Origin of the sequence: Hymenobacter endophyticus, assembly GCF_032464715.1 — a bacterium.
GTDB lineage: Bacteria > Bacteroidota > Bacteroidia > Cytophagales > Hymenobacteraceae > Hymenobacter > Hymenobacter endophyticus.
This window is the reverse complement of the sequence record NZ_JAWDJT010000002.1, coordinates 1-115343: the sequence shown is the minus strand read 5'-3', so window position 1 is coordinate 115343 and position 115343 is coordinate 1. Positions and strand designations below refer to the sequence as shown.

102 protein-coding genes, 1 pseudogene and 1 riboswitch (1 of these 104 running past the window's edge) are annotated in these 115343 nt (G+C 58.7%); of the genes and pseudogenes, 45 read left to right on the top strand and 58 right to left on the bottom strand.

Going from position 1 to position 115343, the window contains the following annotated elements; translation table 11 throughout:
* From ROI90_RS02790 to ROI90_RS02770, 5 genes are all read left to right on the top strand, one after another.
* Positions 1-1081: the 3' portion of a hypothetical protein gene (locus ROI90_RS02790; protein ID WP_315996826.1), read on the top strand. The gene continues 23 nt to the left of window position 1, outside the view; 1081 of the gene's 1104 nt are visible here — the last part of the coding sequence; the start codon falls outside the window, past its left edge; its stop codon occupies positions 1079-1081.
* Between the two features lie 115 nt (positions 1082-1196).
* Positions 1197-2246: a hypothetical protein gene (locus ROI90_RS02785; protein ID WP_315996825.1), complete on the top strand. Its 1050-nt coding sequence runs from the start codon at positions 1197-1199 to the stop codon at positions 2244-2246.
* Positions 2247-2327: 81 nt separating this feature from the next.
* The gene (locus ROI90_RS02780) at positions 2328-4208 is read left to right on the top strand and encodes a MutS-related protein (RefSeq protein WP_315996824.1); all 1881 of its coding nucleotides are present in this window, start codon (positions 2328-2330) and stop codon (positions 4206-4208) included.
* Between the two features lie 142 nt (positions 4209-4350).
* A complete protein-coding gene (locus ROI90_RS02775) occupies positions 4351-5319 on the top strand; it encodes a bestrophin family protein (RefSeq protein WP_315996823.1) in 969 nt (322 codons plus the stop codon).
* Between the two features lie 175 nt (positions 5320-5494).
* Positions 5495-7618, top strand: a complete 2124-nt coding sequence (locus ROI90_RS02770) for an FUSC family membrane protein (RefSeq protein WP_315996822.1) — start codon at positions 5495-5497, stop codon at positions 7616-7618.
* Between the two features lie 321 nt (positions 7619-7939).
* Here ROI90_RS02770 and ROI90_RS02765 read toward each other — a convergent pair whose 3' ends face one another.
* Positions 7940-8773, bottom strand: coding sequence for a hypothetical protein (locus ROI90_RS02765; RefSeq protein ID WP_315996821.1), 834 nt, complete (start codon positions 8771-8773; stop codon positions 7940-7942).
* A 122-nt stretch (positions 8774-8895) separates the two neighbouring features.
* Entirely contained in the window at positions 8896-10374 is a 1479-nt protein-coding gene (locus tag ROI90_RS02760; RefSeq protein WP_380229067.1) for a M28 family metallopeptidase, read from the bottom strand.
* A gap of 239 nt (positions 10375-10613) precedes the next feature.
* Here ROI90_RS02760 and ROI90_RS02755 point away from each other — a divergent pair, with 239 nt between their 5' ends.
* On the top strand, positions 10614-11882 hold the full coding sequence (locus ROI90_RS02755; RefSeq protein WP_315996819.1) for an MFS transporter: 1269 nt from the start codon (positions 10614-10616) through the stop codon (positions 11880-11882).
* Positions 11883-12056: 174 nt separating this feature from the next.
* Here ROI90_RS02755 and ROI90_RS02750 read toward each other — a convergent pair whose 3' ends face one another.
* The gene (locus tag ROI90_RS02750) at positions 12057-14117 is read right to left on the bottom strand and encodes a S9 family peptidase (RefSeq protein WP_315996818.1); all 2061 of its coding nucleotides are present in this window, start codon (positions 14115-14117) and stop codon (positions 12057-12059) included.
* 73 nt (positions 14118-14190) lie between these two features.
* Between ROI90_RS02750 and ROI90_RS02745 the strand changes: the two genes are divergently transcribed.
* Both ROI90_RS02745 and ROI90_RS02740 read left to right on the top strand, forming a co-directional pair.
* Complete coding sequence (locus tag ROI90_RS02745; protein ID WP_315996817.1) at positions 14191-15102, top strand: LysR substrate-binding domain-containing protein; 912 nt, start codon at positions 14191-14193, stop codon at positions 15100-15102.
* Positions 15103-15174: 72 nt separating this feature from the next.
* Positions 15175-16173 carry a YeiH family protein gene (locus ROI90_RS02740; RefSeq protein ID WP_315996816.1) on the top strand — a complete coding sequence of 333 codons (999 nt, stop codon included), beginning with the start codon at positions 15175-15177 and terminating at the stop codon, positions 16171-16173.
* 73 nt (positions 16174-16246) lie between these two features.
* On the opposite strand, the gene ROI90_RS02735 is transcribed toward ROI90_RS02740, so the two are convergent.
* On the bottom strand, positions 16247-16423 hold the full coding sequence (locus ROI90_RS02735; RefSeq protein WP_045688286.1) for a hypothetical protein: 177 nt from the start codon (positions 16421-16423) through the stop codon (positions 16247-16249).
* A 138-nt stretch (positions 16424-16561) separates the two neighbouring features.
* On the opposite strand from ROI90_RS02735, the gene ROI90_RS02730 reads away from it, so the two are divergent.
* From ROI90_RS02730 to ROI90_RS02710, 5 genes are all read left to right on the top strand, one after another.
* A complete protein-coding gene (locus ROI90_RS02730) occupies positions 16562-16807 on the top strand; it encodes a hypothetical protein (RefSeq protein ID WP_315996815.1) in 246 nt (81 codons plus the stop codon).
* 41 nt (positions 16808-16848) lie between these two features.
* Positions 16849-17574: a glutathione S-transferase family protein gene (locus ROI90_RS02725; RefSeq protein ID WP_315996814.1), complete on the top strand. Its 726-nt coding sequence runs from the start codon at positions 16849-16851 to the stop codon at positions 17572-17574.
* 23 nt (positions 17575-17597) lie between these two features.
* Entirely contained in the window at positions 17598-18764 is a 1167-nt protein-coding gene (locus ROI90_RS02720; protein ID WP_315996813.1) for an SHOCT domain-containing protein, read from the top strand.
* A gap of 95 nt (positions 18765-18859) precedes the next feature.
* Complete coding sequence (locus ROI90_RS02715) at positions 18860-19906, top strand: DUF3089 domain-containing protein (protein WP_315996812.1); 1047 nt, start codon at positions 18860-18862, stop codon at positions 19904-19906.
* Positions 19907-19965: 59 nt separating this feature from the next.
* Positions 19966-20604 (top strand): DUF6624 domain-containing protein, encoded by a 639-nt coding sequence (locus ROI90_RS02710; protein ID WP_315996811.1) that lies wholly within the window; start codon positions 19966-19968, stop codon positions 20602-20604.
* A 54-nt stretch (positions 20605-20658) separates the two neighbouring features.
* Here ROI90_RS02710 and ROI90_RS02705 read toward each other — a convergent pair whose 3' ends face one another.
* The 7 genes from ROI90_RS02705 to rplM form a co-directional block, all read right to left on the bottom strand.
* Entirely contained in the window at positions 20659-21027 is a 369-nt protein-coding gene (locus ROI90_RS02705) for a hypothetical protein (protein ID WP_315996810.1), read from the bottom strand.
* A 37-nt stretch (positions 21028-21064) separates the two neighbouring features.
* Positions 21065-21487, bottom strand: a complete 423-nt coding sequence (locus ROI90_RS02700) for a hypothetical protein (RefSeq protein WP_315996809.1) — start codon at positions 21485-21487, stop codon at positions 21065-21067.
* Positions 21488-21633: 146 nt separating this feature from the next.
* On the bottom strand, positions 21634-22323 hold the full coding sequence (locus tag ROI90_RS02695) for a carboxypeptidase-like regulatory domain-containing protein (RefSeq protein ID WP_315996808.1): 690 nt from the start codon (positions 22321-22323) through the stop codon (positions 21634-21636).
* 440 nt (positions 22324-22763) lie between these two features.
* Complete coding sequence (gene tsf / locus ROI90_RS02690; protein WP_315996807.1) at positions 22764-23603, bottom strand: translation elongation factor Ts; 840 nt, start codon at positions 23601-23603, stop codon at positions 22764-22766.
* A gap of 143 nt (positions 23604-23746) precedes the next feature.
* Entirely contained in the window at positions 23747-24514 is a 768-nt protein-coding gene (gene rpsB / locus ROI90_RS02685; protein ID WP_315996806.1) for a 30S ribosomal protein S2, read from the bottom strand.
* 21 nt (positions 24515-24535) lie between these two features.
* Positions 24536-24922 (bottom strand): 30S ribosomal protein S9, encoded by a 387-nt coding sequence (gene rpsI / locus ROI90_RS02680; protein ID WP_125417763.1) that lies wholly within the window; start codon positions 24920-24922, stop codon positions 24536-24538.
* Between the two features lie 34 nt (positions 24923-24956).
* Positions 24957-25409 (bottom strand): 50S ribosomal protein L13, encoded by a 453-nt coding sequence (rplM, locus tag ROI90_RS02675; RefSeq protein WP_125417766.1) that lies wholly within the window; start codon positions 25407-25409, stop codon positions 24957-24959.
* Between the two features lie 176 nt (positions 25410-25585).
* Here rplM and ROI90_RS02670 point away from each other — a divergent pair, with 176 nt between their 5' ends.
* A complete protein-coding gene (locus ROI90_RS02670) occupies positions 25586-27046 on the top strand; it encodes a hypothetical protein (RefSeq protein ID WP_315996805.1) in 1461 nt (486 codons plus the stop codon).
* Between the two features lie 71 nt (positions 27047-27117).
* Here the strand turns inward: ROI90_RS02670 and ROI90_RS02665 are convergent, their stop codons facing one another.
* The 5 genes from ROI90_RS02665 to recA form a co-directional block, all read right to left on the bottom strand.
* Positions 27118-27831: an RluA family pseudouridine synthase gene (locus ROI90_RS02665; RefSeq protein ID WP_315996804.1), complete on the bottom strand. Its 714-nt coding sequence runs from the start codon at positions 27829-27831 to the stop codon at positions 27118-27120.
* 145 nt (positions 27832-27976) lie between these two features.
* Positions 27977-29065: a sensor histidine kinase gene (locus ROI90_RS02660; protein WP_315996803.1), complete on the bottom strand. Its 1089-nt coding sequence runs from the start codon at positions 29063-29065 to the stop codon at positions 27977-27979.
* 109 nt (positions 29066-29174) lie between these two features.
* The gene (locus ROI90_RS02655; protein ID WP_315997496.1) at positions 29175-29876 is read right to left on the bottom strand and encodes a response regulator transcription factor; all 702 of its coding nucleotides are present in this window, start codon (positions 29874-29876) and stop codon (positions 29175-29177) included.
* A gap of 318 nt (positions 29877-30194) precedes the next feature.
* Positions 30195-31025, bottom strand: coding sequence for a DUF3108 domain-containing protein (locus tag ROI90_RS02650; RefSeq protein ID WP_315996802.1), 831 nt, complete (start codon positions 31023-31025; stop codon positions 30195-30197).
* Positions 31026-31313: 288 nt separating this feature from the next.
* On the bottom strand, positions 31314-32414 hold the full coding sequence (recA, locus tag ROI90_RS02645; protein ID WP_315996801.1) for a recombinase RecA: 1101 nt from the start codon (positions 32412-32414) through the stop codon (positions 31314-31316).
* Between the two features lie 171 nt (positions 32415-32585).
* Between recA and ROI90_RS02640 the strand changes: the two genes are divergently transcribed.
* Positions 32586-33749: a hypothetical protein gene (locus ROI90_RS02640; protein WP_315996800.1), complete on the top strand. Its 1164-nt coding sequence runs from the start codon at positions 32586-32588 to the stop codon at positions 33747-33749.
* Between the two features lie 6 nt (positions 33750-33755).
* Here ROI90_RS02640 and ROI90_RS02635 read toward each other — a convergent pair whose 3' ends face one another.
* Positions 33756-34331 carry a GNAT family N-acetyltransferase gene (locus tag ROI90_RS02635; protein WP_315996799.1) on the bottom strand — a complete coding sequence of 192 codons (576 nt, stop codon included), beginning with the start codon at positions 34329-34331 and terminating at the stop codon, positions 33756-33758.
* Positions 34332-34518: 187 nt separating this feature from the next.
* Here ROI90_RS02635 and ROI90_RS02630 point away from each other — a divergent pair, with 187 nt between their 5' ends.
* Positions 34519-35403 (top strand): SDR family NAD(P)-dependent oxidoreductase, encoded by an 885-nt coding sequence (locus tag ROI90_RS02630; RefSeq protein WP_315996798.1) that lies wholly within the window; start codon positions 34519-34521, stop codon positions 35401-35403.
* A gap of 132 nt (positions 35404-35535) precedes the next feature.
* Here ROI90_RS02630 and ROI90_RS02625 read toward each other — a convergent pair whose 3' ends face one another.
* From ROI90_RS02625 to guaB, 8 genes are all read right to left on the bottom strand, one after another.
* Positions 35536-35979 (bottom strand): hypothetical protein, encoded by a 444-nt coding sequence (locus ROI90_RS02625; RefSeq protein ID WP_315996797.1) that lies wholly within the window; start codon positions 35977-35979, stop codon positions 35536-35538.
* A gap of 115 nt (positions 35980-36094) precedes the next feature.
* Positions 36095-37057, bottom strand: coding sequence for an AAA family ATPase (locus ROI90_RS02620; RefSeq protein ID WP_315996796.1), 963 nt, complete (start codon positions 37055-37057; stop codon positions 36095-36097).
* 91 nt (positions 37058-37148) lie between these two features.
* Positions 37149-38531, bottom strand: a complete 1383-nt coding sequence (locus tag ROI90_RS02615; RefSeq protein ID WP_315996795.1) for a peptidylprolyl isomerase — start codon at positions 38529-38531, stop codon at positions 37149-37151.
* Between the two features lie 283 nt (positions 38532-38814).
* Positions 38815-41103: a peptidylprolyl isomerase gene (locus tag ROI90_RS02610; protein ID WP_315996794.1), complete on the bottom strand. Its 2289-nt coding sequence runs from the start codon at positions 41101-41103 to the stop codon at positions 38815-38817.
* Between the two features lie 173 nt (positions 41104-41276).
* On the bottom strand, positions 41277-41690 hold the full coding sequence (locus ROI90_RS02605) for an ATP-binding protein (RefSeq protein WP_315996793.1): 414 nt from the start codon (positions 41688-41690) through the stop codon (positions 41277-41279).
* A gap of 25 nt (positions 41691-41715) precedes the next feature.
* Entirely contained in the window at positions 41716-42045 is a 330-nt protein-coding gene (locus tag ROI90_RS02600; RefSeq protein ID WP_315996792.1) for an STAS domain-containing protein, read from the bottom strand.
* Between the two features lie 14 nt (positions 42046-42059).
* Positions 42060-44156, bottom strand: a complete 2097-nt coding sequence (locus ROI90_RS02595; protein ID WP_315996791.1) for a GAF domain-containing SpoIIE family protein phosphatase — start codon at positions 44154-44156, stop codon at positions 42060-42062.
* Positions 44157-44363: 207 nt separating this feature from the next.
* The gene (guaB, locus tag ROI90_RS02590; protein ID WP_315996790.1) at positions 44364-45836 is read right to left on the bottom strand and encodes an IMP dehydrogenase; all 1473 of its coding nucleotides are present in this window, start codon (positions 45834-45836) and stop codon (positions 44364-44366) included.
* Between the two features lie 323 nt (positions 45837-46159).
* On the opposite strand from guaB, the gene ROI90_RS02585 reads away from it, so the two are divergent.
* The 4 genes from ROI90_RS02585 to ROI90_RS02570 all read left to right on the top strand — a co-directional run bounded on the left by ROI90_RS02585 (position 46160) and on the right by ROI90_RS02570 (position 50546).
* Positions 46160-48649: a PAS domain-containing protein gene (locus tag ROI90_RS02585; RefSeq protein ID WP_315996789.1), complete on the top strand. Its 2490-nt coding sequence runs from the start codon at positions 46160-46162 to the stop codon at positions 48647-48649.
* A gap of 1 nt (position 48650) precedes the next feature.
* Positions 48651-49085, top strand: a complete 435-nt coding sequence (locus ROI90_RS02580; RefSeq protein ID WP_315996788.1) for a response regulator — start codon at positions 48651-48653, stop codon at positions 49083-49085.
* A 66-nt stretch (positions 49086-49151) separates the two neighbouring features.
* The gene (locus ROI90_RS02575) at positions 49152-49568 is read left to right on the top strand and encodes a response regulator (protein ID WP_315996787.1); all 417 of its coding nucleotides are present in this window, start codon (positions 49152-49154) and stop codon (positions 49566-49568) included.
* 135 nt (positions 49569-49703) lie between these two features.
* Positions 49704-50546 (top strand): oxidoreductase, encoded by an 843-nt coding sequence (locus ROI90_RS02570; protein WP_315996786.1) that lies wholly within the window; start codon positions 49704-49706, stop codon positions 50544-50546.
* A gap of 71 nt (positions 50547-50617) precedes the next feature.
* Here the strand turns inward: ROI90_RS02570 and ROI90_RS02565 are convergent, their stop codons facing one another.
* The 5 genes from ROI90_RS02565 to ROI90_RS02545 form a co-directional block, all read right to left on the bottom strand.
* On the bottom strand, positions 50618-51313 hold the full coding sequence (locus tag ROI90_RS02565; protein WP_315996785.1) for a hypothetical protein: 696 nt from the start codon (positions 51311-51313) through the stop codon (positions 50618-50620).
* A gap of 125 nt (positions 51314-51438) precedes the next feature.
* On the bottom strand, positions 51439-52218 hold the full coding sequence (locus ROI90_RS02560) for a DUF2490 domain-containing protein (RefSeq protein WP_315996784.1): 780 nt from the start codon (positions 52216-52218) through the stop codon (positions 51439-51441).
* Between the two features lie 147 nt (positions 52219-52365).
* Positions 52366-54894, bottom strand: a complete 2529-nt coding sequence (hrpB, locus tag ROI90_RS02555; protein ID WP_315996783.1) for an ATP-dependent helicase HrpB — start codon at positions 54892-54894, stop codon at positions 52366-52368.
* A 97-nt stretch (positions 54895-54991) separates the two neighbouring features.
* A complete protein-coding gene (locus tag ROI90_RS02550) occupies positions 54992-56713 on the bottom strand; it encodes an SBBP repeat-containing protein (protein ID WP_315996782.1) in 1722 nt (573 codons plus the stop codon).
* Between the two features lie 56 nt (positions 56714-56769).
* The gene (locus tag ROI90_RS02545) at positions 56770-57093 is read right to left on the bottom strand and encodes a rhodanese-like domain-containing protein (protein WP_315996781.1); all 324 of its coding nucleotides are present in this window, start codon (positions 57091-57093) and stop codon (positions 56770-56772) included.
* Between the two features lie 128 nt (positions 57094-57221).
* Between ROI90_RS02545 and pnuC the strand changes: the two genes are divergently transcribed.
* From pnuC to ROI90_RS02525, 4 genes are all read left to right on the top strand, one after another.
* The gene (gene pnuC, locus ROI90_RS02540; RefSeq protein ID WP_315996780.1) at positions 57222-57848 is read left to right on the top strand and encodes a nicotinamide riboside transporter PnuC; all 627 of its coding nucleotides are present in this window, start codon (positions 57222-57224) and stop codon (positions 57846-57848) included.
* 73 nt (positions 57849-57921) lie between these two features.
* Entirely contained in the window at positions 57922-58500 is a 579-nt protein-coding gene (locus tag ROI90_RS02535) for an ATP-binding protein (RefSeq protein WP_315996779.1), read from the top strand.
* A gap of 51 nt (positions 58501-58551) precedes the next feature.
* Entirely contained in the window at positions 58552-59427 is an 876-nt protein-coding gene (locus tag ROI90_RS02530; protein ID WP_315996778.1) for an aldose 1-epimerase family protein, read from the top strand.
* Positions 59428-59434: 7 nt separating this feature from the next.
* The gene (locus tag ROI90_RS02525; protein ID WP_315996777.1) at positions 59435-59851 is read left to right on the top strand and encodes a GNAT family N-acetyltransferase; all 417 of its coding nucleotides are present in this window, start codon (positions 59435-59437) and stop codon (positions 59849-59851) included.
* Positions 59852-59964: 113 nt separating this feature from the next.
* On the opposite strand, the gene ROI90_RS02520 is transcribed toward ROI90_RS02525, so the two are convergent.
* A complete protein-coding gene (locus tag ROI90_RS02520) occupies positions 59965-60189 on the bottom strand; it encodes a hypothetical protein (protein ID WP_315996776.1) in 225 nt (74 codons plus the stop codon).
* Positions 60190-60495: 306 nt separating this feature from the next.
* A riboswitch (TPP riboswitch) is annotated at positions 60496-60592 on the top strand.
* A gap of 62 nt (positions 60593-60654) precedes the next feature.
* Here ROI90_RS02520 and ROI90_RS02515 point away from each other — a divergent pair.
* The 3 genes from ROI90_RS02515 (at position 60655) to ROI90_RS02505 (ending at position 66206) form a co-directional block, all read left to right on the top strand.
* On the top strand, positions 60655-63147 hold the full coding sequence (locus tag ROI90_RS02515) for a TonB-dependent receptor (protein ID WP_315996775.1): 2493 nt from the start codon (positions 60655-60657) through the stop codon (positions 63145-63147).
* A 606-nt stretch (positions 63148-63753) separates the two neighbouring features.
* Complete coding sequence (locus ROI90_RS02510; RefSeq protein WP_315996774.1) at positions 63754-64986, top strand: acyl-CoA dehydrogenase family protein; 1233 nt, start codon at positions 63754-63756, stop codon at positions 64984-64986.
* Positions 64987-65606: 620 nt separating this feature from the next.
* Complete coding sequence (locus ROI90_RS02505) at positions 65607-66206, top strand: acyl carrier protein (RefSeq protein ID WP_315996773.1); 600 nt, start codon at positions 65607-65609, stop codon at positions 66204-66206.
* Between the two features lie 69 nt (positions 66207-66275).
* Here the strand turns inward: ROI90_RS02505 and ROI90_RS02500 are convergent, their stop codons facing one another.
* Both ROI90_RS02500 and ROI90_RS02495 read right to left on the bottom strand, forming a co-directional pair.
* On the bottom strand, positions 66276-66671 hold the full coding sequence (locus tag ROI90_RS02500) for a hypothetical protein (protein ID WP_315996772.1): 396 nt from the start codon (positions 66669-66671) through the stop codon (positions 66276-66278).
* Between the two features lie 104 nt (positions 66672-66775).
* The gene (locus ROI90_RS02495) at positions 66776-67237 is read right to left on the bottom strand and encodes a DUF4268 domain-containing protein (protein ID WP_315996771.1); all 462 of its coding nucleotides are present in this window, start codon (positions 67235-67237) and stop codon (positions 66776-66778) included.
* Between the two features lie 120 nt (positions 67238-67357).
* On the opposite strand from ROI90_RS02495, the gene ROI90_RS02490 reads away from it, so the two are divergent.
* Positions 67358-67690 carry an HIRAN domain-containing protein gene (locus tag ROI90_RS02490; RefSeq protein ID WP_315996770.1) on the top strand — a complete coding sequence of 111 codons (333 nt, stop codon included), beginning with the start codon at positions 67358-67360 and terminating at the stop codon, positions 67688-67690.
* A 79-nt stretch (positions 67691-67769) separates the two neighbouring features.
* On the opposite strand, the gene ROI90_RS02485 is transcribed toward ROI90_RS02490, so the two are convergent.
* Complete coding sequence (locus tag ROI90_RS02485; protein WP_315996769.1) at positions 67770-68735, bottom strand: hypothetical protein; 966 nt, start codon at positions 68733-68735, stop codon at positions 67770-67772.
* A gap of 180 nt (positions 68736-68915) precedes the next feature.
* Between ROI90_RS02485 and ruvB the strand changes: the two genes are divergently transcribed.
* The gene (gene ruvB, locus ROI90_RS02480; RefSeq protein WP_315996768.1) at positions 68916-69962 is read left to right on the top strand and encodes a Holliday junction branch migration DNA helicase RuvB; all 1047 of its coding nucleotides are present in this window, start codon (positions 68916-68918) and stop codon (positions 69960-69962) included.
* 126 nt (positions 69963-70088) lie between these two features.
* A complete protein-coding gene (gene queG, locus ROI90_RS02475; protein ID WP_315996767.1) occupies positions 70089-71075 on the top strand; it encodes a tRNA epoxyqueuosine(34) reductase QueG in 987 nt (328 codons plus the stop codon).
* An 84-nt stretch (positions 71076-71159) separates the two neighbouring features.
* Here queG and ROI90_RS02470 read toward each other — a convergent pair whose 3' ends face one another.
* From ROI90_RS02470 to ROI90_RS02450, 5 genes are all read right to left on the bottom strand, one after another.
* Positions 71160-71354, bottom strand: coding sequence for a hypothetical protein (locus tag ROI90_RS02470; protein WP_315996766.1), 195 nt, complete (start codon positions 71352-71354; stop codon positions 71160-71162).
* A gap of 273 nt (positions 71355-71627) precedes the next feature.
* Positions 71628-72545 carry a ferritin-like domain-containing protein gene (locus ROI90_RS02465; RefSeq protein WP_315996765.1) on the bottom strand — a complete coding sequence of 306 codons (918 nt, stop codon included), beginning with the start codon at positions 72543-72545 and terminating at the stop codon, positions 71628-71630.
* 21 nt (positions 72546-72566) lie between these two features.
* On the bottom strand, positions 72567-73268 hold the full coding sequence (locus ROI90_RS02460) for a ferritin-like domain-containing protein (protein WP_315996764.1): 702 nt from the start codon (positions 73266-73268) through the stop codon (positions 72567-72569).
* 189 nt (positions 73269-73457) lie between these two features.
* A complete protein-coding gene (locus tag ROI90_RS02455; RefSeq protein WP_315996763.1) occupies positions 73458-74474 on the bottom strand; it encodes a ferritin-like domain-containing protein in 1017 nt (338 codons plus the stop codon).
* 43 nt (positions 74475-74517) lie between these two features.
* The gene (locus ROI90_RS02450; protein ID WP_315996762.1) at positions 74518-75270 is read right to left on the bottom strand and encodes a ferritin-like domain-containing protein; all 753 of its coding nucleotides are present in this window, start codon (positions 75268-75270) and stop codon (positions 74518-74520) included.
* A gap of 282 nt (positions 75271-75552) precedes the next feature.
* On the opposite strand from ROI90_RS02450, the gene ROI90_RS02445 reads away from it, so the two are divergent.
* Together ROI90_RS02445 and aroC are read left to right on the top strand one after the other, a co-directional pair.
* Positions 75553-77022, top strand: a complete 1470-nt coding sequence (locus ROI90_RS02445; RefSeq protein ID WP_315996761.1) for a BatD family protein — start codon at positions 75553-75555, stop codon at positions 77020-77022.
* Positions 77023-77166: 144 nt separating this feature from the next.
* On the top strand, positions 77167-78243 hold the full coding sequence (gene aroC / locus ROI90_RS02440; RefSeq protein ID WP_315996760.1) for a chorismate synthase: 1077 nt from the start codon (positions 77167-77169) through the stop codon (positions 78241-78243).
* Positions 78244-78470: 227 nt separating this feature from the next.
* Here the strand turns inward: aroC and ROI90_RS02435 are convergent, their stop codons facing one another.
* Positions 78471-79835, bottom strand: a complete 1365-nt coding sequence (locus ROI90_RS02435) for a sodium:proton antiporter (protein WP_315996759.1) — start codon at positions 79833-79835, stop codon at positions 78471-78473.
* Between the two features lie 172 nt (positions 79836-80007).
* Here ROI90_RS02435 and ROI90_RS02430 point away from each other — a divergent pair, with 172 nt between their 5' ends.
* The gene (locus ROI90_RS02430) at positions 80008-80640 is read left to right on the top strand and encodes a NifU family protein (RefSeq protein ID WP_315996758.1); all 633 of its coding nucleotides are present in this window, start codon (positions 80008-80010) and stop codon (positions 80638-80640) included.
* Between the two features lie 322 nt (positions 80641-80962).
* Here the strand turns inward: ROI90_RS02430 and secDF are convergent, their stop codons facing one another.
* The 5 genes from secDF to ROI90_RS02405 all read right to left on the bottom strand — a co-directional run bounded on the left by secDF (position 80963) and on the right by ROI90_RS02405 (position 86520).
* Positions 80963-83938, bottom strand: coding sequence for a protein translocase subunit SecDF (gene secDF / locus ROI90_RS02425; protein WP_315996757.1), 2976 nt, complete (start codon positions 83936-83938; stop codon positions 80963-80965).
* A 145-nt stretch (positions 83939-84083) separates the two neighbouring features.
* Positions 84084-84452, bottom strand: coding sequence for a hypothetical protein (locus ROI90_RS02420; protein WP_315996756.1), 369 nt, complete (start codon positions 84450-84452; stop codon positions 84084-84086).
* A gap of 137 nt (positions 84453-84589) precedes the next feature.
* Positions 84590-85225, bottom strand: coding sequence for a uridine kinase family protein (locus ROI90_RS02415; protein WP_315996755.1), 636 nt, complete (start codon positions 85223-85225; stop codon positions 84590-84592).
* Positions 85226-85394: 169 nt separating this feature from the next.
* The gene (gene rdgB / locus ROI90_RS02410; RefSeq protein ID WP_315996754.1) at positions 85395-85976 is read right to left on the bottom strand and encodes an RdgB/HAM1 family non-canonical purine NTP pyrophosphatase; all 582 of its coding nucleotides are present in this window, start codon (positions 85974-85976) and stop codon (positions 85395-85397) included.
* Positions 85977-86121: 145 nt separating this feature from the next.
* The gene (locus tag ROI90_RS02405) at positions 86122-86520 is read right to left on the bottom strand and encodes a hypothetical protein (RefSeq protein ID WP_315996753.1); all 399 of its coding nucleotides are present in this window, start codon (positions 86518-86520) and stop codon (positions 86122-86124) included.
* A gap of 196 nt (positions 86521-86716) precedes the next feature.
* Between ROI90_RS02405 and ROI90_RS02400 the strand changes: the two genes are divergently transcribed.
* From ROI90_RS02400 to ROI90_RS02380, 5 genes are all read left to right on the top strand, one after another.
* Positions 86717-86962, top strand: a complete 246-nt coding sequence (locus ROI90_RS02400) for a type B 50S ribosomal protein L31 (protein ID WP_315996752.1) — start codon at positions 86717-86719, stop codon at positions 86960-86962.
* 152 nt (positions 86963-87114) lie between these two features.
* Positions 87115-88353: a GlmU family protein gene (locus tag ROI90_RS02395; protein WP_315996751.1), complete on the top strand. Its 1239-nt coding sequence runs from the start codon at positions 87115-87117 to the stop codon at positions 88351-88353.
* Positions 88354-88380: 27 nt separating this feature from the next.
* Complete coding sequence (locus tag ROI90_RS02390; protein WP_315996750.1) at positions 88381-89514, top strand: DNA polymerase III subunit; 1134 nt, start codon at positions 88381-88383, stop codon at positions 89512-89514.
* A 195-nt stretch (positions 89515-89709) separates the two neighbouring features.
* Positions 89710-90645 carry a hydroxymethylbilane synthase gene (gene hemC / locus ROI90_RS02385; protein WP_315996749.1) on the top strand — a complete coding sequence of 312 codons (936 nt, stop codon included), beginning with the start codon at positions 89710-89712 and terminating at the stop codon, positions 90643-90645.
* A gap of 144 nt (positions 90646-90789) precedes the next feature.
* Positions 90790-91275: a tetratricopeptide repeat protein gene (locus tag ROI90_RS02380; protein ID WP_315996748.1), complete on the top strand. Its 486-nt coding sequence runs from the start codon at positions 90790-90792 to the stop codon at positions 91273-91275.
* On the opposite strand, the gene ROI90_RS02375 is transcribed toward ROI90_RS02380, so the two are convergent.
* Positions 91272-91895, bottom strand: a complete 624-nt coding sequence (locus ROI90_RS02375) for a DUF2238 domain-containing protein (RefSeq protein ID WP_315996747.1) — start codon at positions 91893-91895, stop codon at positions 91272-91274. The two genes, ROI90_RS02380 and ROI90_RS02375, sit on opposite strands and share 4 nt — an antisense overlap.
* A 216-nt stretch (positions 91896-92111) precedes the next feature.
* On the opposite strand from ROI90_RS02375, the gene ROI90_RS02370 reads away from it, so the two are divergent.
* Together ROI90_RS02370 and ROI90_RS02365 are read left to right on the top strand one after the other, a co-directional pair.
* Complete coding sequence (locus ROI90_RS02370) at positions 92112-92753, top strand: peptidylprolyl isomerase (RefSeq protein WP_315996746.1); 642 nt, start codon at positions 92112-92114, stop codon at positions 92751-92753.
* Positions 92754-92778: 25 nt separating this feature from the next.
* A complete protein-coding gene (locus ROI90_RS02365; RefSeq protein WP_315996745.1) occupies positions 92779-93684 on the top strand; it encodes an SDR family oxidoreductase in 906 nt (301 codons plus the stop codon).
* Between the two features lie 440 nt (positions 93685-94124).
* Here the strand turns inward: ROI90_RS02365 and ROI90_RS02360 are convergent, their stop codons facing one another.
* The 4 genes from ROI90_RS02360 to ROI90_RS02345 form a co-directional block, all read right to left on the bottom strand.
* Positions 94125-95093 (bottom strand): ABC transporter permease, encoded by a 969-nt coding sequence (locus ROI90_RS02360; protein ID WP_315996744.1) that lies wholly within the window; start codon positions 95091-95093, stop codon positions 94125-94127.
* The gene (locus tag ROI90_RS02355; RefSeq protein ID WP_315996743.1) at positions 95090-96130 is read right to left on the bottom strand and encodes an ABC transporter permease; all 1041 of its coding nucleotides are present in this window, start codon (positions 96128-96130) and stop codon (positions 95090-95092) included. The genes ROI90_RS02360 and ROI90_RS02355 overlap by 4 nt, the downstream gene beginning before the upstream one ends.
* Before the next feature lie 7 nt (positions 96131-96137).
* On the bottom strand, positions 96138-97874 hold the full coding sequence (locus tag ROI90_RS02350; RefSeq protein WP_315996742.1) for an ABC transporter substrate-binding protein: 1737 nt from the start codon (positions 97872-97874) through the stop codon (positions 96138-96140).
* 71 nt (positions 97875-97945) lie between these two features.
* Positions 97946-98137 (bottom strand): hypothetical protein, encoded by a 192-nt coding sequence (locus tag ROI90_RS02345; protein ID WP_315996741.1) that lies wholly within the window; start codon positions 98135-98137, stop codon positions 97946-97948.
* 807 nt (positions 98138-98944) lie between these two features.
* On the opposite strand from ROI90_RS02345, the gene ROI90_RS02340 reads away from it, so the two are divergent.
* Positions 98945-100033, top strand: coding sequence for a phospholipase D-like domain-containing protein (locus ROI90_RS02340; RefSeq protein ID WP_315996740.1), 1089 nt, complete (start codon positions 98945-98947; stop codon positions 100031-100033).
* 80 nt (positions 100034-100113) lie between these two features.
* Here ROI90_RS02340 and ROI90_RS02335 read toward each other — a convergent pair whose 3' ends face one another.
* From ROI90_RS02335 to ROI90_RS02310, 6 genes are all read right to left on the bottom strand, one after another.
* Positions 100114-100734 (bottom strand): PKD domain-containing protein, encoded by a 621-nt coding sequence (locus ROI90_RS02335; protein ID WP_315996739.1) that lies wholly within the window; start codon positions 100732-100734, stop codon positions 100114-100116.
* Positions 100735-100754: 20 nt separating this feature from the next.
* The gene (locus ROI90_RS02330; protein WP_315996738.1) at positions 100755-101480 is read right to left on the bottom strand and encodes a LytR/AlgR family response regulator transcription factor; all 726 of its coding nucleotides are present in this window, start codon (positions 101478-101480) and stop codon (positions 100755-100757) included.
* A 33-nt stretch (positions 101481-101513) separates the two neighbouring features.
* Positions 101514-105074 carry a hybrid sensor histidine kinase/response regulator gene (locus ROI90_RS02325; RefSeq protein WP_315996737.1) on the bottom strand — a complete coding sequence of 1187 codons (3561 nt, stop codon included), beginning with the start codon at positions 105072-105074 and terminating at the stop codon, positions 101514-101516.
* A 188-nt stretch (positions 105075-105262) separates the two neighbouring features.
* Positions 105263-107308, bottom strand: coding sequence for an OmpA family protein (locus ROI90_RS02320; protein ID WP_315996736.1), 2046 nt, complete (start codon positions 107306-107308; stop codon positions 105263-105265).
* A 151-nt stretch (positions 107309-107459) separates the two neighbouring features.
* Entirely contained in the window at positions 107460-108527 is a 1068-nt protein-coding gene (locus ROI90_RS02315) for a tetratricopeptide repeat protein (protein ID WP_315996735.1), read from the bottom strand.
* Positions 108528-108661: 134 nt separating this feature from the next.
* A complete protein-coding gene (locus ROI90_RS02310) occupies positions 108662-108955 on the bottom strand; it encodes a hypothetical protein (RefSeq protein ID WP_315996734.1) in 294 nt (97 codons plus the stop codon).
* 169 nt (positions 108956-109124) lie between these two features.
* Here ROI90_RS02310 and ROI90_RS02305 point away from each other — a divergent pair, with 169 nt between their 5' ends.
* Positions 109125-109547 (top strand): BrxA/BrxB family bacilliredoxin, encoded by a 423-nt coding sequence (locus ROI90_RS02305; protein ID WP_315996733.1) that lies wholly within the window; start codon positions 109125-109127, stop codon positions 109545-109547.
* A 94-nt stretch (positions 109548-109641) separates the two neighbouring features.
* Positions 109642-110370: a GNAT family N-acetyltransferase gene (locus ROI90_RS02300; protein WP_315996732.1), complete on the top strand. Its 729-nt coding sequence runs from the start codon at positions 109642-109644 to the stop codon at positions 110368-110370.
* Positions 110371-110444: 74 nt separating this feature from the next.
* Here the strand turns inward: ROI90_RS02300 and recQ are convergent, their stop codons facing one another.
* Positions 110445-112643 (bottom strand): DNA helicase RecQ, encoded by a 2199-nt coding sequence (gene recQ, locus ROI90_RS02295; RefSeq protein WP_380229379.1) that lies wholly within the window; start codon positions 112641-112643, stop codon positions 110445-110447.
* Positions 112644-112817: 174 nt separating this feature from the next.
* Here recQ and ROI90_RS02290 point away from each other — a divergent pair, with 174 nt between their 5' ends.
* Both ROI90_RS02290 and ROI90_RS02285 read left to right on the top strand, forming a co-directional pair.
* Positions 112818-113795: a KpsF/GutQ family sugar-phosphate isomerase gene (locus ROI90_RS02290; protein ID WP_380229027.1), complete on the top strand. Its 978-nt coding sequence runs from the start codon at positions 112818-112820 to the stop codon at positions 113793-113795.
* A 193-nt stretch (positions 113796-113988) separates the two neighbouring features.
* A complete protein-coding gene (locus tag ROI90_RS02285) occupies positions 113989-115116 on the top strand; it encodes a mannose-1-phosphate guanylyltransferase (protein ID WP_315996729.1) in 1128 nt (375 codons plus the stop codon).
* Positions 115117-115231: 115 nt separating this feature from the next.
* Here ROI90_RS02285 and ROI90_RS02280 read toward each other — a convergent pair.
* Positions 115232-115343 (bottom strand): annotated as a pseudogene (locus tag ROI90_RS02280) (IS5/IS1182 family transposase); the annotation flags it as partial.

The following is a 115343-nucleotide window of genomic DNA, read 5'->3' as shown; positions in this document are numbered from 1 at the left end:
GGTGCTGGCAACGCTGAGCCGCTGCCCAACCGCTCAGGCGCAGGATGCAAACCAAACTACCTGGGCCAGCCTGCGGGCTGAACAAGTAGCTAAGCTACAGGCCCTGACCGGCACATACGAAGGCCAGATTGGAGGCAAATACGCCGTTCGGCTGCAGCTGAGCCCGGGTGAGGCTGATACGCTGCTGACGGGCATGTACTACTATCTTTCCAAGGGGCAGCCGCTGGCTTTAAAGGGGTTTACCAAACCTAGTGTTCCGACGCAGGCCCTGGAGCTGCGCGAGAATACGCCGACAGATGCGGCGGCTACCGGCTGGTTCACCATCGGCCTGGGCAATGCCAGTGAGCCGCAGGTGCTGGGCCAGTGGTTCAATGCCTCCGGTACCACGCTGCTGCCCGTGAAGCTCTGGCGCGTTGGTGGGGCCACCCGCCCATCGGGGCTGGTGGCGCACATTACCCCAAAAACCCACCTGCAAGCGTTCCGAGTACCGGTAGTAACGGTGCCCGACGCGGGCGTAACCCGGCTGCTGGCGCAGTGGTTTTCTTTGCAGAACCTGACGGGAGACAATATAGCCGGCCTTCGGGAGCAGGTGGAAGAACACAGTGGCACGCAAAGCGCCGATTATACGGTTAACTACAACGCCCGGGGCCTGCTGAGCCTTACCACCCAGACCGAAGGCCAGGGAGCCAGCGTGTGGTACGATAGTAAAACCTATAATCTGGACCTGGTAACAGGCTTCCCTATTCAGCTAACCGACGAGTTGAAGCCGGAATTGCTGCCCCAGTTTCTGGCACTGGGTCAACGGAAACTTGCGGTAAGGTCCAAGGAATGCGTGGCCGAGCAGGATGATTTTCTGTCGGCCGAAGACCAGGCTGGGGTGCTGAGCCAGGAGTTTTTCCCAGGCAGCACGGATGAGTACACCATTGGTACGAATGGCCTCGTATTCGACCACCCGGTTTCGTATGCTGGCCTGTCCAATTTTGTCTGGAAAACCCTGCGGGGCAGCTTCCAAGTAACGTTTACCTATGCGGAGCTCAAGCCCTTTCTGAAGCCCAACAGTTCCTTGCGCCGCCTACTTTAATCCTCCATTTCTTGTGCAAGTATTCCTGCGTATCGTGTTCGGGCTGGCCTTGCTGGGAAGCTGTGAACCGAAGAACGCCTCCCAAAAGGCTACCCCTCCAGCAACTCCGGCGACTGTGGCTAATAAGCAACTGCCCACCTCAACTCTGGGCGACTACGAAGGCTCTTTGGGCGGCAAATACCCGTTCCGGTTGGCCATCAACTTCCAAAACGATAAAGCTGAGCTAACCGGCATTTACTATTACCTCAGTCAGCAGAAACCCATTAGGCTGTGGGGCTTCCGGGCCCAGGATGGGGAAATATGGCTGCGGGAAATGAACCCAGAGCGCCCCGATACAGTGGCTGCCGGTTGGGGGCAAGGCGGAAAACCCATTCAATCCTTTGCCTATTTTCGGCTGCGCCCCACGCCGCAGGGCGGCTTGGCTGGTAGCTGGCAGGCGGCCAAAGCGAATCGGCGGTTATCAGCCCAACTTCTGCCTTACCAACTCAAACAACCAGTACAGAAGGCGCACGTAAGCGAGCAAACGTACTTTGGTGAGTTCACTGCCCCACAATTTACGGTGGCCGATATGAAAGTGACGCAGGATTTGTACTGGCTGTTCGACATCGAAACCTTGTCGGAACAGGGCTTGGAGTTATTGGAGGAGGAACACCGGAACCATGCCGGCGGCAGCTACCAGGGCTACGGCGGCATCGACTCCCGGGTGACCCACAACAATCAGGGCCTGCTGAGCGTGGCCCTGCGCGACGAGTATACGGCCGCCAACGTGAACAGCCGTTTCTGGTCAGTGGTGGTAGACCTACGTACCGGCGAAACGCTGGGGCCAGATGAAATTGATCCTGCCCACAAAGTTGCCTTCTTGGCCGCCTGTAACGCGAAGCTGCAGCAGCAGATTGCCGCTTACCTCGCCCCCACAGCCCCAGACAGCGAAGAGCAAGACTCAGTAGATGTAGCCGGGCTGCAAGCGCAGCACATCGGCCCCGATAATCCGCCGGATGACATGCTGATTGAGGATGGTCAAATCACCTTCAACCACTTCGTGCAATATGATGACATGTCGAATTTCATGCGCAAAATTTACGACCAGCAGTTTCGGATATCTTTCACCTACGCCGAAATGACTCGTTTTCTGAAGCCCACAAGCCCCTTGCGCCGCCTGTTGTAACCGAAGTTCGGGCGTGTCCTGGTCTTCGGGAGGAAAGCACCGCATAGCCCTACCTTTGCAGCTTCACCCGTTTCTGCTGCCGTGCCCGTTTCCGCTGATTTCCGCAAGCTTACCGTTGCTCCCGCCGAGCTATTCCAGGAAAATCTGGCTCATCATACTGAGCGGGAAAATTACTTTGCCGGCCGCCACCGCTTGGTGGCCCTGGTGCGGCTGCTGGTGTTTGGTGGGGCCGCGGTAGGGGCGTGGGTACTGTTCAGTGCTGATGCAATTCTGGCAGGTTTTGGGGCGATACTGGCCGCGTACCTGGTGTTCCTGGGACTGGTGCAATGGCATAGCAAGGTGGGCTACCAGCGCGAGCATCACCGCCTGCTGGCCCAACTGAACCGCGACGAGCTGGCCCGGCTGGAAGGCAAGCTCAGTGGCTTCGACCCGGGTTTACGCTACCTGGATGCTCAGCACCCCTACGCCGCCGACCTCGACGTATTCGGGCCGCACTCTGTATTTCAATTACTGAACCGCAGCACCTCCCGCCTGGGCCAAGATTGGCTGGCTGGCTGGCTGCTGGCCCCAGCCGCCCCGGCGGCCGTGCGGGAGCGGCAGCAGGCCGCCGCCGAGCTGGCCCCTGATGTAGCGTGGCAGCAGGAGTGGCAGGCCCGGGCCCGCCACTATCCCCGCCAGGAACAGGACCCCCGCGAATTCTCCGGCTGGCTGCGTACGCCCGATTTTTTTGCCGGTCGGGCCTGGCTATTGCCGTTGCTGGTTGTGCTGCCGCTGCTAGCCGTGGGGGCGGTACTGGCGGCACTCAACGGCTATGGCAACCTGTGGCTGCTACTGCTGCTGCCAGCGGTGCTGCTCAACAACCGGTTTGCCGCCGTGCGGGCCGAGTATTACCAGCAAACTACTACCATCCGGGACGCGCTGCGGGCGGCCCACGACCAACTGGCCCTGTTTGAAGCGGGCCAGTGGCAGAGCCCCCCTCTGCGCCGCCTGCACCAGGTATTGCACGATACGGGTGGCACGGCGGCCGCGCAGCTGCTAAGTCGGTTGTCGGGAGTGGCCGGGTGGTTTTCGGCCCGCCAGAACCCCGCCGTAGCGGGTGGGCTGAATACGCTGCTGCTGTGGGATTTGTGGGGTATGTGGCAGCTGGAGCGCTGGAAGCGCCGGTTGCAGGGTGGCCTGGAGCCGCTGCTGGAAGCTGCCGCCGAGCTGGACGCCCTGGTGAGCCTGGCCGCATTCCGGGCGGCAAACCCCACCTTTGCCGAGCCCGACGTGACGGCCCCGGCCCTCACGGTGGAGGCCAGCCAGCTTGGGCACCCGTTGTTGTTTAAGGGCGAGGGAGTGCGCAATGATTTCCGGACGAGCGGAGCCGGGCAAACGGTGGTGGTAACGGGCTCCAACATGGCGGGCAAAAGCACTTTCCTGCGCACGGTGGGCTTGAATTTGGTGCTGGCGCAGGCCGGGGCAGTGGTGCCGGCTCAGGCCATGCGCTGTGGACCGGCCCAGGTGTTTACCGCCATGCGCTCCAACGATAATCTGGCCGAAAGCACCTCCTCCTTCTACGCTGAGCTGAAGCGCCTGCGCCTGCTGCTGGACTTGACTGCTGACTCCAACCAGCCAACCACCAACAACCAGCCACCGGCTACCAGCCAGCTGCCGGTTCTCTATCTGCTCGATGAGATTCTGAAAGGTACCAACTCCGAGGACCGCCACCGGGGAGCCCGGGCCCTGGTGTACCAGCTGCGCCACCGCGCCGTCAGTGGCCTCATCAGCACCCACGACCTGGAGCTGGCCGCGCTGGAAACCGATTTGCCCGCCAACGTGCGCAACGTCAGCTTCAACAGCTTTCTGAACCCCGATGGGACGCTGCGCTTCGATTATCGCCTCACCCCTGGCATGTGCCGCTCTTTCAACGCCAGCCAGCTCATGCGCCTGATGGGCATTGTGGTGGACGAGCCCGCCTGAGCCCGCGCACCTACGGTTGAGCAACTTACGGAGGGGGATATTGCGTAAGGGTGTATAGAATTGCCGGGTTTAATAGGAGGTTAATGTTGGCCCTCTACCTTGCCGGCCGATCCTGCTTCCCTCACGCTTACCCCCTCGCTCTGTGTACATTCGCGAAAATCTCCGCTGGCATATCATCTGGAAACTAGGCTGGAAATCGGTGGCCGTCTTCACGGTGTACAGTGCCCTGGTCTGTCTCGTGTACGGTCCTCTGAACTTTCACTCGGTGGCTATTCCGTGGCAGCCGGTGGCCACGCTGGGTACGGCCGTAGCATTTTATATCGGCTTTAAAAACAATGGCTCCTACGACCGTTTCTGGGAAGGCCGGCAGCTGTGGGGCGGTGTCGTGAACAGCAGCCGCACCAGCGCCGTGCAGATTCTGGAATTCGTTACCTCGGTGGTGGATGCCCCCGGTGTGGATGCGCCCCCCGCCTCGGCTGAGGAGCTTACCCAACGCCACCGCCGCATGGTATACCGGCAAATTGCCTGGTGCAATGCCCTGCGGATTCACCTGCGCCGCCAGCCGGAGCAGTGGGATGCGGCCGTGGCTCCCTTTCTGGAAGAAGAGGAATCGGAAAAACTGCGCCAACTGGCCAACCCCCCAGCCCAGATTGTGCGGCAGCAGGCCGCCGAGCTGCGTAGGCTGCGCGAAGAGCGGGGCCTGCTCAACGATTTCCAGCACGTGACCATGATGAACACCCTGGAAGTACTCTATAACCTGCAGGGTGGCTGCGAAAGAATCAAGAACACGCCGTTTCCGCGCCAGTACGCCTTTTTTAGCATGGTGTTCGTGTACCTGTTTACGGCCCTGATGCCCCTGGGCCTGGTTACCGAATTTGCCAAGATGGGGCCCAATCATATCTGGCTCACGGTGCCATTTTCGGTGCTGGTATCCTGGGTGTTTTCTACCATTGAAACCGTGGGCCACAGCAGCGAGAATCCGTTTGAAAACAACATGAACGACGTATCAATGACGGCCATCTGCCGCTCCATTGAAATTGATCTGCGCCAGATGCTGGGCGAAACCGAAGTGCCGCCCAAGCTGGAGCCGGTAGAGGATATCCTGTACTAGTCTTTTCTCGTTCGGCTGCCTCTCACGGCAGACAGCGGCCCGCGCACTGGCCGTTGTCTGCCGTTTGCGTGCCATGCAGGGCGCTGGCGTGCATACTTTCGGGGCGAGGCTGCGTAAGGCTTACCTCAATCGGCCCGCGGCGGTAGCCTGCGCCGCCCCGCTTCCGTTGCTCCCCATGACCGATTCCGTTCGTAAGCTTCGCTACTTCTTTTCCAGCCAGGAATTTTCGGATGGCATTCGCACTACCCTGTCCATTCTGCTGCCGGGGCTGCTGCTGGGCTGGCACGGCGACCTGGAAGTGGGCCTGGCCGTGTCGTTGGGGGCCGTGTGCGTGAGTCTGGCCGATATGCCCGGCCCAGCCCACCACAAGCGCAACGGTATGCTGGCCGCCACGGCACTGGTGGGCCTGATGGCTTTGGTGACGGGATTTATTCAGCCTTACCCCGTGCTGCTCGGGGTGGTGCTGGTGGGGGCGAGCTTCGTGTTTACCCTGCTGCTGGCTTATGGCAACCGGGCTGGCACGGTGGGCACGGCGGGTTTGCTCATTATGATTCTGATGCTGGACAAGCCCGTGGCGCCGGGGCAGGTACTGCCCCACGCCGGCCTGATTGTGCTGGGCGGGCTGTGGTACGCCAGCCTGGCGGGCCTGCTCAACCAGCTGCGCCCGCACCGGGTGGCCCAGCAGGCCCTCGGCGACTGTATCCGGGCCATTGCTGATTTTCTGCGCCTTAAAGCGGAGTTTTACCGCACCGGCACCAACCTGGAGGCCGACTACCGCCGCCTGGTGCAACAGCAGGTAACCGTGAGCGAGAAGCAGGATGCCGTCCGCGAAATCCTATTCAAAACCCGCCAACTGGTGAAAGACTCCACCGGCACGGGCCGCCGGCTGGTGCTCACTTTCGTGGATCTGGTGGACCTCTATGAGCAAATTACTCTTACTTACTACGACTACGCCGACCTGCACCGCCGCTTTGAGGCCAGTGGGGTGCTGGATGCCATTGCCGGTGAAATAGAGGAAGTAGCGGCCGAACTGGAAAGCATCGGCTTTGCCATTCAGGCTAACCACGGCCACACCGCCCGCCGCGACCTGCCGACGGGCCTGGAGCGGGTAAAAAACCGCATTGATGCGCTGGAAGACCCCGCCCGCCCCGGCCATACCCGCATGCTCAAGAAGATACTGGTGAACCTGCGCAACTTAGTGGGTCGCCTGCAGGATATTCTGGCCTACTTCGATGCCAACTCGCCGGTGCCGGCCGGGCGGGAGTTGGAATTTGGCCGCTTTGTAACGCACCAGAGTTTTGATCTGAAGGTATTGCGCGACCACCTGACCATGCGCTCGGGCATTTTTCGCCACTCGGTGCGCATGCTTATTGCCTGTTCTATCGGGTTTGTCGGTACCAAATTGTTGCCGGGCCATCACAGCTACTGGGTGCTCATGACGATTACCTACATGCTCAAGCCCGCCTTCAGCCTCACCAAGCAGCGCAACGTGCAGCGCGTGCTGGGCACGCTGGCGGGTGGCGTGCTGGGGTCCGCTATCCTGTGGCTGATTCCCGACCGGATAGCTCTGCTGAGTGTAATGGTGGTGTTCATGGTGGTATCCTACAGCTTCGTGCGCATCAATTACTTGGTTACCGTTACGTTCATGACGCCGTTCATTCTGATCCTGTTCAGCTTTCTGGGGCTGGGCTACGTGCAGGTAGTGGAGGAGCGGGTGTTCGATACGGTGCTGGGCTGCCTCGTGGCCTTTTCGGTGGGTTACTTGCTGTTTCCGCGCTGGGAATCCGACCAGCTGCAGGACTACCTGAAGGCCGTGCTGCGGGCCAATCTGAAGTACCTGCGCACCTTACAGGAGGCTCTTGTCGGCTCCCCGGTGGCCCTGGTTGACTACAAGCTGGCCCGTAAGGAGGTGTACGTGTCGTCGGCCAACCTGGGGGCGGCTTTTCAGCGCATGATGTCGGAGCCTCGGGCCAAGCAGCACCGCCCTACGGAGGTACACGAGTTTGTAGTTCTCAACCACATTCTCTCCTCCAACGTGGCCTCCATCACCACCTCCCTGCTCAACGGCGAAACCCGACCCAATTTGCCGGCCAGCGGACTCAAAAGCCTGCGCCAGGCCCAGCAAACCCTGCACCGCAGCCTCCGCCGCCTTGATACTCAGGAACCCGAAAACCTGCCTGCCGACCTACCCACGCCCGCCCCCGCTCACCAACCCGATGCCCACCTGGGCGAACAGCTGGAGTTCATTCAGAAAGTGAGCAGCGACATTGGGAAGGTAACGGAAGCCGTACTGAAATAGGAAGACTCTCAGAAAGAAAAGAATACTGCGCACCAAAGTGAGTACGGCTAATCATCTGGCTTGTGCCTTAATCTACTGTATTATTTGGCCTCCCATCTGGTGCGTGTGAATGACAGCAACTCGGATTGTAGGTTCTACTGAGCATTACGCTTGAAATACCTAAACACCGGACAATTGCAGTGATGCCTAATTGCCACTTCTGGAACGTTGGTTGCTGAAAAAATTCTACAGGTAGATTTCACTGGATTTGACCTGGGTTTCTATCATCTTGATTTATCGCCTGACTTGTGTAACGGGAAAAGGGAGTATGACTCCTTAACACTACCGATAGGCAATGGAGTCTGCTAAGGCTGGCACTGCGCTAAAATACAGCCGCTGGATTGCTCCATGATTTTCTTGCAATGACTGGCGTTCTTGCGAGGTTACGAGGAACTGCCGTTCGTCAATTTGGCCTTTATATGGGGCTGAAACGTAGCGGCTTTCTCCGTTCTGCAGCCGCACCCGCAAAAGCGTTTTGTATTCGCCACTGTACTTATCCATCAGAAACACGCCCATCTGGCCGGGACGCAGCTTCAGAATCCACTCCCCACTGTCGCAGAAGTCTGCTCCTTTACTCTCAATGGGCCGCCATTGTCCGTCACGGTCTTTGGCCTCTTGGATAGCGAAAACATGGCCGTCTTTGCCGTACAACAGTTTACGGCGAGGCGACGTGTTGGCCACGTAGACTGGGAAAGTACGCTGAGACGGAAAAACCCGGGCATACGGTCCCGAACCGCCGGGCTCTTGGTAGACCACGGACTGGTTATAATCGGCCGCAATTTCCAAGCCATCAGTGCCCAAGTTGCTGCTGTCTTCCAACGCGCGGAACTGCGCGAAATCCGTAAGGCGCTCGTCTGGGCTCACACTGTCAGGTTCCTCCAAAGCAATATGGGAAGCAAAACTAAAGCGGCCCATAAAAGGAGGGTAAACCCCACGAATGCATTCTGCAGTGGTAGAGTCAGGTATGGGCAATTGGTGTTTTGGCGGAGCAATGGCTGGGAGTATAAACGGAGCCAAAGGACTGGAAGCGGCCGAGCGGTCTTGCTGGCACCCCATGACCATCAATGTCCCCATGCCGAAAAAAAGATGGCACATAGGGATTTGGCTAAGCAGCATGAGAAGGAAGATTTGGGAGAGGAAGGTAAACCACTACGACGGCGCAGCAACACGGCCATGCGGAAGGTTATCGGGACAGTCTATTTTCTTAACGCACCCTATATAGTTGTACAGCGTGCTGGTTACCGCTCCAGCTTGAAGCCCGGCTCCCGGGCGGGTGGGGCGGGGCGGTTGGCTACGGCCCAGCCGGTGAGGTACATCCACTGGGTCATGCGCGTGAGCTTGGGGTAGTTGATGCGGGCGGCTTCGTCCTTGGGCGTGTGGTAGTCGGGGTGGAGCCAGGAGGTGTACATGACGGCCGGGATGCCCAGGCGGGCGTAGGGCAGGTGGTCGGAGCGGAAGTACCAGCCCTCGGGGTGGGTGGCCTGGTCCCATTTGGTGTCCAGTTTGAACCTGGGGCCCTGCTGGTTGGCTTCCAGAGCCAAGTTCACAAGGTCGGAGGAGTTGCGGTGGGGCGGAATGGAGCCTAGCAAAGCGGCCGAGTCGGGGGCGTTGCGGCCCATCATTTCGGCGTTCAGCACGGCTACAATGCGCTGCTGGGGTACGGTGGGTTTGGCCGAATAGTAGCGCGAACCTAACAGCCCCCGTTCCTCGGCCCCGTGAAACACAAATAAGGCTGAGCGGCGGGCGGGCTGCTGCTTATAGGCTCGCATAATGGCCAGCAAGGCCGCGCAGCCGGTGGCGTTGTCGTCGGCCCCGTTCCAGATGGAGTCGCCCTGCACGGCCTCCCGCACCCCGTCGTGGTCCTGGTGGGTGCTGAAGAGCACGTACTCGTTTTTCAGCTGGGCATCGGTGCCGGGTACAGTGGCTACGATGTTTACGGAAGGATACTGGAACGACTCGGTGCGCAAATCGGCCGTGAACTGCTGGCCGGCCTGCTGCACCCAGCTCAGGGCGCTACTGGGGAGCAGCAGGGTAGGGGCGGTAGTGACGGCGGCCACGTTGGCGTCGCCTGGCAGGCCGTAGCGCCCCCGCTCGTAGGTATGGCCCCAGTGCTCGTAAATGTTCTGGGCCCGCTCATCAGCCACAAACACCACGGCCACCGCCCCGGCCTTCAGCAGCTCCGCCGACTTATCGCGCAGCACTTGGCTGAGGTAGCGCCGGAAGCTCATGTCGGCCGCGGGCTGGCCCGAGAACAGCAGGGCCACGGCCTTGCCCTTGATGTCGGTTTTGGCCAGCTCGGCGGCGGTGCCGGTGCCCACGTACACCAGCGGGGCCTGCACGGCGTAGGTGGTGGGGGCAAACACCAGAGCATCGTGGTTGGGCCGTAGCTGATGGCTGCCGATGCTCAGGCGGCTGCTTTTGGTGAGGCGGGTGCGCTGCAGGTTAAAGAACTGGAAGAATGTGCCGTCGTCGCCGGCGGGCTGCAGGCCCAGGGCACGCATCTTCTCAGCCAGCCACATACTGGCCCGCAGCTCATCCAGGGTGCCGCCCTCCCGGCCCCGGTACTTGTCATCGGCCAGCGCAAACAGGTCGGCTTTGATATCGGCTTCCTTGATAGCGCCGAGGGCGTTGGCGGGCTTTTTTTGGGCTGGGGCCAGCAGCGGAGCCGCCGTCAGCAACCCAGCCAGCAGCAGCCGGCGAATGGACATGTTGATCATATAGTTGGTTTCTCGCAGGGTTTCGCAGTGGGATACGCAGTGGTTCGGGGTGGTCGTTCACTGCGAACCACTGCGCCAGCCACCGCGCGCCACTGCGTGAAAAGGAAAGCTACACGAAAAAGGCCCACTCAGCAACGGCCGGCCGGGCCTTGCTGATAATGAGCTGATTATTTAGCCGGAGCGCAAAAGCGCAGTGCTATATTCCGCTCTGTTTTACTTTCTCTTTACCTCCTATTGTTGTGGCTGCCCTGGTTCTGCGCGAAAGTACCCGCCTGCGGTATTTTACCTTTTTCTACCTGTATATCATGCAGGGCATTCCGGCTGGCTTTGGGCTGACGGCCGTGGTGAATTACCTGATTGGGCAGGGGCTGAATGCTCCCGTAGTAGCCTCTTTTTCGGCGGCCGTGGGTTTGCCCTGGACGCTGCAGTTTGTATGGGGGCCGCTCATCGACAAATACCAGGAGTCGGTGCTGGGGCAGCGCAAGCAATGGGTGGTACTCACGCAGCTGGTGGCAGTGCTGGCCTCCTTGCTGCTGCTGCTCGTGCACGACCCCGCCGCCCAACTCCGGCTCATGCTGCTGGCTTTCGTGGTACACAGCGTGTTTGCCTCCATTCAGGATGCCAGTGTGGATGCCATTGCCATTGCCGTGGTGCCCGAGGCCGAGCGGGGCCGGGTAAACGCCTTTATGCGGGGTGGCTTTCTGCTGGGCTCCTCCCTCGGGGCGGCCGGCCTGTCGTGGATGCTGCACCGCTACGGCTTTTTTCAGGCGGCGCTGGCGCAGTCGGGGGCCCTGCTGGTTTTTACGGTGCTTACTTTTTTTATCCGGCTGGAGCGCACCGACCGGCTGCTGCCCCGCTTTGGCGCGGTACCCGCCCCAGCCCGCCGCAACGCCGATAATCCGCCCGTAAGCTGGCTATTTCGGGAGCTGCTGCGCGCCATGCTGGAACCTCGGACCCTGCTGCTGTTCGGCATCATTGCCCTTACCTACCTCTGCTTTGGTGCCTTCGGTTGGGCGTATTCCTTCCACCTGATTCAGCAACTACACTGGGCCGATTCAGAAGTGTCAATTCTGCAGGGCAGCTGGGGTAGCGCGGCCACACTAAGCTTGATTGTGGCCGGGGGCGTGCTGGCCGACCGCCTGGGTGCGGCCCGGCTGCAACGCTGGGTGATGCTGGTGTTGGGTAGTTTTCTGCTGGTATTCTGCGCCCTGAGCTTTACCTGGCACTCCAAGCCCGTAGCTACCCTGGGTTTGCTCATCTGGAACATGGCCGACCCCAGCCTGAGCGTGGCCGCGCTGCCCCTACTCATGGGCCTGTGCCGCCCCCGCATCGAAGGCTCCCAGTTTACCACCTACATGGCCCTGGTGAATCTGTGCGGCGTGGCCGGCTCCTACGTTACGGGCTGGGCCCTGAATGTAATGTCGGCCCCAGTGCTGGGCTTCGGGTGCGGCGTGGTGGTGCTGGCGCTGCTGTTCTGGCTGCGTCGGCTGCCCCAGCCGGTTGCCTAGGGGCTTTACCGCCGTGGCAATTTTACGGATAGCGTGCCGGTCCGGCGGGCGGAGCCCGTCGGGCCGGTTGCCGCGTGCTGAGGTGGTGGCGTGTCGTTCAGGTGTCAGTTGGCAGAAAAGCAAAAACGCAAGCCCCGTTGCCAGAGCTTGCGTTTTGGGAGGTGAATCAAGCTTCTACTTCGTAGCGGAAGCTTCCGGCTTGAGCGTGCGGCCCAGCCAGTCGAAGAACACCCGGTTCCAGAGCACCGAGTTCTGGGGTTTGCCAATCCAGTGGCCCTCGTTGGGGAAGTAGAGGAAGCGGCTGGGAATACCGCGCAGCTGGGCCGTACCAAACGCCTCCATGCCCTGGCCCTCGGGCACCCGGAAATCCTTGCCGCCGTGAATCACCAGCAGGGGCGTATCCCAGTTTTTGGCGAACAGCTGGGGGTTGAAGTCGGTGTAGCTCTTATGCTGCGGCGTTTCCCAGGGCGCGGCCCCAATATCCTGCTTGGCGAAGAACATTTCCTCGGTGCTGGGGTACCAGCTGGTGAGGTTGTAGAGGCCACAGTGGGCAATAAACGTCTTGAAGCGGCCTTCGTGCTTGCCGGCCAGCAAATACACCGAGTAGCCGCCGTAAGAAGCCCCCACGCAGCCCAAACGGGCCCTGTCCACGTAGGGCTCGGCACTCACGTTATCGATGGCCGAGAGGTAGTCGCGGATGGGTTGCCCGCCCCAGTCGCCGGAGATGCTGTTGTTCCACTCGGTACCGAAGCCGGGCAGGCCGCGGCGGTTGGGCGCTACCACAATGTAGCCGTTGGCGGCCAGCAGTTGGAAGTTCCAGCGGTACGAAAAGCTCTGCGTAATCGGACTCTGGGGGCCGCCCTGGCAATACAGCAGGGCCGGATACTTCTTGCTGGGGTCGAAATCGGGCGGATAGATGACGTATACCTGCATCTGCTTGCCATCCGTGGTGCGGACCATGCGGGCCTCGGTTTTGCCGGTTTTCACGCCGGCCAGCTCCTGCTCGTTGATATTCGTCAGGGCAGTTTCGCGGCCGGTTTTCAGGTCTACGCGCACTAGGTCGGCGGGCGTGGCCTGGGTGGTTTTGCTGGCAATGGCCACGCCAGGGCCGGCCAGCTCGAAGCTGTTGTAGTTGAAAGCGCCCTTGCTGAGCTGCTGCACCTTGCCGCCCTTGGCGGGCACCGCAAACAGCTGCTCGGTACCTTCCAGCGGGCTCACGAAATAGAGCGTCTTACCATCCAGGCTCCAGCGCACGTTGGCGGCGCTCTGCTCCGAGCCCTTCGTTACGTCCTCGCGCTTTTTGGTCTTGAAATCATATACCACCACCCCGTTGCGGTCCGACTCGAAGCCCGGCGTGGCCATGCTCAGCCAAGCCACCTTGGTGCCGTCGGGCGAGAAAACCGGCTCCGTATCGTAGCCACCCAGGCCTTCGCTCAGGTTCTGGGTCTGGCCGGTGCGCACATCGTAGAGGTAGATGTCGGAGTTGGTGCTTTCGGCCTCGGCCTTGCCCGTGAGCTTGCGCGAGGTGTAGGCCAGCCGGTACCCGTCGGGCGCAAAGTTCAGCTGCTCCGAGCCGCCCAGGGGCTGCAACGGCGAGTCGAACTTCTCCCCGACCATTACGTCCTTGCCGTAGCCGGTGGGCTTGCCATCAGCCCCTAGGGGCTGAAAGAACACGTGCGAGGCTTTGTAGTCGTCCCACACATTCCAGTGGCGGTAGTTCAGGTCATCGATGATTTTGGCGTCGGCCTTGGGCAGGTCGGGGTACCAGTCCTGCACCGATTTGCCGGTTTTTACATCCTGGGTGTACAGTACGAAATTAGCTTTGGGAGCCAGTTTCAGGTTGCTCAACCCCTCCTCGGGGAACTGGCTCAGCAGCTGCTTGTCCGAGCCATCGGCGCTTATCACGTAGAGCTGATCAGTGCCACTTTCTCCGCTCAGGAAGGTCAGCTTGCCATCGGGCCGCCAGTTCAGGGTATTCTCCGAGACGGTAGGCGTGCTGGTCAGCTGACGAGGCGCGCCGCCCGCCACCGGCACCGTCCAGATATCGGACTGCCCTTTGTTGTCGGCCAGGTTGTAGCGCGTAACGGTGTAGGCCACGGTTTTGCGGTCCGGCGACACCTGCATTTCGCCCAGGCGGCCCAGTTTCCAGAGCAGCTCGGGGGTATATACGCTGCCGGTTTGGGCAGCGGCGGCCAGCGGCAGCAGCGCCAGCGCGGTGAGAAGGTTACGTTTCATAGGCTAAATTTAGGCGGTGTTGCAGAAAGCGCGGCACTATTCTTCTGGCTTCTCCTTTCCCGCCGGCCTGCTTATGCCCGATTTTCGTTTGCGCGTGTTCCAGTCGGTGGCCCGGCACCTGAGCTTTACCAAGGCGGCCCAAGAGCTGTTTATCACCCAGCCGGCCATTACCAAGCACATCCGGGAGCTGGAGCGCACCTACGGGCAGCGGCTGTTCGAGCGCCGCGGCAACCGGGTGAGCCTCACCGAGGCCGGGGCCCTGCTGCTCACCCACGCCGATGAGGTGGAGCAGTTGCACCAACACCTGACCGAGCAATTGCACAACCTGCACGGCGAAGCGGCTGGCCGCCTGCGTCTGGGGGCCAGCACCACGCTCAGCCAGTACGTGCTGCCGGCCCTGCTGCCCGGGTTTCAGCACCGCTACCCTCAGGTGCAGCTGACCCTGCTCAACGGCAACTCCGAGCAGATTGCCGAAGCCATTTTGGCCGGGCAGCTCGACCTGGGCTTTGTGGAAGGCCGCTCCAAGAGCCGGGATTTGCACTATGAGCCTCTGCTGGATGATGAGCTGGTAGCCGTGCGCCGCGCCACCGTCGCCGGGCCGCCCGCCCAGCCGCTGGTATTGGCCGAAGCCCTGGCCCACCCGCTGGTGCTGCGGGAGAGGGGCTCAGGTACGCTGGAAGTGCTGGAGTTTGCCCTGCGGGAGCGGGGCATCAAGCCGGCCAGCTTGCAGGTCGTGTTCTACTTTGATAATACCGAGGCCATCAAAACCTACCTGGAGGCCGCGCCCGAAGCTCTGGGGTTTGTGTCGAGGCGGGCCCTGACGCGGGAGCTGGCGGCGGGCCTGCTGGAGGAAGTGCCCATTGCCGGCCTGCAGCTGCGGCGGCAGTTCGAAATACTCTGGCTGCAGGGCCAACCCCTGACCCGGCCCGCCGAGCGGTTTTTGCGGTACGTGCAAGGTGTTATAACTTCAGGTAATAACGCATAACTATTCGGGATTATCGGTAGGGCAGGAGAGGCCGTACTTTTGAGCTGAAGCACCCACTCCAGTTTCCCCTCCGTGAAAGCCACCTTAGCAGCTCCCACCCGCGTTTCAGTCGCGCCCACTCTCCCGCCCGACGATCTTCACCGCAACCACCGGCAACAGCTGGCCCGCATCGGCTTCGGGCTGGTGCTGGTGTTTTGCCTGACGCCCTGGGCTTCGCCGCCGCTGGCCCTGGCCCTGGGGCTGGTGCTGGCCCAAACCCTCGGCAACCCGTTTCCCACGTTCACCAAGCAGTACACGGCCAAACTGCTGCAGTACTCGGTTATCGGGCTGGGCTTTGGCATGAATGCGCACTCGGCGGTGCAGGCCGGGCGGCAGGGCATTCTGTTCACCATCTGCTCCATTGCCGGCACGCTGCTGCTGGGCTACGCGGCGGGGCGCTGGCTGAAGCTGGGCCGCCACGTTACCCATCTTATTTCCTGCGGCACTGCCATTTGCGGAGGCTCGGCCATTGCAGCCGTGGGCCCGGTTTTGCGCGCCAAGGATGAGGAAATGTCGGTGGCGCTGGCCACGGTGTTTGTACTCAATGCCCTTGCGCTGTTCGCTTTTCCGGCCATCGGGCACTCGTTCAGCCTCACCCAGCAGCAGTTCGGCCTGTGGTGCGCCATTGCCATTCACGATACGTCCTCGGTGGTAGGAGCCGCAACGGCCTACGGTAAAGAGGCCCTGGAAGTCGCAACCACCGTAAAGCTGGCCCGCGCCCTCTGGATTATTCCCGTAGCGCTGGGCACGGCCATGCTCTTCAAGCAAAAGGATGTAAAAGTGAAGATTCCTTACTTCATCCTGGGCTTTATCGGGGCCATGCTGCTGAACACGTACGTGCCCGCCACGCACGTAGTAGGCCCCTGGCTGGTGCAGGCGGCCCGGATGGGCCTCACGGTTACCCTGTTCTTTATTGGGGCCGGCTTGTCTATGAAGGCTATCCGCTCAGTGGGGCCGAAACCGTTTGCCTTGGGCGTGCTGCTCTGGTTGGTCATTTCCTCGGCCTCTCTGTACGTGATTCTGCACGCCTGAACCAAGTAGTGTAAGAGAGCAGAAAGCCCCGCCGAAAACTTCGGCGGGGCTTTCTGCTCTATCGAACATCAGGCTAATTCTTGCGGCCCGAGCCGCTCTTCTTGCCGCCCCCGTCTTGTTTATTAACGGTGGCCCAAGCGCGTTTTTCGGCTTCTTCCTCCGAAAGGCCGCGCTTCTCGTAGCTTTCTTCAATGTGTTCAGCCTGCCGCTTCTGCTTGTCGGTGTAGGCCGATTTATCTCCCTGGGGCATGATGCAAATGGGTTAGAAGTGAAACAACCACGTACTACCAGGCAGTACGCGCCCGGGGTGGCCGTGTTATGTTGAGCTCCAGAACCGGGTTGCGGGCCGGTGCGTATCTTCGCCCCACTTAACTGCCCTGCTACTCCTATGCGTCAGCTCGCCATTATTCCGCACTCCGAGGCCAAAATCACCCTGTTCAACTGGAACGGCAAGTACCTCATCAAGCTGGAAAAAGGCTCCTTCGAGCAAACCTATAAGGTAAGCGAGCTGGACCTAACCAGTGAGGATGATATTCACCAATTGCTGGACGAGGAGTTTGTGCAGGCGGCAGTGCAGCGCTTCAAAGGCATGCAGCAGGATTTGCAGGCCGCCTTCGACCGGCACGGTATTTAATGCGGAGTTATACTCAGCTTCCCTCCCTAACTCGCCTACCTATGAAACGGCTCCTTCACTATCTTCTGCTCCTGCCCGTTCTGTTAGGCCCTGTGGCCGTGCGCGCCCAGCTCTACGAAGTGCGCACCAGCAGCGTAAACGTGGAAAAGCGGGAGCGGGAAGCCCTGAAAGTACAGATTGACGGCACTGCCCAATGGACGCGCGACTTCTGGCAGCGCTGGCTCAAGGACACGTACAACATCAAGCTGAAAGGCGACGGGGTGTTTGGCGTGGGCAAAAAGGACGTGCTGGCTGCCAAGCAGGTGCCCATGTCCAGCGTTACGGGCAAGCTGCTGGATCTGTACTCCACCGTTACGGCCCCCGCCGACACGGTAGCCGAGCTGTCGGTGTGGGCTGCTATGGGCCCCGATTCCTTCTTGTCCTCGTCTGGTACGCCCTCCGAGTTTAGCTCCCTGCGCAGCATGGTGCAGAGCTTTGCCGCCGCTGCCCGTCTGCAAGCCTACCGGGAGCAGATTTCGGAAGCCGAAAAGCAGCTGACCGCCGCCGAGAAAGACAAGGACAAGCTGGAAAAGGAACGGGTTAGCCTGGCCGGCAACACCAAAGCCAACCTGGAGAAAATCGAGCAGCTGAAAAAGCAGAACATTGATAATAAGCTCAAATTGGCCGAAGACTCCGTAAAGCTGCTCGATAACGCCCGCCTCATGGAACTGCGTAAACAGCAGTTGGAGCGCCGCCGCGCCCGCCTCACCAACCTCGACCGGAAATAACCCTGCCGCCGCTTCCCCCTCTCATGGACAAAGATTCTGCCCTCGACACCCTGCGCCAGCTCAAGGAGTGGCTGGATGCCGGCACCATTACGCAACAGGAGTTTGACGCCCTGAAGCAGAAGCTGGTGTTCAACCAAACGCCCGCCCCTGCGGCTACTCCGCCTGCGACCTATGTTCCGCCAGGTTCTCCCACGCCGCCCAGCGCCCCGCCCGTACCGTCTACCCCTGCCGCGCACGAGCCGACCACCATGGCCGCGCCCGTTTCGGAGCCCCTGCTGCCGCCCGTTACCACTGAGCCTGTTCCCGCCTATACCCAGCCGCTGCCACCCACGCCACCCGTTACTACACCGGGCTTTTCGCACCCCCTGGAAGCGGGTCGGCCCGTGGCCTCACCCAGCCAGGATGATGCTTTCGTAACTTCCACCGCCCCGGCTGCGGAGGAAGAATACGTAGAGGACACCGCGTACACGGCCCCGGCCAAGAGTCCGCTGGGTACCATTCTGGTGGTAGGTGGTATTGTGCTGCTGCTGGCGCTGGTGGCGTATCTGATGCTGGGCAACCGGGAATCGGAGCGCCTGACCAGCACCACCCGCACTGCCGCCGACTCCCTAGCTACCAACCCCGAAGTCGGCCCCCAGACCGAGCAGATTGAGCTGCCCCCGGCAGCCGCGCCCGAAACCATCCGCGTAGCCCCGGCCGTGCCCGTTGCCCCCGTCGATTCAGTTGCTACTGCTGCTCCCGCCCCCGCTCCTGCGGAAACAGCTCCGGTGGCCCCATCTGCCACCGATGAGGGTGCCGCCCAAAACCGGATAGAAAGCACGCTGCAGAACTATTACTCCGATTTGCAGGCGGCTCCTTTCTCCGCCACGGCCTATTTCGCCCCCAAGGTGGAGCGGTTTTATCTGCAGCAGAACACCACCCCGGCGGCCATCAACGCCGAGTTGGAGAAAACCCATTTTCCCGAATTCCTGGAAGGCCAGACCACTATTGAGCCGGGCACGCTCAAGGTGAGCCCGCCGGTGGCCGATGGTTCCCGCGTTGTCACCTTTGTGGAGCGCAGCACAGCCCTGCGCCAGTCGTTGCAGAAGCGCCAGCAAACGGCGGCGCAGGTACGGGTGCGCTTTGATAAGAACTTCAAAATTGTGTACCTGCGCCAGGAAAAACTGCTCGAAAATAACTTTATCGACTAGCTGCGCGGCTTTGCTGCCTCGCCTGTACGCCCGCCGCCTGCAACCGGCGGCGGGCGTTAGTGTTGTTAGCTTCCGCCGATTTGCTATTCCGTTGTATGCGCTTTTACGTTTTCTGCTTACTTATTTCCGGTGCTGTCCTGCTGAGTTCCTGCCTGAGTGTGCTGAAGCCTGCTAAGGACTTTGCCCGGGCCCCCACGCCGGAAGCTCCCGATTACCGCATGGAAGGCAATTGGGCCGCCCTGCCCGACCGGCGCGACTCGGCCGACGTGGTGCCGCGCGGCACCCTGCTCCGGGACCGGCAGCGCGACGCCCCCGCCGATGTGTTTTTCATTCACCCCACTACCTACTACTGGCGCAAGCAGTGGAACGCCAGCCTCACCGATGAGCGCCTGAACCGCTTCACCGATGAGTCGGTGATTCGGGGGCAGGCCACGGCTTTCAACGGTACGGCCCGCGTGTATGCGCCCCGCTACCGCCAGGCCACGCTATTTTCCTTTTTCGATACCAAGGACGAGAGCGGGCAGGAGGCCATCGACCTGGCTTACTCCGACGTGAAAACGGCCTTCCAGTTCTACCTCGATAATTACAACAGTGGCCGCCCCATCATCATTGCCGGCCACAGCCAGGGCACGGTGCACGCCACCCGCCTCCTGCACGATTTCTTTGACGAGAACCCCAGGCTGCGCCGCCAGCTGGTGGCGGCCTACCTCATTGGCTTCAAGGTAAAACCCGACGAGTACCAGGTATTGCGCCCTTGCGAAGACTCCACCCAAACCGGCTGCTTTGTGGCCTGGAATACGGTGGCCTGGGGCAATACGTATGCGCCCTTCGCCAACGGGGTGGCCGTAAACCCGCTTACTTGGTCGCGGGATACGGCTACGGCCCCGGCCCGCCTCAACCTCGGCGGCGTCCCCCACAGCTTTGACCAGCAGAACAAGCGTGTAGTGGATGCCAAGGTACAGGATGGACTAATATGGGTGCATCCGCCCGTGGCTAAAGGCTACCCCCGGTTCCTGCTGCCCGGCCACCCTGAGCTGCGCCACTCCTTTCACATTGCCGATTATGGCCTGTTCTATACCAACATCCGCCAGAACGCCGGGGCCCGCGTGCGCGCCTACCGTATGCTTCTGAATGGGCAGTAAGCAATGGCAGGAACTGTTCGGCTATTCTCTATTACCTATCGTCACCATCTAGTGCTGCTATGAAACAGCTGCTCACCTTACTGGTCTTGCTGAGGATAAGTAGCGGAGTTTCCGCGCAAACTGCCAGCCCCCGTTACCCCGCCCTTAGCCGCACCCTCGATAGTCTGGCATTCGTTGACCAGTGGCCCATGCAGCGCATGTTTCAGCAGCTGCCCGATAGTGCCGGGCGCAATTTAGAAGACGTGGAAAAGGCCAATTATGCCCGCCACCAGCCCGTGCTGGAGGCTATCATCCGGCGTTTCGGCTACCCTGGTTTCAAGGAAGTAGGTGAGAAAAGCGCCAACAACTTCTGGCTCTTGGTGCAGCACGCTGATGCCCACCCGGACTTCCAGCGGCGCATCCTCAAGCTGATGCTGGCCGAAGTACAGCGCAAAAATGCCAGTGCTGTCAACTATGCCTATCTCACTGACCGCGTAGCCGTCAACGCCGGTAACCCTGAGGAATACGGTACGCAGGTGGTGTATGAGGGCGTAGGCACGCCAACTGCCAAAGCGGTGCCCAAGTCATTGCGCGACCCTGCCCGCGTCAACCAGCGCCGCGCCGCCATTGGGATGGAGCCGCTGGAAAACTACTTGAACATGATGACGCAGATGCACCGCGAGATGAACAAGCCAAAGCCGGCAGGGCCACAGCTGTAACGCAAAAAGCCCTGCTGGTAGCTACCAGCAGGGCTTTTTTTGTTTAGTCCAAGCTTAGTTCAGAACCGCCGTCTGGCTTTTCAGAATCTGACGAGCCATGGCCAGGTTTGTATCCCGGGAGTTAACAGCCAGATAAATGAATTTGCCGCCGTCAGCCGACAGCTTCAACAGGTGCAACTGGTCCGTCAGCGTCAGCAGAATGTCCTGAATCGTCTGGTCCAGCTTCAGGGCCTGAATTGCTTTCAGCTTCTGCTTTACTACTTCCGTGTTGTAAGCAGCAGCAGTTTCTGCGTCAAACGAAGCCAGATTAGAGTGGTGGGCCAGGGGCATACCAGTTTCGGTTTCTACCACAGCTACTGCCACCAGTGAAGGCAGTTCTTTCAGGATGTTCTGGATAGCTTGGTTGGGGGTAATGGTTGACATGGTCAAAAGAAAAAATGTTGAGAAAATTCAGTAGTAATCAGGCAGTGCAACGTCGCATCACCTCCCGCACTAAAGCTAGGTTGGCATCAGCAATCCGCACTACCACGTAGCACAGCCATCGGCCATCAGAGGCAAGGCGCAGGCAATGCTGCTGGTCTTCCAGCAAAAGCACAAAGTCCGTCAGGTTCTGGTCGGAAAGCCAAGGTTGCGTCAGAAATTGCCGGGTTTGCCGAATGTTGGCGGCATAGCGGCTATTGAGCTTGTAGGGGTCGAGGAGGGCAGTAGCCGTGTAGGCTGCCATCGTTTTACCCGACTGGACTTCTACCACCGCCATGGCCAGCAGTTCCGGTAGCTCCCGCAAAATAGCTGTCAGAAGTACTTCTGCCTTCTGGCGCTCTATCCCTGAGGCATCTCCCGTAATTTTCTTCACAGTGAACTTGTGCAGAAAAGGAAGTCTCATGTAACTGATTCTGGGCGTAAAAAAGGAGGCAGCCTCGAAGCAAATTCCTCCTGAAATGACTGTAGCACTGTAAAATGCTGCATATCACATCAACCTACCGCAGAGAAGAGTGCGCTGAAGTCCAGCACCCTCTTCTCTACGGTAAGTTAAAAGAACAACCAGCGCTTCCTGGCTACGGCTTTGCCCGCCTTTGGCAGCAAAGTCACGTTAGCAGTAGCACCGCTGCGCACCAGCATTTCCTCCTCCAAGTAGCCGGCGTAACCGTACTGCAATGTGGATTTCTGGTTGGCGGGGAGCCGGAGGGTATACTTGCCCTCTGCGTCAGTGCTTACACCGCGGTGGGTGCCCTTCTGCAGTACCGTTGCCCCAATCAGCGGATGGCCATTCTCATCCAGAATACGGCCCTGCACGGCTACCATGCGCACCGCATTGGCAGTTCCGGCTTCAACTGGCATTTCGATGGCATCAGTCACTACCGGCGTGTTTTCAGTGGGCGTATTTACGGTAGCTGGCAGATTGTTGCTGGCGAATACAGCGCCGCTGACAACTACTCCGCCAATTAGCAAGGAGGCAGCCCGCCGCCGAAACCGCTCGGGCTCCGTGCGGATCAGGTCAAATTGGCGCTGCACCCAGCCCACAGGCTGTACAGTGTGGCCTTTCTGGCTCATCTCATAGAAACGGCGGAGTACCTCGTCACCTTTCTCCTTGTGTTCTTTTAAAAATCCATCTACCAACGCAGTATTTTCACTGCTCAAGTCGCCCCGCAAATAGGCGTCTCGGTAGGCGGGCAACAACTCACCCGTGGCCGAGTGAAAAGGGTAAGCACTTAGTTTCATAATGGGAAAAATTAGGTGTGGTATGTCGGCTCAGGTTATAACAAGAATGAACGCAAAATTGTGTTATAAACTTGATTTATAGCCTCTAGAAAAGCACAACACGCTTTTATATTCGTCGAGTACGGTATCTGGCAGGCTTAAGTTCTATTTATTGCGGACAAAAAGCGTTGTTTCATAATGGGAATTAAACATTGGAAATTGCATATATTGCCGGGGATTATACAATAAATTATATTCAATGATTTTAAGATTATAAATATGCACTTACACAGTTCGGCTTACCATGCGGATGCCAGTAAGTAAATTTATTTTCTACAGTCGAGCTTGGAATAATACTACTGATGAGCTTTCTGAAGTGTGGCTTTCACCGCCGTAGCCAAAAAACAGAAAGCCCGCCGGTCATATGACCGGCGGGCTTTCTGTTTTCCTGAAAACAGGTGCTAACCTACAATGGCTACACGCTTGAAGTCAGAGATGGTTAAGCCTTTCTGCGTCTTATCGAGCAGCTGGCTGATGGTAACCGAGTTGTCCTTCACGAACTCCTGATTGAGCAGGGTGTTCTCTTTGTAGAACTTGTTGAGCTTACCCTGGGCAATTTTCTCCAGCATCGCCTCGGGCTTGCCTTCAGCGCGGGCCTGCTCTTTACCAATTTCGATTTCGCGCTCGATAGTAGCAGCATCAACGCCGTCTTTGTCGAGGGCTACGGGCTTCATAGCCACAATCTGCATGGCTACGTCGCGGCCTACGGTGGCTACGTCGGCACCACCTACGTTCTTCATGGCCACCAGAACGCCCTTCTTGTTGTCGGAGTGGATGTAAGAAGCAACTTTCTCGGCAGTTACGTTTTCGTAGGCAACTACGTCCAGCTTCTCACCAATTTTGCCCATCAGGTCGGTGATGTGCTCCTGCAGCGAGCGGCCGTCCTCCTGGGAAGCAGCCAGCAGCTCTTCCTTAGTAGCAGCGTTGGTTTTCACGGCCGTAGCCAGAATCTGCTGCGCCAGGTTTTTGAAGTCGTCTACTTTCGCAACGGGCTCAGTTTCGCAAGCCAAGGCTACCAGTTTGCCATTGGTGCCGTCTTCGCTTACAGCCGCCAGCACGAGGCCTTCGGCAGTAGCGTTTTCAGCACGCTTGTCGGCAATTTTCTGACCTTGCTTACGCAGAATGTCGCGGGCGGCTTCGAAGTCACCATCGGCTTCGGTCAGGGCTTTTTTGCAATCCATCATGCCGGCACCAGTCATGGTGCGCAGCTTGTTCACGTCTGCGGCGGTAATAGCGGCCATTGTTGTGAGGTATATGTGGTTTGAGAGGGTGTTGATCAGGTATAGCCGGCACATGCGCAAAAGGCGGCACCTGTAGCTAAAGAAAAAGGGAACACCGGAGCCGAGTGCTTCGCATGTTCCCTTTTCCGTGGAGGGCAGCTAGCCTATTCGTCGGCTGCTTGCTTCTCCTGGATGCCTTCGTCTTCGGCTTGCTTCTTGTCGGCGTCTTCCTTGTCGACTTTCCGCTCCGACAGACCATCTTCGATAGCCTTGCCAATCAGGCTCACGATGAGCTGAATGGATTTGGAGGCATCGTCGTTGGCGGGAATAGCGAACTGTACCGACTCGGGGTTGGAGTTCGTGTCGCAGATAGCAAATACCGGAATACCCAGTTTCTGAGCTTCTTTCACGGCAATGTGCTCACGCTTCACGTCCACCACGAACAGGGCAGCGGGCAGGCGGCTCAGGTCGGCAATGCCGCCCAGTACGCGCTCCAGCTTCTCCCGCTCGCGCGACATCATCAGCTTCTCGCGCTTGGCAAGGGCCGCGTAGGCCGTGTTTTCCTTCACCATCTTGTCAATGGTGCTCATTTTCTTCAGCGACTTGCGTACGGTGGTGAAGTTGGTGAGCATGCCACCCAACCAACGGTCCGTAACGAAAGGCATTTTCAGGCGCTTGGCTTCTTCGGTAACAATCTCCTGCGCCTGCTTTTTGGTGGCCACGAACAGCACCTTGCGGCCGCTTTTGGCGATGTTGCGGATAGCCGCAGCAGCGTGGTCCAGCGAAGCCAGGGTTTTGTTCAGGTCAATGATATGGATGCCGTTCTTCTCCATGAAGATATACGGCGCCATTTTCGGGTCCCACTTGCGCGTAAGGTGACCAAAGTGGGCACCGGCATCAAGCAGTTCTTTATACGTGGTGGTCTGAGCCATGATAGGGTTCCTCTGGAAGTATTAGCGTTTCGAGAACTGGAACGAACGACGAGCTTTACGCTTACCGAATTTCTTACGTTCCACCATGCGCGGGTCACGGGTCAGGAAGCCTTCTTTCTTCAGGGCGGGACGAACTTCGTCGTTGTCGCCTACGAGGGCTTTCGAGATGGCCAGACGGATGGCTTCAGCCTGAGCCGAGATGCCACCACCGCGTACGTTCACCTTAATGTCGTACTGGCCGACTTGCTCGACCGTCGCCAAAGGCTGGTTCACGATGTTTTCCAGGAGCTCATTGCTGAAGTAAGCCTTGATGTCCCGGCCGTTGATAGTGATATTCCCTTGCCCGGCCTGCATGTAAATGCGGGCCACCGAGGTTTTTCTTCTACCAGAGGTATTGGAGATTTCCATTAAGTGAAGAGTTAAAAGGGGGCCGACTAACGGCTTAGAGATTCGTGAAAGAAACAGCTTTGGGCTGTTGCGCTTCGTGGGGGTGAGCGGTACCGGCGTACACGTACAGGTTGCGGAACTGCTCGGCACCCAGTTTGTTGCCTTGCAGCATGCCCCGTACGGCGTGCTCAATCACGCGGGTCGAGTCCTTGGCTTTCTTGTCGCGCAGGTTGATGCGCTTCTGTCCGCCGGGGTAGCCCGAGTGGGTGATGTAGATTTTGTCGGTCAGCTTTTTGCCGGTTACGCGCAGGTTATCAGCATTGATAACGATGACGTTGTCGCCACAATCAGAATTGGGCGTAAAGGAGGGCTTGTGCTTGCCACGCAGCATGTTGGCAATTTGGCTGGCCAGACGACCCAGGGTAGCGTCGGCAGCATCAACCACAACCCAGCCCTTGTTGGCGTTGGCTTTGTTGACGGATACCGTCTTGAAGCTCAAATGATCCATTGGGGAGGAGGATAAGCGTTTGAAAATGAAGAAGAAGCCGAACACAGTTCGGGGAAAACGGACACAAAGTTACCGGCTTTCTGCCAATATGCAAGCTAACAGGTAATTATTGCGCCTGAAGGGGTTGAGTAGTGTAGTTTGGGCTCTATGGGGAGGGTCTGTACTTTTACCACATTATGTCGTTATTCTCTTCTCGCCCACAGATACCCGAACCAGTTGGTGCCAACAGATGGGCGTATTATTTGCTGGCACTGCTACTGATTGTTTCAGCGAGTCTGGTGTTCATCACGCAGAACACTTACGACTCCAGCGACAGTATTATGCACTACCTCTTTGCCCGGTACGCTTTTCAGCATCCGGTCAACTTTCTGGAGTCGTGGTCGAAACCGTTGGTGGTGCAGTTGATGGCACTACCGGCGCAGTTGGGTCTGCGGAGCGTAATGGTGCTACAGTGTGTACTGACGGCTGCGGCGGCCGCGGCGGCGTACGACGCGGCCTGTAGGCTGCGGCTACCGTGGCCCTGGCTGGCTATTGTGTGTTGCTACGCCTCTCCCGATTACTTTCGCATCCAGTTCTCGGGCCTGACTGAACCTACTTTCAGCGTAGTATTGATGGCCGCCGTGGCGCTGGCGCTACGGGGCCGGGTAGCGTGGGGCGCGGCTATTATTTCCTTTCTGCCTTTTGCCCGCTCCGAAGGCTTTTTGTTGCTGGCGGTGTACGGCTTTTACCTGCTAGTGAGCCGCAACTGGCGGGCGTTGCCGTGGCTGGGGCTGGGTTTCGTGGTGTATGGGGTGGCCGGGCTGTTTGTGTACCAGGATTTCTTGTGGGTGTTTACGCGCAACGCCTATCCGGTCCGTAACGAGTTGTACGGCAGCGGCGGGTGGCTGCACTTCATCCGGAGCCTGCCCGGAACAATTGGCTGGGTGCAGTATGGCTTATTTTGGCTGGGTGGCGGACGCATGCTGTGGGAGTGGCTAAGGCCCACCGCCCGGCTGCGTCCGGAGCTGTTCACTGCCGACTTATTACTGGTGTACGGCTGCGTGATGGTATTCATTGGAGCCCATACTGTGTTTTGGGTGTTCGGTATTTTTGGTTCGTTTGGGCTTACTCGAGTGCTGTGCAGTGTGGTGCCGCTACTGAGCCTGATTGTCTTACGTGGAGCATGGGTACTGGCAGGGCTAGGAGGTACATCACTCAGGCGACAACAGATACTGGCAGTCCTCGCACTTGGAGTTGTCGTATTTGTCTTCTCCGGAGCCCGTGCCGGCCTACGCTGGCAGCGGGACTTCGGCAGGCCTTCAGACCAACTTCTGGCTGAAGCCGCCGCCCAGTGGAGTCACGCCAAACACCCTCCACATGTAGTCTACTCGCATCCCTACTTCTCCCTCGCGCTGGGTACAGATCCGTTTGGGAGTTACACAAGTAAAATAGAGGATCTTCGCGACCCTAATCAGGCAATACCAGTCGGCTCGCTTATTTTCTGGGATGAATGGTATGGGGGTATGGAAGGACAGACCTCTCTGGAGTCGTTGCTGACCAACCCCAACTACCAAGTTCGCTGGCAGAACGCTATGCCGCGCAATCGGCAGAAGCCTACCGCCGATTCTGTGCGGATGGTCATATTCGAAAAAATATAGCTTACCGGTAAATACAGCAAAAGCGGCCGTTTACGGCCGCTTTTGCTGTATTTACCGGTAATTTTCAAGCCTTACGAGTACTGCTGGAGCGTTTCCACCAGCACCCGGAAATCTTTGGGGTAGGGAGCTTCAATGGTTACCTGCTCTCCATCCATTTTGGCAAACGTGAGCTGGCGGGCGTGCAGGGCAAACCGCTTGATGAAGGGCTGCTCTTCCTCGCCCTGCTTGAGGTTGAATTTCTTCTTCAGCGAAGAGAGGTAAAAATCGTCGCCGCCGTACATGCCGTCGCCCACAATGGGGGCTTGCAGGTAGGAGAGATGCAGGCGAATCTGGTGCATGCGGCCGGTAATGGGCTGGCACTCCAGCAGCGTGTGGCGGGCGTAGGCTTTCAGGGTGCGCACCAATGTTACGGCTGGTTTGCCCTTGTAGGCCAGGCGGGCTTTGCCTTTGGTAGTGGTTTCAATGCTCCGGTCTACGCGCAGGCCGTCGTACTGGTGTACGCCCCAGGCCACGGCGTGGTACACCTTTTTCACCTGCCGGTCCTCGAACTGCATGGCCAAATGGCGGTAAGCCGCCGGGTTTTTGGCCAGGGCTAAGGCGCCGCTGGTTTCCTTGTCGAGGCGGTGGCAGGCCTGCACATCCTCGTACTTCTCGCGGGCCAGGCGCAGAATGTTGGGCGCCCCACCAAACCGCTCGTCGAGCGTGGCTAGAAACGGGGGCTTATTGATGATGACGAAGTCTTCGTCCTCAAACAGAATCAGGTCGTCGAAATTGGGCAGCTTCATAGAGAGCTGCAAAGGTACACGCTAATTCAGGGATGCAGAAGCCGCCCGCCGTGAATCCCGCCAGCGCCTAGTGACCAACTCAATTAGCAGTTTGCCAGCAAGGCGCTGCTACGCGTTCAAAAGCGTACCCTTGCCCCGGGAATGTTTACGCCTGTGCGTCGGCTATTTTATCGGCTACCCGCTTTTTGGGCTTTGGCAGCTTGAACTCCAGCGTGGTACCCTGCCCCAACTCGCTGTGCACCCGAATAGTGGACTTGTGCGCTTCTACGATATGCTTGCTAATAGCCAGCCCCAACCCCGAGCCGCCCGCCTGCCGCGACTCGCGGGTGCGGCTTTTATCAATACGGTAAAAACGCTCAAAAATGCGGTTTTGAAACTGCTTGGGGATTCCTTCCCCATCATCCTGTACCTGCACCCGCAGGCTTTTACCATTGGGCAGCAAGGAAACCGTGACGTGCCCGTTCTCGCGGCCGTACTTGATGGCGTTGTCGATAAGGTTGATAAGCACTTGCCGGATGCGGTTCCGGTCGGCTACCACCAAGGCTGCATCCGGCTCAGGGGGGGGCTGCAGCTCCAGCGTAACGTGGCGCTGAGCGGCTTTCAGCTCCAACTGCTCGAAGATGTCCTGGACCAGCTCGATCAGGTTGAACCGCTGCCGGCGCATGCGTACCACGCCTTTTTCCAGCTGGGAAATTGTCACCAGATCCTGCACCAGAGCATCCAGGGCGTCGAGGCTGGTGGCGGCTTTCTGCAGGAATTTCTTGCGGGTGAACTCGTCCACGTCGTCGTCGTCGAGGATGGTGTGGACGAAGCCCTGGGCGGCGAAAATGGGCGTTTTGAGCTCGTGCGACACATCGGCCAGAAACTCGCGGCGCAGCACCTGCAGGCGCTGCAGCTCCTCAATTTCCTGCTGCCGGCGCTGGGCCATATCCAGGATTTCGTCGCGCATGCGCTTGAGCGGCTCCGGGCGGAACAGGAACTTGTTGGACATGCGCCGGAACTCCTTGCGCTTGATGTTCTCCAGGCTCTCGTAAATGTTGTTGATTTCCCGGAAGATGAGGGCCTCAAACATCAGATACAGCAGCAGGAAGCACGCCGCCACCGACACGCCCGCCGCCAGCACGCCCTGCCGGAAAGGCATGGTGGGCGCCAGCCAGGCCAGCGTCGTCAGCACGGCCGCCACCAACAGTGAGAGGATGATGGCAATGGTGCGGGAAGGAACGTTGAAACGCATAGGAAAATGGTGAAATAGTGAGATGGTGAAATGGTGAGTTGCTGTTCTACCGCCACCACTGTGCGCCGATAGAACAGCAACTCACCATTTCACCATCTCACTATTTCACTTAGTTATCAGTATTGAACTTGTAGCCGACGCCTTTGATGGTCTGGATGTGGTGGTCGCCTACTTTCTCGCGCACTTTGCGCACGTGCACGTCCACGGTGCGGGCCAGCACAAACACGTCGTTGCCCCAGATATTCTGCAGCAGCTCGTCGCGGCCAAATACCTTGTGGGGTGAGGCGGCCAGGAAAGCCAGCAGCTCAAACTCCTTTTTGGGCAGCGTGATTTTGCGGCCTTCCTGGTACACGGCAAAGCCCGTGCGGTCAATCTTGAGGCCGTTGATTTCGATGGTATCCGAGGTTTGCTGGGGGTCTTTGTCGCGGCGCACGAAGGCGGCCAGGCGGCTGAGCAGGGCCCGGGGCTTGATGGGCTTAGCAATAAAGTCGTCGGCGCCGGCATCAAAGGCGGCTACTTCCGAGAATTCCTCGGCCCGGGCCGTCAGGAAAATGATGTACGTGTCCTTGAATTTGGGCTGCTCCCGAAGCTGGCGGCAGGCGGCAATGCCATCCAGGTGGGGCATCATCACGTCCAGCAGAATAATATCAGGCGCGAATTGGGGGGCTACCTCCAAGGCTTTGCGGCCATCAGGGGCGCTGGCCACCTCGTAGCCTTCCTTGCGCAGGTTGTACTCCAGCAGCTCCACGATATCGGGGTCGTCGTCCACTACCAGAATTTTGTAGGCGTTGGGGTTGGCGGTTGGTTGCACGGAGCGGGAAGGTTTAGGGTAAAACAGAATGCGCGAAGACAAAAGTACCGCCGGGCGGCGCGCACGGCGTGTTATGGTTTCGTTACCTGCAGGCCGGAGCCCAACAGTTTCCTTGCGCGGAACCGGGTTCGGGATGGGCCACACGAAATCGGCAAGGGGCGGCGGACCAGGTGCCAACACCGGAGCCAGGGCGCGGGGAGGCGGCATAACCAAGCGGCGGCGCGAAACTAGGGTTGTCTGCATCAGGTAGGTAAGCGAGGGAAAGAACGGGATATAAAAAAGAAAAGCGGCCCCCAACGGGAGCCGCTTCACAACGCGTCATTTTTGCGCCACTACATTTAGCCGGTTTCGGAGGCCTTTGTACTTGAACATGTCCACCTTCACAGCGCCCACGAACATTTCCGCCTGAATCAGCACCGGAACCTTGTTCCGGTCGTCGGAGAGGTACACCGAAATGGCGTTTTCTCCTTTAAACAACTTATTGCTGGGCATTTTAGGCACCAGCCGAATGGTGCGAATGGTGCCGGCCTTGGTTTCTACTACTTCGCGGCCCTTATAGATGACGTCCATGTTGAACACGTCCTCGTCGAAAAAGCCCTGCACCTTGATAACCTCCCCCACCTTGCGCTGGTCGTAATTGAGGGTGCGCAGGTAGTAAAAGCCGCTAACCAAATCCTGCACGTTGTTGGGCACCTTGAACGAGCCCTTCTTCACCTGGTCCTTATTCTTCTTGTGGCTTTCCACGTCGGCCACGTCCCGCAGGTGGTCGAAGTCCACCGTTTCCCGCTTGCGGTAGTTGTTCTCCTCAATGTTGCGGAAAAAGCGCTGAGGCAGAATACTAGTCGTATCGATGTAGGAGCGCCAGGTGTCCCGGATGCGCAGGAAAAAATCGAAGGAGCCCAGGGTGCGGCCCGTAACGGTGGCTTTGTAGCAGGGGCGCTCATTGATGCGGTGCACTTCGTTATCCACTTCAATAGTGGCCTCGGCCGCATTAATCAGGCCATAATGCACTTTGTATTGCAGCACTTCCCCGCGCTCAAAGCTGGTATTGGCAACGGTGCGCGTTGCTTCGGAGGCAGGCACAAACGCAGGTAAAGTGGCTGTCAGCAGCAGCGAGAGGACGGTAAACAGAAGCCAGCGGCGGTTCATGGATAAGCGGCAGATTGGGGTATAGCCGGTTCCTACTCAAATGCGGTGCCAGCAAAGATACTCGGATTCCGCAGGGCAAAAAATACCTTCTTACAGAGCAGCTGCACCCGCCAAGGTTTGTTTGCCAACTGCCTTATACCAACTATCCACCCTTTCAGTACGGCCCAGAAGAACAGGCGGTTTTGCCCAGCCATATTCTTGTATGGTAAAATTCTGCTGGCTGCTGCTGACAATAAAAAAAGCCCGCCGAGATGAACAGCGGGCTTTTTCTGTGTGCAAGCGGAAGGCTTACAGCTCTTCAGTTTCTTCATCCTCCATGGAGCGGTCCTCGGGAATGGCGGCCAGCGCTTCTTCCGGGGTACCTTTCACTTTGGCCCGGATCTGAGCTTCGATTTTATCAGCCAGCTCGGGGTTATCCTGCAGCACGGTTTTTACGCCCTCACGACCCTGGCCCAGGCGGTTGCCTTCGTAAGAGAACCAGGAGCCCGATTTGGCAATGATGCCCATATCAACGCCCAGGTCCAGAATCTCGCCTACTTTGGAAATGCCTTCGTTGTAGATGATATCAAACTCGATAACCTTGAAGGGCGGGGCTACTTTGTTTTTCACCACCTTCACCTTGGTACGGTTACCGGTCACGTTATCCTTGTCTTCCTTGATCTGGCCGATACGACGGATATCCAGGCGCACGGAAGCGTAGAACTTGAGGGCGTTACCACCGGTGGTGGTTTCGGGCGAGCCGAACATCACACCGATTTTTTCGCGCAGCTGGTTGATGAAGATGCAGCAGCAGCCGGTTTTGTTGATGGTACCCGTGAGCTTCCGCAGGGCCTGCGACATCAGGCGAGCATGCAGACCCACTTTGGAGTCGCCCATGTCGCCTTCCAGTTCGCCTTTAGGCACCAGCGCGGCTACGGAGTCAATTACGATGATGTCAATAGCACCGGAGGAAATCAGCTGGTCGGCAATTTCCAGGGCTTGCTCCCCGTTGTCGGGCTGGGCAATCAGCAGGTTCTCGGTGTCGATGCCCAGCTTTTTGGCGTACAGCGGATCAAACGCGTGCTCGGCGTCGATGAAGGCGGCAATGCCCCCCTTTTTCTGAGCTTCGGCAATGGCGTGCATGGTCAGCGTGGTCTTACCCGACGATTCCGGGCCGTAGATTTCAATAACGCGACCCTTGGGCAAACCGCCTACGCCGAGTGCAATATCCAGGCCCAGCGAACCGGTGCTGATGACTTCGACGTCCATCACCTTGTTGTCGCTGAGCTTCATTACGGTGCCTTTGCCGTAGCTTTTGTCCAGCTTATCCAGGGTGAGCTGGAGGGCTTTCAGTTTTTCAGCTTGCGGGTTTGCGGCAGTTTTTTCGGCCTTTTCAGTGGTGGCAGCCATTATAGAGAGGGGTTGGATTGGAAATGCGTAGGTTTGGTGAATGTAGGCCTTTTGCGGGCCCCGCGCAACCCACTTGGTAAGCCAGAGTGGGGCGGCTCATGGTAACGCCGCCGGACTATATTTTGTGCCCGCAATGCTAAAAAAATTCGTCGGATTTAGCAGATTCTTTCCGTGCTAAAATTTTTAGAAAATTGCCGGGCCGCTACCGTCCTGATACTGACGGTGGTAGCGTGGCTGGGTAGCACACAGGCTGGTTGGGCCCAGCTGGATAACCGGGCTTTTTATCATCGGCTGCCCCTGGGGCCCGGTTATGAGCGGCAAATTCGGCTGGATGTACAGGGCTTGCTGTTCAACAAAGACAATGAGTACTTCAATAAGATTGACCCCGGCCTCACGTATTTTGGAGCGCAGCTGGCTCCGCGGCTAGTGTACTTCCCGGCCAGTAATCTACGGCTGGAAGCAGGCGTATTTCTGCAGCGCGACTACGGCACGCGCGGCTTCCGGCAGGTGCGGCCCCTGTTCACGCTCAAGTACGCGCAAGGGGCGCACCGGCTGCTGTTCGGCAACATTGAGGGCAGCCTGCAGCACGGCTACATTGAGCCGATGTATGATTTTGAGCGGGTAATGACCGACCGGCTTGAAGAGGGCCTGCAGTATCAATACCTCACGGATGCTACCTTTCTGGATGCCTGGGTGAACTGGCGGCGGCAGCAATACCGCTTCAGCAACTATCAGGAGGAAGTGGCGGGCGGCCTGAGCCTGGAGCGACGCTTGGCCGGCGACTCGGTGGGGTGGCTGTTGAAGTTGCCGTTCCAGTTTACGGCCACGCACCGCGGCGGGCAGCTGGATACTGTTGACCGGCCCCTGCAAACCCTTTTCAATGTGGCTACCGGCCTGCGGGTGCGCAAGGCGCTGGCCTCGCGCTTCGTGCAGGCTGCCCACTTTGATGGCTACGTTACCTATTTCCACGACTACTCCTTCACCTACCAACTGCCCTATAAGCGCGGCACTGGTCTTTATTTGAATGCCGGCCTTGATACGCACCTGACCAATCTGCAGGTGGCTTACTGGCAGGGCAACGGCTATATCTCGCCCATTGGCGGGCGACTGTACCAGTCGGTTTCCGTATCGGTAGCTGACCCCGGCTACACGGATAAGAACCGCCAACTGCTGATTCTGCGGGCTATTAAGGATTACAAGCTACCCGGCAACGTGATTCTGACTACTCGCTTTGAGCCGCTCTACGACCTCAACAACGGCCTATTCGACTTCTCCTTCGCGCTGTACCTGAATTTCAACCAGAGTTTCCTGCTGGGCACGGTCAAAAACCAGTAGCCGCTTTCAGGCCGGCCGCCGCAGAGAATAGTACAGAATGCCGGAGGTGCCAAAGGCCCGTAGCGGCCAGGGACGCGGTTTGGCGGGCAAAGGCTGAAAGCCGGCGGCCTCCGCTACGGCGCAGCTGCGCGGGTTGGTGGCCTGGCACCGGATAAGCAGGCGGGCCGCGTGCAGCGTATCAAAGCCGAACGCAACGGCCGCCGCCAGGGCCTCACGCGCATAGCCGTACCCTTCCGCCTCGGCCGCCAGGTAGTACCCAATTTCAGCCGTGACAGGAGAAGTCCAGTTGGGCTTCAGGCTGATGTCGCCGAGGTACTGCCGCGTTTCCTGGTGCCAGATGCCGAGTACGTAGAGCCGACCGGCTGCCCAGTCGTGCCGGAATTGGGTGAGCACCTGCGTAGCGGCAGTTACTGTGGGCGTAGCGGCTTCGCGGGCCGGAAAGGAAGGGCGCAGCCGGGCACGGTCAGCATCAATGAGCTGGAAGAAGGAGTCTGTGTCGGAGGGTTGGTAGGGGCGGAGCAAGAGCCGGGCCGTGTGCAGAGGAGTGCCAGCAGGAGCCGGCAGGGGCGGAGCTGCGTACATTATTTCGGGGGCATAGACGGTGAATAGTACGCAGAACGGCCCAAAAGCGCCCGTTTCAGCCAGCTGTCAAACTGCCCTGTGGTAACTCCAGCACTCCCAAACCGTTCAGAATATAGTGGCTGGTTGTTAGGGTAAAGCAATTTTTCCCACCTGTTCAGCCGTATTCTTTCATAGTAACACTCATATTATGTCCACAAGACTCGCAAATAAAGTCGCCATTGTAACTGGTGGGGGCTCCGGAATAGGAGAAGCCATCAGCAAGAAATTCGCCCGCGAAGGGGCCGCCGTGGTAGTAGTCGGCCTCGACTCCGACCCCGTGCGGGAGGTGGTAGATGAAATCCTGGCTCAAGGAGGCCGGGCCATTGGCTACCTCGGCGACATTTCTCAGCAGCCAGTGGCCGAGGCCTGCGTGAAAGCCGCCGTGCAGGAATTCGGCAAGCTGGATATTCTTGTCAATAATGCCGGGGTGTTTCCGGCTACCGCCGAGCTGGATTCATATCCGGTGGAGGCCTTCGAGTACATGATCAAAAACAACATTTACTCGGTATTTATGATGAGCCGGGCGGCCTTGCCGGAACTCCAGAAAAGTAAGGGCAACATTGTATCGGCGGGCTCAGAAGCTGGGCAGATGGGCTCCCCCATGATTACGCCCTACGGCGGCACCAAAGCTTGGGTAATGACGTTCAGCAAGGGCCTGGCCGTGGAGCAGGCCAAGCATGGCGTGCGGGTAAACTGCGTGGGCCCAGGCCCCATTGATACGGCCTGGACGCACAAGGAAACCGGTCCCATGAACCAGAAAATGGAGAAAAACACGGTGGCCGGGGTGCCACTGGGCCGGCGGGGTACGCCCGAGGAAGTGGCTAATGTGTACCTGTTTCTGGCCTCCGATGAAGCCAGCTATGTAACCGGAGCTACGTATTTTGTGGATGGAGGCGTAACAATTTCCAAGAGTGCGGCCGGCGACGAAGTGCCCAGCCACCTTAAGCAGGAACCCACCGGCGACCTGCAGCTCAACCATTCCAAGGACGGAAACACCAAGGTGCGCAAAGAGGCAGCAGCTTCTATGAGCTAACAGCAAATTACGGCGTGTACTAAGCAGTACGCAGCTGCTTTCAGCCAGCGTAATGGCTGCAACTAGCCGCATCAAAAAAGGCCTTCCATGTGGAAGGCCTTTTTTGATGCGGCTAACAGAACGAATCCGTAATTAACCTTTCTGCAGCTCGGCCCCAATGCCGGAGCGGCTTTGGGGCGGGCTGCCCAGTGCTTGCTGGTTGCGCATAACGTTTACCTGCCGGGCAGCTTCATTGAAGTATTCCAGGCGGCGGATCAGCATTTCTTTCGTCAGTACACGGCCTTCGGGAGTACGCATCATGGCTTTCTTGTCATCCAGAATGCGCTGCAACAGAGACTCCGTACCAACTTGGTTCTGCCGGAACTGGCCATAGAACTCGCGCAGGCGCTCCAACGGCGCATCGGTGGTGAGGCGGAACTGGCCGCCGCCCTGGTTCAGCACTTCACTAAGCACGTACACTTCCAGCGGCAACGAGGTGTTGAGGGCCGTGGTGCGCACATCCAGGCCTGCTTCCAGGCCGCTCAGGATAATTTCCAGGTTGCGCTCAAACTGCTGGTAGTAACCGGCTGCTTCCATATTTTTTTAAGGAATTATGAGGTATGAATTTCAAATAATGAGCTGCAACAGGAAGCAGTTAAGAAAACAGATTCATTAACTACCTGTCAGTTCATCATTCAACACTCATAACTAATCAAAGGAGTTCTTTTACAATCTGATCTACCGTAATGCCTTCAGCCTCGGCCTTGAAATTGCGCACTAAGCGGTGCCGCAGGATGGGGAGGGCTACCGCTTTTACGTCTTCAATATCGGGGGAGTATTTGCCGTGCAGCAAGGCGTGGCATTTGGCCCCCACAATCAGGTGCTGAGAGGCTCGGGGGCCGGCACCCCACTCCAGCAGCTGCGTGGCGCGGGCTGCAGCCCGGCCGGTGCTAGGGCGAGTTTTGTGTACCAAGCCTACGGCGTACTCCACCACGTTATCGGCCACCGGCACCCGGCGTACCAACTGCTGAAACGCCTGAATTTCGGCGGCCGTCAGCACCTTGCTTACGCTGGGTTTGCGGTCAGAGGTAGTGTTTTTGACAATCTGCAGCTCGGCCTCATAGCTGGGGTAGCCCAACTCAATGTTGAACATAAAGCGGTCCAGTTGGGCTTCGGGCAGGGGGTAGGTGCCTTCCTGCTCAATCGGGTTCTGGGTAGCCAGCACGAAAAATGGGCGCTCCAAGGGGTACCGCTTGCCGGCCACGGTCACGGCGTACTCCTGCATGCTTTCCAACAGAGCGGCCTGGGTTTTGGGCGGCGTCCGGTTGATTTCGTCGGCCAGCACAATATTGGCGAAAATGGGGCCCGGCACGAAATGAAAGTCCCGCTGCTGGTTCATTGTTTCCGAGCCCACGATGTCGGAAGGCATCAGGTCGGGCGTGAACTGCACCCGGTTGAAGGACAAATCCAGCGAATCGGCAATGGTTTGGATAAGCAGGGTTTTGGCCAGGCCAGGCACGCCCACCAGCAGGCAGTGGCCCTGTGAAAACACGGCCGTCAGCACCAGCTGCACCACCTCATCCTGCCCGATAATCACCTTGCCGATTTCCTGGAGGAGTTTCTGGTAGGAAAGGGCTAACGCGTCGGCGGCTTCTTTATCGGAGGAGAAAGGCATTCAGGAGTTGTTAGTTATTGGTTGTTCGTTGTCAGTTGCTCGTTAGTAGTCGGCAGAGAATTACTGACAACTATCAACCACCAACTGCCAACTAATTAACGGAATTCAGCAGCTGGCAGCCGGAATATTCGGGGTCAACTTCGAGGTACACAGTGCCGCGGTTCTGGGCAAACCAGGCGTCCAGGGCTTTGTTTTTCTTCTCGTTGAGAGCTGCCGCCGCAATTTTCTGGTAGTCGTCCTGGATGTTGGCCTGGTGGGGCGGGTGGTTCGACTTCAGGTATAGAATCCGTACGGCATCCTTCCCGTCGTCGGTGCGGTAGGGCATGGGCGGCGTGATGCTGCCCACCTTCATGGTATCAATGGTGAAGAAGATGGCCGGGTCGAGCTGGTCGAGGGGCAGGTAAGTGCTTTCGTCGCGGCGGTTGGTGAGCATGCCGCCATTACCACCCGAAATTTTATCGTCGGAATTATCCTTGGCCGCTTTGGCAAAGGAGAGGCTGTCGGCCATGATACGGCGGCGGATTTTGGCCAGATCCTGAGCCGCTTCATTGGTATCGGCTGACCCGGTTTCTGGCTTGAGCAGGATGTGGCGGGTGCTGTAAGAGTCGCCCTTACGCTCAATCAGCTGAATCAGGTGAAACCCGAACTGCGACTCTACGATGGGCGACAATCCGCCGGGCTCCAGGCGCAAGGCAGCGGCTTCGTACTCGGGCACCAGCTCCCGGCGCTTAAAGAAGCCCAGGTAGCCGCCTTCCACGGCCGAGCCGGGGTCCTGGGAAAACTGTTTGGCCAGCGTCGCAAAGTCCTCACCAGCCACGATGCGCGCCCGGATGTCGTTGAGCTTGGTTTGGGCCGCCTGTTTGGACTTTGAGTTGGTTTTGGCCAGCTTCACAATCTGGCCCACTTCCACCTCTGTGGAGTAGTAAGGCAGACTGTCTTTGGGCATTTTGTTGAAGAACTGCCGCACCTCCCGGGGCGTTACCGACACCTTGCCGGCAATCTGGTCCTGCATTTTCTGCTGCACCAACTGCTCTTTCACCTGCACCCGCAACTCTTCCTTGAGCTGCTTGAGGGGCTTGTTGTAGTATTCTTCCAGCTTCTTTTCGGAGCCAATCTGCTGCACGAAATAAGCCATGCGGCGGTCCAGTTCGCTTTTCACCTGGTTGTCTTCCACCACCACGGAGTCAGTTTCGGCTTTAGCCAGCAGCAGCTTGTTCAATGCCAGGCTTTGCAGAATGCGGCATTTAGTATCGGGGGCCAACGGTTTGCCTTCAGCCCGAGCCGTTTCCTGGGCGAAGATGGTTTCCAGGTCGGAGCGCAGCACAATCTGGTTGTCCACCTTGGCAATGATACCATCCACTACTTTCTGGCCTACCGGACGGCCTACCCCCAACTGGGCGAAGCTGGCTGTGGCCGATACGGCTACTAAAACTGCACTCAACAGCGCCTTGCGGGCCCCTACTATTTGAATCATGGAGTATTTCCGTAATGCTGCCGGCAACTCAGTGCTGCCAGAGCCAGACGACAGGCAAAACGCCACAAGCCGCCCGTAAATTTCATCATAAATCCTTTCTCTGGCAAAAACACCGGGAAGCACCCAGTTAGTGCCCCTATGCGGCAAAGAGAGGCCAGCCAGCCAGCGGAGGTTGCAACAGAGGCGGGATGGTGGCCAGAAAAAAGGAGAAAGCCAAAACCAGCGTGGCCCTACACGGCTCGAACTGGGTTTGGCTTTCTGCCTTTTTCTCTACTAGCTTACCTTACTTCGTCACCAGCTTATCTACCTCGGGCTGGTTGATTTTCACCGGATATTTCTCCCGCAGCTGACCAATCCACTGCTTTTCCAGGTAGTTCTGGTAGTCGGAGGTAGCCTGACCGCGGGCTTCGGCCAAGGTTTTAGGGCCGGCCGGCAGTTGCTTGTCAACGATGATGGCGTAGTAGCGGCCGTCCTGCTGGGTGGTGTAGGTCCCGGGGGCGCTGTTCAGGAACTGGTCTACTGCTTTACTGTCGCCTTTCTGGAAGCTGCGCTGCTGTACTTGCACCGCCAATGGGTTCTGGGTGTTCATCATACCTTCCAGAGCGGCTGGGTTGGTGGTCATCAGCTCAAAAGTGGCTTGAGCGGCTGAGGGTTTGGTATTGGCACCGCTGCTGAGGCGGCTGGCTGGTACGCCCTCCGCCCGTAGCGCTGCCACTACGGCCTCGGCCCGCCGCCGGGCCAGGGCGGGCGTTTCGCCTTTTTTAATATGGCCTACGGCACGCAGACTTAGGCTTGCATCGGCCAGCAGCTGCTCAGCCAGCGCCGTCAGGGCGTTGCCCGGTGCTTCGGCTGAACCGGTACGGAAGGCTACCGGCGCGGGCAGGCCGGTAGTAAGCTGGTAGCGGCCCGCTTTCTGAAGCTGTTGGGCTTTGGCCAATAGCTCGGGTGAGGCGGCACTGATAACGGTGGCCTGCACCCGGGGCTCCCAGCGGTAGTTGGCCTGGTTGTCGGCGAAGAACTTCTGCAGACCTACGGTGTCCTCAATAGCCTTGCTCCACACCTTCTCATCCATGAGCTGGAACAGCAGAATTCCGTCGCGGTACTCCTTCACCAGCATGCGGTAGTCTTCGTACTTGTTTTCCAGGTTGGCTTTTTCAAACTCCACCAAGCTCTGCTCCACGTACTGGTCATAAAGCTGCTGGGCCACGAAGCGGGGCTCGGCGCCGGGGCGGGGCCGCTGATTTTGCTGGGCGTAGGTCAGGAAATCCTTCACCAGATAGGGCTTGCCGCCGATGGTGAACAGCGTGGAGTTGTCCGTGGTAGTTTTGGCTGCCTTGGCGGGAGCGGGCGGGGCCGTGTACTGGAAACGGCCACCTACCAGCGCCGTGTCGGTTTTAGCAAAGGCGTAGTCCTTGGCCGCCGCTGTTTCGGTGAACTGGTTTTCGGTGCGCACCCGCTTCAGGAAAGCCGCTTTGTTGAGTTCCGAGCGGGAATCCTTGGCTACTTTGCTTTTCAGCGTGGGCTCCATGGCCTCAAACGAAGGCACCGGCTGCTTTTCAATCAGCTTGATGATGTGCCAGCCGTAGGGCGTCTGTACGGGCCGGGAAATATCACCGGGCTTCTGCAGCTTGAAAGCAGCCTCCTCGAAGCTCGGAATCATGCGGCCGGTGCCGAAGGGCGGCAATTCCCCGCCGTTGGCCGCCGAGCCGGCATCTTCCGAGAATTGCGAGACCAGCTTGTCCCAAGCCGCACCCTGGCGGGTAAGGCGGCTGTACAGCTCGTCCACCTTCTTCTTGGTCGTAACGGAATCAGCCGCGGGCATGCCGGGCGTGGTGCGCACCATTATGTGGGCTACTTTGATTTCGCCCTGGGCCGAGCGTACATCATTTACTTTAATGATGTGGTAGCCAAAGCGCGTGCGTACCGGCTGCGACACCTGCCCCGCCGGCGTGCTGTACGCCACCGACTCAAAAGGGTACACCATCTGCATGGCTGTGAAGTAGCCCAGCTTGCCGCCGTTTTCAGCGGCCGAAGGGTCTTCGGAGGTTTCGCGGGCCACTTTGGCGAAGTCCTCGCCACCGGTCACACGCTGGCGCAGGGCTGTAATCTTCTGGTAAGCCGCCAGCGTGTCCTTGGGGCTGGCATCGGGCGTGATACGTACCAGAATGTGGGAGGCATTCACCTCTTTGCTCATCCGGTCGTAGGCTTCGCGCACCAGCTTGTCGGTTACGCTTTTCTCGGTGAGGTAGGGCTGGGCCAGTTGCTGGCGGTAGCCCTCCAACTCCCGCTTAAAGGCTTGGGTAGTATCGAGGCCGCGCTGCTCGGCTTCCAGCACCTTCAGCTTGAAGTTGGTGTAGAGGTCGAGGTACTCCTGCACGCTGGCTTTGGTACCAAACTCGGGGGCTGAGCTGTTATTCTTGCGGTATACGTAGGCAAATTCAGAGGCAGGAACTTCCGTGGTACCCAGGGTTTCAACCGAGGGCGCGGCGGCCTTCGTGGTAGGCTTGGTAGCCTGGCACCCGGCCAGCAGGGCAGCCGCGGCGGTGCCGGCAAACAAAATGCGTTTGTGCATACAGTAAGTAATCAGAAGAAGCCAGAAAATCGGCCGGAAAACGCTCCGGATACGGATGGCTGCTAGTCGCAATTTTACGGATTTTTTCCGGGTACGGGACGCCGGCTGACGGTCAACAAAAAAGCACTCTGCCAGCAGAGTGCTTTTTTGTTGACCAACCGTATAACGGTACTCTAGCCCAGTTTCTTACACAGGCGGCACAAGTTATGGGCATCCTGCGTGGTGAACTCCACCCGATCCATGATGCGGTTGACCAGCATCATACCCACGCCACCTTTCTTGCCGATGCGTACATACTCCTGCAGATCAGGCTCTTGGTAGCTGGAGGGGGAGTAGGAGGTCAGGTTTTGGTCTTCTATCTCGATGCAGAATTCCTGCTCCAGTATGGATACCCGAACGTCCAGAAACTGCGACTCGTCTTCCCCGTTACCGTGAATAATTAAGTTGGCCACCACCTCATCCACAGCCAGCACAATCTGGTTGATAATCAGGTCGGACAAGTGGTAAGCCGCCAGAAAGTCGCTCACGAAGTCGCGCACCACCTTCAGGTTGCGGCGTGTGCAGCTAATTCGGATTGCGTGTTTCATTCCCTGCGTGTTCTGTGCAACGCGACTAAATGGCTACTGCTTCCGCTTCCGAGGGTACAATCGTCATCAACGAGTCCAGGCCCAGAATTTCGAATACGTTGTGCACTTTCTCCTGCATGTTGAAGAACACCAGCTTCACGCCCGCGTCCTGAAACGTTTGCAAATGGGAAATGAACACCCCCAGACCCGCCGAGGAAATGTAGTTCAACTGGCGGCAGTCAATCAGTACTTTCTGGAAACCCAGGATTTCCGGTTTGCTTAGCTCGGTATCCAGGAGCACAGAGGAACTGGCGTCCAGTTCACCGTCGAGGCTGAGCGTAAGCGTATGTTCGGTAACGTGTTGATTTATTTTCATAGCTCGGTGCTACGTTAGAGAGTAGCTTCGGGTTGAGCAGCTTTAAATTTAATGACCAGCAGCGTCTGATCGTCGTGCATGGGCTGGCCCAGGCTGAACTCGGTCAGGTCAGCCAGAATACGTTCTTTAATTTGGTCGGCGTCAAGGTAATAGGTGCTTTCCAGCATTTGTTGCAGGCGCTCCTCGCCGTACTCTTCCTGGGCCCCGTTTCGAGCCTCCACAATGCCGTCGGTGTAAATCACCATCACGTCACTGGGGTTGTAGTCGTAAAACTGGTTTTTGATGTGTTTCTCGTAGGTGTCATTCCGGATGATACCCAGGCCCAGCCCCGTCGTGCGGAAGTAGGAAACTTCCTCCTTGATGGAGTGATAGTAGAGCGTATGGCAATGGCCGGCGCGGGCAAATACAAAGCCACCATGCTCATAATCAATGATGTAGAGGGAGGCCGTAATAAAGGCGGAGCGCTCCAGGCAGCGGGCCAGGGCGTTGTTGGCCTGCGCCATGAATTTGCTGGGTACCGGAAATTTATCCCGCTCATTGCGGGCCAGCGGGTTCTCCTGCATGAGGGCATGAAAGATACCCTTCATCTGGGCCACGTGGAAGGCCGCCGTAACGCCCTTGCCCGATACGTCGCCGATGAGCACGGCCAGGCGGCGGCCGGGCAGGTGCAGGAAGTCGTAGAAGTCACCACCTACCTCGGTGGCTGCCAAGGCGTGGGAGCTGATTTCAAACCAGTTGTCAATGGGCAGGTTCTTCGGAATCAGACTATCCTGTACGGCCGAGGCAATTTTCAACTCGTCCTGCACCCGCTGGGTATGCAAGGAAGCCTGTACCAGCTGCAGGTTCTCGATGCTGAGCACTGCCTGACTGGCGAAGGTTTGCAAAATGCTCAGGTTCTCCCGGTCAAAGCCCTGGGGCTGCTCCTTGAGCATGTAAATGCTACCGTACTGGCGCTTGCTGGAGCTTAGGGGCATCACCATTAAGGAGCCATACGGCAAATCAAGCCCCCGAAACCCGTTGCTGTCGAACAGGTCGTTGTTCAGGTACTCAATGTGGGTGAGGTTGTAGTCGGTGAGCAGGCTGCGCACGGCCGTAATCTGCTCAGTGCTGATGTGCTGCTGAAACAGTTGCTGGGTGGTGCCTTCAGCCGACAGATCCAGCCAGGCCGCATCGGCATTTACTGTCTGTACGGCCGAGTCGAAGAACATGCGGTATACTTCCTCCGGGGTCTGGCCCCGCTGGATAAGCTGGGTCAGGCGCTGCAGGCTCAGAATTTCTTCCCGCTTCTGCTCAAACACGCTGGCGGTAGGCAGATTGAAAACCGTAACCAGCAGGCCCATGAAGGCATAAAAGCCCGCAAAAAAAGCATTCAGAATCAGGAAAGTATGCTGAGTAGCGGGGGCTACCAGGTGGGGGTCCTGCTGAGTTTGCAGGAAGTAGAAAACAAATGCCCCCATTGAAAGCAGCACCGCCACTTGCAGCAGCACGGCTTCCAGCTTCTGCCGTCGGCTCAGATAGGCCACCCACTTCTGGTGGCTGCTGATGTAGGCACCAAACGCGGCCAAGGCCCCGAATATAACGCTGTTGAAGCCCCAGGTAGGAGTGGGGGCAAACAAGTGCACAAGCAGGGTAACACCTAGCAGAATCTCAAAGGCTTCCCATTGCTGCCGTAGCTTGCCGGAGGAGCGAAACAATACCAAGGAGCGCCATACGTAATTGGTACGAGCCAGCAGCAGCACAAACAAGCCAACATTCACGGTATAGGTTACTGTGAATAAGATGGAGCCGACGCCGGGCATCTGATCCTCGGTGAGGCGTTGTACTAAGTGCAGGCCCACGCACACAGTAGCCAGCAGGCAAGGCCCCAGTACCAAGCGGCGAAGCAGGCCCACGAAATCGAGGCCACGGAGCCGCTCAGCAGCACTGCGCTCCTGAATGAAGATGCTGGCGGCAAATACAGCTTGCAGCACCAGCAAAAGCCAGGACGGCGGGCGGGAAACCTGCTGGGCCAGTGCTGGATGCGCGTACAGCAGCATGCAGGCCAGCAAGCCAAGCCACGTCAGGAGCGAAACAGGATACAGGAAGGGATGTAACTTCCGGAGGAACGACATGCAGTAAATCCTGCTACTGCAGGGTAGGGGCTGGGAGCTAAATTGAGTAGCAAGATACAGGGTATAGCCAAAAAGCCACCACAATCATCTGAACACCGGCAAACTCACCAGGCAGGCACCCCCAACAAAAAAGCCAACGGCTGCAGCAGCCGTTGGCTTTTCAGGAAAGTATAGAGCGGTACTACACGCCCAGGCTTAGCCGGTTAGCTAACGGCTGCTGTAGTTGGGGGCTTCCCGGGTAATCTGTACATCGTGGGGGTGCGACTCGCGCAGGCCTGCTCCGGTGATGCGCACAAACCGGGCCGTGTGCAGGGCTTCGATGCTGCCGGCTCCGCAGTAGCCCATGCCGGCTCGCAAGCCCCCCGACAGTTGGTACAGTACCTCGGCGGCCAGGCCTTTGTACGGCACGCGGCCTACAATGCCCTCGGGTACCAGCTTCTTCACGTCGTCCTCGGCATCCTGAAAATACCGGTCTTTCGAGCCCTCCTCCATGGCCTCCACCGAGCCCATGCCCCGGTAGCTTTTGTATTTGCGTCCCTCGAATAAGGTTACCTCGCCGGGTGCCTCCTCGGTGCCGGCCAGCAAAGAGCCTATCATTACCGTGCTGGCGCCAGCGGCCAGGGCCTTTACTACGTCGCCGGAGTATTTGATGCCACCATCGGCAATGAGCGGAACGCCGGTACCCTCCAGGCCCCGGGCCGCTTCCAGTACTGCCGAGAGTTGGGGTACCCCAATACCGGCAATAATGCGGGTGGTACAAATAGAGCCGGGGCCTACGCCCACCTTCACGGCATCGGCCCCAGCATCGGCCAGGGCGCGGGCACCTTCGGCAGTGGCTACATTGCCGGCAATTACTTCCAGCCTGGGAAACTGCTGCTTGAGGTTACGCACGGCATCCAGTACACCTTTGCTGTGGCCGTGGGCCGTATCCACACTCACTACATCTACACCGGCTTCTACCAGGGCCGCCACGCGGTCCAGCAAGTCGGCGGTTACGCCCACGGCGGCTCCTACGCGCAGGCGGCCCAGCTCGTCCTTACAAGCGTTGGGGGTACGGCGGCGCTTCCGGATATCTTTGTAAGTGATGAGGCCCACCAAACGGCCCTCGGTATCTATAACCGGCAGCTTCTCCACTTTAGAATCCTGCAGAATATCCTCGGCGGCGGCCAGCTCGGTACCGGCCTTGGCGGTTACCAGCGGAGCAGCCGTCATTACCTCGGTTACCGAGCGGGTCATGTCCTTTTCAAAGCGCAGGTCGCGGTTGGTGAGGATGCCTTTAAGGCGGCGCTGCTCATCCACAATCGGAATTCCGCCAATGTTGTTGCTGCGCATCAGCTTGCGGGCATCGGCCAGGGTGGCGGTTTCGTCCAGAGTGAAGGGGTCGAGGATCATGCCGCTTTCGGAGCGCTTTACGCGGCGTACCAGCTCGGCCTGGGCCTTGATGCTCATGTTCTTGTGGATGATGCCAATGCCACCTTCCTGAGCCAGGGCAATAGCCATTTCAGCCTCCGTAACGGTGTCCATAGCGGCCGAAACGAAGGGGAGCTGGAGCCGGATGTTGCGGGTGAGCTGGGAGCTGGGGTCGGCGTCGCGGGGCAGTACTTCCGAATAACCGGGCAGCAGCAGGACGTCGTCGTAGGTAAGCGCCTCGAAGGCAATTTTGGCAGCGTGGTCGGCCATGGCAACAAGTAGGTTAGGTTCCGCTTATTGCCGGTCAAAGGTACGGCAGAAAATTGGGTTTGCGGTTCGGGCTGCTCTTTTTCTCGTTACCCTTGTCTGAAATTATCAGGGACCGGGCACCAAGGCTTGCCATTAGGGACCAACGAGGGCCAAGTACCACCGCCACCCGCCACATACCCGGGCCCTGGTCATGGATTGATAGCAGAATCTGTTTATAACTGCCGGGGTAGTGCCGCTGCCCCTAACAGAGGGGGGTAAATTGGAGTGAAAGTGAGAACTTGCGTCGGCGGCCAGTTCTTTGCTGGTATCTGCCATTTCTGCCTATGCCTGCTGGTTTCGCGAATAGCGCCCGCTCCCTTCCCGCTAGCTTACTGCCAGCCCTGCTCGAAAACTCGCTGGCGGGAGTGGGGTATTTCCTGCCCCTAACAGACGAAGCAGGAGCAGTGCATGACTTTACTATTGACTACCTGAACCCGGCTGCCGAACGGCTTCTGGGCCCGGCCACGCCCGGTCAGGGCTTGAGGCAATGGCTGCCCGCAAACCAGGCAGCCGGCATACTAGAGCTGTTGCAGACCGCCTGGTTTGCGGGCAGCCAACTGGTGGAGCGCGTGGTTGGACTGCCACTGTCTGGAGGTAGTATTTCACTGCGGGCAACGGCCCAGCAAGTGGGCGAAGGCATGTTGCTGAACTGTCTGCCTGTGAGCGAAGCCGTGCTGGCTGCCGAGCAGGAGGCCCGGCAGCAGAGTGAGGCTCGCGAATTGGCAGCGTATGCGGAGGCCAACCGCCAGCGGGAGCACCTGTACAATTTGCTGGAGCAGGCGCCGGCCATGATCTGCGTATTCGATGGCCCCGACCACGTTTTTCAGTTTGTTAATCCGGCTTATCAGGCGTTGGTAGGTGCCCGGCCGCTGGTAGGCCTGCCCATTGCGGTGGCTATGCCGGAGCTGAAGGGACAGCCCATTTTCGCTCTGCTGGACCAGGTGTACCAAACCGGGGAAACATTCTCGGCCCACGAAATGCTGGTGCAACTAGACCACGCTAACGAGGGCCCGGCCGACCTGGAGCAGCGTTATTACAACTTTATTTACCAGGCCCGGCGTAGTCAGCAAGGAGACATTAGCGGTATTTATGTGTTTGCCTACGAGGTAACAGCGCAGGTAGAAGCCCGGCAGCAGATTGAGCGACAGAACGAGCTGCTGGAAGTGCGCGTAGCCGAGGGCATTCGGGCCGCCGAAGCCCAGCGTGAAGCCCAGCAAGCCGATTTGCGCCGGATTTTTGAGCAAACGCCCGTGGCCATTGCCATCCTGCGGGGGCCGGAGCTGGTGATAGAGCTGGCCAACGCTGCCATTGGCGAAATATGGGGTCGGCCGCCGGCTGGCACGCTGGGCCAGCCGTATTTTCAGGCCTTACCCGATACGGCGGGCCAGGGCTTCGAGAATATTCTGGCGGGCGTGATGCGCACCGGCCAGCCCTACTCCATCAACGAAGCCCCCGTTACCCTAAACCGGTTTCATACCGGCCAGCCCAGGCAGGCCTACGTCGACTTCACCTTCCAGCCCCTGCAAAATGAGGCCGGCCACACTACCGGCCTCATTGCCGTGGGCTACGAGGTAACGGAGCAGGTAGCCATTCGGCAGCAGCAGCAAAAGCAGCAGAACCTGTTGCATAGCCTCTTTCTGGAAGTGCCCGCCCCCATTGCTATCCTGGCTGGTCCTACGTTCACTTATCAACTGGTGAACCCAGCCTATCAGCTGATTTTTCCGGGTCGCAGCTTGCTGAACCGCCCGGTGCTGGAGGCTTTGCCCGAGCTGGCGGGTACACCGGTATTGGCATTGTTGCAGCAGGTGTACACCACTGGCGAGAGTCATGTGGCGCGGGAGTTTCCGGTGCAGGTAGCCCGCACGGAGGGCCAGCCCCTGGAAACGGTGTACTTCACCTTCACCTACCAGGCCCGCCGCAATGAGCTTGACCAGATTGATGGCGTGCTGGTATTTGCCTACGACGAAACGGAGCAGGTACGCGCCCGCCTGAGCATGCAAGCCAACCAGCAGCAGGCTCAGCAACTGGCCGACGAGCTAAGCAACACCAACGCCCAACTGACGCGCGCCAACGCCGACTTGGATACCTTCGTGTACATGGCCTCGCACGATTTGAAGGCGCCCATCACCAACATTGATGGGCTGCTGCAAGCCTTGCGCCATGAACTTACCCAGCCGGCCGCCGAGGCCGATACGGAAACGGTGCTGCGCCTGATGCAGGATTCGGTGCAACGGTTCCAGCGCACCATCAAGTACTTAACGGAGGTCAGCCGTTGGCAGAATGTGCAGGATCAGCCAATTACGCACGTATCGTTGCCGGAAGTAGTGGCGGACGTGTGCCGCGACCTGGCCCCGCTGCTGGCCGTAACCGGTGGGCAAGTGCTGCTTTCCCCCGACAGTTGCACCCAGCTGCTGTTTGCCGAGAAGCACTTGCGCAGTCTGCTGTATAACCTGCTCAGCAACGGCCTGAAATACCGCTCCCCCGAGCGGGCGCCCCTGGTGCAGGTGCGCTGCCACTTCAATCAGGAGCAGGCTTTTGTGCTGGAAGTAGAGGACAATGGCCTGGGACTTACCCCCGAGCAGCAGCAGCGGGTTTTTGGGATGTTTCAGCGCCTGCACGATCATGTAGAGGGCTCCGGTATTGGGCTGTATCTGGCCAAGCAGGTAGTTGAGAAAACCGGCGGGCAGCTTTCGGTTGCCAGCAAAGTGGGAGTTGGTTCTATCTTTCGGGCAGTATTGCCCCAACCAATAGTGAAGGCAGAGCGTAGCCACTAGTATGAAAAACCCAGAAATACCCCCTGCTCCTACGGCGGCAGCGGAACCCCTAACCGTTTTGCTCGTCGATGACGACGAAGCAGCGCGTTATCTGGGACAACGGCTGATGCGTCCTTACGCCAGCCAGGTGCAGCTGCTGCTGGCCACCAACGGGCAGGAGGCCTTGCAAGTACTACACCAGCTACAGTTGCAGCCTAGCGGCAAAGTGGTAGTACTGCTGGATCTGAATATGCCCGTGATGGACGGCTTTGAGTTTCTGGAGGAGTACCAGCATTGGTCACCGGAACAGCAGCGGGCCATTCGCATCATTGTAGTATCTTCCTCGGAGCTGCCCGCCGACCGGCAGCGGGCCCATGCCTTCGGGGCTGAGTTCCGCCACAAACCCCTGACCTCCGCCTCCATCACCGAACTGCTCCAGGAGTCCGGAACCATTTAACCCACCGGTAGCCCATACGCTGGCAGTCACTTTCCTCTTACCGCGTTTTCATTTGCTGTACCGGCTATGCCACAGATATCCGCTATTCTGCTCGTCGACGACGACCCTTCCACCAACTTTCTGAATGAATCCACGCTCTACGAACTGCGCCTGACCGAGAAATACCTCACGGCTTCCAACGGCGAGGAAGCTTTACGCATGCTGCAAGAATGCAGTGTTTCGGCAACACCCGAGCAGCCCGTGCTGGTATTGCTGGATATGGCCATGCCCGTCATGAACGGAATGGAATTCCTGGAGGCCTTTCATGACTTACCCCAAGCCGTGCAGCAGGCTACTGTCATTGTAATTCTGGCCATGAGTATGCCATCCGGTGATTTGGCCCGCCTAGAGGACTACCCCATTGCCGGCATGGTCAGCAAGCCCCTGACCAAGGAAAAAATTACCACCGTGATGCAGCTGTATTTCAGCCAGCAGAACCGCTAGAGGCAAACAAAAACGTTAGCCACCAGTTTACACAACCAGCAACGGGCCTCACGCAGGCCCACGTAACTGCTTCGGGAGGCCTCTCCCGGAGCAGTTTGTTTTCTCTCCCCTCACTCCAGAAAATCCTGATTTTGTATGGCAACTAAAACGTGGTTTATTACCGGGGTAAGCACCGGCTTTGGTAAGGAATTGGCCGAATACTGCCTCAGCCAGGGCGACTCAGTGGCCGCCACCTTCCGCAAGCAGGAGCAAGCCGATGAATTCACCCAGAAAGACGGCAACCGGGCCCGCGGCTTTGTCTGCGACGTGGTAAACGAGCAGCAGGTACAGCAGGCCGTGCAGGACGCCATTCAGTTCTTCGGGCAGCTAGATGTAGTAGTAAATAACGCCGGTTACGGCTCCCTGGGCAGCATTGAGGAAATTGATGAGGCCGAGGTGCAGCGCCAGTTCGATGTAAACGTGTTTGGGCCCCTGCGGGTGCTGCGGGCCGTGCTGCCCCACCTGCGCGAGCGGCGCAGCGGCCACGTACTCAACATCACCAGCATCGGGGGGCTCAAAACTTTCCCGGGCGTGGGTGTGTACAACGCCAGCAAGTTTGCCCTGGAAGCCATTGGGGAAAGCCTGGCCCAGCAAGTAGCCCCGTTGGGTATCAAAGTCACCAACATTGAGCCCAGCGGTTTCCGCACCGAGTGGGCTGGCAGCTCCGCCACCTACGTGGATACCAGCATTGAGGACTACCGCAGCACCGTGGGCGAAAACCTCAAGGGCATTCAGAGCTACAGCGGCAAGCAACCCGGCGACCCGCAGCGCGCCGCCCGCATCATGTTTGAAGTAGTGCGCCAGGAAAACCCACCCTTGCACCTGCCGCTGGGCAAGGCCGCCGTAAAAGGGGCCCGCGAGAAGTTCACTGGCTTGGTGCAGGAACTGGCTCAGGTAGCCGACCTCGGCGACTCCGCTGACTACCCCGCCGGCGAATAGACGGCCCGCAAGCAGCCAACAAAAAGCCCCGCAGCATACGTTGCGGGGCTTTTTGCTGGAGTAGGGTCCTGTTAAAACTTGGCCCCGACGCTTAGCTGAAACTCGCGGATGCGGTACTCGGCATCGTAGGTGTAGGGCCCTTGTAACTCGCCCTCAAAGTGCGAGGCTCCCGGAATCAGCACGTTGTAGGGCGTATCCGAAACGGTAGCGGAGAGCAATAGCCGGTCGTTGGTGAAGTACAGGCCGGGCTGAATAAAGGTGTAGCTGTAGCCGTCTTTGCTCAGGTTTACCATCTGGCCCACCGACACGCCCGGTAGCAGCCGCCCCGATTCTCCTAGCCGAACCTGGTAATGCAGGCCAAAATCGGCCCGGGCTCGGGTTAGCAGCCGGCTGATGTGCTCGTTGCCGTAGGCCGTAACTACGCTGTTGCTGGTGGTTTGGGTGTAGCCGGTGCGGTAGTTCAGGTGCTGCATATCCAGCCCCACGGTGCCCGAAAGCACCAGCCGCTCCGACAGAGGCCGGAACGCCTTCACATCCATAAAGGCCGAGAAAGTGTTGCGCACGGACACCCGGCGGTCCTCTTCCGAAAAATAAGTACTGCCCGACTGCGGAGAGTAGGTGCCACCGTAGGAGGTAGTCCGGAAGTCGGTAATTTTTGGCCCGGCCTCAAAGTAAAACTTCCAGCCGGCAGTATCCTGGGCCGCGGCCGTACCCGAGAACCTCAATGCAGCGCAGAGTAATGATAAACTGGTAAAAGTGCGTTTCATAGCAGTATGAAAGAAAGATGGATGAAGACTGGATTTGCCGTATCCAATGATAATGCCATTCTCTCACGCACACTGCGAAAAAAGTTCCCTCTCTAGGTAAATTTTATCAAAAATAGGTTGCGCCTTTATTTGAGGCTTGGCATGGTGCGCCGCCAATCAGGATTAAAACACAGGCTGAACTGTATATTTTCGTTCAGCTCCGGCCGGCTCTCCACCGGCAGCTGCACAAACTGGTTGAGGTAGCCCAGCTCCACCGCCGAGGCCTTACTGATCTGGTAGCCCACGCCCAGATACGCGCGGTTCTGCTGAAACAGCCGGCCCTTAGAGCCTTTACCAAAACCCAGAAAAATCTCGTCGGCGGCCACGGCATAGGGCATTCTGCTGGTTAGCTCCGGGCCCAGCAGCGGCACCACCAAGCGTAACTGGTAGCGCATACGGTTCAGATAAGCAAACTCCTGCCCGGGTTGAAACTGTACCCAGCGCTGCTCCAGGCGGTAGCGGTGGTGTACATGCAGCCGGCTCTTGGCATCATGAAGTTGCACCTGCTGGTAGAGGCGGTGCTCGGGGCCAATAGCGCCCGTGAAATTATCATCGGCCACGGCCTGGGAGTAGGCATAGCCACCGGTCAGCACTAGGTTATCGGCGGCGTAGTAGTTGGCCCCGCCCCGAAATACGTTCTGCGAACCTAGCTCGGAGGTGCGGGTGCGGAGTACTTGCACCTCGGTGTGCAGCCCCCAGCGCTTACTCAGGCGGGCGTCACTCAAAAACATCAGCCAGGTATTGTGGCGGATGGTGGAGGAGGCGGGCAGGGCCGTACGCTGCTGGGCCGTGCCCGGGTGCGTCAGCAGCAACAGCAGGCTCGTCAGCAGCATCAGCCCCCTTATTGAAGGGGTAGATGTTTGCATAGAGTAATGTTACCGAATTGTTTCCTGGGTTACCTAATTGTTAATGTTAAGTTTTAAGTGCTTCTCGATGAATGAGGTACGTGGCTAGATCAAACAGCCGAAAAAGTAGCAAACCACTAAGTGGCCCCGCGCAGTTCTGGCCGCGCGCTACAAACCGTTCTGCTTCTTGGTGCCTCTGATGGCTTGAGCCTCCAAGGGATTTTCGGGCCAGTAGTGCTTGGGGTAGCGCCCGCGCAGCTCCTTGCGCACCTCAAAGTAGCTGCTGGTCCAGAAGCTGCGCAGGTCGCGGGTAACCTGGGCGGGGCGGTAGCCGGGACTGAGCAGGTGCAGAGTAAGCGGCACGCGCCCGCCCGCCACCGTGGGCGTATCCAGCAGGCCAAACACCTCCTGCAGGCGCACGGCCAGCACTGGGGCCGCCGGCTCAGCATAATCCAGCCGGATGTGGGAGCCGGTGGGCACTTCCAGGTGGGCCGGGGCCAGCCGCTCCAGCTCCTGGCGCTGGGCCCAGCCGTTGGGCAGCCGGCCTAGCAGGGCTTCCTGAAAATCAACGCGGGCCAATTCCATCATCGACTTCACCCCGCCGAGATAAGGCCCGAGCCAGTCTTCCAGCTCCGTCAGCAACGCCTCGTCCGATACGTCGGGCCAGTTTTCAGGGAAGTGATAATGCAGAAATCCTAGCCGCTCCCGCAGCTGTTGGGTGGCTTCGCTCCAGGGCAGCCGGCCCACGCCACCAGCCCGGATTGCGCCCAGCAATGCCTCAGTTATAGCCGCCGGCTCGGGGCTAGGCAGGTTGGCATCCGACAAAACCAAAGCCCCGAGGCGGCGCAGGCGGCGGGCCGTAACGCGGCCGGCGGCTTCATCCCAGCGCACCTCATCCTGGGTTTCTATCTGGTTGGCGAAGTGGGTTTCCAGCTCCTGGCGGCTGAGGGGGGCGGCCAGGCTGGCGCGGGGCTGGGCGGCCACCCCATCCAGCGCCGCCACCGCGAAAAACGTATGCTGCTGCCCAAAAAACTCCGCTGGCAAGGTGGCCCGCTGCCCGCTGATAAGCCGCACCCGCTCCGGGGTTTCGCGCTGGGCCAGCCGGTCGGGGTAGGCCAGGGCCGCCAGCAAACCAGCCACGTCGGGCTCAATGGTGCCTTTGGCGCCGGCTCGGTTGCGCAGCACGGTGGCGGCTTCCCGCACGCGCCGCATACCGGCTCCATCGGGCTGCAGGCCCGGCAGCGGGGCCCGGCCGGTGTGCAGGGCTTCCAGCCGCAGCCGAAGATCCGGCGGGCCAAAAGAGCCGTCGGCGGGGCGCAGAATGTCGCGCTCCGTGAGCAGGGCCGCCAGGGCGCAGGCCGTGGCGCCGTGCCCTATTTCCTGCCCGCGCACCACCAGATGGGCCAGGCGCGGGGCCAGCCCCAACCCGGCCAGGGCCCGGCCGTGGGCGGTGGGCCGGCCATCGAGGCTAAGGGCCTGGAGGCGCACCAGCAGCTCCCGGGCCTGGGCCAGCGCCGGAGCCGGGGGCGCATCCAGCCAGCGCAGGGCCGTGGCATCTTGTGCACCCCAGAGCGCCAGCTCCAGGGCCAGGGGGCTGAGGTCGGCGGTGAGGATTTCGGGGGCCAGGTGGTGGGGGAGGGCCTGGAACTCGGTTTCCGTCCAGAGGCGGTAGCAGGTGCCGGGTCCCAGGCGGCCGGCCCGGCCCCGGCGCTGGTCGGCGGCGGCCTGGCTCACGGGCTCGGTGCCCAGGGTGGTCAGGCCGGTGCGCTGCTCGAAGCGGGGCACCCGGGCGTAGCCCCCATCCACCACAATGGTAACGCCCTCAATGGTCAGGCTGGTTTCGGCAATGCTGGTGGCCAGCACCACCTTGCGGCGGCCGGCCAGAGCGGGGCGCAACGCGGCGTCCTGCTGCTCGGCGGGCAGCTCCCCGTGCAGCACGTGCATATCGATGTGCTCGGGCAGTGAGGCCAGCTTATCGGCCACGCGGCGCTGGTCGGCCAGGCCCGGCAGAAACACCAGCACGTCGCCGGTGGGGTGGGTGTGCAGGGCTTCGCGGATGATGGCGGGCACGAGGTCTTGGAGCTTTTCGTGGGGGCGGGCGGAGGCGGTGGCGGCCCGGCGGGGACTCAGGTAGTGCGTATCAACCGGGAACATGCGGCCCAGACTGCGCACCACCGGCGCGCCCAGCCACTGGCCCAGCCGGTTGGCATCCAGCGTGGCCGACATCACCAGCAGCCGCAAATCGGGGCGGAGCACCTGCTGGGCATCCAGGGCCAGGGCAAGGCCTAAGTCGGCTTGCAAGCTACGCTCATGAAACTCATCAAACAGCACCGCCGCCACGCCTTCCAGGGCCGGATCATCCTGCAACTGGCGGGTCAGGATTACCTCCGTTACTACCTCAATGCGCGTTTTGGCCGATATTTTGCTTTCCAGGCGCATGCGGTAGCCTACCGTCTGGCCCACCGGCTCGCCCAGCAGCTGGGCCATGCGGGTAGCCGCCGCCCGGGCCGCCAGCCGGCGCGGTTCCAGCACCAGAATCCGCCGCCCTTCGCGCCAGGCCGCTTCCAGCAACGCCAGCGGTACCAGGGTGGTTTTGCCCGCGCCGGGCGGAGCCTGCAGCACGGCCGTGGAGTGGGTTTCCAGGGTGCTCAGCAGCTCCGGCAGCGCATCGAGAATGGGGAGGTTGGGAAGCTGCATAGAAAATGAATGGCGAAGAAGGCAGACAGTTGAAAAACCGCTACAATCCGGGTATCAGGGCTTGTAGCGAGCTGGATAAAATCCAGTGGCCGCTGCGTTATAGTTTCAGCACCCGGCAGGTATAGTAGCAGCCTTGCGCAGTGGTAAGGCGCAATGTGTAGGAGCCAGCGGCCAAATCGCCCAACCACAGTCGGCAGGTTTGATGCTGTGGGCTGTACGATACGCGGCGGCCCAGCACATCCAGAATTTCCACCCTGGCCGGCAAAGGCAGTTCCGGTAGATACAGCCAGTCGAGGGTAGGAGTAGGAAAGGGTGCTATCTGCTCAACGGGGCAGTCTGTTGAGGCTCGGAAGCTGGAGCCCAGCCGGGCTGCGAAAGTTCCTGCAGGAGCAGCTACGGATTCGGTGCCAAATGTGCATTCAGCCCCCATGCTACCTATTACTATCAACTCATCGGCCCCCATTGCGAAAACATAGCGGCCGTAATCGTCGCCTGGCCCGCCGGCTTTCCGGGCCCAGCGGAGCTGGCCCGTGGGGGTGTAGGAGGTAACCAGCACATCATTCAGGCCCCGGCTCACAACACAATCGTCGTTAGCAGCTATGATATTCGAGAACTGGCCAGTGCAATACACCGTGCCGTTGGCGCCCTGGGCCAAAGCGTAGTGCTGACTGGTAGCGGTTGCCACGCAGGTGTTTAGTTGCCGGCCCCACAACAGATGGCCCGCCGGGTTGTATTTTAGCAGTAAGGCCTGTCTGGTTGAAGTGGTGGTGCCCAGCCGGATGGTATCGGTGCCTATGCCCGTGCTCAGGGGCAGCAAACCAGTGGCGTAGCCGGCGGCATATACATTGTCCTGAGCATCGGTCAGGATGGCGGTAATCACAACCTCCTTGTTGTTTTGCAGCGGGCGCGCCCACGCCACAGTGCCGTCGGAGCGGTAGCGGAGCAGCACACTAAAGGGTTTGTTGTTGTTGCGGTAAACGGTAGTGCCTTGCAGCGTAAAGGAAGAGAAACACGGAACCGCCACGTAATATCCACCCGTCGAGAGGCCCTGCACGAAACTGGTAGTAAGAAAACCTGTTTGCGGCGCTTCCAGCAAGTGGCGCAGGAAACGCGGTGCGCCGGAGCTGGCCTGGAAGCCGGCCGTAAATCGGTAATACCGATAGGCGGGATTAGGCAGGCTGGCTCCGGCGAAGGTGAAGTTATTTTCATATTCTCCTTCCACGCACATATTGCCAGCGGCATCCAGCGTCAGAGCGCTAATTGCTGGATAATCCTTGTCCAGCGGGTCGTTCTGCTGCACCCACTCTGCCGTGCCCTGGGATGAATAGCGGGCCACGAACAGTTTAGGATACCAGCTGGCATAGGCATTGGTGACGAATAAGTTGTTACCCAGTGCCAAGCGGGGCGGGCCTCCATTGCCGGACTGAGCAGCAGTGAGGCCGGCCAGATACACGGTGCCACTCTTGTCAACGGCCAACGCGTATCCTTGTTCGTTACCCGCAGTTCCTAGCTGCCTGACCCAGAGTACGGTACCGTCCGGGGCAAATTTGACCAAAGCCATATCCGCAATGCCCTGGCTGGTGAGGATGGTGGTACCCAGCGTTTCAGTATTGCTGAAAGTGCGCAGCTCGTACCTGTTCCCGGCAGCATCGTGGTCCGCCACCACTTTGCCGGTGCCCGATTGTATTTTTCGGGCCGAGGCCCACCCGGGAGCTTGCGCCTGGGCTTGCAGCGGTTGTGGCAGCAGATAACTGCAACTGAATATCAGCCAAATCAGAATGTAAGGTATTCTGGTAGTTGAGATGCTATACTGAAACATTGATAGGGAAAAATAGGGCACGAAGGTGCCGCAAGACCGATAGGCGTCAGTAGAAATCAATACACCGGCACCGCAGGGTCGGCCTGGAGGCTCCAGGCGTGGATGCCGCCGCGCAGGTTGAGCAGGTTGGTGAGCTCGTGGCGGTGCTGGAGGTAAGCCAGGGCCTGCATGGAGCGCACCCCGTGGTGGCAGATGAGCACGGTGGGCTGGTTGGGGTCAATTTCCTCGGCGCGGCGGGCCAACTCGCCCAGCGGAATCAGCTGGCTGCCCTCAATGCGGCAGTAGGCAAACTCCTCGGGCTGGCGCACGTCAATCAGCTGAATAGTCTCGCCGCTTTGCAGGCGGGCGTGTAAATCGAGGGGGGTAATTTCGGGAAGCATAGCAGCCGCAAACAGAGAGGAAAGCCAGAGAATCCACAAAAATACCCCGTCAGTCGTTAGCTTTGACCATGCAGGCGCGCTGCATACTGGATTTTACGCTGGCATCCTGCCTAATACTAATTGTTTCTGTGCTACAGGCATTGTACGATTTCTGGACCGCCGCCGCTGGGGGCAGTCCGCTGGAGTGGGTGGCCGTACTGACTGGCTTTGCCTGCGTGTGGCTGGCCGCGCGCGAGTCGCTCTGGAATTTCCCGGTGGCCATTGTAAGCTGCGCGCTGTACGTGCTGGTGTATTACCAAGCCGGGCTCTATTCCGACGGCTTTCTGCAGATTCTGTTCATCCTGCTGAGCCTGTACGGCTGGTACCAGTGGCTATATGGGGGGCGCAACGAAACAAAACTGGCTGTATCACGCACCCGGCCCACCGAGTGGCTGGGCTGCCTGCTGTTTGTTGCTTCCTATACCCTGGGCGCTGGCTACTATCTGCAGCACCACACCGATGCCACTACGCCTCACTGGGATGCCATAACCACGGCCATCAGCCTGGCCGCGCAGTATCTGCTGATGCGCAAGCGGCTGGAAAACTGGTGGCTCTGGATTGTAGTGGACATCATGTACGTGCCCCTGCTCTGGTACAAGCATCTTTATCCAACCAGTGCGCTCTACGCGCTGTACCTAGGGCTGGCCGTGTATGGCTACTGGGAGTGGCGCCAGGCCATGCGCCGGGAGCAAGCCGCGCTGCAGCCAGTAGCTTAATCACCCTGTTTACTCGGAGTTGCCTACGTTCGTGGGAGTCCGGGCTGGTCTTTTTCTGATTGTTCATTTTTGATTGCCCGTCTTCTCCGTGTTGCGCGTTGCCCTTACCGGACCCGAATCAACGGGTAAAACCACTTTGAGCCGGCTCCTGGCTGAGCATTACTCCACCACCTGGGCTCCCGAGTATGCCCGCTACTACCTGGAGCAGCACGGGCCGGGCTACGTCCTCGCCGATTTGGAGCGCATAGCCAAGGGCCAGTTGCGCGCCGAGCAGAACGCCCTGCAAGCCGCGCAGCTGCAAGGCCGCCCTCTGTTCTTCTGCGACACCGATTTGCTGGTCATCAAGATCTGGGCCGAGCACGCTTTCGGTATCTGCCCTCCCTGGATTTTGCGCCGGATTGAGGAGCAGCGCTATGATTTGGTGCTGCTGCTGAACGTGGATTTGCCCTGGGAGCCGGACCCGTTGCGGGAGCACCCCAACCACCGCCAATATTTCTACGACCTTTACCAACGGGAGCTGCGCGAACAGATGTCCAACTATGCCGAAATCAGCGGTACCCCGGAGGAGCGCCTGGAGCAGGCCTGTTTTCACGTGGATACCTTGCTGGGCAAAACCGGCGCTTGGCGGCTACCAGCCACCTTCCGGGCCTAACCTTCGGGCCCCAGCCGCCGTTCCTGAGGGCTGGCCGCAACTTTTTCTCTTATGCTGTATACCCTCGAAAATGAACTGTGCCGAGTGGCTGTGGACACCCACGGCGCGGAGCTGCACAGCTTCGTTCGGAAAGACTTCAACAACCTGGAGTACATCTGGCCCGCCGATGCCGCCTACTGGAACCGCCACGCGCCGGTACTTTTCCCGCTGGTGGGCCGCCTCCCCCAGGACAGCTACGAGCACGCCGGCTACACCTACACCCTGAGCCAGCACGGTTTCGCCCGCGACCAGGAGTTTCAGCTGCTGTACCAAGGCCCGGCCGAGCTGACGTTTGAGTTGCGTGACACCGCCGAAAGCCGGCAGAAGTATCCGTTTGCCTTCATCCTGCGCATTTCCTACCGCCTGGCAGGGCCCATGCTCACTATTGGCTGGGAAGTTGAAAACCCGGGCACCGGGGAGTTGCTGTTCAGTATTGGCGCACACCCGGCCTTCCGCTGCCCCTTGCTGCCCGATGAATCCTTCGAAGACTATGACTTCGTATTTGACCATCCCGTAACTTTGCAGCGGCATTTGCTGGATGGGGGCCTACTTACGGGCCAGACCGAGCCCGTGCTGAAGCAGCAGGCCACCCTGCCGCTCAGCTACGCGCTGTTTGCCCAAGATGCGCTGGTGTTTAAGCACTTCGATTTCACCCACCTCACCCTGCGCAGCCGCCGCTCGGGCCGGGCGGTGCGGGTGCGCTTCGATGGGTTTCCTTACCTGGGCCTCTGGACTAAAGGGCCCGGGGCCCCCTTCGTGTGCATAGAGCCCTGGCAGGGTATTGCCAGCGCCACCACCGGCTCCCGGGCCCTCACCAACAAGGAAGGCATCCTGAGTCTGGAGCCTGGCCAGCAGTTTAGTACCTCGCATAGCATCACCGTTGAGTAACCTCTTCATGACCTCCGAAATTACCATCCGCCCCATTAAGGCGGCCGAAACCTACCCACTCCGCCACGAAGTACTGTGGCCCCAGGAATCCATTGAGTATGTGAAGCTGAACCAGGACGAGCAGGGCCACCACTACGGCGCCTTTCGCAATGGCAAGCTCGTCTCGGTGATTTCCTTGTTCATGGATGGGGGCGTGGCCCGCTTCCGCAAATTTGCCACCCGCCCCGACTGCCAGGGCCAGGGCATCGGCTCCCAGCTGCTGCGTCAGGTGCTGGATGATGCCCGCCAGAAAGGAGCCCAGCGCATCTGGTGCGACGCCCGCGCCGTGAACGAAAACTTCTACCGCGCCTTTGGCCTGGAGCCCGAGGGTAACCGGTTTTACCGCGGCACCATCCCCTACATCCGCATGGCCAAGGATTTGTAGAACTCAGAAGTTAGAACTGAGCATAAAGAAGTGAGAGGTGGGCTCTTCGTTCTATCGGCACATTGCCAGAACGAAGAGCCCACCTCTCACTTCTTTATGCTCAGTTCTACCCCTCACACCTCCACTTTGGGCCGGTTGTAGTCCGGCTCCCAGTCGTTGATGGGGCGGGAAATGCCGGGCGGCAGGTCGAAGTCGGGCAGGCCGTCATCCAGCGGTTCGCCGCCCTCATCGTCGTTGCCGGGGGCGGGCGGTTGGCGCATACGGCGGCGGGGCAATACCAGCAGCACCCCCAGGAACACCAACGCAACAAGCAGGTAAAGTAGGCTAGAGAAGGGCATGGCGAGGGTGAGCTGAGGTATAACAAACCGGAAATTCGAAGGGGCCTTGCAGACAGAAACGGTGGGGCGGGGCGGGTTGTTTTTACGGAAGCCCACTTTCCTCTCGTTCTGGCCGGTGAATAGCTAATTTACTTGATTATCAGGAAATAAAGTAGCCATGTCGGGCTACATTGTGCGGCGGCTGGGTCGCTTTCTTAGCCAATTACTCCCTCACCCTATAATCCGGGTTCAGGTCAGAAAAATGGGCTTAATGGGCCAATTATGAGGTGGGAACAGCGCAAAACCGAAACTCCCGTGTACCTTTGGCCCATAGTTTAGGGGTGCCTGCGTTGCCAGGCTGAGATCATACCCATTGAACCTGCCCGGGTAATGCCGGCGAAGGGAACAAACGATCCGCGAGCGAAAAACCTGAAGGTGCCGACCCCTGGCGCCGGGTCCGTTCCATCTTTTCCATTTTTTCCACCAGTGAAAAGTTTTCTGATTACCGGAGTGGCCCTGCTGGCCGTATCCGGCGCGGCGCGGGCGCAAGGCCCCGTGTCGGGTTCGGTGAGTTCGTTTTTGCCGCTAAATGCAGAAGCAACGTCCTTACCAGGAGCCACTGTTTACTTAGATGGTGTTGCTATCGGGCAGACCGACGATTTTGGACAGTTTACTGTGCCTGCTTTGTCAGTTGGTGACCATCAGTTGCGCATTACTTCCATCGGGCACAAGCCGCTGAAAGCTAAAATCACTGGACAAGCAACTCCGCAAACTGTACACTTTGTACTGGAAGGTGAGACGGTACTCACCGGCGAGGCGCTGGTAACGGCCAGCCGTGCCAACGAGCGTACGGCCACAGCCTATACCAACCTGAGTAAAGAGGACCTGGAAAAGCGCAACTTCGGCCAGGATATTCCCTACCTGCTCGACCAGACGCCTTCCGTGGTGGTAAACTCCGATGCCGGCAATGGCGTGGGCTACACCGGCATCCGGGTGCGGGGCACGGGCATCGAGGGCATCAACGTGACGGTAAACGGCGTGCCGCTGAACGATGCCGAGAGTCACGGGGCCTTCTTCGTGAACCTGCCCGATCTGGCTTCCAGCACCAGCAGTCTGCAGGTGCAGCGGGGCGTGGGCACCAGCCAGAACGGCAGCGCCGCCTTTGGGGCCAGCCTCAACCTGAGCACCCTGGAAAGCCGGCAGCAGGCCTACGCCGAAAGCCAGAACACCTACGGCTCCTTCAACACCTGGAAAAACAACGTGCAGTTCGGTACCGGCCTCCTCAACGGCCGCTTCACGGTGGATGGCCGCCTGTCGCGCATCAGCTCCGATGGCTACATGGTGCGCGGCGCTTCCGACCTGAAATCCTATTACCTGGCGGCCGGGTATCAGCAGAAGAACACGCTGCTCAAGTTCATCACCTTCTCGGGCCGGGAGAAAACCTACCAGGCTTGGAACGGGGTGCCCGAGCCGGCCCTCACCCGCAACGCCGCCGGCCTGCAGCAGTACGTGGATAACTACGAGCTAAGCCCCGAGGATGCCGCCCGGGCCCTGCGCGAAGGCCGCCGCTACGCCTACTACACCTACGACAACCAGACCGACAACTACCAGCAGAACCACTACCAGCTCCACCTCACCCAGGGCTTGGGCACCGACTGGAACGTGGCCGCCGCCGCCCACCTCACCCGGGGCTTCGGCTACTACGAGAGCCTGCGCCTGGACCGTAAGCTGGCCGACTACAACCTGCCCGACGTGGTGCTGGGCACTGCGCCCAACACCACCACCATCAAGCGCACTGATTTGGTAGACCGTAAATGGCTGGACAACTACTTCTTCGGGGGCATCTTCGCGCTCAACTACCAGCCCGCCGAGAGCAGAGTGCAGGCTACGCTGGGCGGAGGCTGGAACCGCTTCCTCAACGACCATTACGGCGAAGTCATCTGGGCGCGCTACGCTTCCACGGGCAACATTCGCCACCGCTCCTACTTCAATGATGCCACCAAAACCGACTACAACGCCTACGCCCGCGCCATCTGGCAGGCCCTGGAAAAGCTGAGCGTGTACGCCGACGTGCAGGTGCGTCGCATCGACTACCGGTTGGCAGGCATCGAGGACAAGCAGGTGCCCGTGTCGGCCAAGGCGGAGTACACCTTCTTCAACCCCAAAGCCGGCCTGACCTGGCAGCTGCCCTTGGGCCAGACCCTGTACGCCAGCTACGCCGTGGCCCATCGGGAGCCCGTGCGCTCCGACTTCACTGACCGGCCCCTGAACGACGCGGGACCCAAAGCCGAGCAGCTGCACGATGTGGAAGGTGGCTACCGCCTGAACCGCACCGTGAACAGCCAGGTGCTGCGTGCCGAGGTAAATGGCTTCTACATGCGCTACCGCAACCAGCTGGTAAATACTGGCCAGCTCAACGACGTGGGCACGCCCCTGCGCACCAACGCCCCCCGCAGCTACCGGGCCGGCGTGGAGCTGACGGGCGCCTACCAGCCGCTCACGTGGCTGAGCCTGAGCAGCACCCTCACCCTGAGCCGCAACCGCATTCTGGACTACCGCGCCGTTACCTACGATAAGGATTATAACCCCCTAACTGCTGCCGAGGGCCGCACCACCACCATTTCCTACTCGCCTTCGGTGGTTTCGGCGCATACGGTAGAGGTGATGCCGGTGAAGGGCCTGCGGGCGGCGCTGCTCTACAAAACCGTGAGCCGCCAGTACCTGGATAACACGGAGTCGGCCAGCAAAGCCATTGCCGCCTACCAGGTGCTGGATCTGCGTTTGCGCTACACGGTGCAGCCTTCCTTTATGCGGGAGCTGGAGCTGGGCCTGCTGGTAAACAACCTGCTCAACCGCGAGTATGTGGCCAATGGCTACACCTACGGCTACCCCGATGCCGCCGGCCAGCCCCTCACCTTCAACTACTATTACCCCCAGGCCACCCGCAACTTCCTGGCCTCGGTGGGCGTGAAGTTTTAAGGCCGGCTACTGGTTGGTAAGCTGTTCCGCACGGAACGTCACCAATTGAAGGTCATCAGCCCATTACTCTCAGCAGAACGTCATTCCGAGCCCTGCGAGGAATCTCGCGTGCTGACGTTGCCAGAGTAACCAAACCAGTCTGTCACCCCCAACAGAACGTCATTCTGAGCCCCTTGAGGAATCCCGCGCGCTAACGTCAGGGTTACCACTACAACGTCAGCACGCGAGATTCCTCGGCAAGCTCGGAATGACGTTCTGCGGGAATGAAGTTCTGATGATGGGCTGATGGAGTAAGGCAAAATTCTGAACAACTTCATTTTCAGGATTTTTTGCGAATAGATTAGCGAAACGCTATTTTTCGGCATACGCTTTGCAAAGAAGCGGTAGTGAATTTCCCGGCCAGGAATCTGCCTTCTGGTCGTATTGTGGGCGCAGTGCGGTGCTGGCCGGCTTCAGGCATTCCCGAGCCACCCGCCTCGTCCTCCAAAACCCTGACTGGTTCCGGTACCGGTCAGGGTTTTTTCGTGCCGGAACCAGGGAGTAAGCTGCCCGGTTGTGCGTAGCTAAATTCCTATCTTTGGCCCTCATCCCACCCACAACTTTACTATGTCTTCGCAAGCTGACGTTCTTTCCACCAAGGCCCAGGTGCAGCGCAACAAAGGCTCCCTGAACGCCGCCGGCTTTACTGATTACTACGACATCGACGACCTGCTGACCGAGGAGCACAAGCTCATCCGCCAGAGCATCCGGGACTTCGTGAAAAAGGAGATTTCGCCCAACGTGGAGAAATGGGCTCAGGATGCCTACTTCCCCTCCGATATCGTGCGCAAGTTCGGCGACGTGGGCGCGTTTGGGCCCACCATTCCCACGGAGTACGGCGGCGGCGGCCTCGACTACATCAGCTACGGCCTCATCATGCAGGAAATTGAGCGCGGCGACTCCGGCATGCGCTCCACTGCCTCGGTGCAGGGCTCTTTAGTGATGTACCCCATCTACCAGTACGGCTCGGAGGAGCAGCGCCGCAAGTACCTGCCCAAGCTGGCCTCGGGCGAGTGGCTGGGCTGCTTCGGCCTCACCGAGCCCGACCACGGCTCCAACCCCGGCGGCATGATGACCACCATCAAAGACCAGGGCGACTATTATCTGCTGAACGGGGCCAAACTCTGGATCAGCAACTCGCCCCAGAGCCAGGTGGCCGTGGTGTGGGCCAAGGACGACAACGGCCGCATTCGGGGCGTTATCGTGGAGCAGGGCATGGAAGGCTTCACGGCCCCCGAAATCCACAACAAGTGGAGCCTGCGCGCCAGCATCACCGGTGAGCTGGTGTTCGATAACGTGAAGATTCCCAAGGAAAATATCCTGCCCAACATCGACGGCCTCAAAGGCCCGCTCAGCTGCCTCGATTCGGCCCGCTACGGCATTGCCTGGGGCGCGCTGGGCGCGGCCATTGATTGCTACGAGTCGGCCCTGAAGTACTCCTTGCAGCGGGAGCAGTTCGGCAAGCCCATTGCCGGCTTCCAGCTCCAGCAGAAGAAACTGGCCGAAATGATTACCGAAATTACCAAGGCCCAGCTGATGGTGTGGCGCCTGGGCATGCTCAAAAACGAAGGCAAAGCCACCAGCGCCCAGATTTCCATGGCCAAGCGTAACTCCGTAGAAATTGCCCTGCATATTGCCCGTGAAGCTCGCCAGATTCACGGCGGCATGGGCATCACCGGCGAGTATCCCATCATGCGCCACATGATGAACCTGGAATCAGTAGTAACCTACGAAGGCACCCACGACATCCACCTGCTCATCACCGGCGCGGATATTACGGGTATTCAGGCGTTTAAGTAAGGCTGTTCTGACTGTAACGGAAACCGGCCGCTCCACTCGGGGCGGCCGGTTTGTATCCGCCTCAAGCCGACTGCACTACCTACATGGGGTTTATTGGCACACTGCTCTTCGTTGCTATGGTTCTCGGGATACTGTGCTACCCGTTAGGCTGGCGTGGCACGTTATCTTGGCTAATTGCCTGTTGCGTGGTAACTCTGGTTGTAACGAGCTGGAATTGGGGAGGTAATAGTGGTTGCGACGGCGGGCTATGCATATTTGGCTACTTACTGGGTGGCTTAGTTTGGTTAGCCAGCTGTGCCGTTACTTGGGCAACTATTTTTAAGATGCTGCCTATAAAATACCGGCAGTGGTGGGGCCATAGGGACAAGCCGTCTGCGCCGTGATTTACGTTTGTGATGAACGGAAGAGTATGGGGCAACCCGAAGTGAAGGCACCCACGACATCCATCTGCTCATCACCAGAGCGGATGTTACGGGTATCGAGGGGTTCAAATAAAACCGCCTTCCGCGTATCTTCAAACGGCCGTTTTGCTGGGCAGAGCGGCCGTTTTTGCGTCGGGGCTTTGATGAGTCCACAGACAGTACCTGCTCAGAAATAACTAAGACCACCTCGTAACACTTATGGGCCTTGATTCCGTTGAACTGGTCGTTGCGTTCGAAAAATATTTCGGCTTGGATATTCCCAATCGGATGGCAGAGCAGCTTTTAACCGTAGCCGATGCCGCGCATGCCATTACCGGGTTAAAGAACCTGTCGACCAACCCAGCACGAACGGTGGCCTATGATGAACTGCTGTTGCGGCTGCTACGCTGCTTGCAGACTCTGCAACCACTGGTCACCAAAGCCACTCTGCTACCGGAGCTTGGGCTGTTGGGCTCCAGTACAAAGCAACAAGTGACTTTGGCCACATGCCTGCAGCTTCAACTACCCGATTTATTTCAGACTAGGTGGCTTTCCAGTTCGCCTGGCTGGTGGCAGCGTCTGTTCAATACCACCTCGACTGCTGCGCTGACTCCGCCGTATCCCAACTGGGGCCAGTCAACCGTAGCTGACTTAGCCGAGTGGCTGTTGGCCCAGAACTACGCCCGGTTGTTGCCGCAGCCCGCTACGCTCTACGAGGTGCAACGCATTGTTGTCGGTATCACCAGCCACCAGTGCGGTATACCAGTGCCTGAAATACGCCTTGCTGATAGTTTTACATACGACTTGGGAGTGGATTAACTCTACTAGAGCCATAGTACCCCGCTGCACGTACAGCGGGGTACTAGGATTTCGACAGGAATTGGTAGCTTACTTCTTCTCCGGGTAATAAATCGTCTGGCTGAAGACGGTGTTGCCGCCGCTACTTACGTCGCTGGGTGCTACGCTGACCAGACGCCAGCCATCGGCGGTGTACTGGTTTATGGCGACCATGACGGCTTTGTGTACTTCCGTCATGTTGGCGGCCATTTGCTTGGCGCTGAAGCGGCTGAAATCGACTTCCTGCACCTGCTCCTTACCGTCGGGCGACACGGTCACGATGCTGGCCTGCACGTTGAAGCCCAGTGACACGCGGGAAATAATCATCATGTAGCCGCCAGTAGCCACTGAAACAGTGGGGGCCGCGGTAACGGGAGCCTCGGTAGCGGCCTGGGCGAAGCTGGCGGCGCCTAGCAGCAGTGCGAGTAAAAACGTCCGGGTTTTCATGGAGTAGAGTTGGGGGATAGGAGAGAGAAAACGTGAGCCGCCGCACCCGGAAATGCCGGGCCGGGTTTCTTCTCCTGACTTGTTCCCGCTGCTATCCAGCGTGCCTACCGCAGCTCGTCAAACGCATATTGCCCGGTGCTCCAGAACTCATCCAGGGCCATGATTCGGGGCTTGAAAAAGGAAATCAGCGCGGGCCACTGCTCCCGGTCGAATAGGTTGGCGGGGCGCAGTTCCCGGTAGATGCGGCTCAAGGGCTGGCCGTTGGCGTCGAGGGCATTGGCTTCCCAGGTCCAGGCCTCGCCGGTAGCTTCTTCCAGTAGGGTGCGTACCTCCCGGAACTGCTCGAAAAACAGCTCCCGCAGGCCAGCATCGGGGTGGGTCAGCTCGATGCCAATGGTGGCGTGGCGGTTGTCGGCCTGCATACGAAAATACACGTGTTTAAGGCCGGTTTTATAGTTGATCCAGTTGGCGGGCAACCCTTCGGCGGAAGGAACAGGCTGCATATACTGCCCAAACGTAGTCCAGAAAGCCTGGCGGAGTTGGGTAACTTCAGTTTTGCTGTACATCGTAGCGCAAAAGTACGGACTGGCGCGGCCCGTGGTTCCGGCGGACCAACCGCGCGGCAACATGATGCGTAAACCCGCGCCAACGTGTAATTTACGGCCTCAACCCAACCTGCTTCGCTTATGTCTGCTCCCGCCGCTGGCCCCCTCGTATTGCTTGAATGCCTCATTGCCGGCACCACCCACCGGGATGGGCTGCGCGCTTTTGAGCCGCACCTGCAGCCCGAGCAACTCCTGGCGCTGCAGCGGGAACCCGACAGCTCCTACGACGACTGGGCCGTGCGCGTGTACACCACCGGCCCCGATGCCTTCTGGCTGGGCTACCTCCCCGAGGGGCACAACGAAACCGTAGCCCGCCTGCTCGATGCCGGCTACCCCATTTCCGCCCGCCTCACCCACAAAGCCTGGGAAGAGGAGTGGCTGCACCTGGAAATAGAAGTGCTGCTGGCGCGGTAAGTGGTGAACTTATGAAGGGTGAAGTCGTGCCGTGCAGATTGACAGAACAGCACAATTTCACCCTTCACAACTTCACCATTTACCCCAGCGTATCGGCCAGCGCCAGGATTTCCTGGCGGGCATGCTGAATTTCGGGGGCGTCGGGGAAGGTGTGCTGTACCCAGTGCGTGAACCCGCTCACCATTTCGCCCACGGCCTGGCGGTTGCTTACCGGCGCCGCTTCCGAGGCCGTTGCTTCCTCCTCTGATAGCACCGGAAACGCGTCTTCCAACCCAATCCGGCTCATCACATCCGACACGAACACCATCCCGCACACCTGCATACCCTGGTAGAGCTGCACCAGCTCGGGCATAGTCAGGGTGAGCTGTTCCTGCGCCCGCACCCGGCCCAGGTGTTCAATAAGGGGCTCCAAGGCGGCCGGCTGCAAATTGGGCAGTTGCGCCACGGCCCGCAGAAAGGGGTGGTCGGTGGTGTTGGGCAGGCTGTGTACCAGCAGCAGGGCCAGGCGCAGCATCTGGAGCTGGGGCTCGGCCAGGCGCAGGTTGGCGGCGGGCGGGGCGGGGGCAGGCTGCGTGGCCAGCATTCGGGCAAATTCCTCCTCAACCACTAGGCGGTGCAGACTCAGGGACGCCAGGCCGGCGGGGGCCGGTACGTGCTCTTCCAGCGTCACGAGGAACGCGCCGCCCAGCTCCAGGCAATACGCTTTGAGGGTTCCCAACTGCGCGGCATCAATGCGCATCTGCTGCTGCACGTAGGCCAGCACCGGCGCCGCCAGGGAGGTTTCCAGTGTCAGGCGGCCCAGCAGCAGTAATTGGTACAGCGCCAGCGGCTCCGTGGCCAACTGGTGCAGCAGCTCAGCCTGGGTTTGAATCTGATTCAGCGCCTGAATTTTGCCCGTACTCAGGCCGGTCAGGGCAGCTAAATCCTGCGCCTCGGGGCGGCTGAGCAATTCGGCGGCGGCCATGCCGTGCAGGCTCAGGCAGTGGGCCAGCTGCTCATAAATATCAGGGGGAAGGGCATCAAGCCAGGAGACGGAAGCAGGCATAAGGGCGCGGCGGATGAGCCTGCAAGTTACACGCTGCCGCCAACCTGTGCGGCACCTGTCACAACTTGTTTGCTAAAAAGGTTAGCTAAATAGCTTTTGTGTAATATTTTTTGCTAAAAAAGGCACCAAGCCCATGCCGGAAGTGTTACCTTTCGACACATTGACTTACTTTTTACGCTTATGCGCGAACCGTATATGACCGGGGGCAACGACCACATGGACGCTTCCGAAAAGGACATTGACAAAGCCCTGCGGCCGCTTTCTTTCGACGATTTCACGGGTCAGGGCAAGGTGGTGGAGAACCTGAAGGTGTTCGTGGCCGCCGCCAAGCACCGCGGTGAGGCCCTCGACCACGTGCTGCTGCATGGCCCGCCCGGCCTGGGCAAAACCACCCTCTCGCACATCATCGCCAACGAGTTGGAATCGGGTATTAAGATGACCAGCGGGCCGGTGCTCGACAAGCCCTCCGACCTGGCCGGCCTGCTCACCAATCTGGAGCCCAACGACGTTCTGTTCATCGATGAGATTCACCGGCTCAACCCGGTCGTGGAGGAGTACCTGTACTCGGCCATGGAGGATTACCGCATCGACATCATGCTCGATTCGGGCCCGAATGCGCGCTCCGTCCAGATTTCGTTGTCGCCGTTTACGCTCATTGGGGCTACTACCCGCTCGGGCATGCTCACGGCCCCGCTGCGGGCCCGCTTCGGCATTAGCTCCCGCCTGGAATACTACGATTCCAAGCTGCTGACCAGTATTGTGCTGCGCTCCGCCGAAATTCTGGGTACGCCCATTTATGAGGATGCGGCCTTCGAAATTGCCCGCCGCTCGCGCGGTACCCCGCGCATTGCCAACAACCTGCTGCGCCGCACCCGCGACTTCGCCCAGATCAAAGGCACCGGCACCATCACCCGCGAAATTGCCGAGTTTGCTCTCAATGCCCTCGACGTGGACCAGAACGGCCTCGATGAGATGGACATTCGCATCCTGAGCACCATCATCGACAAGTTCAAGGGTGGTCCCGTAGGCCTGAGCACCATTGCCACCGCCTGCGGCGACGAGGCCGAAACCATTGAGGAGGTGTACGAGCCCTTCCTCATCCAGGAAGGCTTCATCAAGCGCACCAGCCGCGGCCGCGAAGCTACCGAGCTGGCCTACCAGCACCTCGGCCGCCCCATGCCCCAGCACCTGCGCGGGAATACGGCCACCGGCGAGTTGTTCAGCTAAAACCACATTCTGTCATCCTGAGCACAGCGAAGGACCTTATTACGCCGGAACGGATTGTTCTGACGTGGTAAGGTCCTTCGCTGTGCTCGGGATGATGTATTTTTGTAGTTCGCATATTTAACCGCCATGCTGCCTACCGCCCACTACACTGCTTTCATCAAACGCCGGGCGGCGGAGCTGGGGTTTATGTATTGCGGTATCAGCAAGGCCGGATTTCTGGAAGAGGAAGCGCCGCGGCTTGAGAATTGGCTGAACCGCAATATGCACGGGCAGATGGCCTACATGGCCAACCACTTCGATAAGCGTCTCGACCCGCGCCTGTTGGTGGACGAGGCTAAATCGGTCATTTCCCTGCTGCTGAACTACTACCCGCCCGAGGAGCAGCAGCAGCCCGAGGATACGCTCAAAGTCAGCAAATACGCCTACGGCCGCGACTACCACTTCGTCATCAAGGACAAGCTCAAAACCCTGCTCCAGGACATGCAGCAGGAGATAGGGGAGGTAGGCGGCCGCTGCTTCGTGGATTCGGCCCCGGTGATGGATAAGACCTGGGCTAAAAAGAGCGGCCTGGGCTGGGTGGGCAAAAACACCAACTTAATTCGGCCCGGTACCGGCAGCTTCTTCTTCATTGCCGAGCTGATTGTGGACCTGGAGCTGGAGTATGACGGCCCCATCAAAGACTACTGCGGCACCTGCACCAAGTGCGTGGACGCCTGCCCCACCCAGGCCATCACCGAGCCCTACGTGGTGGACGGCAGCAAGTGCATCAGCTACTTCACCATTGAGCTGAAGGACCAGATTCCGCGGGAAGTAAGCGGGCAGTTCGGCAACTGGGTATTCGGCTGCGACATCTGCCAGGACGTGTGCCCTTGGAACCGTTTCTCCAAGCCTCACCAGGAGCCACAATTCACGGCCCACCCGGCCCTCAAGGACCTCACGCGCGGCGACTGGCGGGAAATTACCCACGAGCTGTTTTCGGAGTTGTTCCGGCAGTCGGCGGTGAAGCGCACGGGCTACGCGGGGCTGCAGCGTAATATCCGGTTTGTGCTGGGGGAGGAGGCCCCGGCGGTTGCGTTGCCTGGCCAAACGGCCCCGGAAACGCCGCGCATGTAAACCACCCGAAAACGCCGGAGCCGGGCGCTGGCCTGCGGTAAAGCAAGCGGCGCCCGGCTCCGGCGTGCGGGAAAAGCAAAAAAGCTACGCGGCAACAGCCTGGCGGAACACGCGGTTCAGCACCCGGCGGTACAGTTTGGAGAACTGCTGATAGCACCAAGCCTTCAATTCAGACAGCTCAACGGGCACGAGGTTACGAAGAGCTTTGCGCAATTCTTTTTCGAAAAGAATCCGGTCAAAGCTCACTTTGAGCAGAATGGTTTTAGCGTACTCGAGCATGGGTATTGAGGTTAGCTGGTAGTGGGATAAACAGAGCGGGGAAGGGTAAGCAGGGGGTTGTACGGAGCAGGGAAAAAAAGGCTAACAAGTGTTAGATTATCTTGGGGCCTTTGTTGAAATATACAAACTGTTATCCTGTAAATACAAGCTGAAGTAGATAATGTTTGCTATAAAACGCACTTTGCCCCCGGTATTGGTCCCTACCTCAGGGCCGTTACCGGGGGCAAAGTTGAGAATACAGTGTGAGTGAGGTATGACCCCCTTGTTACCAAATCAATACGTGAACAGCTGTAGGACGCTTTCGGCAGCCTGGGCTTCCAAGGGTTCATCGAAGGCTTCGGCCACCTTGGCCAGAATAGCTGCTGCGCTGAGTGCGGGCGTGCCTACGTTGATGGGCAAAGTGGAATCAAACGGCACTTTGGTGACGGTGGTATTGGAGGTAATGTACTGCAACGTGTTGGCCTCACCGCTGTACACGCCGTCGGCAGTAGTGCCGGCAGTGGTAATAGCCGTATCGGAAGGGCTAACCCAGCTTTTAACCACTGCGCCCCGCTGCCGCCGGAGCGTGCGGATGTGGGCGGCGTGCCGGGCCTCGGTAGAATGCATGCGAATGGCCGCCTCCAGCAGCGCGTTATCCGACTGCAAAGCAGTTACCTGGCCTTTATAAACGCGCACACCAGCATCTTCCAGCAGTTGGGCTACTTTCAAAAAGGTGTCCAGGTTGGTATACACATCAGGATACAAGGCCGCTTGACTACCGTTTTTGCTGCCCGAGAAATCGTAGCGGGAAGCAGCGTCAAGAGCGCCACCGGAGTTGGTAATCAACGTAGTAAGCAATGTGCTGTGCTGACTCTGATGCGTCTGGATGGTTTGAATGGCAGTTTGAACAGCGGTGCTACCAAAAAAAACGGTTGGGTTGGCCGGCCCGCCCGCTGTTAATCCCAATGCCCGCGAGTAAAACGCGTTCTGCAGGTTTTCAAGCTTCAGAGCCAGTTTTAAGGCGTCAAGGCGGGTGAGGGTTTGAGTGGTACCAGCCTCGGCGGGGGTTACGAGAGTAGTAAACAAGGCTGGCAACAAGGCCGTGCCTGCTTGGCCCAGCCGCGAAAGAGCTAAGCGGCGAGGGGCCAGCACTTCAGCCGTATTGGTGGTATCAAGGGTGGCCAAGCGGGCCAGTGCATCAAGAAAATCCATAGAAAGCAGCGGGCTGAAAGCTTAGGAAAGAGCGGCTAGACGGGATACGTCCAGGGTGGCCGGCAAATAGGGAGTTAGCAGAGTGGCTACCTCAGCAGGGGTTTTGGCTGTATCCAGACCAGTGGTGCCTACTACATCGGCAGCCGCGAAGGAACCCGGCTGGGCCTGCTCCCGCACAAAGGCCGCATGCCGGGCCTCTACGGAAGCCAGCTTGCCAAGCGCCACCAGGTAATTCGCATTAGAGAGCAGCTTGGCGGCTCCGTTGTACGCGCCCACACCAACATCCTCCAGAGTGCGGGCCGCTGCATACACTCCGGCCCGGCTGGTAAGCGTGAAGGAGGAGAAATTGAACACCAGTGACCCAGGGGCTGCGTTGTCGTAGATGTTGTTGCCCAAGGCAAACTTGAGGTACTCACGGTGAATTACCTCATGGTCGCGCAAGTCAACAAAGGCAGCTTTATCCTCGGCCGTAAAATCAGTAGGAAACGCATCAACCACCTTCTGGTAAAAAGCAGCTTCCAATTGCTCCAGCAGGTAGGCCAGGTTCAGTACTCCGTTGTCGTCGCCGGGCAGGCTTATAACCGTGGTAGTGCTGGTTGGCGTGGGGGTATCATCGGAGCCGCAACCGGTTAGCACCAGGGCCGAGGTAGCAGCAGTGACACCTGCTACCCGAAGGAAAGAGCGGCGGGCAAGCAGCCGCGCCGGAGAAAAAGGAGTGTGCATAAGAAAAGGTTGGGCGATACCAGAGCGAAAAACAGTCGGTTCCAACTCAACAAAGATAGCCTGTTATGATGGGATGGTCTAGCAGGAAGATAATCAGTAGGCGAGCAGCGTTGCATGGGCTACTAAACAAAACAAGGATGGCCAGTGAAGGCCATCCTTGCAGATGTAGGTACTGGAAAGAAGTCACGCTTAGAACAGCGTGCTACCCGTGATGGTGAACGTACGAGCAATGGTAGAAACCGTCGGTACATCCAGAGGCTCGTCGAAGGCCTCCGAGAAGGCGGCGGCCGGGAAGTTCAGCGAGGCCAGAGCAGTCTGCAGGTTTACACCAGGGGCCGCACCGGTAGCGCCCTGCGTTACGTTGTCCTCCGCAGGGAACGTAATGCCGGCAGGGGTGTAAGCTGGGGCCGAGCCTGCGCCGTAGATAGGAGCCGTTTGTGCGGGCGAAGCGCCACCGCCATCTTGGCCGGAAATCCAGCTCTTGGGCGAAGCACCGGTACCAGCACCAGCCGTAGCCGAGGCGTTATTGTTTGTAGCTCCACCGCGGCGCATGGTGCGCAAGCGGGAAGCATGGCGGGCCTCAACCGAATGAATGTTCAGGGCGGCCGTCAAGATATCCTTGTTGGAAGCCAAGTAAGGGGCGCCACCTTTGTAAGCCCGTACGCCAGTATCTTCCAGCGACTGAGCTACGGCCAGGAACAGCGCAGCATTGGTGAACACGCCCGCAAACGGACCGGTGTTGCTGCCTTTACCGCCCGTAAAATCGAACTGCGAAACAGCTGGTGCAGCAATGGCGTTATTGCCGAGGGCTGAACGCAAAAACTTCACGTGGTTGTTTTCGTCGGTACGAATCTTGAGCAGCGACGACAGGTTGGTGGCGCTGAGCTGAGCCCGCAGTGCGGTCTGAGTGGCCGTGGTCGTGTTGTTGTCGATGGTGCCGTCGCCGGACAGACCCAGGTTATAGAAGTAGGCTTCCAGATATTCCAGCTTCAGAGCGAAGTTCAGAACATCGTTCACGCTGGGTGCGCTGGAGGTTTGGCCGTATGCCTTATTGAAGATGGAGCCCATTGCCAATGGCAAAGCCGCCGCCGTCATTTTTTTGCCGAAGCCGGTCAGGTGTTTAAATACCTGACGGCGTGAATCGAAACGTTCGAAGACTTCTGGGTCTGTCTTTTCGATTTCGGAGAGGATTTGGAAGAAATTCATAACTGAGTGCGAATTTTAGATGGAAGTAGGAAGGGAAACCAGACTACACAAGGCCGGAAACATTCAGCTTGGAGCCGTCCTTCAGATACGTGTTGGCCACGGTAGCTACCTCCGTTGGCGTCTTGGAAATCTCCAGCCCATTGGTGGCAATGGTTACCACATCGGAATCGACGAAGGAACCTTCCGACAGCAAGTCGCGGATGATAGCAGCGTGACGGGCTTCCACCGAAACAATCTTACCGGCAGCTACCAAGTAGTTCAAGCCGGCGTTATCGGTGCCCAAGAAACGGGCAGCACCATTGTAAGCCGCTACTCCCAGGTCTTCAAACGCTTTGGCCGCACCCAGCACGCTGGCGCGGTTGGTGAAGTTAATGGAGGAGAAATCAGGCTCCAGTGGTTTGATGATAGAGGAAGCAGCATCACGAGTCAGTGCTGCTTTAAAGAATTCGCGGTGAATTACTTCGTGGTAATACAGGTCGTCCAGGATTTGCTTTTCTGCACTGCCGGAAGCTAGGCCGGTATAATAAGTGCCGCTGCGCAGCTGGGTGTAGAAAGCAGCTTCCAGTTGCTCCAGAGCATATGCATAGTTCAGTACGCCAACGCTGCCCGAACCCACGTTCACCATGCCGGGCATGTTGTTGGTGTTGTCGTCATCGTCGTCGCAACCAGCCAGCAGCAGTGCTGTGGCACCGGCCGTAGCACCCGCGTACATAAAGAAGGAGCGCCGTTTGATGGGCGTGTACAGTGGCTTGGCGAATTCCGCTTCGTCGCTGCCGAGGAGTTTGTTATCGGACATGATGGGTACTGGTTGGGTGAAAAAATAGGGCAATAAGAAGCCACCCGCTGCACGGCGGTTTTTGTGAGAAACCCAGAATTTATGGGCTACCGGAAAGGTTAGGTGGTTATGTGAGCAAATACGCCGGCTCAGCCATTGCGGATTTAGGAAAGCCATAATCTTGTACCGGTAGTTTGGTAACTGGTTGTTCAGCAGGGTGCAGCCACCGGAGCCTTACGCTGCATAGCGCACGCAGAGGCTACTTTTTGGTAGCTTTGATTTCTACCCTGTTGCTGCTTGCCCATGCGTCTGTTTCTGGTTTTTTCTCTGCTGCTCCGGTTGTTGTGGTTGCCGGGGGCGCAGGCGCAACAGACTACCGCCCCCAGCGCTACGCTGAAAACGAGTACTGCCACGTTTCCCATCAATGAGTATTTCACTATCAGCTTTACCCTGCGAGGCGCACCGCTGGAGCGGTACTCAGCCTTTCCGGATGTGGAGGGCTTTAAGAAAAGCGGGAAGTCGAGTACGACGACCACGCGCATTGTGGAGGGAAAAGCTTTTTCGGAACTGACTATTACCCAGCGGTACGCGGCTTATACCGAGGGCACCTACGTGGTAAAGCCTTTCTCCATGAAAATCAACGGGCTCACAGCAGAATCGGGGGGCGTGACGCTTAAAGTAGGCCCCCAGCAACAGGCCGCGCAGCCCCCGGCTGCCTCTCCCTTGCAGGGTATTGGACTACTGGATCAGCTGTTTGGCAAGCCCAAGCCCCAGGAGTATGTGGAGCCCCAGGATCAGGCATTTCTGGCCTTGGTGCCGGACAAACAGCGCGTGTTTGTGGGCGCTGGCGTGCATGTGGGACTGTATTTTTATCTCACACCCCAAGATCAAGCGGTACTGAATTTCCACAACTTTGCTGGACAGCTGCCCGGCATTATTCGGCAACTGCGCCAGCGGAGCGTTTGGGAGGAGGGTTTTGATGAGCAGGAAGTATTGCCCGAAAACGTGGTAGTAGGCGGTAAACCCTTTCTGCGCTACCGTCTGTGGGAAGCAGAACTGTACCCGCTGAACACGCAGCCGCTGAATTTCCCGGCGGTAGAGCTGCAGATGCTGAAGTATCGGGTGGCCAAGAAGCCGGAAGCGGGTTTGGATAACCGTATGGAAGGCTACAAAACCTACCGCTCGGCGGCGCGCACCGTGGCCGTGCTGCCTCTGCCGCCCCATCCCCTGCGCGACCAGGTGCCGGTGGGTAACTACGAGTTGAAGGAAGCCATTGACCGCACCACTTTCCGGACGGGCCAAGCCTTTACTTACACCTTCGCGGTGGAGGGAGAGGGTAATTTGGCCGCCGTACAGTTAGTTGCGCCGCCCTCGGGCCCCACGGCGGAAGTGTACGGCCCGGAAGTACAGCAGAGTCTCACGCGCGAAAACGGCCGGGTGGGGGGGCGTAAAAGCTTCCGGTTTCGGGTAGTGGCGCGGCGGCCGGGGCCCCTGGCATTGGATACGCTGTTTCAGATGGTGTATTTCAACTCGGTGCAGGCCCGGTACGACACGCTACGCGCTGGTTTGCGCCCCGTAATACGCGGCGAACAGCAGGTGCTTACCCAGCTGCGGGTCCAGCCCGATGACCCTTTTTACCGCGCCGCGTTGGGTGAGGCCGACCCCACGGCCCAGCCCCGGAATCTGTACCATGACGTGCGCCGCTACGCCAATTTGGTGGTGGCAGTGCTGCTGGTAGTAGCCGGAGCGGGGTGGTGGAAGGCCCGGCGCTGAGGTGGTAGGCAGGGAGGAAAATTGTGAAATAGATAGTTTCCTGTCCAACTTGCAGCTATAAGCGCAGGTTGAGTTGCTGTACGGTTTGCGGCCGCTTCCTGTGTTACCCGCCTTGCCGTTTCACTGTAGCACCCTCTTTTGCATATGAACACCTTTGGCCAGCTCTTTCGCATTACCACCTTTGGAGAATCGCACGGGCCGGGGATTGGCGTGATAGTAGATGGCTGCCCGGCGGGGCTGCCCGTGAGCCAGGAGCAGATTCAGGCTGCCCTGGACCGCCGCCGGCCGGGGCAGAGCGAGCTGACTACGCCCCGCTCGGAGGCTGACCAGGTAGAAATTCAGTCAGGCATTTTCCGGGGCGAAACTACCGGCACGCCCATCAGTCTGTACATCCGTAACCAGGACCAGCACAGCCACGACTACTCGCACATTGAGCACGCCTACCGCCCCTCCCACGCCGACTATACCTACGACCAGAAGTACGGCCGCCGCGACTTTCGGGGCGGGGGGCGCAGCTCGGCCCGGGAAACGGCCGCCCGCGTAGCGGCCGGGGCCGTGGCGCAGCAACTCCTGTTGCGGGAAGGTATGCGGGCCAGCAGCTACGTGTCGCAGGTGGGGGCAGTGCAGGTGCCCGTAGGCTATGAGCAGCTGGATCTGAGCCTGATTGATTCCAACCTAGTGCGCTGCCCCCACCCCGAAACTGCCGAGCAAATGGCCGACCTGATTCGGCAGGTGCGTGACCGGCACGATACGGTGGGCGGCCTGGTAACGGGGGTGGTACGGGGCGTCCCCGCCGGGTTGGGAGAACCGGTTTTTGATAAGCTGCACTCTGAGTTGGGACGGGCCATGCTGAGCATCAACGCGGTGAAGGGCTTCGAGTACGGCTCCGGCTTCAGCGGGGTGCTGCTGTTCGGCTCTGAGCACAACGACGAGTTCTACACCGATGAAAGCGGGCGGGTACGCACCCGTACCAACCACTCGGGCGGGATTCAGGGCGGCATCAGCAACGGGCAGGATATTTACTTCCGGGTGGCGTTTAAGCCGGTAGCCACCATTCTGCAGCCCCAGGCCACCATCAACGACCAGGGTGAGGCTATTAGCCTGGCCGGGCGGGGCCGCCACGACCCCTGCGTGCTGCCCCGTGCCGTACCCATCGTGGATGCCATGACCAACCTGGTGCTAGCCGATATGCTGCTCCGAGCCCGCAGTAACCGGGTGTAATTGCTCTCCAGCGTCGGCGCAATTTCCGAGGCTGGGGCTCTGCTGCGAAAGATGCTGGTGCGGGTAATGGCCCCGCGCCCAGCACAATAGCGCCCCGTGCTCCAGAGCCAGCAGCCACCCCGCCCCAATCCGAAAGGTACCAACCAAGCAATGTCAATGGGGCGAAACAAGGCAGAGGTAAACCGGTGGAGCATAGGCGCAATGTACGCGCCCGCCCGGCTGCCGGATCAACCCCACAATAGCCAACCGCTCACGATGCCCAGCACGGGTAGCAGGTAAGGCAACGCGTAACGACCGATATAGGCGAAAAAGCCGGGCATGGGTACGCCTTCCTTCTCGGCAATGGCACGCACCAGAAAATTGGGGCCGTTGCCGATGTAGGTGAGGGCTCCAAACAGCACCGCCCCGCTGGAAATGGCCCGCAACAGCGGCATGGTGGCCGCTGCCTCCGCAAACTGTTGCACCTGCGTAGGGTTGGCAAAATCAAGCTGCTGCCCGGCCAGGCTCAGCCCCAGAAAAGACGCGTAGGTGGGTGCATTATCCAGAAACCCCGATAGAATGCCCGTTAGCCAGTACAGCGCCCCTGGAGTAAGGCGGCTGGCCACGGCGGGCTCGGCCGCCACGTGGGCCGCTAGCTGCAGGGCCGGCATCATGGTAAGGAAAATGCCGAAAAACAGCAGCGCCACTTCCAGCATCGGGGCCAGGTTGAAATGATTGGCCGCCAGAGCTTTGGGGTGGGCCGTGCGGTAGCAGCCCCAGGCGACCAATAGCTGCACTACTTCGCGCACAAACGAAACCTTGAGGCCCGCTACCGGTAGGTAGGGCAGCCAGGGCAGGCGGGTGGGGTCGAGGAATACGGCCCCCAGCACCAGCAGCAGCCACAGCCAGTGGTAGCGGCCATTGAAATCGAAGAGGGGCAGGCCTTTGGCCGAGCGGGCGCGGCGCTGCTCGTTGCGGGAAAGGCGGGAAGGGTAGGGGTTGCGCCGGTCCTTCAGCCAGAACAGCAGCAGCAGCAGCCCGTTGCTCAGCAGCCAGGGAACCAGTAGGTGCTCGGTGGTCCAGAAAAACGGCACGCCCCGTAGAAAGCCAATGAACAGGGGCGGGTCGCCGAGGGGGGTAAGCAAACCGCCCGCATTGCTCACAATAAAGATGAAAAATACAATGTGGTAGGGCCGGATGCGCTGGTCGTTGAGCCGGATCAGGGGCCGAATGAGCAGCAGGGAGGCGCCGGTAGTACCCACCACGGAGGCCAATACGGCTCCAGCCGTCAGCAGCAGCACATTGCGCCCCGGTGTACCTGCCACATTCAGGTTGAAATACAGCGTACTACCTACCACGAACAACGCCGTAAGCAGCACCACGAAGGAAAAGTACTCGGCCAGGGTTTCGGTAGTAGTGTGCCAGTCGTGGCGGATGAAACCGTAGTAGCCCAGCATCAGCAGACCCAGGCCCACGGCTACGTGCCCGTACCAATGCTCCCAGAGCCTGGGAAACAGCAGCGGACCGCTGGCAATTAGGGCCAACAAACCAAAAAAAGGCAGGAGCAGCGGCCACGCCGGGGGGGCACTGATTAGGAGCAGGGAGCTTAACATAGGCAGGCGCAAAGATACACCGGCCCATTTCCGAAGCGGCGGCACTTCCGGTCGTGTAGGCTTGTTCTGCTATTCAACTACCTTTGCAACTATTGCCGCCCCGCGCGGTTTACCACGGCAGGCTGCGCGTTGCGGCCTGGTTTCCCTACGCTTGTCTCCAAGTCTTTCAAACATGGCTGAACAACTCACTGCCCCCGCTGCGCCGGTTTCTATCTACGCCGAAGCCAGCCCCAACCCCGAATCCATGAAATTCGTGCTCAACACCCAGCTGCTGGCTGACGGGGTGAGCGTGGATTATCCCAACCTGGAAGCCGCCGCCAACTCGCCGTTGGCCCAGGAGCTATTCAACTTCGATTACGTGGGCCGCGTGTTCATTGCCCAGAACTTCGTCACCATCACCAAAACCACTGAGCACCAGTGGGCCCAACTCATTCCCGAGTTGCGCACCTTCCTGAAGTCGTACGTGGAAGCCGGCGGGCCCATTTTCACCGTGGACCCCGCTGCTGAGCAGCGCGCCGCTCAACAGGCCGCCGCCACCGGCGACGTCTCGGAAGCCGACCAGCAAACCAGCCAGAAAATCATCGACCTGCTTGATAACTACGTGCGCCCCGCCGTGGAGCAGGATGGCGGTAACATCACCTTCAAAAGCTACCATGAGGGCATCGTAACCGTAAACCTGCAAGGCTCCTGCTCTGGCTGCCCTTCGGCCACGGTTACCCTGAAATCCGGCATCGAAAACCTGCTCAAGCGCATGGTGCCCGAGGTGAAAGAGGTAGTAGCCGAAGGCGTAACCGCCAGCTTCTAAGCCCAGATTTCGTAGCCGACATAGGTATAAAAAAAGCCCCACCAAGCGGTGGGGCTTTTTCGTGCCTGGTAGTAGCCGCGGAGGTATCGTGTTCATCTATGCTGAGTGGACAGTCACGCTTCTTACTATCAACCGGAACGTCATGCAGAGCCGGAGGCGAAGCATGACGTTCTTTCGGCCTACTTACGGTCTACACAGCATAGGAGGAAACCCCAAAGCAGTGGGGGACCACGAAGCAGTGCAACAAAAAAGCCCGACCAGACAGGTCGGGCTTTTTGGTGAAGACGGGGTGACGGTAACGAGCCGCAGCCTCTAGTCTCGCCTATGCCTGCGCGGCGGTGTTCAGCTTGGGAGCACCCGACTCGGAGGTGTTGAGGCGCTCTTTTTCCTTGCGGCCGTAGGTATCCAGAATCAGCGGGGCGGCAATGTACAGGGAGGAGTACGTACCGAAGATGATACCCAGAATCATGGCGAAGGAGAAGGAGCGGAGCGTTTCACCCCCGAACACGTACAGCACTACCATCACCAGGAACACCGTGGTGAACGTAATCATGGTGCGCGAGAACGTACTATTTAGGGCCGGGTTAACCACCTGCGCAAACGTCAGGTTCTTGTTTTCCCGCAGGTACTCCCTGATTCGGTCATAGATAACGATGGTATCGTTCATGGAGAAGCCGATGGTCGTTAGCACGGCCGCCACGAATACCTGGTCCATTTCGTAGTTCAGGCCGAACACCCGGGCAATAGGGAAGCAGGCAATAACCAGCAGCGCATCGTGGAACAGGGCCACTACAGCGGCCATGGAGTACTGCCACTTCTCAAAGCGGAACAACACGTACACAAAAATGGCCAGCAGCGTCAGGCCCAAGCTCAATACAGAAGTCCGCTTGATGTCGTCGGCAATGGTAGCGCCCACTTTCGAGGAGCTTACCTTGGTGGGGTTGAGGCTGTTGTACTTGCTGTTCAGGCCCTTGAACATAGCGGCCTCCACCTGCTTGTCGGCATCCAGGCTTTCATCAGCAGCCATGTAGCCGGTGGTGATGCGCAGGCGGTTTTCCGCCCCAAAGGTTTTTACCTCCGTACCAGCTCCGCCGAAGTAATCCTGCGTCAGCAGGTCGCGCACGTCGGAGGCCACTACCGGCTTGCTGAAGTTCACAATGTACTCACGGCCCCCACGGAAGTCAACGCCCAGGTTAGGCCCACCCTGGATGTACATCAGCACAAAGCCGATAACAATGAAGATGGTGGAGAAGGTGTAGGCAATTTTGCGCTTGCCCACGATGTCCAGATTGATGTTCTTGAACAGGTTGTTGGACAGCGGCGTGCTGAAGCTCAGCGACTTGGCGCTGTTGTTCTTCACCATGCGCTCAATGATGAGGCGCGACACGTACACCGCCGACAGGAAGGAGGTGAACACGCCGATACCCAGGGTAATGGCGAAGTTCTGCACCGGACCCGTACCGAAGAAGCCCAGGATAACGGCAATAATCAGCTGGGTTACGTTGGAGTCGAAGATGGCCGTAGTTGCCCGCGAGTAGCCTTTGTTGATGGCGTCGGTGGGCTGCAGGCCATGATCCAGCTCTTCCCGGATTCGCTCGAAAATCAGTACGTTGGCATCCACGGAGGCCGCAATTACCAGCAGCAGACCCGCAATACCGGGCAGGGTGAGGGCAAACTGGAAGTTAGCCAGCACGCCCATAATCAGGAACAAGTTGAACAGCAGCACGGCATCAGCTACCAAGCCGGCGCGGCCGTAGTAAACGGCCATGAACAGCATGATGATGCCCAGACCGCCAATTACCGAGAACAGGCCCTGGTTGGTAGCCTCGCGGCCCAACGACGGACCTACTACGGCTTCCTCTACAATGCGCGTGGGCGCGGGCAGCTTACCGGCCTTCAGCGTGTTGGCCAGATCCTGTGCTTCCTCAATCTGGAAGTTGCCCGAAATGCTGGAGCTACCCCCGGCAATTTCCGACTGCACCACCGGCGCCGAGTACACGTAGTCATCGAGCACAATGGCAATCTGGCGGCCAATGTTGGCGGCCGTCAGGCGCTGCCACTTGCGGGCCCCGGTGGGGTTCATCTGCATGCTCACCTCGGCCCGGCCGCTTACGCCGTCAAAGTCACCCTTGGCGTCGCTGATAACCTCGCCGCCAATGGGCGCTTCGGTGGTAGTGCTTTTGCGGATGGGATAGAGCTCCAGGTATTCCTGGCCGCTGATGGCCTCGGGCTTGGCGGCCCACAGGAAGGTCAGGTTGGAAGGCAGTACCGAGCGGGTTTCGGGGCTGCGCAGCACGGCATTCATGCGGGCCGTGTCGCGCAGGTTCACGCCCAGCTTGCCGGGCATGGTGAACAGGCTGGCCAGTACGTTTTTCTGGGAAGCCGAGTCGGTTTTGGCAGCGGCTTTGGTGTCTTTCTTGGCCAGTTGGCTAGCCAGGGAAGAAGAGTCGCCGGCCGTGGCGGCAGCGGTAGCCGTGGTGTCGGTGGTAACGGCGGCCGTAGCAGGTTTCGTGGCCGCGGCTTCCTGAGCGTTGAGCACCTGGGCCAGCTGGTTCAGGTAAGGGGCAAACTCATCCTGACGCCATACTTCCCAAAACTCCAGCTTGGCCTGGCTTTGCACCAGCTTCCGCACCCGGTCGGGGTTGTCCACGCCGGGCAGCTCAATCTGGATGCGGCCCGTGCCTTTCACCCGCTGAATGTTGGGCTGGCTGGTGCCGAATTTGTCGATACGGTTCCGCAGGATGTTGAACGAGCGGCCGATGGATTCCTCCACCTGTTTGTTGATTTCGCTGATAACCTTATCGTTGGAGGCGTTGATGTCGATGGCGCCTTTGTTGATGGTGTTGGCGAAGATGCGGGCCAGCTTATCGTTGGGCGCTACCTGCTGGAACGACTGCGCAAACAGCGTGGTAAACGGCGTGGAGGTGTTGGTTTTCCGCAGTTCCTGGGCCTGCGCCAAGGCTTTGTTGAACACGGGGTCCTTGGAGTTGCCGCTCATGGCGCGCACAATCTCCACCGGCGACACTTCCATGGTCAGGTGCATGCCGCCGTTCAAGTCCAGGCCCAGGCCCAGCTCCGACTGCCGCACGTCCTTATAAGTAAGGGGGCCGAAAACCGGCGCCCGCCACACCGAATCGAGATAGTGCTGGCGGGATTTTTCGTTGATCTGGCCGCTGCGCGAAGCATAGCGCGCCGCATCCCGCTGCACTCCTCTGGAAACGAGGTTGAGCGAGAGGAAATACAAGCACAACGCCGATATGAGAACGGTCAGCGTGATGATGAGTCCTTTATTACGCATGAAAAAAGTAGGTTGGATAAATCCGAAAAGAAAGAAGCTGATGCGTCACCCGGGGCCGCATCCCTCTGCATACACCAACAGCACATCTGCTTCACCGCCTCAACTGGCGGCAGCAGTCAACCACGCAAACGGCCCAGGCAATCAGCTAAGGAGCCTGCGGCGACAAAGCGGCCAGCAGCAGCCGCGCCCGGAAAACGTCGGGAACGGCGCTGGGCCGCACCTGGGGGCCGGCCGGACTGGCCGGTATCCACTGCGGCTTAGGCAGTAGCACGGGCAGCGGCAACCACGCCTCGGTGGCCGGGGCCATATACCAGCCCAGCGGCGAGGTGGCTTCGAGGGTCACCCGCTGCTTGATTACTGCCGTGCGGGGCCCGGCTTCCAGGCGGGCCTGGTGGCCGGCCGGCAGCACCCGCAGCGTCGCCACGGCCTGGTGGTTCAGCCCCAGCACCATCAGCAACGTGGCCGTGATGAGAGCAAAACGCAGACGGGGCAAAAATGCGGTAAGGAAGCGCAACGGAATTGGGGTAAGAGCTACAAATATAGGTTTTTGGCCCCGGCGCTGCAAAACTACCGTCGGGCCGGGCTGCTCCGGGCAAAAAAAGAGCTTCTGCCGGCTGGCAGAAGCTCTTTTTACAAGCTTTGTGAGCAATACTACTGCGCCGACTGGCCCTGTACCACCTTGCTGCGCAGAAACGACACCAGCACGTCCAAGCCTTTGTCGAAGTGGCGGTTGTTGGGGATGATAATATCGGCGTCGTGCTTGAAAGGCTTGATGTACTTCTCGTAAGTGGGCGCTACGTGGTTGGTGTAGCGGTACAGCACGTCCTCTAGGTCATAGCCCCGCTCGTCCCGGTCGCGCACAATGCGGCGCTGCAGCTTCACATGCTCCCGGGCATCGATGTACACTTTCAAGTCCAGCAGCTTAGCTACTTCCTCAAAGTAGAACACAAAGATGCCTTCGACCACCACAATGGGTGCGGGCCGGAACACCAGCTCGGCGGGCACCACGTTGGGGTTGTTGAAGGTGTACTCCTGGCGGCGCACCTCCAGGCCCTGGCTGATGCGCAGTACATCGGCCGCGTATGCCGCCGAATCTATGCTGCCGGGTAAGTCGAAGTTAGTGACGCCCTGGGCATCTACCGTCTGGCTTTCCCGGGGGTGGTAGTAGTTGTCCTGCGAAATCAGGCAGATTTCTTCTTCGGGAAACGAAGCCAGCAGCCGGCGCAAAAAGGTGGTTTTGCCGGAGGCGCTGCCGCCCGTAATTCCGACGATGAAAGGGTGTTGCATGGGGGTGGGAATAGGCCCGTACCGGCGGGGCCAACCCTGCAAAAGTAAGAAATCTAGCTGAGCACAGAGGCGAATACCTGAAATTGTGGCGCTGGCCGCTACGTCGCCTAAGGTTCGGCTGGCTTATAAGGCATTGCCGGAAAGCCAAACCACCCCGATTTAGTGCGGGCTAGTTGCCGGCAAGAAACCCCACCAAGCCTTGTACGGCGCGGCTGCGGTGGCTGATGGTGTTCTTCTCAGCTAGCGTCATCTGGGCAAAGGTGCGGCCGTCGCCCTCCGCAGGCTGAAAAATAGGGTCGTAGCCGAAGCCGTCCGTACCCTGGGGGGCTTCGGTTATGTGGCCTTCCACGGTTCCGGCAAACTCATGCACCTCGTTTCCAGGCAGCACCAACGCTACCACCGTTCGGAATCGGGCCGAGCGGTCGGGCTGGCCCTGGAGTTCCTGCAGCAGCTTCCGCACATTGTCTTCACTGAGGCGTTGGGGACCGGCGTACCGGGCCGAGTACACGCCCGGCTCCCCGCCCAGGGCCGTTACCTCCAGGCCGGTATCATCAGCAAAGCAGGCTACCCCAAAATGGTCCCACACATACTGAGCCTTCTGGCGGGCGTTGCCTTCCAGCGTGTCCTGGGTTTCGGGTAGCTCTACCTCACAGCCAATATCAGCCAGGCTAAGCAGCTCAACGGTAGCGGGCAGCAGCGGCCGAATTTCATCCAGCTTATGGGCATTATTGGAGGCAAAGCAGAGGCGCATGAGGAAGGGTAACTGAGTGTGAGAGTAGGGGAGTAGAAGGCAGGCGGGTTTCGTCGCGCAGGGTATTGAAAGCGGAAAAACGCGCACTGAAGCTGATAAACTGCCTCTCAAACTTACTTAGTAACTCCGCTACTCAGCTGCTCTCTTACCGGAACATCAGCTTAATGGTGTCCCAGGAGCGGGCCACCAGGTTGTCTTCGGGTTGAGCAGGGGCGGTGTGGTAGGTGCGGGTACCGCCCAGGGTGCGTACGGCCAGCCGGTAAGTAACTGGCCCGTAGCCGGCGGTGGCGGGCAGTATGTTGTGGTCGGTGTAGTGGTATTGTGCCTGGGCGTTGGGGCTGAGGGTGATAATCTGGTCAAAGTCATCGGCTGGGTAATCCTGCCGGTACACCTCGTACCCGCTGACGCCCTGCTCGGCGGTGGCGCTCCACTCCAAGTGTACACTGTTGCCCTGAATCTGGGCCCGGAACAGGGTAACGGTAGCGCCGTAGGTTAGCACAGACACCAATAAGCAGATAACGGCAAGTGTAGCAATACGGGGCATAGGCAGCTGCTGGAAGGGCAGAAAGAAAACGGAGTAAGTATACGGGTATCTGGCCAGAACCCGGGTTAAGAAGGTGTTAAGTATCAGGCCAGCACCAGAAAAGGGCGGAATGACTTTTGAAATTCGGGCGTAACGTGTACTTTTGCAGTCCCTTCCGCAAAATCGGCAGGCAACAAGGTAAAACGGCCCTACGACCATGAAAAAAGACATTCACCCCGAGTACCGCGAAGTGGTATTCCAGGACACTTCCAGCGGTTTCAAGTTTGTTACCCGCTCGACGATGAACTCCGCTGAAACCATCACGATGGAGGACGGCAAAACTTACCCCGTTATCAAGGTGGAAGTTAGCTCGGAGTCGCACCCCTTCTACACCGGCAAAAACGTTCTGCTCGACACGGCTGGCCGCGTAGAGAAGTTCATGAACCGCTACAAGAAAAAATAGCTTTTCGTAAGCTGTTAGCTACTAGCCGTTGGCTGATAGCTTTCTACAAGAAACTCCCTTCCTCATCCGAAGGGAGTTTTTTATTTGCCATTTTTGAGCATTCATTCCTCCGGCGGCCCGCCCAGCCCGCCGGAGCTATCAGCCAACATCCCATGCACGTTCTGCTCTTCGACGACCCCGCCATTCGCCCCCACCTGCTGCCGTTTACCTTCACCCGGCCCGTGACGGCCCTGCGCTGCGGCATCCTGACGCTGGCCGAGAAGTGGCAGCACCGCCTGGGCGTAGCGCGCGTGGGCTACCTCACCGAAAGCTACCTGCAGGCCAAGTACCCGGCCGGCGACACCCAGGGTCCGGCCCTGGTTATCAACGGCGCCATCTGCCCCGACGATTTGCTGGTACAGCAAGTGCAGGCTCTGGCGCCCGGGGAGGCCTTGTTTGATGAGCAAATGCTGGTGGCTGCCCATTTAGCCGATGCCACCCAGGTAGCCGAACTGATTCAGGAAGGCTTCCAGAAAACCCGCGACGTATTGGAGCCGGTAACCGCCATCCAGGCCGTGTGGCACCTGTTTCTGCGCAATGGGGCCGAAATCCGCCGCGACTTTGATTTGCTGACCAGGGGGCGGCAGTCGGAGCCCGTGGGGGACAAGCACACCATCGTGTATGCCCCTGAAAACATCTTCATTGAGCCGGGCGTGAAAATCCGGGCGGCTATCCTCAACGCCGAAAACGGCCCCATCTACCTCGGCCGCAACTCTCAGGTACACGAGGGGGCCATCATCAGCGGGCCGTTGGCTTTGTGCGAGGGCAGCCACATCAACGCCGGGGCTAAAATGCGCGGCGACAACACCGTGGGCCCTTACTCCAAAGTGGGCGGCGAAGTGGGCAACAGCATCCTGCTGGGCTACAGCAACAAGGGCCACGACGGTTACCTGGGTAACTCCGTAATTGGCGAGTGGTGCAACCTGGGGGCCGATACCAACACCAGCAACCTCAAGAACAACTACGCTCCCGTCAAAATCTGGAGCCACTCGGCCGGCCGTTTCGTGAATACCGGCCAGCAGTTCTGCGGCCTCATGATGGGCGACCATAGCAAGTGCGGCATTAACACCATGTTCAACACCGGCACGGTGGTGGGCGTGGGGGCCAACATCTTCGGGGCGGGCTTCCCACGCACCTTCATCCCAAGCTTCAGCTGGGGCGGGGCCGCCGGCTTCGAAACCTTCAAGCTGCCCAAAGTAACGGAGGTTGCGGAGCGCGTTATGGCCCGCCGTCAGCTGCAATACGATGCCGTGGAGCAGGGCATTATGCAGCACGTGTACGATGCCACCGCCAAAGACCGGGTGTGGGAGCGGGCTGCACCAGCCGCGCCCCAACCGGGCGTAGAGTTGTAAGTTGTCGTTGCTGAACAAGCTGAATCAATGCGTTTCTCCGAAATTCCCGGTCAGCAGCAGGTAAAGCAGGTGCTCGTGGGCAGCGTGCGGCGCAACCACGTGGCCCACGCCCAGCTGTTTCGCGGGGCTGAGGGCTCGGCTACGCTGGCCCTGGCGTTGGCGTACGCAGCCTTTCTGAACTGCGAGACGCGTACCTTGGAGGCGGAGGATTCCTGCGGGCAGTGCGCCAGCTGTCAGAAAATCGACAAGCTCATTCACCCCGACCTCAACTTCATCCTGCCGGTTACCACCACCAAGGCGGTAACCAAGGATGCCGTGAGCAGCAAGTTTGCGGCCGAGTGGCGGGAGTTTGTGCTCCAGAACCCCTACCAGGGCCTCAACGACTGGATGCAGCACATTGGGGCGGAGAACAAGCAAGGCAATATTTCCAAGGAAGAAAGCCTGAACCTGCTGCGGCTGGTGAGCCTCAAGGCCTTCGAGGCCCGCTTCAAGCTGGTAGTTATCTGGCTGCCCGAGCTTATGCACCCCGCCGCTGCCAACGCCGTGTTAAAGCTGCTGGAAGAGCCGCCATCCGCCACCATCTTTCTGCTGGTCAGCAATTCCCCCGAGCAGTTGCTGCCCACCATCATCAGCCGGGTGCAGCCGGTAGTAGTACGCGCTGTGCCCGAAACGGAACTGACCAACTGGCTGCGCGACGTGCAGCACGTACCCGAGGTGAAGGCCCGGCAGCTGGCCCAGCTTACCGAAGGCAACGTTGGGGCGGCCCTGGCTGCCCAGGCTTCCGGCCAGGAAGAGCACGACTACTTCGCCCTGTTTGTGGCCTGGATGCGCGCCTGCTACGCCAACAAAGTGGCCGACATGCTGGAAAAGTGCGACGAGTTTCAGAAGCTGGGCCGGGAAAACCAGAAGGAGTTTCTGCAATACGCCCTCACGCTCATGCGCAAAGTGCTGCTGTTCGGGCTGGATGCCCAGCTGGTGCCCCACCTGCCCCAGCAGGAGCAGGGCTTCGTGAAAGGATTCAGCCCCTTCGTAACGCCCCGCAACGCTTCCCAGCTGGCCGAGGAGCTGAACGAGGCGCACTATCACATCGAGCGTAACGCCAGCCCCCGCATGGTATTTCTGGATATTTCCCTGCGCGTGGCAGAGCTGCTGCGGCTCTGAAAAGCAAGCGGCAACAAAGCTGAAAACCCTGTTTTCAGGCTGTAATCGAGCAAAATACAGTTTGCTAACTTAGTATAGCTACTGCTAAACTGCGTATAGCCGACTGGCTTGGCAGGGGCGCGTATCTTTGCAGAGGCGAAGGCCCGAGGCAGTTTTGATTCGCCAAGTATCACCGTTTTTGAATTCGTTTCCAAGTTGAAAACTTCCGTTCGCATTGGTACCCGCGGCAGCAAGCTGGCGCTGTGGCAGGCCCACCACGTAGCCGACTGCCTCACAGCCGCCGGCATCACGTCCGAAATCGTCATCATCACCACCAAAGGCGACGTGGTGCTGGACCGCTCTCTGGATAAAATCGGGGCCAAGGGCGTATTCACCGAAGAGCTGGAAGAAAGCCTGCGTACCGGCCACATCGACATTGCCGTGCACAGCGCCAAGGACGTGCAAAGCACCATTCCCGCCGACCTGGAGCTGCTGGCCTTTATGGAGCGGGAGCGGGTGAACGACGTGGTGGTGAGCTTTGATGCCAACCTGGACCTGCAGCGCCCCGACCTGGTGTTAGGCACCAGCAGCACCCGCCGCAAGGCTATGTTGAAGCGTTTTCTGCCCCACGCTACCACCGCCGAAGCCCGCGGCAACCTGCAAACCCGCCTGCGCAAGCTGGAAGAAGGCCAGTACCACGCCCTAGTGCTGGCCTACGCCGGCGTACACCGTATGGAGTACGATGGCCTCATCCGCCACGTGCTGCCCGAAAACCAGTTTATCCCGGCCACCGGGCAAGGCAGCGTAGCCATTGAGTGCGCCCGCAGCCTGGAGCCCGCCCTCAAAACCGAGCTGCACCGCACGCTCGACCACGCCGCCACCCACGTGTGCCTGGCCGCTGAGCGGGCGTTTCTGCGCACCATGGAAGGCGGTTGCAGCATCCCCAGCTTCGCCCTGGCCACGCTCAGCCCCGATGCCACCAGCTTGCAGCTCCATGCCGGCCTCATCAGCCTTGATGGGCAGCAGTTCCTCGAAGAAACCCGCACCGCCACTCCCGCCGAAGCCGAAGCAACCGGCATCCAGTTGGCCGAAAGCATTCTGGCCCGTGGTGGTCAGCAAATCCTAAACGATATCCGGCGGGAGCGGGAGTAAGGACAGTACCGTACGTCATCCTGAGTTTGCGAAGGGCCTTATTATGTTAGAACGACCTGTTCATGCGTGATAAGGTCCTTCGCAAACTCAGGATGACAACTGCGTAAAAAAACAATTTTAATCAGCTTTATTGTATAGAATCCTATGGTCAAAACGCCAACAGTCAGAAATATATCCTGGATTGCGTATGTCGTGTTTTATGGATTAATCGTACTTCTGGCTTGGTTGGGTACGGGTATTTCCTCCCTGGATTTTATCCAGTGTTTACTGCCTGCTATGCTGGCGGCATATTTACTGAGCTGGACGCTTCGCACTACGCTAGGTAGGTATCAGCAGCGGGGAATGCAGTTAATCAGGAAGGATGACTTTCTGAATGCTATTCCGCATTTCGAGCAGAGCTATGCTTACTTCTCAGAGAAAAAATGGCTGGATAAGTGGCGTTATATTCTAATGTTGAGCACCAGCCAAATGGAGTATCGGGAAATGGCATTGAACAACATTGCGTTTTGCTACTCTCAACTTGGGCAGGGAGAGTCGGCTCGCCGCTATTATCACCAAGTACTAGCTGAGTATCCCGATAATGGCTTAGCCCAGGCTGCACTAAAAATGCTGGACGCCGGCCCAGGCTAACGCTTGCCTCGACCAAACAGCGCGTACAGAACCAGCGCAAACACGGCCCCGCTGGTATCGGCCAGCATGTCTTTCTGGGCATCCCAGATGTCGCCCTGGCTGCCCAGGAAGGCGGCTCCGGCGTCGCCGCCGGCTACCTCAGCGTACACCCACTCAATGAGCTCGTAGCTCATGGCCACGGTACCAATCACGCACAAGGGTAGCAGGTAGCTCAGGAAACGGCTACGGATAAGGTCGCGCTGGTCGGTGTATTCAATAAGAGCGTAGGCGTAAAAGCCCACCGAGAAGTGCGCTACCCGATCATACATATTGCGCTTGAACCCGAACAGGTTGTTAAACCAGTCGAATGGCACTTTCTCAAACGTGTAGTGCCCGCCTACGGTGTGCATAAAAATGAGTACGCTCATGAGGGCATAAGCGAGGTTGGAAAACCGCAGGCCACGCATGTACATAATTACCAAAGCCCCCACAATCAGCAGAATCGGAACGTTCTCGGCCCACCACGTGCCCCGGTCAGCAGGATTGATGCCCAGGGCAACAAACTCGACGAGGTAAAGGGCCAACAGGAGCTTGGGAAACCAGTGAGCTGGGGCAGTAGTGGAGGGGAGAGGTTGGGACATAGTCGGGCGCATGAAGAAATGGCAATGGCTTCCGCATACGTAAAAGCGGGAACTGAGCCGTAGGCGCGAAGAAAATAGTTTGACCGGCTACCCGCTGGCCACGAGTACTGGAGCAGCTATGTGATGCTGCCAATAGCAGGCGGTGAGCTAAGGGCGTAACCTTCCCCTTCAAAAGCGTGTAGTTTTGCCCGTACAAACCCGTCTTCACTTCCTGTCATGCCTACTTCTCTGCTTCGGGCCTTCTGGCTAAGCTTGTTCATTGGTTTCACTTTCTCTTTTGCGCAAGCGGCTGGCAAGCCTCGCAAAAGCAAGAAAGATCAGGTTGTTACCATCAGTACCACCCAGGGCGACATCCGGCTGGTGCTGTTTGACGAGACGCCGCTGCATAAGGCCAATTTCCTGAAGTTGGCCGAAAGCGGCGCCTACAACGGCACCACGTTTCACCGCATTATTCCGGGCTTTATGGTGCAGGGCGGCGACCTGAATTCCAAAGATGACGAGCCCAGCAACGACGGCGCCGGTCGGGAAGATGAAAAGCGTATTCCGGCCGAAATTCGCCCCGAGCTTACGCACAAACGCGGAGCCGTAGCCGCCGCCCGCACCGCTGACGTTGTAAATCCGCAGCGCATGAGCAGCGCCACCCAGTTCTACATTGTGCAGAACCCCCAGGGCACGCCTCACCTCAATGGGCAGTACACCGTGTTTGGGCAGGTAATCAGCGGGCAGGATGTGGTAGATAAAATTGCCCAGCAGCCCGCCGCCGAGCGGAACCGCCCCGTCACGGACATCAAGATGACTGTGAAAGTGGAAAAGCTGAAGAAAAAGAAAATCACCGAACTCTACGGGTATCAGTACTAGGCTTAGGCCGTTCGCACCGTCAGCTATGAAACTCCTGATAACCGGCTCCAACGGTCTGCTGGGGCAGAAACTGGTAGCCCTGCTCCGGCAACAGCCCGGTGTGCAGCTGCTGGCCACGTCTCGCGGGGACAACAAGCTGGCGGAGGTGTATCCGGAGGTGCAGTTTGTGACATTGGATGTAACCGATGTGGCGCAGCTGGAGCAGGTGTTCAGCTACCACAAGCCCACCCACGTACTGCACACCGCCGCCATGACCAACGTGGATGAGTGCGAGTTGCACCAGGCCGCCTGCTGGCAGCAAAACGTGGCAGCCGTAGCCAATCTGGTAGCGGGGTGTGAGCAGCATCAGGCGCATTTACTACACCTAAGCACCGACTTTGTATTCAGCGGCGAAACGGGTCCTCTGGACGAGAATGCCGTGCCTAACCCCGTTAATTTTTACGGGCGCAGCAAAGTGGCCGCCGAGCGGTTGGTGCAGGCCTGCCAAGCACCGTGGGTAATTCTGCGCACGGTGCTGGTGTATGGTACCGCACACGCGTACGGCCGCACCAACGTTGTGACCTGGGTGCACGACTCGTTGCGGGCCGGTAAGCCCATTAAGGTAGTAAATGACCAACTGCGCACACCTACGCTGGCTGAGGACCTGGCTACAGGCTGCTGGCTGGCGGCCCGGCACAATGCCACGGGCATCTACCACATCAGCGGGTCCGAGCTATTCACCCCTTACCAGATGGCCTTGCAGGTAGCCGAGCACTTTGGGCTGGACGCCTCCCTGATAACCCCCGTGGATGCCAGCACCTTTACTCAGCCGGCCCAGCGCCCGTTGCGTACAGGCTTTATCATTGATAAGGCCCGTAAAAACTTAGGATATCGGCCCCACACCTTCGCGGAGGGCATTGCTTTGGTTGCCCAGCAAACGGCAAGCTTATAAACGCAAAAAACCCGTAGACAACGCCCACGGGATTTTCACACACCTATTGCAACAACCTTGAATGTAGCGAAGCGCACCGCGAGCAGCCGCGTAGGCTTCGTACATGAATTATACTGTCATAGTCATCCGAAAACGACTCTAGCTCACCAGATGGCTCAATTAGCCGGGGTGCACTGTTAGCCTAAACTGGCAAAACAGTTGTAGAAGAAGTACTAAGCTGCTTGGGAGTTCCTCGCTTGCCGTTCCTTATGACAATATTAAGGCAGTTACTAAGGCTTGTAAAGGACACTTCTGCTATAAACGTGACATGTAATTACGGATGAAATAATAGTCTTGTGAATAGATATTACCGTATGACTAATGATTATAGTCTTGAATAGTAGTTTGTTATGTAGTTAGGTGTAATTCACGAAATAATATGAATGTTAGAAATAGGTGGGTTATGTGACATGAGAGGGGCCTTTAGGGGGAGATGATAAACGTTGCAGACTCAGTACCGTACCGACAACAGCCAAGCCCGGGCACACAATCAGCCACCAGTTAGTAGGTGCCTGACGGACAGTGGCTAACAGGCGTCCCCAACTTGGGGTATCAGCCGGCAGACCTACTCCGAGGAAGGACAAAGTTGTTTCGAGCCCGATCAGAATGGCCACTGTCAACGGAAAGCGCACCAGCAAAACGGGCAGCGTATTAGGCCCAATGTGACGCCACAAAATGCGGTGAGTAGGAATACCAGCTGCCCAAGCCGCTTCCAGGTAAGGCTGCTTACTGCTTTGCAGGGTAGCCCCACGCATCAGGCGGGCCGGCACGGGCCAGCAGGTCAAACTCAGTAGGGCTACTACTCCACCTACCGAAGGTGGCCGCACTGCCGCCGTAGCCACCACCAGCACAAGCAACGGAATGGAGTTGAGCAGGGCAATCAGTGCCATAACAATACTATCCACAGGAATTGGCCAGGTAGCGCCGTGGTGGTTACGGCCCAGCAGCCAACTACCCCCTAAAAGTAGCGGCCCCCCAAGCCAGAGCCAGGAAACCGGAACGTAAAAAAGTGCGGCAACGGCCAAGAGCAGAGTAATACCAACGCCCACCAACTTCAGCCGGCCGACCCGCCACTTGGTATTGCCCCAGTAGCCGGCGGCCCCGCCCAATGCAGCGCCCAGCAGTAGCGTAAGTATGGAAGCCGGAAGACTGACCAGCAGCACAGTGCGCGCACCTTGCCATAGGCTCAGGCCTACATCGAGCCCCTGGGGGGTAGTGCCCAGCCAATGCAAAGCGTGAAAGGGCGGCTGGTTAACGTTGGCTAAATCGGGGGTGGGGGAAGCAGTGGGGGCTGATAGCGCCGCCAGCACAACCAGAGCCAGCCAGCCAATTGCCGCCCAATGCTTTCGGAGTAGCGCCGCATATATCATGCGGCTATCCGGAAACGAGGGTCGAGGACGGAATAAAGTATATCGGCCATGAATTGAGCTACCAACCGAACGAATGCCACCAGGCCAACGCCCCCCAATAATACCGGGAAATCCTGCTGTAGGGCTGCATCGGCAATCAGGCGGCCCATGCCCGGTAGGGCAAATATAACTTCAACTACCACGGAGCCAGCCACAATGCTGGGCAGTAGCTCGGTAAGCAAGGTTACCAGGGGGAGCAATGCGTTACGTAGGGCGTGCCGCCAAGCCGTGCGCGCCTGTGAGGCCCCTTTGGCCCGGGCTGTGGCGGTGTAGGGCTGCGTGAACTCCTGTTGCAGAGCCCCATCCAACTGAATAGCCAATGCCGGGAAACTACTCAGCACCAGGCTTGCTACCGGCAAAGTGAGCTGGTAGAGCATAATCCCAGGCTGCTGCCACGCCTCTGCTGCCGCCGTCGAACTCAGCCCGAACGCCGGAAACCAGCTTAGCGCATCAGGATTGGCGAACAGCAGCAATAACCCAAGGGCCAATAAAAACAGCGGCAGACTTTGCAGCGTGTGCGCCAAACGCAGAAACCAGCGGCGGCCCACAGGGCGGTAACTCAGAACAACCGTCAGGCCCACTGCCGCACTTACGCTAAGCAGAGCCGCCAGCAGCGTCAGGGGTAAGGTGTAGTGCAGGGCTTGGGCCAGGAGTTCGGCCACGGGAGCATCAGCCTGATAGGAATACCCCAAGTTACCGTGGGCCAGTTGGGTAAGCCAGGCATGATATTGGTTTTGGCCCCCATGCCATTGCCAGCCCACTTGCGGGTGCCACGTAGTGTAAAAGAGGGGAGTATCGAGCCCGTACCGATGTAGCAGTTGTTGCGTAGCCGCAGCCCGTTGCCCCGCTTCGCTCGGGTGGGTGGCGTTTTCCAACGTGTCCCGAAGTTGGCTTTCGGGGTCAATAGTGGCGTGGCTAAGTAGAAACAGGACGGATACAATCAGCCACGTCGCTCCGGCCGCCCGGGCCATGTGCCACAGCAACGCCTGCCCTCGCATACAGAGGTTATTGAGCGGTTTGTACGGGCCGAATCCGGGCCGCTTCGTAGCCCGGTTTGAGGCCTGAAACCGGCACCTGCCCGATGGAGCGGGCCGCGGCTATCCGATACTGCAGAAAATAAAGCACCTTAAACGGGACTTCCTGGGCCATTACCCGTTGAAATTTCCGTAACAGCCGGGTTTTCCGGGTGGCGTCTTCCGTGCTGGTAATCTGCTCAATCAGCCGGTCGGTGAGTGGGGTAGAGAAGCGGGTGGTATTATCGGCACCGATACCACGGGAGTGCAGCAAAGAAGTGAAATCGTACGAAAAGGGGTTTCCTGAGAAGTTGCGGATGGACATTTCGGCTGTTCCCTCGCGCAACTGCCGGCTCAATACCGACTGCTCAGTGGGCCGCAGCTCCACTACAATTCCAATTTTTTCTGCTGCCGCCCTGAACTGTAGCGCTATGGTCTCGAAGGTAGGTTCACCGGCTCGGTAACTGATACCGAAACGCAGCAACTCAGCCGCGCCCGTTTTGCTTGGGCGCGTCCACTGACCGGTGGCCCCGCGCTGCCAGCCCGCTTGCTGCAGCAAGGTAACGGCCTGTTTTGGCGCAAAAGTGGGCAACGGCAGGCTGTCGTTGTAGTACGGCTTTATGCGTGGGCTGATAAGGCCGGCACTGGGCAGGGCCCCGCCCTGTTGGGTTGCCTTGATCAGGGCCGGCACATCGAATAGCAGGCCCAGAGCCCGCCGGGTAGCCGCATCCCGGAACATGGGTTGCTGCACATTAAAGCTGGCCGTAGCAAATTCGTAGGAGTCGGCCGTATAAAAATTCAAGCGCTTCTGGTCCTCCGCTGACTGCTGCAGCCGCGCAAATTCTGCGGCGGGCATCAGAGCAAACACGTCCACATCACCCCGGCGCAGGGCCAGTGTTGCCGTAGCGGCATCCGGGATAACCTGATAAACGAGTTTGGTAGGGTAGGCCTGCAACTGCGCTGGTGCAGGTGCCAACGCATCCGCCCACCACCTCTTCTTCCGGCTAAGCGTGAGGTAGCGGTTGCTTTGCCACGCCGTTACGGTATAAGGGCCACACCCTGGTACGTTTTCTGGATGCCGTGCCACCTGCAAAGCCTGGTAACGCTGGGCCAGCGCTTGTACTGCCGGCAAAATGGGGGCGCGCAGCATGGCTGGTAGCGGCACTGCCCGCAGTTGTTTCTTGGGGTCTAGTATGTACTCCGGCAAAATCGAGAAGTCGCCGGAGGTACGAATGTGTTCCGGCGACTGGCCCTGGCACACCAGCGTAAACCGGCGGGCATCAGCGGAGTCCAGCTGTATGTCCCGGATGAACCCGTATACGGCTTGGTCCTTCTCAATAGGCAGCCCCGGACAGTTCATTACCTTAAGCGTGAGGGCCACATCGTGGGCCAGCACCGGTGAGCCATTATCCCAGGTCGCCTCTGGCCGGATACGGTAGGTAACCAGCAGCAAAGAGTCATTGGGCCGTTGCACAGTTGGAAACTCCTCGGCCAGCCAGGGTACAAAATCGTGAACCGATTCCCGCCCCATCAGCAAGCTGCAGTGCGTGAGGTTGGCTACTTCATAAGCGCTGGCGTTGCTGACGATCAACGGGTCCAGGTTCTCCGGGTCGCGGGCCCAGCGGATGCGCACTGTGCCCGAGTTAGGGGAGGAGGCTGGCGACGTGCAGGCCGTAAGCAGCACGCCTGCCAAAACAACCAGATATACCCTAGCGAAAAGCTGCTGCATGAACGGATAACCGCGTAAGACGTGAGTCCGGGCAAGTTACCACGTTTTATACATACACCAGGGGCAGTAGCCTAATGGTCGTCGCCCCAACCACCTACCCCATGGTAAGCTGCGGCATGGTCGTCGCCCCAGCCACCCACGCCATGATCAACTGCGCAAGTAGTAGAGGAGCCGGAGCCAGTTGCTGCAGATGAGGAAGTGCCAGTTGCATCAAAGGAGAAGCTGGCAAACTGCAACAGGGCGATGGTGATGAGCTCTAACATGGCTTGGAAATATTTGTGTGTCAGATGATTGAATGACACAAAGGTGAAGTCCAAACCAGCCCAGGTAAAGGAAATACAGGGTGTAAACGTGACCTGTATTTAGGGCGTAAGTAGCTAAGGTAAAAAGAGAGAAATAGTGCTTTATTGAAAATAGAGCTGAAATACACACATAAATTGCTGGACAACATGTGGTGTATTTGTGACATATGATAGCATAAAAGCCATACCTACACAGCTACAAATATCAAGGGGGAACACGCAACAAGTAAAGGCATATCCAGCCAAAATTGTGACATAGAAAATCCTACACTATTAATTCAATATATTGCTTCGAAAGCCACTTGCTACCGTGTTTTTATGGATGAATTGACAACGTTAGTGCGAATTGTGACAGATAGACGGCAGTCAGTTCTACCGTTTCTGGACTTCTCGGATAAAAGCTCTGCGCAAAAAGATTTGCAACTAGTACGGTTGCTGGACAGCTCCGGAGTCATAACCCAGATCCAATTAGTAAAGAATCTGTATGGTAAAACTGATGCCAAAACGCAGACTACGTACCGGAAGCTGAAGTCGAGAGTACAGCAAAAGCTGTTGAACCATCTGTATTTTCTGGATCAGACGGACCCGCGCCACGTTGCCTCTAGGCGCTATGAGCAACAGTGTCTGGGTTTACTACACCAAGCTAAGATTCTGGCGGGGGAGGGCGAATACAAAATGGCGGAAAAACTGTTTCGCAAGTTTATTCGCGTAGCGGAGGACGCTGAATTTACTGCGTACAGCGTGTTTGGTGCTCGTTTTCTGCGGAGAATGTATGCCGAGATGCGGCAGCCAGCCAAGTATAAGAAGATTATCAAGCAGTTGGCTGCTTATCAAGCGCAACTTGCGCTGGAGGAAGAGGCGGAAGTGCTGTACGCCGATATCAAGATGGCCCTCAACCACAAGGTAAGGTCGCGGAAGTTTTTGTTACACCAGATGCCGGTTTACCAGCATAAACTCGAGCAGATTCATAAGAAGGTAAAGAGCTACAATACCTTTCACTTCCTGTATGTTACCCGCCTTTCCAAGGAAGAGTTAGTGGGTAACTATGAGGAGATAATCAAGATAACCTCCGTCACGGAGAAGGCGCGCAAGCAGGGCAAAATCAACGACAAGCGCTTCGATAAACGCTTTAACAACTACATGAGCGTGTACGCGCACTTGCGCTGCCGCAAAGCGGAGCAGGGCTTAGCGCTGGCTGAAGAGTACTTCAAGGATTTTCATTATTCCTCGGGTAACTGGTTTTACTTCCTGGAAACGTACTTGCTGCTGGCTGTTCATGCCAAGCAGTACGGGCAGGCGTTTGAGCTGCTGCAGCAAGCCCGCAAAAACCCCTACTACCGAAAACAGCGCGTGGCCGCCCAGCAACGCTGGGAGCTATATGAGGCCTACATACAGTTTGTGCAGCCGGAACAGTCGCCGGTGAAAATGCGCTACTTCACCCAGTTTGTGCAAACTGTACCGGACTACAGCCGGGATAAGCAGGGCTACAATGTGGCCATTCTGATACTCCAATTCCTGCATTTCCTGCGCCGCCGCGACATTGAAGGGTTGCTGGCCCGTCTGGAAGGACTGCGCAAGTACGAGCAGCGCCACCTCCGCGACCCGGCTACTCTACGCAGTCAACTGTTTTTCCGAATGCTGCTGATGACGGTAAAGCAAAATTTTGTGCTGGCCGTGTGCGAAAAGAAAGCGGCCCCGCTGCTGGAACGGTTGAAAGCCGCCCCGCAGCCAGGCGAGGCCTACGGAGAAATCGAAATCATTCCCTATGAGGATTTGTGGGAGCTGACGCTGGGTATTCTGCGGCAAAACCAGATGGAGCAGGCGGCCATTGAGCACGCCGAGCGGAACCGGACGTAGGCCGAATCTAAGCCTGTTTGGTCAACAGGTGCTGGGTAGGCTAATGCCTCCGTTTAGCGTTCCGCTCGTTTCGGTGCGTGTCAGGGTATCACCACCACGGTGCGACTCACGCAGTGACTGCTGGGGCAGGCGTCGGGGCCATTGCCGCGCAGGCTCATGCGTACGGCGTACTGGCCCGGGCGCCGGAAGGCGTGCTGCACTTGCGGGCCATTGGTAACGTAGCCGTCCCGGAAATCCCAGAGCACTACCACGTTCTTGCACAAAGGCAGCTGAGAATCCACGGCATCGAACGTAACGGCTTGGCCAACGCGCACAGTGTCAACAGCTCGAAAGTTGAGCACAATTTCTTTGGTGAAGTCAACCGGAATAAGCTTCTCGGCAGTGCGTACCTCACCCGTGGCTTCCTCTACCACATCAAGCTGAATGGTGTAGCTTTTGCGCTGTTGGTAGCAGTGCTGTATTACCGGGCCGGTAAGCTGGGTGCCGTCGCCCATGGTCCAGCGGAAGGTGAGCGGCCCGGCCCCGGGATCAACGGCGCGGCGGGCATCCAGCTCCACGCACATTTCCATAATGCGTGGCCGGGGGCAGTCTGCGCTGAGCGTATCGCCGGCCTGCTGGGCTACTGCCCGGCTTGCCAGCAGCAGCAGGCTGCACAACACGCGCAGGCTGCGCAGCCAGGAGGGCAAACTGCAAGATGACATGGAGCGCAACGTACGAAGCCTTAAAACTTGTTCAGGCGCTGAAATACCTCCCGCAGATAGGTCTGGCCAATGGGAATGTGCTTATTATCGAGAATAATGGTGTTGTCTTCGATGGTTTGCACGCGCTTCAGGTTAACGATGAAGGAGCGGTGTACCCGCACAAATAAGGAGGCGGGAAACTTTTCCTCCACGGCCCGCATAGTGCTATACACGATGAGCTTGCTCTGGCCCGTCACGATGTGCACGTAGTCGCCCAGGGCCTCCACGTAGCGTATCTCGTCAAAGAGAACCTTCACCAGGCGGCTATCCACTTTTACGAAGGTAAACTCCGGGTTTTGGGTGGCCTCAATGGCATCCGACTCGGTACTGTGGGCTTGCACGGTTTCCAAGGCTTTTTGCGCCGCTTTCAGGAACCGGGCGTAGCTGATGGGCTTTACAATGTAATCCAGCACATCATGCTCAAATGCCTCTACCGCGTAGCCCTTATTGCTGGTAATGAGCACTACCAGAGGCGGGTCCTGCAGGGTGCGCAATAAATCCAGGCCCGACATCAGAGGCATCTCCACATCCAGAAACAGCACGTCGATGGGTTGCTGACGCAGAATTTCGGCGGCGGCAACAGCACTTTCGCAGCTGGCTACATGGTGCAAAAACGGCGTATTGCTCACGCAGTTTTCCACAATCTGAATTGCCAGTGGGTCGTCGTCAACAACGAGGCAGCGGAGCGGAGCAGAAGTTTCAGCCATAATGCCAAAGGTACAGGCTAACCCGAAAAAAGCCTATTGTTTCGGCGGAGCTTGCGGCAGCCGTTGCCGTAAAATTGGGTAGAGAGCAAGGAGCTGCAGATGAATTTGTTGAGCTGCCGCAGGCATGTTATCCGGTAAGGTCAGATCCGAACGTTTGGCTTGCTCCTCCAGGTATTCCAGCTGATCAGTCAAGGCATCAAGCCCAAAATAAGCTACCTGACCTTTAAGCTTGTGCGCAACCCGGCCTAAGGTAGCCCCCGATGTCCGTTGCAACTCATCGGCCAGCGGTGGGGCCTGCTCCAGGAAGGTGCGCACTATCTGCTGCACAAAAACCTCGTTTCCGCCTGCTAGCTCCTCCAGTAAACTCCAATCGGGCTGGGCTGGTGTTGCTGAAAGTAGAGTAGAAACTTCAGGTACAGCAGGCCCCTGGCTTGCGGGCCGGCGCGTTGCGGGAGCCATACCAGGTGCTGCGGGGGGCAAGGTGCGGCCAGTGAAATAGGCTAGTCGGGCATAGAGCACGGCCGGGTCGAAGGGCTTGGCCAGTGTATCGTTCATGCCGGCTTCCAAGGCCAATATCCGGTCTTCGGGCAGGGCCGAAGCCGTGAGCCCAATGAGCGGCAGAGCAGTTGCATCCGGGAAGAGGCTGCGCAGTTGCCGGGCGGCCTCATAACCATCCATTTCGGGCATTTGAATATCGAGCAAGACAGCGTCGAAGGGCTGCTGCCGGGCGGCTTCCACCGCCAAGCGGCCGTTGGCGGCAATAGTAACCTGCACGTTCCAGGCCTCCAGGGTTTTGCGGGCTACCAGTTGGTTCAGGTCGTTATCCTCGGCAACCAGCACCCGTAGCGGCGGCTCGAAAGCAAGCAGTGGCCCGGTCGTCTCGGTGCGTACGGTGGAGGCCGCAACGGGTAGGCAGGGAATCTCAAACCAGAACGTAGAGCCCGCGCCTTCCTGGCTTTCCACCCATAGTCGGCCGCCATGCAGCTGCACCAAGTTACGGGCAATGCTCAGCCCCAGGCCGGTGCCGCCAAACTGCCGGGTGGTGCTGGCGTTGGCTTGAGAGAAATCCTCGAAAATGGCGTCCAGCTTATTGGCGGCAATACCGATACCCGTATCCTGCACGCCGAAACGGAGTATTTCCGGCGCGTCGTCGGTGGCGGGCTGCGCACTCAGTCGCAGGGTAACGCCCCCGCTGGTGGTGAACTTTACGGCGTTGCCCACCAGATTTACCAGTACCTGGTTCAGGCGCACCACGTCGCCGAGGATGGCGGCGGGCACGGCCGGGTCAATTCTGGTGTGGAAATAGAGGCCCTTGGCTTCAGTGGCAAACTGGAACATGCGGCCCACGCGCTCTACCAGCTCCGGCAGCAGTAGCGGGGCCTGTTCCAGGGTGAGCTTGCCGGCCTCTATCTTGGAGGAGTCGAGGATGTCGTTGATGATGACCAGCAGATTGTTCGAGGACGACTGAATGGCTTCCAAAAACTCCCGCTGCTCCCCGTTGACGGATGTGTTGCGTAGCAGGTGAGTTAGGCCAATTACCGCATTCATGGGCGTGCGGATTTCGTGACTCATGTTGGCCAGAAACTGGGCCTTGGCCCGGCGGGAGGCTTCAGCGGCATCCCGCGCCACTACCAAATCGGCGTTGATGTGCTCGATTTCCGCTTTTTGGTGCCGTAGCTCGGCGGTCCGCTCGCGCACGGTGGTTTCCAGCTGCAGCTTCTGGCGGCGCAGGGTGGCGGTGCGGGCGCGTACGGCGGCGTACGCCAGCCCGATACCCGTTGCCGCGGCCAGCGCCGCAAACCACCACGTGCGCCAAAACGGCGTGGCAATGCTGAAGCTGGCGGTAATCGGGGCTGACCAGGTGCCTTCACTGCCGCGGCGGGCCCGCACCTCCAAGATATAGTTGCCGGCATCCAGGCGCGGAAAATCGGCTTCTCCAGTTGTAGCGGGCCGACTCCAGTCTTCTTGGAAGCCCCGCAAACGGTACTGATACTGCCAAGTGCCAGCCGGAGCCAGACTGGCCACCCGAAAAAACCACGTGAGCCGGTGGGGGTGGGCCGACAGTTCCGGCAACGGGCCCGCAGGCTGCGGTTGGCCGTCAACTTCTACGCCCGTGAGGGAAACTGCAACGGCAGTAGCTGGTAGCCGCTGCGGCAGCCGAACCCGTACCAAGCCACTACGCGCTGCCACCAGCACGGCCGAATCGGGGGCCGCCAATTGGGCAGTGGCGTTGGGCACCAACTCCTGGATGAGCGGATTGTTGGGGGGGGAAAGCGGCGCAAACAATAGGTCCTGGCCCAGCGAAATACTATTGCGGTGCTGCACCAGAAGGCCAGCCGGCGTGACTTGCAACCCGTAGCAGTAGTTGCTGGCGAGGCCGCTGTTCTGGGTAGTAAACTGCCGGAACCGGCCATTGGCGTAGCAGAACAACCCGTCGCCCTCGGTACCAATCCAAACGCGGCCGGCGGCATCCTGGGCCAGGGCGGTAGCATCCACGCCGCCGGGCAGCAAGCGGTAAATCTTAATTTCTCCGTTGGCTTCCTGCACGGCCAGGCCGGTGCCGTGGGTGGCAAACCACACCCGGCCCTGCCGGTCGGGTAGAATGGCATATATATCGTTGTGAGGTAATCCGGTAGCCGTGGTTAATCTGTGCATTCTGCCTGCTCCCGGGATAAATATTCCCTCCCCCAATGTGCCCACACACAATACGCCATCCGGACTACCCGCCAGGGCTGTGATGTGAAGATCGGACGGAATAGATGCGTCCATCATCAACTGATATTTGATATGCAACTGCTTAAGTGGCGGCAATGCATCTACATAAGTGCCAACGCCCCCATATTCAGTGCCATACTGTAGCCAATCTAAGCCACTTCTGTCGGGTAGCAAAGCGGTTATAGCTCCCGATTTGCCAGCGGCTTTTAAGCTTCTTAGCGAAAGACTATTGCGCGTTGTCGATATCCTGATAAGCTCTCCAGTAGCGGTACCAGCCGTGATAATGCCATGTCCATTATCAGCTAAGGCGGAAAATGGAATAGTGGAAGGAAATAGTGCTACGTGTGCATCCGTCAGCCGCCACAAACCCTGGCCGGCCGTGCCCAGCCAGAAATTACCCTCAGCATCACGTAGCAAAGCATTGATGACGGCATCGGGGGGCAGGGCGGGGTGGAACCGGCGACGGAAGCGGCCAATGGCGGCTGTATCGGGGGCGGGCAGGCCTTTAAACCGGAACCGTTTGCCACCAGTAGAATCGGCGGACCGAAAGCGGCTGCCCTGGCTTACCGATATGCCACCTTGGTAATGCCCTACCCACAGCTGCCCAGTGCCCGCATCCAGGCTGAGCCGGGTTACGAAGTCCTCGGCCAGCCCCTCGTGAGTGGTGAACGTCTGGAACGTGGTGCCATCAAACCGCACCAGGCCCTCGGCGGTGCCAATCCAGAGGTAGCCGGCTTTATCTTGCGCCAGGGCATAGATGAACGGCTGCTGCAACCCCTCGGCGGCCCCGAACTGCTTCAGAAACTGCCGCTGGGGCAGGCGCTGGGCAGCGGCGAGGTGCGCAAACAGGCAGAACAGGAGCAGCAGACGGCGTATCACAATGGGCAAGATACAGGCCGGCAGTGCAGCCCGGGCTATTTCTCGGTGGAAGTAGGCGTTTTGGCGTTAAGCCCAGTATTTTTCGCGCAGGGTCTCGCAGTGGGGGGCGCAGGGTTTCGCGGTGGTAGTTGAACGACCCTGCGAAACCCTGCGCCCCCCACTGCGAGACCCTGCGCGAAACTTAGCTCTTACTTGCCCGTCACCTTAAACTCCGTCCGTCGATTTAGCTGCCGGCCGGTTTTGGAGGCGTTGGAGGCCACCGGCTGGGTGTCGCCGTAGCCGGCGAAGGTCAGGCGGCCCTTGTCGATACCTTTGGCCACAAGGTAATCGACTACGGCTTTGGCGCGGCGCTGCGAAAGGTCCTTGTTGTATTCAGCTTTGCCCACGTTATCGGTGTGGCCCGAAATTTCGAGGCGCAGGGCGGGCGTTTCTACCAGCAGCTTCTGGAGGCGCTCCAGCTCGTTGGTGCTTTCCTTGCGCAGCGTGGCTTTGTCGAAGTCGAAGAAGATGTTGTTGAGCACCACCTTCACGCCCACGTCCAGCTTCTTGAGGGCAATATCCTTCACCACTTCCGAGTACGCCGCTTTGGCCGGCAAATCGAAGTTTTCGGAGTGGAACAGGTAGCCGTCCTTGCGCACCACAATGCCGTAGTTCACGCCCGAGGGCAACGACACCAAGTAGCGGCCCGACTGCCCGTTGCTCTGGAAAGAGGCAATAGTCTGGTTGAGGGAGTTGTCTATTACATCAATGGTGGCTTCAATAGGCTGCTTGCTGGCCTCATCCGTCACGATACCCTTCAAAATGGTTACCTGGGCGGCTACAATAGCCACCGGCGGGGCCAGCAGGGTTTCCTTCACCGGCTGCGCGCGGGAGGCCAGCAGTTGGTCTTCCTGGCTGAGCACGGGGGGCTTTTCGGGGCCCAGAAAGGTAATCTGGTAGATGTCCTTGGAGCCTAGCCCGTCATCCCGGAAGGAGGAGTAGTAGCCGTGGCGGCCCGAGGCAGATATTACAAAGAACACGTCGTCGTCGGGGGTGTTGATGGGCCAGCCCAGGTTTTCCGGGGTGCTCCACTTGCCATTCTCAAACACCGATTTGAAGATGTCGTAGCCGCCCATGGAGTTGTGTCCCTCCGAGCTGAAGTACATCGTCTTGCCATCGGGGTGCAGGAATACGCCTTCCTCGCCGTACTGAGTATTAATAACGGAGCCCAGATTGACAGCCTGGCCGCGGCCTTCCATCTCAATTTTGTAGATGTCGCGCTGGCCCAGGCCGCCTTCCTTATCGGTCACGAAGTAGAGGCTGCGCCCGTCCGGCGTGTAGGCCGCCGACGACTCGTGGGACCTGGTATTGATGCGAGAACCTAGCTTTTGCGGTTTGCGCCACTCGGCCCCCCGCAGGTTGGCCTCGTGCAGGTCGCCGCCGTTGTCCTCCATGTACACTAGCAGGCGCTGCCCGTCGGGCGAGAGGCCCACGGTGGCGTCGTGGCCCTCGGTGTTCACGCCTTCGCCCAGGTTGCGGGCATCCACCCAGCTGCCTTTGGTGGTGCGGGTGCTGGTGTAAATATCCTCCATGAAGCCGCCGGTTTCAGGGTCCTTCTGGTCGCCCGTGGAGCCCGGCCGGCGCGAGGTAAACAGGATAACGGATTCGTCGGCGGTAATTACCGGGCCGTACTCGGGGTAGGGCGAGTTCACGCCCGGGCCGGCATTGTCGATGAACACGCGGTTAGGCTTGGCGGCCAGCTTTCGGCCGTTTTCGCACTCCCGGATTTTCTTCTGGATGTCTTGCGTGAAGCCAGCCGAGTTTTTGGTGCCGGTGGCGGGCGTGGCACGCTTGTACTCGGCAATGGCTTCGTCCCACTTCCCGTTCAGGTGCAGGCCCCGGCCCAGCGCGTAATGAATACGCGGGTCCACGTCGGGGTTGAGCTGGTAGGCTTTCTGCAAATACTCCAGCGCCCGGGGCTTGAAGCCGGAATGCAGGTAACTCTCCCCGATTTTGAAGTTGAGCTGGGCGTTGTTGGGGTTGAACTTCTGGGCGGCCAGGTAGTGGGGCAATGCCTGCTCGTAGCGCGGCGGGTCCAGGTCGTAGGCTTCGTCGCCGAGCTTGATTTCCTTGAGCGCCGCTTTCAGCCCTTCCTTGTCGTTGCCGAACCGGTCTTTGCTGAACTCCACGCTCTGGGCCAGCATAGTGGCCGGGGCACTCAGAAGCAGCAGGGAGGCGAATAGGTATTTGTGCATAGGAAGGAAGTCGTAGAAGGTCGTCATGCAGAAGCGCAGCCGAAGCATCTCGCGTGCTGACGTTGTATTCGTAATCTGATTACTCACGAGCGAGATGCTTCGGCTGCGCCTCTGCATGACGTTCTTCATTCACCAAGAAGCGGGCTACTTCTTACTCTGCCGCGCTGCAGCCGGCATTGGCGGCGTGGGTGTTGCCCACTTCCAGGCCTAGCTCGGCGGCTTTGCGCCAGTCTTGGCAGGCGGCGTCGGGGTTGCGCAGCATTTCGCGGGCATGGCCCCGGTTGAGGTAGGCCTCGGCGTACTGCGCACTCAGGCCGATGGCCTTGCTGGCGTCAGCTTCGGCCTTTTTGTAGTCTTCCAGCTTGAGGTAAGCGGCGGCGCGGTTGTTCCAGGCAAAGGCGTACTGCCCATCCAGCTCAATGGCTTTGCTGAGGTCTTCCACCGCACCCTTATAGTCGCCCTGCTCGTAGCGGGTACTGCCGCGGTTGGTGTAGGCCAGGGCGTTGTCCTGCTTCTGGCGTAGGTAGTCGTTGTAATCCTGCAGAGCGCCTTTCAGGTCGCCGGCGCGGCGGCGGGTCGCGGCGCGGTTCAGCAGCGCCGGCAGCAGTTCGGGCTGCAGCTTCAGGGCCTGGGTATAATCTTGAATGGCGGCGGGCAGGTTGCCCAGTTGGCGCTGGGCGCTGCCCCGGTCGTGCCAGGCGTAGGCGTAGGCGGGGTCGGCCTTGATGGCGGCATCAAAATCAGTTTTGGCGGCCTGGTAGTCGGTCTTTTCGAAGCGGAGGGCCCCGCGGTAGTACCAGGCCGGGGCATAATCAGCCTTTAGCTCGGCGGCTTTGCCGTAGTCCTGCTCCGCCTCGGCGGGTTGCTTCAGCGCCTCCCGGGCCTGGGCCCGCCCGAAGTAGGAGGTAAACGTATTCGGGTCGAGCTTAATGGCCTGGTCGTAGTCCTGCACGGCCATCGGGTACTCCTTCAACTCGTAGCGGACGGCGGCGCGGTTGTAGTAGGCCCGGGCAAAATCGGGCTTAGCGGCCAGGGCCTTGTCAAAATCCTGCAGGGCCGCGCGGTAGCTCTTCTGGTTATACTTAGCTACGCCGCTGTTATAGAGTTTCTCAGCTTGCTGGGCCGGGGGCAGGGTGGAGGCCCGCACCGTATCTACCTGCGCCTGCGCCGTAATTGAGCTCAGCAGCAGGCCAATAGAGAAAATATACGTCTGGTTCATGCTGTCCCGCCGGTTTCAGAGGCGCGGGATAAATATAATTTTATTTGCCGAATAGGCAGTAAATGAGCGTGTTAAATGTGTTATTATTGAATTATAGCAAGATGAAATAGAAGCCCCTACTTAACCGCTAGTACTTAGGCCAGGAGTTGGCTACGCACCATTTCCTCCCATTCGCGGCGCAAGGAGCCCGTAGCCACTGGCCGGTTGGCCCGGCGGTACCAATAGGCGGCGTTGCCCGCGTCGCCTTCCTGGCGGTGCAAAAAAGCGTGCAGCCAGTTGTGCAGTGGGTCGTGCTCATTATCCTGCGCAATATTGTGGGCCCGGTGCCACTCGTCGCGGCCGGCATACCACAGGGCCTCCAACAGGGGGGAAAGGCCGGCTGGGGGCTCAGGCTGGGTTTGCGAGGAAAGGAAGTCGGTGTACGTCATGAGGCAACAGATTCATTAGTCCTAAAAAAGCAGCTCACCCTTAAACTTCCAACCCCGGCCCGGGGTTCTATACGCCAACCGTGGCAGTGCGGCCGCAGTTGCGTAATTTTGTACCGCCGTTGGGCAGTTCGCCCCGGTAGTAGTTCATCCTAAAGCCTAGCTTTCACCTATGGCCACGTATCCCGAATACATGGTAGCCCCGATTCGTCAGGACCTCGTAGAGGCCGGTTTCGAGCAGCTCATGACCCCCGAGGAGGTTGACACCGTCCTTAATGACCAGAGCGGAACCGTGCTGGTAGCCGTAAACTCGGTGTGCGGCTGCGCCGCCGCCAAAGCCCGGCCGGCCCTGAAAATGGCCGTTTCCAGTTCCGATAAGAAGCCTCTCAAACTGGTAACCGTGTTTGCCGGCATGGAAACCGAAGCCGTAGCCAAAGCTCGGGAGCATATGCTGCCCTATCCGCCCAGCAGCCCCTGCATTGCGCTGTTCAAAGATGGCGAGCTGGTGCACATGATTGAGCGTTACCACATCGAAGGCAACGACCTGATGCGTATCGTTAACAACCTGCAAGGTGCTTTTGAAGAATATTGCTAATTAATTGGCTTTTTCTTTACTTGAGTCGTTTAACCGTCTGTAGCGCTGAGCTACAGACGGTTTTTCTTTTGGGCTCAGCTATAATGGCCAGTTTATGTCTATTTTGATGGAATACGGGGTACAGTCCTTGCCATGGGACAGTCAGTTTTTCGGGTTTCCGGTGGGCCGTTTAAAAGGCCGGCGCTTTACGGAAGAGCAGTTACGCGAAGTAATCCAGCTGGCCCGGGAGGACGGCTGGCGGCTGGTTTATTGGTTTGTTGAGCCCACAGATACTGTATCGGCGGCCAGCGCCCGGGCGCTTGGTATTCAGCTCACTGACCGTAAAGCCCGGTATGCCCGGCCTGTACCGGCCGTACCGCCGCCAGTGGCCACCAACATTCTGCCCACCGAGGAGCTTACCCCACGTCTGCTGGATTTGGCCCGGCAAAGTGGCCACCATTCCCGCTTCCGCGTCGACCCGGTATTTCAGGCGGGGGTGTATGAGCGGCTCTATGAGCACTGGATCCGGAGCAGTGTAACCGGCCAAACGGCCCGGCAAGTGCTCGTGTATCACCCGCTTACCTCACCCGATGCGCTTGGGCTGATTACGCTCGGCTACCAGACCACCCACGCCATCATTGGCCTATTGGCTGTGCAGCACGAGCACCGGGGCGAAGGCATTGGCAAGCAACTGGTAGCGGCGGCACTGCACTACGCTCACGCCTGGCAGCTGCCCGAAATACAGGTTGCCACCCAGCTCGACAACAAGGGTGCCTGCCGCTTTTACGAGCGGGAGGGCTTTGAGCGCATCCATGAGGAGCACGTTTACCATTTGTGGCTGTGAGGACAAGTCAAAGGGAAGAGTAAAGGCCCTGTGCTTATGATGAGCACAGGGCCTTTACTCTTCTCTTTGACTTGTTAGTTCGCTACTTCGCTCAGAAATTTGATGCGCATCAGGCGCAAATCTTCCTCGGTGTAGTCGTCGGTGCCAAGCTCTTTGAGGGCCACCGCAATGTTATCGGTCTGGGCCGTCATGAAGTAATCATAGATTTCATCCTGTCGCTCCTCATCCAGCACCCCGTTGATGTAGTAATCCAGGTTGAGCTTGGTGCCCGAATAGCAGATGTGCTCAATCTCCTCCATCAACTCCCGCATATCAATGCCCTTGGTGGAAGCAATTTCCTCCAGGTCCATCTTTTTGTCAATCTGCTGGATGATGTAAATCTTGATTTTCGACTTGTTGACGGCCGATTTTACCACCACGTCGGCGGCCGTCATAATGTCGTTGTCTTCTACGTACTTCTTGATCAGGTCGAGGAAAGGCTGCCCGAACTTCTGCGCCTTGCCCTGGCCCACCCCCGATACGTGCGACAAATCCTCCAACTTGGTGGGGAAGGTCGTGGCCATTTCCTTCAGGCTTGGGTCCTGAAACAGCACGTAGGGCGGCAGGTTCTTTTGCTGCGCCACCTTCCGGCGGAGCGCCTTCAGCATCTCAAACAGGGCCTCGTCGTGGCCGGCTGCCTGCTGGACTTCTTCCTGTTCCTGTTCTTCTTTCACCTCTTCCTCGTAGTTATGGTCCTTGGTGAGCTTGATGGAATGCGGATTCTCAATGAAGTCAATACCCTTGGCGGTAATTTTCACTACGCCAAAGTTCTCAATGTCCTTTTCCAAGTAACCACTCAGCAAGGTCTGGCGCAAGAGTGAGTGCCAGAACTGCGCATCGTGGTCTTTGCCCTGGCCATACACGGGCAGCTTGTCGTGGCCGTAGCTTTCTACGTGGGGGCTATTCATGCCCATGAGCACGGTGCCAATGTGGTCGAGGCCGAACCGCTCATCGGTCTGCACGACGGCCTTCAGAGCATTTACCACCTCGTTTTTGCCCTCAAACCGCTCCTTGGGGTGCTTACAGTTGTCGCAGAAGCCGCAGTCTTTCTCAAAATGCTCCCCGAAGTAGTGCAGCAGCTGCTTGCGCCGGCACACGGCGGAGTCGGCGTAGTTGGCCATTTCCTGCAGTAGCAGCTTGCTGTTGTCGCGCTCCGTTACCGGCTTGTCTTTGTTAAACTTCTCCAGCTTTACAATATCATCGTAGCTATAGAACATCAGGCAGTCCCCATCCAGGCCGTCGCGGCCGCCGCGGCCGGTTTCCTGGTAGTAGCCCTCAATGCTTTTGGGCGTATCGAAGTGGATTACAAAGCGCACGTCGGGCTTGTCGATGCCCATGCCGAAGGCAATGGTGGCTACAATTACATCGGCCTCTTCGTTCAGGAAAGCGTCTTGGTTGGCCATGCGCACGTGGGGGTCGAGGCCGGCGTGGTAGGGCAGGGCCCGCACGTCATTCACCTTCAGCAGCTCGGCAATTTCCTCCACCTTCTTGCGGCTCAGGCAGTACACAATACCGGCCAGGCCCTTGCGCTGCTTCACGTACTGAATCAGCTGCTTTTTGGTGTTGTGCTTGGGCCGTACCTCGTAATACAGGTTGGTGCGGTTGAAGGAGGTCTTGAATACCGAGGCCTCATCCATCTGCAGGTTCTTCTGGATGTCCTGCTGCACTTTGGGCGTAGCCGTGGCCGTGAGGGCAATAATGGGCACCTGCACACCCAGCCCGTCAATGATGCTGCGGATTTTGCGGTACTCCGGCCGGAAGTCGTGGCCCCACTCCGAAATGCAGTGGGCTTCATCAATAGCCACAAAGCTGATGACGGCCTTGTTCAGAAACTCAATCGTTTCGTCCTTGGTCAGGCTTTCGGGCGCCACGTACAGCAGCTTCACTTCCCCGCTAATCACGTCCTTCTTCACCCGGTTCATTTCTGATTTCGACAGCGTCGAGTTCAGAAACTGGGCATTTACCCCAAAAGCGTTGAGCTGGTCCACCTGATTTTTCATCAGGGCAATAAGGGGCGAAATGACGATGGCCGTACCGGGCAGCACAAGGGCGGGCAGCTGGTAGCACAGGCTCTTACCGGCCCCGGTGGGCATAATCACGAAGGTATTGTTGCCGGCAATTACGTTCTGGATGATGTCTTCCTGCACGCCGCGGAACTGACCGTACCCAAAAACTTCCTTTAACTTGCCTTTCAAATCAGCCTCTTGCTGCACTTGTTGTTTCACGGCTGGCATGGACATCCTCTCTTACTCAGTTGGGTTGGCAGATTGGCGAAGCAGCACACCGGTGTTGCGTACTCAATCTAGGGATTTTAGGTATTCGGTACTAGGGAGTTAAGTGAAAGAATTCGGCCTTAACCAAATTTTGCCGCTACAGTCCAGCTCCCGATATACAATATCAAATTTAGATTGAAACCACAGAACGAACTCAACAATCTTGCAAAAAAAGTGCTTCAGCAGGAAGCTGACGCAATTCAGGGGGTGGCTGAGGCCATTAGCCGCACCCCCGATTTTGCACAATGCGTAGAGGCAATACTCTCTTTGCGCGGCCGGGTAGTGGTAACGGGCATTGGCAAGAGCGCCCACATTGCCGGCAAAATGGTGGCTACGCTGAACTCCACGGGTACGCCCGCCCTGTTTATGCACGCCGCCGATGCCATTCACGGTGATTTGGGCATGATTCAGCCCGGAGATTTTGTCATTGCCATCAGCAAATCCGGCGATACGCCCGAAATAAAGGTGCTGGTGCCGTTGCTCAAACGCAAGGGCGTGCCGCTGGCGGCCCTGGTCAGCAAGGCCGACTCTTACCTGGGGGTGCAGGCCGACTATGTGCTCCACGCCCCAGTGGAGCGTGAGGCCTGCCCTAACAACTTAGCGCCCACCACCAGCACCACCGCCGCTATGGCCCTGGGCGATGCGCTGGCCGTGTGCCTGCTGGAAAGCCGGGAGTTTACCCGCCAGGATTTTGCCCGCCTCCACCCCGGCGGCACCTTGGGCAAGCAGCTCTACCTGAAAGTGGGTGACCTGAGCCGCCAGAACCAGCAGCCCCAGGTAGCCGACACGGCCCCGCTGAAAGATGTGATTCTGGAAATATCCGGCAAGCGCCTGGGCGCCACGGCCGTGCTGGCCGATGGGGGCAAGCTGGTGGGCATTATCACCGACGGTGACATCCGCCGCATGCTTACTGCCTACGAAGGCCGCCTGGAAAGCGTGCGGGCGCAGGATATTCTCACGCCCTCACCCGTGACTATTGAGGTTGATGATTTTGCTATGGAGGCGTTGGCCCGCATGCAGGAGCGCAATATCACGCAGTTGGTGGTGTTGGACCAAGGCCGGTTCAGCGGCTTCATTCATTTGCACGATTTGCTGCGGGAAGGACTTGTGTAAGTATTTAGTTAAATATTTTTCGGGAATTGTGCTATAAATTTCTGAATACAGTATTATTGCTCTAGCGGACGAATAGTAGGTAGTACTTCTGTACCTTGGATAAAGTAGTTCTGGAACTGTTAAGCCACTTACTCCGCACGCTCTCGTTACTCTCCTTTTCTCTCTCCAACAACGAACCCCTGGTTCGGCGCCGATGGAACAACACACGTATCTCGTTGTAATGGCCGGCGGCATTGGGAGCCGCTTCTGGCCCTTCAGTCGTACTCATCATCCCAAACAGTTTCATGATGTGCTCGGCCTCGGGCGGTCTATGTTGCAGCTGACCGTTGACCGATTCCGAGGTATCTGCCCGCCAGAAAACGTGTTTGTGGTAACCAACCGCGACTATATGGAACTGGTCCACCAGCACCTACCGGAGTTGGGAGCCGACCAGATTTTGGGCGAACCCATTGGCCGCAACACTGCCCCGTGCATTGCCTACGCCAGCTACCGCATTGCCCAGCGCGACCCGGAAGCCGTGATAGTAGTGACGCCCGCCGACCACGCCGTGATGCACGAGGAAAACTTCCGCGAAGCCATTCGGACGGCCCTGCACGGTGCCCGCACCCATGATGTGCTTATTACCCTGGGCATTCAGCCTTCCCGCCCCGATACCGGCTACGGCTACATTCAGTTTCTGGATGAAGTGGTACGGCCGCAGGATGTGCAAACGATGCCCGGCCACGAGGATGGGACCTTCCCGAAGGACCTGCGCAAGGTGAAAACCTTCACCGAAAAGCCTAATCTGGAGCTGGCTAAAATGTTCGTGTCCAGCGGCGACTTCCTCTGGAACTCCGGCCTGTTTGTGTGGCGGGCCGATGCCATCATTAAAGCTTTTCATCATTACCTCTCCGACATTGCTGAAGTGTTCGACGAGGGCGAAAACCAGCTAGGTACTCCGCAGGAAGAGGCTTTCATTGCCCGTGCCTACAGCCAGTGCCGCAACATCAGCATCGATTACGGGGTGATGGAGAAGGCCGACAACGTGTACGTGCTGCCCGCCGATTTTGGGTGGAGCGACCTGGGCACCTGGGACTCCCTGCACCGCATGGGCCACCACGATGCCGACGAAAACGTGGTGGACGGCAATGCCCTGCTCTACGACACCAAGGAGTGCGTTATCAAAACCCCCTCCGAGCGCCTAGTAGTAGTACAGGGCCTGGAGGGCTACATCGTGGCCGAGTATGATAACGTGCTGCTCATCTGCAAGCGCACCGAGGAGCAGCGGGTAAAGGATTTTGTGGCTGACGTGAAGTCGAAAAAAGGCGTGGGCTACAACTAGCCTGGACCCAGCTCGAGAATACAGAAAGAGGCCCGCTTCGCAGTAAAATGCAGAGCGGGCCTCTTTCTGTGTGCATGAGTCAGAAAAACTACTTTCTGCGGGTGTCTAGGAAGTGTTAACAGTCACGCAGCCAGAGTACGGTTGCGGCAAGATGAACAAAGGCCAGAAAATGGGCATCCAACTTGTCATAGCGCGTGGCCACGCGGCGAAACTGCTTGAGGCGGCTA

Bases quoted from the DNA above. Each gene is read 5' to 3' on its own strand.
- ROI90_RS02770 (WP_315996822.1), top strand. From the start codon at position 5,495: ATGACCGATTCCGTTCGTAAGCTTCGCTACTTCTTTTCCAGCCAGGAA.
- ROI90_RS02415 (WP_315996755.1), bottom strand. From the start codon at position 85,225: ATGCAACACCCTTTCATCGTCGGAATTACGGGCGGCAGCGCCTCCGGC.
- ROI90_RS02575 (WP_315996787.1), top strand. From the start codon at position 49,152: ATGCCACAGATATCCGCTATTCTGCTCGTCGACGACGACCCTTCCACC.
- ROI90_RS02550 (WP_315996782.1), bottom strand. From the start codon at position 56,713: ATGTTTCAGTATAGCATCTCAACTACCAGAATACCTTACATTCTGATT.
- ROI90_RS02570 (WP_315996786.1), top strand. From the start codon at position 49,704: ATGGCAACTAAAACGTGGTTTATTACCGGGGTAAGCACCGGCTTTGGT.
- ROI90_RS02305 (WP_315996733.1), top strand. From the start codon at position 109,125: ATGGCCACGTATCCCGAATACATGGTAGCCCCGATTCGTCAGGACCTC.
- rpsI (WP_125417763.1), bottom strand. From the start codon at position 24,922: ATGGAAATCTCCAATACCTCTGGTAGAAGAAAAACCTCGGTGGCCCGC.
- ROI90_RS02565 (WP_315996785.1), bottom strand. From the start codon at position 51,313: ATGAAACGCACTTTTACCAGTTTATCATTACTCTGCGCTGCATTGAGG.
- secDF (WP_315996757.1), bottom strand. From the start codon at position 83,938: ATGCGTAATAAAGGACTCATCATCACGCTGACCGTTCTCATATCGGCG.
- ROI90_RS02545 (WP_315996781.1), bottom strand. From the start codon at position 57,093: ATGCTTCCCGAAATTACCCCCCTCGATTTACACGCCCGCCTGCAAAGC.
- ROI90_RS02635 (WP_315996799.1), bottom strand. From the start codon at position 34,331: ATGTACGCAGCTCCGCCCCTGCCGGCTCCTGCTGGCACTCCTCTGCAC.
- ROI90_RS02600 (WP_315996792.1), bottom strand. From the start codon at position 42,045: ATGAAAATAAATCAACACGTTACCGAACATACGCTTACGCTCAGCCTC.
- ROI90_RS02400 (WP_315996752.1), top strand. From the start codon at position 86,717: ATGAAAAAAGACATTCACCCCGAGTACCGCGAAGTGGTATTCCAGGAC.
- ROI90_RS02395 (WP_315996751.1), top strand. From the start codon at position 87,115: ATGCACGTTCTGCTCTTCGACGACCCCGCCATTCGCCCCCACCTGCTG.
- ROI90_RS02520 (WP_315996776.1), bottom strand. From the start codon at position 60,189: ATGCCCTTCTCTAGCCTACTTTACCTGCTTGTTGCGTTGGTGTTCCTG.
- ROI90_RS02430 (WP_315996758.1), top strand. From the start codon at position 80,008: ATGGCTGAACAACTCACTGCCCCCGCTGCGCCGGTTTCTATCTACGCC.
- ROI90_RS02345 (WP_315996741.1), bottom strand. From the start codon at position 98,137: ATGTTAGAGCTCATCACCATCGCCCTGTTGCAGTTTGCCAGCTTCTCC.
- aroC (WP_315996760.1), top strand. From the start codon at position 77,167: ATGAACACCTTTGGCCAGCTCTTTCGCATTACCACCTTTGGAGAATCG.
- ROI90_RS02405 (WP_315996753.1), bottom strand. From the start codon at position 86,520: ATGCCCCGTATTGCTACACTTGCCGTTATCTGCTTATTGGTGTCTGTG.
- ROI90_RS02340 (WP_315996740.1), top strand. From the start codon at position 98,945: ATGTATGCCGAGATGCGGCAGCCAGCCAAGTATAAGAAGATTATCAAG.
- ROI90_RS02510 (WP_315996774.1), top strand. From the start codon at position 63,754: ATGTCTTCGCAAGCTGACGTTCTTTCCACCAAGGCCCAGGTGCAGCGC.
- ROI90_RS02585 (WP_315996789.1), top strand. From the start codon at position 46,160: ATGCCTGCTGGTTTCGCGAATAGCGCCCGCTCCCTTCCCGCTAGCTTA.
- ROI90_RS02750 (WP_315996818.1), bottom strand. From the start codon at position 14,117: ATGAAACGTAACCTTCTCACCGCGCTGGCGCTGCTGCCGCTGGCCGCC.
- ROI90_RS02365 (WP_315996745.1), top strand. From the start codon at position 92,779: ATGAAACTCCTGATAACCGGCTCCAACGGTCTGCTGGGGCAGAAACTG.
- guaB (WP_315996790.1), bottom strand. From the start codon at position 45,836: ATGGCCGACCACGCTGCCAAAATTGCCTTCGAGGCGCTTACCTACGAC.
- ROI90_RS02595 (WP_315996791.1), bottom strand. From the start codon at position 44,156: ATGTCGTTCCTCCGGAAGTTACATCCCTTCCTGTATCCTGTTTCGCTC.
- ROI90_RS02735 (WP_045688286.1), bottom strand. From the start codon at position 16,423: ATGCCCCAGGGAGATAAATCGGCCTACACCGACAAGCAGAAGCGGCAG.
- ROI90_RS02285 (WP_315996729.1), top strand. From the start codon at position 113,989: ATGGAACAACACACGTATCTCGTTGTAATGGCCGGCGGCATTGGGAGC.
- ROI90_RS02710 (WP_315996811.1), top strand. From the start codon at position 19,966: ATGAAACAGCTGCTCACCTTACTGGTCTTGCTGAGGATAAGTAGCGGA.
- ROI90_RS02660 (WP_315996803.1), bottom strand. From the start codon at position 29,065: ATGCGTTTCAACGTTCCTTCCCGCACCATTGCCATCATCCTCTCACTG.
- ROI90_RS02605 (WP_315996793.1), bottom strand. From the start codon at position 41,690: ATGAAACACGCAATCCGAATTAGCTGCACACGCCGCAACCTGAAGGTG.
- ROI90_RS02725 (WP_315996814.1), top strand. From the start codon at position 16,849: ATGAAACGGCTCCTTCACTATCTTCTGCTCCTGCCCGTTCTGTTAGGC.
- ROI90_RS02695 (WP_315996808.1), bottom strand. From the start codon at position 22,323: ATGAAACTAAGTGCTTACCCTTTTCACTCGGCCACGGGTGAGTTGTTG.
- ROI90_RS02730 (WP_315996815.1), top strand. From the start codon at position 16,562: ATGCGTCAGCTCGCCATTATTCCGCACTCCGAGGCCAAAATCACCCTG.
- ROI90_RS02670 (WP_315996805.1), top strand. From the start codon at position 25,586: ATGTCGTTATTCTCTTCTCGCCCACAGATACCCGAACCAGTTGGTGCC.
- ROI90_RS02525 (WP_315996777.1), top strand. From the start codon at position 59,435: ATGACCTCCGAAATTACCATCCGCCCCATTAAGGCGGCCGAAACCTAC.
- ROI90_RS02375 (WP_315996747.1), bottom strand. From the start codon at position 91,895: ATGTCCCAACCTCTCCCCTCCACTACTGCCCCAGCTCACTGGTTTCCC.
- ROI90_RS02335 (WP_315996739.1), bottom strand. From the start codon at position 100,734: ATGTCATCTTGCAGTTTGCCCTCCTGGCTGCGCAGCCTGCGCGTGTTG.
- ROI90_RS02460 (WP_315996764.1), bottom strand. From the start codon at position 73,268: ATGCACACTCCTTTTTCTCCGGCGCGGCTGCTTGCCCGCCGCTCTTTC.
- rplM (WP_125417766.1), bottom strand. From the start codon at position 25,409: ATGGATCATTTGAGCTTCAAGACGGTATCCGTCAACAAAGCCAACGCC.
- ROI90_RS02620 (WP_315996796.1), bottom strand. From the start codon at position 37,057: ATGCCTTTCTCCTCCGATAAAGAAGCCGCCGACGCGTTAGCCCTTTCC.
- ROI90_RS02625 (WP_315996797.1), bottom strand. From the start codon at position 35,979: ATGGAAGCAGCCGGTTACTACCAGCAGTTTGAGCGCAACCTGGAAATT.
- ROI90_RS02745 (WP_315996817.1), top strand. From the start codon at position 14,191: ATGCCCGATTTTCGTTTGCGCGTGTTCCAGTCGGTGGCCCGGCACCTG.
- ROI90_RS02720 (WP_315996813.1), top strand. From the start codon at position 17,598: ATGGACAAAGATTCTGCCCTCGACACCCTGCGCCAGCTCAAGGAGTGG.
- ruvB (WP_315996768.1), top strand. From the start codon at position 68,916: ATGCGCGAACCGTATATGACCGGGGGCAACGACCACATGGACGCTTCC.
- ROI90_RS02700 (WP_315996809.1), bottom strand. From the start codon at position 21,487: ATGAGACTTCCTTTTCTGCACAAGTTCACTGTGAAGAAAATTACGGGA.
- ROI90_RS02380 (WP_315996748.1), top strand. From the start codon at position 90,790: ATGGTCAAAACGCCAACAGTCAGAAATATATCCTGGATTGCGTATGTC.
- ROI90_RS02485 (WP_315996769.1), bottom strand. From the start codon at position 68,735: ATGCCTGCTTCCGTCTCCTGGCTTGATGCCCTTCCCCCTGATATTTAT.
- ROI90_RS02650 (WP_315996802.1), bottom strand. From the start codon at position 31,025: ATGAACCGCCGCTGGCTTCTGTTTACCGTCCTCTCGCTGCTGCTGACA.
- ROI90_RS02350 (WP_315996742.1), bottom strand. From the start codon at position 97,874: ATGCAGCAGCTTTTCGCTAGGGTATATCTGGTTGTTTTGGCAGGCGTG.
- ROI90_RS02445 (WP_315996761.1), top strand. From the start codon at position 75,553: ATGCGTCTGTTTCTGGTTTTTTCTCTGCTGCTCCGGTTGTTGTGGTTG.
- ROI90_RS02330 (WP_315996738.1), bottom strand. From the start codon at position 101,480: ATGGCTGAAACTTCTGCTCCGCTCCGCTGCCTCGTTGTTGACGACGAC.
- ROI90_RS02580 (WP_315996788.1), top strand. From the start codon at position 48,651: ATGAAAAACCCAGAAATACCCCCTGCTCCTACGGCGGCAGCGGAACCC.
- ROI90_RS02435 (WP_315996759.1), bottom strand. From the start codon at position 79,835: ATGTTAAGCTCCCTGCTCCTAATCAGTGCCCCCCCGGCGTGGCCGCTG.
- recQ (WP_380229379.1), bottom strand. From the start codon at position 112,643: ATGCCAGCCGTGAAACAACAAGTGCAGCAAGAGGCTGATTTGAAAGGC.
- ROI90_RS02495 (WP_315996771.1), bottom strand. From the start codon at position 67,237: ATGTACAGCAAAACTGAAGTTACCCAACTCCGCCAGGCTTTCTGGACT.
- ROI90_RS02765 (WP_315996821.1), bottom strand. From the start codon at position 8,773: ATGCTGCTTAGCCAAATCCCTATGTGCCATCTTTTTTTCGGCATGGGG.
- ROI90_RS02465 (WP_315996765.1), bottom strand. From the start codon at position 72,545: ATGGATTTTCTTGATGCACTGGCCCGCTTGGCCACCCTTGATACCACC.
- ROI90_RS02715 (WP_315996812.1), top strand. From the start codon at position 18,860: ATGCGCTTTTACGTTTTCTGCTTACTTATTTCCGGTGCTGTCCTGCTG.
- ROI90_RS02360 (WP_315996744.1), bottom strand. From the start codon at position 95,093: ATGATATATGCGGCGCTACTCCGAAAGCATTGGGCGGCAATTGGCTGG.
- ROI90_RS02560 (WP_315996784.1), bottom strand. From the start codon at position 52,218: ATGCAAACATCTACCCCTTCAATAAGGGGGCTGATGCTGCTGACGAGC.
- ROI90_RS02760 (WP_380229067.1), bottom strand. From the start codon at position 10,374: ATGATCAACATGTCCATTCGCCGGCTGCTGCTGGCTGGGTTGCTGACG.
- ROI90_RS02320 (WP_315996736.1), bottom strand. From the start codon at position 107,308: ATGCACAAATACCTATTCGCCTCCCTGCTGCTTCTGAGTGCCCCGGCC.
- ROI90_RS02355 (WP_315996743.1), bottom strand. From the start codon at position 96,130: ATGCGAGGGCAGGCGTTGCTGTGGCACATGGCCCGGGCGGCCGGAGCG.
- ROI90_RS02370 (WP_315996746.1), top strand. From the start codon at position 92,112: ATGCCTACTTCTCTGCTTCGGGCCTTCTGGCTAAGCTTGTTCATTGGT.
- ROI90_RS02705 (WP_315996810.1), bottom strand. From the start codon at position 21,027: ATGTCAACCATTACCCCCAACCAAGCTATCCAGAACATCCTGAAAGAA.
- rpsB (WP_315996806.1), bottom strand. From the start codon at position 24,514: ATGGCTCAGACCACCACGTATAAAGAACTGCTTGATGCCGGTGCCCAC.
- ROI90_RS02300 (WP_315996732.1), top strand. From the start codon at position 109,642: ATGTCTATTTTGATGGAATACGGGGTACAGTCCTTGCCATGGGACAGT.
- ROI90_RS02610 (WP_315996794.1), bottom strand. From the start codon at position 41,103: ATGCACAAACGCATTTTGTTTGCCGGCACCGCCGCGGCTGCCCTGCTG.
- ROI90_RS02500 (WP_315996772.1), bottom strand. From the start codon at position 66,671: ATGAAAACCCGGACGTTTTTACTCGCACTGCTGCTAGGCGCCGCCAGC.
- ROI90_RS02315 (WP_315996735.1), bottom strand. From the start codon at position 108,527: ATGAACCAGACGTATATTTTCTCTATTGGCCTGCTGCTGAGCTCAATT.
- ROI90_RS02470 (WP_315996766.1), bottom strand. From the start codon at position 71,354: ATGCTCGAGTACGCTAAAACCATTCTGCTCAAAGTGAGCTTTGACCGG.
- ROI90_RS02630 (WP_315996798.1), top strand. From the start codon at position 34,519: ATGTCCACAAGACTCGCAAATAAAGTCGCCATTGTAACTGGTGGGGGC.
- ROI90_RS02490 (WP_315996770.1), top strand. From the start codon at position 67,358: ATGTCTGCTCCCGCCGCTGGCCCCCTCGTATTGCTTGAATGCCTCATT.
- recA (WP_315996801.1), bottom strand. From the start codon at position 32,414: ATGGCTGCCACCACTGAAAAGGCCGAAAAAACTGCCGCAAACCCGCAA.
- ROI90_RS02390 (WP_315996750.1), top strand. From the start codon at position 88,381: ATGCGTTTCTCCGAAATTCCCGGTCAGCAGCAGGTAAAGCAGGTGCTC.
- ROI90_RS02310 (WP_315996734.1), bottom strand. From the start codon at position 108,955: ATGACGTACACCGACTTCCTTTCCTCGCAAACCCAGCCTGAGCCCCCA.
- ROI90_RS02505 (WP_315996773.1), top strand. From the start codon at position 65,607: ATGGGCCTTGATTCCGTTGAACTGGTCGTTGCGTTCGAAAAATATTTC.
- ROI90_RS02665 (WP_315996804.1), bottom strand. From the start codon at position 27,831: ATGAAGCTGCCCAATTTCGACGACCTGATTCTGTTTGAGGACGAAGAC.
- rdgB (WP_315996754.1), bottom strand. From the start codon at position 85,976: ATGCGCCTCTGCTTTGCCTCCAATAATGCCCATAAGCTGGATGAAATT.
- queG (WP_315996767.1), top strand. From the start codon at position 70,089: ATGCTGCCTACCGCCCACTACACTGCTTTCATCAAACGCCGGGCGGCG.
- ROI90_RS02455 (WP_315996763.1), bottom strand. From the start codon at position 74,474: ATGAATTTCTTCCAAATCCTCTCCGAAATCGAAAAGACAGACCCAGAA.
- tsf (WP_315996807.1), bottom strand. From the start codon at position 23,603: ATGGCCGCTATTACCGCCGCAGACGTGAACAAGCTGCGCACCATGACT.
- hrpB (WP_315996783.1), bottom strand. From the start codon at position 54,894: ATGCAGCTTCCCAACCTCCCCATTCTCGATGCGCTGCCGGAGCTGCTG.
- ROI90_RS02615 (WP_315996795.1), bottom strand. From the start codon at position 38,531: ATGATTCAAATAGTAGGGGCCCGCAAGGCGCTGTTGAGTGCAGTTTTA.
- ROI90_RS02530 (WP_315996778.1), top strand. From the start codon at position 58,552: ATGCTGTATACCCTCGAAAATGAACTGTGCCGAGTGGCTGTGGACACC.
- ROI90_RS02450 (WP_315996762.1), bottom strand. From the start codon at position 75,270: ATGTCCGATAACAAACTCCTCGGCAGCGACGAAGCGGAATTCGCCAAG.